General features: G+C 70.5%; 105 protein-coding genes and 1 tRNA gene (1 of these 106 only partly in view). 47 read left to right on the plus strand and 59 right to left on the minus strand.

The annotated features are described in order from the left end of the window. Positions 1–259: MaoC/PaaZ C-terminal domain-containing protein (locus tag GC203_RS13415; protein WP_293455243.1), on the plus strand; the 259-nt coding region annotated here is incomplete at its 5' end. A gap of 298 nt (positions 260–557) precedes the next feature. Here GC203_RS13415 and GC203_RS13420 read toward each other — a convergent pair. Next, entirely contained in the window at positions 558–1,106 is a 549-nt protein-coding gene (locus tag GC203_RS13420) for a hypothetical protein (protein WP_293455246.1), read from the minus strand. Positions 1,107–1,143: 37 nt separating this feature from the next. On the opposite strand from GC203_RS13420, the gene GC203_RS13425 reads away from it, so the two are divergent. Beyond that, positions 1,144–2,085 carry an IS1595 family transposase gene (locus GC203_RS13425; RefSeq protein ID WP_293455249.1) on the plus strand — a complete coding sequence of 314 codons (942 nt, stop codon included), beginning with the start codon at positions 1,144–1,146 and terminating at the stop codon, positions 2,083–2,085. Between the two features lie 33 nt (positions 2,086–2,118). Here the strand turns inward: GC203_RS13425 and GC203_RS13430 are convergent, their stop codons facing one another. Both GC203_RS13430 and GC203_RS13435 read right to left on the minus strand, forming a co-directional pair. Next, positions 2,119–2,421 carry a hypothetical protein gene (locus GC203_RS13430; RefSeq protein ID WP_293455251.1) on the minus strand — a complete coding sequence of 101 codons (303 nt, stop codon included), beginning with the start codon at positions 2,419–2,421 and terminating at the stop codon, positions 2,119–2,121. Between the two features lie 118 nt (positions 2,422–2,539). After that, a complete protein-coding gene (locus tag GC203_RS13435) occupies positions 2,540–2,674 on the minus strand; it encodes a hypothetical protein (protein ID WP_293455253.1) in 135 nt (44 codons plus the stop codon). Between GC203_RS13435 and GC203_RS13440 the strand changes: the two genes are divergently transcribed. Continuing rightward, positions 2,673–3,518, plus strand: coding sequence for a hypothetical protein (locus GC203_RS13440; protein ID WP_293455256.1), 846 nt, complete (start codon positions 2,673–2,675; stop codon positions 3,516–3,518). The genes GC203_RS13435 and GC203_RS13440 overlap by 2 nt on opposite strands. Before the next feature lie 267 nt (positions 3,519–3,785). Then, on the plus strand, positions 3,786–4,490 hold the full coding sequence (locus GC203_RS13445) for a Crp/Fnr family transcriptional regulator (protein ID WP_293455259.1): 705 nt from the start codon (positions 3,786–3,788) through the stop codon (positions 4,488–4,490). Here the strand turns inward: GC203_RS13445 and GC203_RS13450 are convergent. Next, positions 4,466–5,122: a sensor histidine kinase gene (locus tag GC203_RS13450; RefSeq protein WP_293455262.1), complete on the minus strand. Its 657-nt coding sequence runs from the start codon at positions 5,120–5,122 to the stop codon at positions 4,466–4,468. The genes GC203_RS13445 and GC203_RS13450 overlap by 25 nt on opposite strands. A gap of 202 nt (positions 5,123–5,324) precedes the next feature. On the opposite strand from GC203_RS13450, the gene GC203_RS13455 reads away from it, so the two are divergent. Continuing rightward, entirely contained in the window at positions 5,325–5,543 is a 219-nt protein-coding gene (locus tag GC203_RS13455; protein WP_293455265.1) for a hypothetical protein, read from the plus strand. Positions 5,544–5,607: 64 nt separating this feature from the next. Here the strand turns inward: GC203_RS13455 and GC203_RS13460 are convergent, their stop codons facing one another. The 4 genes from GC203_RS13460 to purL all read right to left on the minus strand — a co-directional run bounded on the left by GC203_RS13460 (position 5,608) and on the right by purL (position 10,697). After that, on the minus strand, positions 5,608–6,129 hold the full coding sequence (locus tag GC203_RS13460) for a hypothetical protein (protein WP_293455268.1): 522 nt from the start codon (positions 6,127–6,129) through the stop codon (positions 5,608–5,610). A 202-nt stretch (positions 6,130–6,331) separates the two neighbouring features. Then, positions 6,332–6,835 carry a hypothetical protein gene (locus GC203_RS13465; RefSeq protein ID WP_293455271.1) on the minus strand — a complete coding sequence of 168 codons (504 nt, stop codon included), beginning with the start codon at positions 6,833–6,835 and terminating at the stop codon, positions 6,332–6,334. A 156-nt stretch (positions 6,836–6,991) separates the two neighbouring features. After that, on the minus strand, positions 6,992–8,248 hold the full coding sequence (locus tag GC203_RS13470) for a DUF1254 domain-containing protein (protein WP_293455274.1): 1,257 nt from the start codon (positions 8,246–8,248) through the stop codon (positions 6,992–6,994). A 253-nt stretch (positions 8,249–8,501) separates the two neighbouring features. Beyond that, positions 8,502–10,697 (minus strand): phosphoribosylformylglycinamidine synthase subunit PurL, encoded by a 2,196-nt coding sequence (purL, locus tag GC203_RS13475; protein WP_293455277.1) that lies wholly within the window; start codon positions 10,695–10,697, stop codon positions 8,502–8,504. Positions 10,698–10,759: 62 nt separating this feature from the next. Between purL and GC203_RS13480 the strand changes: the two genes are divergently transcribed. After that, positions 10,760–11,785: an NADP-dependent oxidoreductase gene (locus GC203_RS13480; RefSeq protein ID WP_293455279.1), complete on the plus strand. Its 1,026-nt coding sequence runs from the start codon at positions 10,760–10,762 to the stop codon at positions 11,783–11,785. A gap of 134 nt (positions 11,786–11,919) precedes the next feature. On the opposite strand, the gene GC203_RS13485 is transcribed toward GC203_RS13480, so the two are convergent. From GC203_RS13485 to GC203_RS13500, 4 genes are all read right to left on the minus strand, one after another. Then, positions 11,920–12,756, minus strand: coding sequence for a flagellin (locus tag GC203_RS13485; protein WP_293455281.1), 837 nt, complete (start codon positions 12,754–12,756; stop codon positions 11,920–11,922). A 97-nt stretch (positions 12,757–12,853) separates the two neighbouring features. Next, the gene (locus tag GC203_RS13490; RefSeq protein ID WP_293455283.1) at positions 12,854–15,343 is read right to left on the minus strand and encodes an ABC transporter permease; all 2,490 of its coding nucleotides are present in this window, start codon (positions 15,341–15,343) and stop codon (positions 12,854–12,856) included. A 17-nt stretch (positions 15,344–15,360) separates the two neighbouring features. Continuing rightward, positions 15,361–16,041, minus strand: coding sequence for an ABC transporter ATP-binding protein (locus GC203_RS13495; RefSeq protein ID WP_293455287.1), 681 nt, complete (start codon positions 16,039–16,041; stop codon positions 15,361–15,363). A gap of 11 nt (positions 16,042–16,052) precedes the next feature. Continuing rightward, positions 16,053–17,345, minus strand: a complete 1,293-nt coding sequence (locus GC203_RS13500) for an efflux RND transporter periplasmic adaptor subunit (RefSeq protein ID WP_293455290.1) — start codon at positions 17,343–17,345, stop codon at positions 16,053–16,055. Between the two features lie 132 nt (positions 17,346–17,477). On the opposite strand from GC203_RS13500, the gene GC203_RS13505 reads away from it, so the two are divergent. The 3 genes from GC203_RS13505 (at position 17,478) to GC203_RS13515 (ending at position 20,471) form a co-directional block, all read left to right on the plus strand. Beyond that, a complete protein-coding gene (locus GC203_RS13505) occupies positions 17,478–18,734 on the plus strand; it encodes a response regulator (protein ID WP_293455293.1) in 1,257 nt (418 codons plus the stop codon). Beyond that, on the plus strand, positions 18,724–19,944 hold the full coding sequence (locus tag GC203_RS13510; protein ID WP_293455295.1) for an ATP-binding protein: 1,221 nt from the start codon (positions 18,724–18,726) through the stop codon (positions 19,942–19,944). Before GC203_RS13505 ends, GC203_RS13510 begins: the two co-directional genes overlap by 11 nt. A 149-nt stretch (positions 19,945–20,093) precedes the next feature. Beyond that, positions 20,094–20,471, plus strand: a complete 378-nt coding sequence (locus tag GC203_RS13515) for a GFA family protein (RefSeq protein WP_293455297.1) — start codon at positions 20,094–20,096, stop codon at positions 20,469–20,471. A 191-nt stretch (positions 20,472–20,662) separates the two neighbouring features. Here the strand turns inward: GC203_RS13515 and GC203_RS13520 are convergent, their stop codons facing one another. The 3 genes from GC203_RS13520 to GC203_RS13530 all read right to left on the minus strand — a co-directional run bounded on the left by GC203_RS13520 (position 20,663) and on the right by GC203_RS13530 (position 25,946). Then, a complete protein-coding gene (locus GC203_RS13520) occupies positions 20,663–21,721 on the minus strand; it encodes a phosphotransferase (RefSeq protein WP_293455300.1) in 1,059 nt (352 codons plus the stop codon). 104 nt (positions 21,722–21,825) lie between these two features. Beyond that, positions 21,826–23,895, minus strand: coding sequence for a discoidin domain-containing protein (locus GC203_RS13525; protein ID WP_293455303.1), 2,070 nt, complete (start codon positions 23,893–23,895; stop codon positions 21,826–21,828). A 134-nt stretch (positions 23,896–24,029) separates the two neighbouring features. Then, entirely contained in the window at positions 24,030–25,946 is a 1,917-nt protein-coding gene (locus tag GC203_RS13530) for a CocE/NonD family hydrolase (RefSeq protein WP_293455304.1), read from the minus strand. A gap of 57 nt (positions 25,947–26,003) precedes the next feature. On the opposite strand from GC203_RS13530, the gene GC203_RS13535 reads away from it, so the two are divergent. Continuing rightward, positions 26,004–27,779 carry a DUF885 family protein gene (locus tag GC203_RS13535; protein ID WP_293455306.1) on the plus strand — a complete coding sequence of 592 codons (1,776 nt, stop codon included), beginning with the start codon at positions 26,004–26,006 and terminating at the stop codon, positions 27,777–27,779. Between the two features lie 154 nt (positions 27,780–27,933). Here GC203_RS13535 and purQ read toward each other — a convergent pair whose 3' ends face one another. The 5 genes from purQ to purC form a co-directional block, all read right to left on the minus strand. Continuing rightward, complete coding sequence (purQ, locus tag GC203_RS13540; RefSeq protein ID WP_293455309.1) at positions 27,934–28,596, minus strand: phosphoribosylformylglycinamidine synthase subunit PurQ; 663 nt, start codon at positions 28,594–28,596, stop codon at positions 27,934–27,936. Between the two features lie 10 nt (positions 28,597–28,606). Further along, positions 28,607–29,092, minus strand: a complete 486-nt coding sequence (locus GC203_RS13545; protein WP_293455311.1) for a DUF3291 domain-containing protein — start codon at positions 29,090–29,092, stop codon at positions 28,607–28,609. Next, on the minus strand, positions 29,089–29,394 hold the full coding sequence (locus GC203_RS13550; protein ID WP_293455312.1) for a hypothetical protein: 306 nt from the start codon (positions 29,392–29,394) through the stop codon (positions 29,089–29,091). The genes GC203_RS13545 and GC203_RS13550 overlap by 4 nt, the downstream gene beginning before the upstream one ends. A 272-nt stretch (positions 29,395–29,666) precedes the next feature. After that, entirely contained in the window at positions 29,667–29,906 is a 240-nt protein-coding gene (gene purS, locus GC203_RS13555) for a phosphoribosylformylglycinamidine synthase subunit PurS (protein WP_293455313.1), read from the minus strand. After that, positions 29,906–30,661, minus strand: coding sequence for a phosphoribosylaminoimidazolesuccinocarboxamide synthase (gene purC / locus GC203_RS13560; protein ID WP_293455315.1), 756 nt, complete (start codon positions 30,659–30,661; stop codon positions 29,906–29,908). Before purC ends, purS begins: the two co-directional genes overlap by 1 nt. Positions 30,662–30,899: 238 nt before the next feature. Here purC and GC203_RS13565 point away from each other — a divergent pair, with 238 nt between their 5' ends. Next, positions 30,900–31,223, plus strand: a complete 324-nt coding sequence (locus GC203_RS13565) for a DUF1476 domain-containing protein (RefSeq protein ID WP_293455316.1) — start codon at positions 30,900–30,902, stop codon at positions 31,221–31,223. 191 nt (positions 31,224–31,414) lie between these two features. Here the strand turns inward: GC203_RS13565 and GC203_RS13570 are convergent, their stop codons facing one another. The 6 genes from GC203_RS13570 to GC203_RS13595 all read right to left on the minus strand — a co-directional run bounded on the left by GC203_RS13570 (position 31,415) and on the right by GC203_RS13595 (position 37,711). Next, on the minus strand, positions 31,415–32,833 hold the full coding sequence (locus GC203_RS13570; RefSeq protein ID WP_293455318.1) for a coniferyl aldehyde dehydrogenase: 1,419 nt from the start codon (positions 32,831–32,833) through the stop codon (positions 31,415–31,417). 50 nt (positions 32,834–32,883) lie between these two features. Then, entirely contained in the window at positions 32,884–33,228 is a 345-nt protein-coding gene (locus GC203_RS13575; protein WP_366501837.1) for an MmcQ/YjbR family DNA-binding protein, read from the minus strand. A 25-nt stretch (positions 33,229–33,253) separates the two neighbouring features. After that, complete coding sequence (purB, locus tag GC203_RS13580) at positions 33,254–34,579, minus strand: adenylosuccinate lyase (protein WP_293455321.1); 1,326 nt, start codon at positions 34,577–34,579, stop codon at positions 33,254–33,256. Between the two features lie 48 nt (positions 34,580–34,627). After that, positions 34,628–35,218 (minus strand): PEPxxWA-CTERM sorting domain-containing protein, encoded by a 591-nt coding sequence (locus tag GC203_RS13585; RefSeq protein ID WP_293455324.1) that lies wholly within the window; start codon positions 35,216–35,218, stop codon positions 34,628–34,630. Positions 35,219–35,350: 132 nt separating this feature from the next. Continuing rightward, positions 35,351–35,998 (minus strand): hypothetical protein, encoded by a 648-nt coding sequence (locus GC203_RS13590; RefSeq protein WP_293455326.1) that lies wholly within the window; start codon positions 35,996–35,998, stop codon positions 35,351–35,353. Between the two features lie 186 nt (positions 35,999–36,184). Then, complete coding sequence (locus GC203_RS13595) at positions 36,185–37,711, minus strand: MFS transporter (RefSeq protein ID WP_293455328.1); 1,527 nt, start codon at positions 37,709–37,711, stop codon at positions 36,185–36,187. A 248-nt stretch (positions 37,712–37,959) separates the two neighbouring features. Between GC203_RS13595 and GC203_RS13600 the strand changes: the two genes are divergently transcribed. Both GC203_RS13600 and GC203_RS13605 read left to right on the plus strand, forming a co-directional pair. Further along, a complete protein-coding gene (locus GC203_RS13600; protein ID WP_293455331.1) occupies positions 37,960–39,420 on the plus strand; it encodes a sensor histidine kinase in 1,461 nt (486 codons plus the stop codon). Beyond that, on the plus strand, positions 39,413–39,781 hold the full coding sequence (locus GC203_RS13605; RefSeq protein WP_293455333.1) for a response regulator: 369 nt from the start codon (positions 39,413–39,415) through the stop codon (positions 39,779–39,781). Before GC203_RS13600 ends, GC203_RS13605 begins: the two co-directional genes overlap by 8 nt. A 19-nt stretch (positions 39,782–39,800) precedes the next feature. Here GC203_RS13605 and GC203_RS13610 read toward each other — a convergent pair whose 3' ends face one another. Together GC203_RS13610 and GC203_RS13615 are read right to left on the minus strand one after the other, a co-directional pair. Then, positions 39,801–40,400: a hypothetical protein gene (locus GC203_RS13610; RefSeq protein ID WP_293455335.1), complete on the minus strand. Its 600-nt coding sequence runs from the start codon at positions 40,398–40,400 to the stop codon at positions 39,801–39,803. Between the two features lie 28 nt (positions 40,401–40,428). Further along, positions 40,429–40,626: a hypothetical protein gene (locus GC203_RS13615; protein WP_293455337.1), complete on the minus strand. Its 198-nt coding sequence runs from the start codon at positions 40,624–40,626 to the stop codon at positions 40,429–40,431. A 20-nt stretch (positions 40,627–40,646) separates the two neighbouring features. Here GC203_RS13615 and GC203_RS13620 point away from each other — a divergent pair, with 20 nt between their 5' ends. Together GC203_RS13620 and GC203_RS13625 are read left to right on the plus strand one after the other, a co-directional pair. Beyond that, on the plus strand, positions 40,647–40,847 hold the full coding sequence (locus tag GC203_RS13620) for a hypothetical protein (protein WP_293455339.1): 201 nt from the start codon (positions 40,647–40,649) through the stop codon (positions 40,845–40,847). Between the two features lie 113 nt (positions 40,848–40,960). After that, positions 40,961–41,515, plus strand: a complete 555-nt coding sequence (locus GC203_RS13625; RefSeq protein ID WP_293455342.1) for a cysteine hydrolase family protein — start codon at positions 40,961–40,963, stop codon at positions 41,513–41,515. Positions 41,516–41,774: 259 nt separating this feature from the next. On the opposite strand, the gene GC203_RS13630 is transcribed toward GC203_RS13625, so the two are convergent. The 3 genes from GC203_RS13630 to GC203_RS13640 form a co-directional block, all read right to left on the minus strand. Continuing rightward, the gene (locus GC203_RS13630) at positions 41,775–44,276 is read right to left on the minus strand and encodes an ATP-binding protein (RefSeq protein ID WP_293455344.1); all 2,502 of its coding nucleotides are present in this window, start codon (positions 44,274–44,276) and stop codon (positions 41,775–41,777) included. 110 nt (positions 44,277–44,386) lie between these two features. Next, a complete protein-coding gene (locus GC203_RS13635) occupies positions 44,387–45,814 on the minus strand; it encodes a class I adenylate-forming enzyme family protein (RefSeq protein ID WP_293455346.1) in 1,428 nt (475 codons plus the stop codon). A 24-nt stretch (positions 45,815–45,838) separates the two neighbouring features. Continuing rightward, the gene (locus tag GC203_RS13640; protein WP_293455348.1) at positions 45,839–47,188 is read right to left on the minus strand and encodes an MFS transporter; all 1,350 of its coding nucleotides are present in this window, start codon (positions 47,186–47,188) and stop codon (positions 45,839–45,841) included. Between the two features lie 139 nt (positions 47,189–47,327). On the opposite strand from GC203_RS13640, the gene GC203_RS13645 reads away from it, so the two are divergent. Then, positions 47,328–47,948: a glutathione S-transferase family protein gene (locus GC203_RS13645; protein WP_293455593.1), complete on the plus strand. Its 621-nt coding sequence runs from the start codon at positions 47,328–47,330 to the stop codon at positions 47,946–47,948. Further along, the gene (locus tag GC203_RS13650) at positions 47,945–48,475 is read left to right on the plus strand and encodes a DUF1697 domain-containing protein (protein ID WP_293455350.1); all 531 of its coding nucleotides are present in this window, start codon (positions 47,945–47,947) and stop codon (positions 48,473–48,475) included. The genes GC203_RS13645 and GC203_RS13650 overlap by 4 nt, the downstream gene beginning before the upstream one ends. Before the next feature lie 33 nt (positions 48,476–48,508). Here the strand turns inward: GC203_RS13650 and GC203_RS13655 are convergent, their stop codons facing one another. The 3 genes from GC203_RS13655 to GC203_RS13665 all read right to left on the minus strand — a co-directional run bounded on the left by GC203_RS13655 (position 48,509) and on the right by GC203_RS13665 (position 50,243). Further along, a complete protein-coding gene (locus tag GC203_RS13655; protein WP_293455352.1) occupies positions 48,509–49,048 on the minus strand; it encodes a hypothetical protein in 540 nt (179 codons plus the stop codon). A gap of 83 nt (positions 49,049–49,131) precedes the next feature. Further along, on the minus strand, positions 49,132–49,512 hold the full coding sequence (locus GC203_RS13660; protein ID WP_293455354.1) for a hypothetical protein: 381 nt from the start codon (positions 49,510–49,512) through the stop codon (positions 49,132–49,134). A 74-nt stretch (positions 49,513–49,586) separates the two neighbouring features. Then, complete coding sequence (locus tag GC203_RS13665) at positions 49,587–50,243, minus strand: GNAT family N-acetyltransferase (protein ID WP_293455356.1); 657 nt, start codon at positions 50,241–50,243, stop codon at positions 49,587–49,589. A gap of 171 nt (positions 50,244–50,414) precedes the next feature. Here GC203_RS13665 and GC203_RS13670 point away from each other — a divergent pair, with 171 nt between their 5' ends. The 3 genes from GC203_RS13670 (at position 50,415) to GC203_RS13680 (ending at position 54,260) form a co-directional block, all read left to right on the plus strand. After that, complete coding sequence (locus GC203_RS13670) at positions 50,415–51,167, plus strand: hypothetical protein (protein ID WP_293455358.1); 753 nt, start codon at positions 50,415–50,417, stop codon at positions 51,165–51,167. Between the two features lie 45 nt (positions 51,168–51,212). Beyond that, on the plus strand, positions 51,213–52,826 hold the full coding sequence (locus GC203_RS13675) for a GMC family oxidoreductase (RefSeq protein ID WP_293455360.1): 1,614 nt from the start codon (positions 51,213–51,215) through the stop codon (positions 52,824–52,826). Between the two features lie 90 nt (positions 52,827–52,916). Then, positions 52,917–54,260 carry a PAS domain-containing protein gene (locus GC203_RS13680; protein ID WP_293455362.1) on the plus strand — a complete coding sequence of 448 codons (1,344 nt, stop codon included), beginning with the start codon at positions 52,917–52,919 and terminating at the stop codon, positions 54,258–54,260. Here GC203_RS13680 and GC203_RS13685 read toward each other — a convergent pair. Beyond that, positions 54,254–55,375, minus strand: a complete 1,122-nt coding sequence (locus GC203_RS13685) for a hypothetical protein (protein WP_293455364.1) — start codon at positions 55,373–55,375, stop codon at positions 54,254–54,256. The genes GC203_RS13680 and GC203_RS13685 overlap by 7 nt on opposite strands. 292 nt (positions 55,376–55,667) lie before the next feature. Between GC203_RS13685 and GC203_RS13690 the strand changes: the two genes are divergently transcribed. The 3 genes from GC203_RS13690 to GC203_RS13700 all read left to right on the plus strand — a co-directional run bounded on the left by GC203_RS13690 (position 55,668) and on the right by GC203_RS13700 (position 57,340). Further along, the gene (locus tag GC203_RS13690; protein ID WP_293455366.1) at positions 55,668–56,492 is read left to right on the plus strand and encodes an SPOR domain-containing protein; all 825 of its coding nucleotides are present in this window, start codon (positions 55,668–55,670) and stop codon (positions 56,490–56,492) included. A 126-nt stretch (positions 56,493–56,618) separates the two neighbouring features. Continuing rightward, entirely contained in the window at positions 56,619–56,987 is a 369-nt protein-coding gene (locus GC203_RS13695; RefSeq protein WP_293455368.1) for a hypothetical protein, read from the plus strand. A gap of 35 nt (positions 56,988–57,022) precedes the next feature. Then, positions 57,023–57,340, plus strand: a complete 318-nt coding sequence (locus GC203_RS13700) for a hypothetical protein (protein ID WP_293455370.1) — start codon at positions 57,023–57,025, stop codon at positions 57,338–57,340. A 66-nt stretch (positions 57,341–57,406) separates the two neighbouring features. Here the strand turns inward: GC203_RS13700 and GC203_RS13705 are convergent, their stop codons facing one another. Next, entirely contained in the window at positions 57,407–60,064 is a 2,658-nt protein-coding gene (locus tag GC203_RS13705; RefSeq protein ID WP_293455372.1) for a TonB-dependent receptor, read from the minus strand. A 291-nt stretch (positions 60,065–60,355) separates the two neighbouring features. Between GC203_RS13705 and GC203_RS13710 the strand changes: the two genes are divergently transcribed. Beyond that, the gene (locus GC203_RS13710) at positions 60,356–61,651 is read left to right on the plus strand and encodes a dicarboxylate/amino acid:cation symporter (protein ID WP_293455374.1); all 1,296 of its coding nucleotides are present in this window, start codon (positions 60,356–60,358) and stop codon (positions 61,649–61,651) included. Here GC203_RS13710 and GC203_RS13715 read toward each other — a convergent pair. Both GC203_RS13715 and GC203_RS13720 read right to left on the minus strand, forming a co-directional pair. Then, positions 61,648–62,073 (minus strand): response regulator, encoded by a 426-nt coding sequence (locus GC203_RS13715; protein WP_293455377.1) that lies wholly within the window; start codon positions 62,071–62,073, stop codon positions 61,648–61,650. The two genes, GC203_RS13710 and GC203_RS13715, sit on opposite strands and share 4 nt — an antisense overlap. 527 nt (positions 62,074–62,600) lie before the next feature. Beyond that, a complete protein-coding gene (locus GC203_RS13720; RefSeq protein ID WP_293455380.1) occupies positions 62,601–64,034 on the minus strand; it encodes an HWE histidine kinase domain-containing protein in 1,434 nt (477 codons plus the stop codon). 85 nt (positions 64,035–64,119) lie between these two features. Between GC203_RS13720 and GC203_RS13725 the strand changes: the two genes are divergently transcribed. Next, entirely contained in the window at positions 64,120–64,488 is a 369-nt protein-coding gene (locus GC203_RS13725; RefSeq protein ID WP_293455383.1) for an EthD domain-containing protein, read from the plus strand. Positions 64,489–64,497: 9 nt separating this feature from the next. Here the strand turns inward: GC203_RS13725 and GC203_RS13730 are convergent, their stop codons facing one another. After that, positions 64,498–64,896: a hypothetical protein gene (locus tag GC203_RS13730; protein WP_293455386.1), complete on the minus strand. Its 399-nt coding sequence runs from the start codon at positions 64,894–64,896 to the stop codon at positions 64,498–64,500. Between the two features lie 78 nt (positions 64,897–64,974). Further along, complete coding sequence (locus GC203_RS13735) at positions 64,975–66,633, minus strand: M28 family peptidase (RefSeq protein WP_293455389.1); 1,659 nt, start codon at positions 66,631–66,633, stop codon at positions 64,975–64,977. Between the two features lie 120 nt (positions 66,634–66,753). On the opposite strand from GC203_RS13735, the gene GC203_RS13740 reads away from it, so the two are divergent. Then, complete coding sequence (locus GC203_RS13740; RefSeq protein WP_293455392.1) at positions 66,754–67,182, plus strand: hypothetical protein; 429 nt, start codon at positions 66,754–66,756, stop codon at positions 67,180–67,182. Positions 67,183–67,194: 12 nt separating this feature from the next. After that, positions 67,195–67,647 carry a cupin domain-containing protein gene (locus GC203_RS13745; RefSeq protein ID WP_293455395.1) on the plus strand — a complete coding sequence of 151 codons (453 nt, stop codon included), beginning with the start codon at positions 67,195–67,197 and terminating at the stop codon, positions 67,645–67,647. Positions 67,648–67,875: 228 nt separating this feature from the next. On the opposite strand, the gene GC203_RS13750 is transcribed toward GC203_RS13745, so the two are convergent. Both GC203_RS13750 and GC203_RS13755 read right to left on the minus strand, forming a co-directional pair. Beyond that, a complete protein-coding gene (locus GC203_RS13750; RefSeq protein WP_293455398.1) occupies positions 67,876–68,790 on the minus strand; it encodes a copper resistance protein B in 915 nt (304 codons plus the stop codon). Beyond that, positions 68,787–70,493 carry a copper resistance system multicopper oxidase gene (locus GC203_RS13755; protein ID WP_293455401.1) on the minus strand — a complete coding sequence of 569 codons (1,707 nt, stop codon included), beginning with the start codon at positions 70,491–70,493 and terminating at the stop codon, positions 68,787–68,789. The genes GC203_RS13750 and GC203_RS13755 overlap by 4 nt, the downstream gene beginning before the upstream one ends. Before the next feature lie 40 nt (positions 70,494–70,533). Between GC203_RS13755 and GC203_RS13760 the strand changes: the two genes are divergently transcribed. Then, positions 70,534–71,247, plus strand: coding sequence for a PepSY domain-containing protein (locus GC203_RS13760; RefSeq protein WP_293455403.1), 714 nt, complete (start codon positions 70,534–70,536; stop codon positions 71,245–71,247). Positions 71,248–71,252: 5 nt separating this feature from the next. Here the strand turns inward: GC203_RS13760 and GC203_RS13765 are convergent, their stop codons facing one another. After that, the gene (locus GC203_RS13765) at positions 71,253–71,528 is read right to left on the minus strand and encodes a metal-sensitive transcriptional regulator (RefSeq protein ID WP_293455405.1); all 276 of its coding nucleotides are present in this window, start codon (positions 71,526–71,528) and stop codon (positions 71,253–71,255) included. An 80-nt stretch (positions 71,529–71,608) separates the two neighbouring features. Here GC203_RS13765 and GC203_RS13770 point away from each other — a divergent pair, with 80 nt between their 5' ends. Then, entirely contained in the window at positions 71,609–73,957 is a 2,349-nt protein-coding gene (locus GC203_RS13770) for a heavy metal translocating P-type ATPase (protein ID WP_293455407.1), read from the plus strand. Here the strand turns inward: GC203_RS13770 and GC203_RS13775 are convergent. From GC203_RS13775 to GC203_RS13785, 3 genes are read right to left on the minus strand one after another with little or no spacing between them, the layout of a single operon-like run. Further along, positions 73,954–74,913, minus strand: coding sequence for a pepsin/retropepsin-like aspartic protease family protein (locus tag GC203_RS13775; protein WP_293455409.1), 960 nt, complete (start codon positions 74,911–74,913; stop codon positions 73,954–73,956). The genes GC203_RS13770 and GC203_RS13775 overlap by 4 nt on opposite strands. Beyond that, on the minus strand, positions 74,910–75,977 hold the full coding sequence (locus tag GC203_RS13780; protein WP_293455411.1) for a beta-N-acetylglucosaminidase domain-containing protein: 1,068 nt from the start codon (positions 75,975–75,977) through the stop codon (positions 74,910–74,912). The genes GC203_RS13775 and GC203_RS13780 overlap by 4 nt, the downstream gene beginning before the upstream one ends. Next, positions 75,974–76,423: a DUF4440 domain-containing protein gene (locus GC203_RS13785; protein WP_293455413.1), complete on the minus strand. Its 450-nt coding sequence runs from the start codon at positions 76,421–76,423 to the stop codon at positions 75,974–75,976. Before GC203_RS13785 ends, GC203_RS13780 begins: the two co-directional genes overlap by 4 nt. A 124-nt stretch (positions 76,424–76,547) precedes the next feature. Between GC203_RS13785 and GC203_RS13790 the strand changes: the two genes are divergently transcribed. Beyond that, the gene (locus tag GC203_RS13790) at positions 76,548–77,705 is read left to right on the plus strand and encodes a saccharopine dehydrogenase NADP-binding domain-containing protein (protein WP_293455415.1); all 1,158 of its coding nucleotides are present in this window, start codon (positions 76,548–76,550) and stop codon (positions 77,703–77,705) included. A gap of 53 nt (positions 77,706–77,758) precedes the next feature. Beyond that, positions 77,759–80,245 carry a cation-translocating P-type ATPase gene (locus tag GC203_RS13795; RefSeq protein ID WP_293455417.1) on the plus strand — a complete coding sequence of 829 codons (2,487 nt, stop codon included), beginning with the start codon at positions 77,759–77,761 and terminating at the stop codon, positions 80,243–80,245. 3 nt (positions 80,246–80,248) lie between these two features. Here GC203_RS13795 and GC203_RS13800 read toward each other — a convergent pair whose 3' ends face one another. Both GC203_RS13800 and GC203_RS13805 read right to left on the minus strand, forming a co-directional pair. Continuing rightward, the gene (locus tag GC203_RS13800; protein WP_293455419.1) at positions 80,249–80,578 is read right to left on the minus strand and encodes a metalloregulator ArsR/SmtB family transcription factor; all 330 of its coding nucleotides are present in this window, start codon (positions 80,576–80,578) and stop codon (positions 80,249–80,251) included. After that, positions 80,575–81,051 carry an SRPBCC domain-containing protein gene (locus tag GC203_RS13805; RefSeq protein ID WP_293455422.1) on the minus strand — a complete coding sequence of 159 codons (477 nt, stop codon included), beginning with the start codon at positions 81,049–81,051 and terminating at the stop codon, positions 80,575–80,577. Before GC203_RS13805 ends, GC203_RS13800 begins: the two co-directional genes overlap by 4 nt. Before the next feature lie 147 nt (positions 81,052–81,198). Here GC203_RS13805 and GC203_RS13810 point away from each other — a divergent pair, with 147 nt between their 5' ends. After that, positions 81,199–82,455 (plus strand): hypothetical protein, encoded by a 1,257-nt coding sequence (locus GC203_RS13810; protein WP_293455424.1) that lies wholly within the window; start codon positions 81,199–81,201, stop codon positions 82,453–82,455. Positions 82,456–82,459: 4 nt separating this feature from the next. On the opposite strand, the gene radC is transcribed toward GC203_RS13810, so the two are convergent. Beyond that, entirely contained in the window at positions 82,460–83,203 is a 744-nt protein-coding gene (gene radC, locus GC203_RS13815; RefSeq protein WP_293455427.1) for a DNA repair protein RadC, read from the minus strand. 127 nt (positions 83,204–83,330) lie between these two features. Here radC and GC203_RS13820 point away from each other — a divergent pair, with 127 nt between their 5' ends. After that, the gene (locus tag GC203_RS13820) at positions 83,331–83,591 is read left to right on the plus strand and encodes a hypothetical protein (RefSeq protein WP_293455429.1); all 261 of its coding nucleotides are present in this window, start codon (positions 83,331–83,333) and stop codon (positions 83,589–83,591) included. A gap of 57 nt (positions 83,592–83,648) precedes the next feature. On the opposite strand, the gene GC203_RS13825 is transcribed toward GC203_RS13820, so the two are convergent. From GC203_RS13825 to GC203_RS13855, 7 genes are all read right to left on the minus strand, one after another. Continuing rightward, on the minus strand, positions 83,649–87,227 hold the full coding sequence (locus GC203_RS13825) for a M1 family aminopeptidase (RefSeq protein WP_293455432.1): 3,579 nt from the start codon (positions 87,225–87,227) through the stop codon (positions 83,649–83,651). An 18-nt stretch (positions 87,228–87,245) separates the two neighbouring features. After that, positions 87,246–88,124 (minus strand): ABC transporter ATP-binding protein, encoded by an 879-nt coding sequence (locus GC203_RS13830; protein ID WP_293455434.1) that lies wholly within the window; start codon positions 88,122–88,124, stop codon positions 87,246–87,248. 147 nt (positions 88,125–88,271) lie between these two features. Then, positions 88,272–89,090 carry a type I methionyl aminopeptidase gene (gene map, locus GC203_RS13835; RefSeq protein WP_293455435.1) on the minus strand — a complete coding sequence of 273 codons (819 nt, stop codon included), beginning with the start codon at positions 89,088–89,090 and terminating at the stop codon, positions 88,272–88,274. 41 nt (positions 89,091–89,131) lie between these two features. Then, positions 89,132–89,509: a DNA/RNA nuclease SfsA gene (locus GC203_RS13840; protein WP_293455437.1), complete on the minus strand. Its 378-nt coding sequence runs from the start codon at positions 89,507–89,509 to the stop codon at positions 89,132–89,134. Next, the gene (locus GC203_RS13845; protein ID WP_293455439.1) at positions 89,466–89,936 is read right to left on the minus strand and encodes a hypothetical protein; all 471 of its coding nucleotides are present in this window, start codon (positions 89,934–89,936) and stop codon (positions 89,466–89,468) included. Before GC203_RS13845 ends, GC203_RS13840 begins: the two co-directional genes overlap by 44 nt. 4 nt (positions 89,937–89,940) lie before the next feature. Beyond that, positions 89,941–90,705, minus strand: coding sequence for a DNA/RNA nuclease SfsA (gene sfsA, locus GC203_RS13850; RefSeq protein ID WP_293455442.1), 765 nt, complete (start codon positions 90,703–90,705; stop codon positions 89,941–89,943). A gap of 41 nt (positions 90,706–90,746) precedes the next feature. Further along, positions 90,747–91,445 (minus strand): PEPxxWA-CTERM sorting domain-containing protein, encoded by a 699-nt coding sequence (locus GC203_RS13855; RefSeq protein ID WP_293455445.1) that lies wholly within the window; start codon positions 91,443–91,445, stop codon positions 90,747–90,749. A 195-nt stretch (positions 91,446–91,640) separates the two neighbouring features. Between GC203_RS13855 and GC203_RS13860 the strand changes: the two genes are divergently transcribed. The 6 genes from GC203_RS13860 (at position 91,641) to GC203_RS13885 (ending at position 97,883) form a co-directional block, all read left to right on the plus strand. Continuing rightward, a complete protein-coding gene (locus GC203_RS13860) occupies positions 91,641–92,435 on the plus strand; it encodes a competence/damage-inducible protein A (protein WP_293455447.1) in 795 nt (264 codons plus the stop codon). A 58-nt stretch (positions 92,436–92,493) separates the two neighbouring features. After that, positions 92,494–92,760: a hypothetical protein gene (locus GC203_RS13865; RefSeq protein ID WP_293455449.1), complete on the plus strand. Its 267-nt coding sequence runs from the start codon at positions 92,494–92,496 to the stop codon at positions 92,758–92,760. Positions 92,761–92,883: 123 nt separating this feature from the next. After that, complete coding sequence (locus GC203_RS13870) at positions 92,884–93,606, plus strand: P-loop NTPase (protein ID WP_293455452.1); 723 nt, start codon at positions 92,884–92,886, stop codon at positions 93,604–93,606. 70 nt (positions 93,607–93,676) lie between these two features. Continuing rightward, positions 93,677–94,456, plus strand: a complete 780-nt coding sequence (locus tag GC203_RS13875) for an SDR family oxidoreductase (protein ID WP_293455454.1) — start codon at positions 93,677–93,679, stop codon at positions 94,454–94,456. 10 nt (positions 94,457–94,466) lie between these two features. Then, positions 94,467–95,261 carry an enoyl-CoA hydratase/isomerase family protein gene (locus tag GC203_RS13880; RefSeq protein ID WP_293455457.1) on the plus strand — a complete coding sequence of 265 codons (795 nt, stop codon included), beginning with the start codon at positions 94,467–94,469 and terminating at the stop codon, positions 95,259–95,261. Between the two features lie 234 nt (positions 95,262–95,495). Continuing rightward, positions 95,496–97,883: a TonB-dependent receptor gene (locus tag GC203_RS13885; protein ID WP_293455460.1), complete on the plus strand. Its 2,388-nt coding sequence runs from the start codon at positions 95,496–95,498 to the stop codon at positions 97,881–97,883. Positions 97,884–97,912: 29 nt separating this feature from the next. Here the strand turns inward: GC203_RS13885 and purU are convergent, their stop codons facing one another. Beyond that, the gene (purU, locus tag GC203_RS13890; protein ID WP_293455463.1) at positions 97,913–98,755 is read right to left on the minus strand and encodes a formyltetrahydrofolate deformylase; all 843 of its coding nucleotides are present in this window, start codon (positions 98,753–98,755) and stop codon (positions 97,913–97,915) included. Positions 98,756–98,804: 49 nt separating this feature from the next. After that, complete coding sequence (locus GC203_RS13895; RefSeq protein WP_293455465.1) at positions 98,805–99,458, minus strand: superoxide dismutase; 654 nt, start codon at positions 99,456–99,458, stop codon at positions 98,805–98,807. 226 nt (positions 99,459–99,684) lie between these two features. On the opposite strand from GC203_RS13895, the gene GC203_RS13900 reads away from it, so the two are divergent. The 3 genes from GC203_RS13900 to GC203_RS13910 are packed head-to-tail and all read left to right on the plus strand — an operon-like array spanning position 99,685 to position 107,133. Continuing rightward, positions 99,685–101,364 (plus strand): ShlB/FhaC/HecB family hemolysin secretion/activation protein, encoded by a 1,680-nt coding sequence (locus tag GC203_RS13900; protein ID WP_293455467.1) that lies wholly within the window; start codon positions 99,685–99,687, stop codon positions 101,362–101,364. A gap of 16 nt (positions 101,365–101,380) precedes the next feature. Beyond that, positions 101,381–104,011 carry a filamentous hemagglutinin N-terminal domain-containing protein gene (locus GC203_RS13905; RefSeq protein ID WP_293455469.1) on the plus strand — a complete coding sequence of 877 codons (2,631 nt, stop codon included), beginning with the start codon at positions 101,381–101,383 and terminating at the stop codon, positions 104,009–104,011. Further along, complete coding sequence (locus GC203_RS13910) at positions 104,008–107,133, plus strand: CHAT domain-containing protein (protein ID WP_293455471.1); 3,126 nt, start codon at positions 104,008–104,010, stop codon at positions 107,131–107,133. The genes GC203_RS13905 and GC203_RS13910 overlap by 4 nt, the downstream gene beginning before the upstream one ends. Positions 107,134–107,155: 22 nt before the next feature. On the opposite strand, the gene GC203_RS13915 is transcribed toward GC203_RS13910, so the two are convergent. Continuing rightward, positions 107,156–107,962, minus strand: a complete 807-nt coding sequence (locus GC203_RS13915) for an SH3 domain-containing protein (RefSeq protein ID WP_293455473.1) — start codon at positions 107,960–107,962, stop codon at positions 107,156–107,158. A gap of 249 nt (positions 107,963–108,211) precedes the next feature. Here GC203_RS13915 and GC203_RS13920 point away from each other — a divergent pair, with 249 nt between their 5' ends. The 5 genes from GC203_RS13920 to GC203_RS13940 form a co-directional block, all read left to right on the plus strand. Beyond that, entirely contained in the window at positions 108,212–109,492 is a 1,281-nt protein-coding gene (locus GC203_RS13920; RefSeq protein WP_293455475.1) for a site-specific integrase, read from the plus strand. A 133-nt stretch (positions 109,493–109,625) separates the two neighbouring features. After that, complete coding sequence (locus GC203_RS13925) at positions 109,626–110,948, plus strand: site-specific integrase (protein ID WP_293455477.1); 1,323 nt, start codon at positions 109,626–109,628, stop codon at positions 110,946–110,948. 73 nt (positions 110,949–111,021) lie between these two features. Then, positions 111,022–111,105 (plus strand) — tRNA-Leu (locus GC203_RS13930). 72 nt (positions 111,106–111,177) lie between these two features. Beyond that, positions 111,178–111,558, plus strand: a complete 381-nt coding sequence (locus GC203_RS13935; protein WP_293455479.1) for a type II toxin-antitoxin system RelE/ParE family toxin — start codon at positions 111,178–111,180, stop codon at positions 111,556–111,558. Continuing rightward, positions 111,555–111,792, plus strand: partial view of a helix-turn-helix transcriptional regulator gene (locus GC203_RS13940; protein WP_293455481.1) — the 5' portion only. The gene runs 74 nt beyond the window's last position; 238 of the gene's 312 nt are visible here — the first part of the coding sequence; it begins with the start codon at positions 111,555–111,557; the stop codon falls past the right edge of the window. The genes GC203_RS13935 and GC203_RS13940 overlap by 4 nt, the downstream gene beginning before the upstream one ends.

The raw sequence follows: 111,792 nt of genomic DNA on the forward strand, positions 1-111,792 counted from the left end.
CGGCTATCCCTCGGTGTTCGCCCACGGGATGCTGACCATGGGCATGACCGGCAAGATGCTGACCGACTATGTGGGCGACGCGCGGCTGACCAAGTACGGCGTGCGCTTCACCAGCCAGGTCTGGCCGGGCGACACCCTGGAGGCCACCGCCACCATCAAGGCCGTGAACGGCGACCTGGTGGAGATGGACGTCTCGACCAAGAACCAGGACGGGGTCGAGGTGCTGTCGGGCTACGCCGAGGCGCGGGTCGACCCTTAGGGGCCGCGTCGACCGCCGTGGACCGGCGGGGATGCGAACCACGGATTGCACGGATGACGCGGATGAGCGCCGCGTCGAATCCGTGCGATCCGTGACATCCGTGGTTCGGAGACGAGCGCGCCTGCGGCGCGAAATACCCCATGTCATCCCGGTTTCCGCCGTGAGGCGGAAGACCGGGACCCCTAGGCCCAGGGTCCTGGGAGGATGCGCGGCGACGCCGTGCGGACTCGCCGACTTTGGCGCGATGGGGTCCCGGTCTTCGGCTGCGCCGAAACCGGGATGACAGGCGTGGGGGATCTCAGGAGGTGTCGGCGGGGCAGGCGGCTTGCGCGGCGCGGCTGCGCCAGGGCCGGGCGGGCGCCTCGGGGCGCGGGGCCAGGCCCAGCTCGGCCAGCAGGCGGGCGACCAGGGCCGCGACGGGAGTCTCGGCGAGCTCCTCGTCGGGCAGTTCGGAAAGCTGGAACTTCACGTCGCCCACGGCCGCGGCCGTCCAGTCGGGCCGTTCGTATTCGGTCCAGATGAAGCGCCGCACCTGCTCGGCCGCCTCGCGGCGCACGGTCTCGGCTCGCTCCCGGACGGCGGCCGCCCGCGCCGTGCGCTCGGCCCTGGCCTCCGACGCCGCCTCGCGCCCCAGCCGGTCGCGCAGCGCCAGCGTCTGGCGCAGGTTGCGGCACTCGCGCTGGAAGACGCGCCCCAGCCGCTCGAAGGCTTCGTCGTCCTTGGCCGCCATCATCCGCCGATGCGCCTCGCCCATCGCCGCATGCGCCATCCGCGCAGCGTCGGCCAGGAGGGCCTGGGGGTCGATGTCGAGGGCGTCGCCAGGGCAGTTATATACTTGATGGAACAAGCTCGACCTGATACAAAATCAGGGACGGAGCAAGCCGATGAATCTCACCGACAAAATCTTCCACGACGACGAAGCCGCCCGCCTTCACCTGGAGGCGCAGCGCTGGCCCGATGGCGCGTACTGCCCCCATTGCGGCGAGGCGGAGAAGGTCACGGAGCTTCAAGGCAAGTCCACGCGTCCCGGCACCTACATCTGCAAGTCCTGCCGTACGAAGTTCACGGTCACCGTCGGCACGATCTTCGAGCGCTCGCACATCGGGCTCGCGAAGTGGATGCTCGCCTTCCGCCTCATGGCGTCCAGCAAGAAGGGCGTCTCCGCTCACCAGCTCCACCGCTCTTTGGGGATCACCTACAAGAGCGCGTGGTTCATGGCCCATCGCATCCGTGAGGCCATGAACATGGCTCCCGAAGGCGGGCTCGGCGGCGAAGGCAAGGTCGTTGAAGCCGACGAAACCTATGTCGGCGGGAAAGAGAGCAACAAGCACCGCAACAAGCGCAACGCGAAGATGGACGTCTTCGGCGGCAAGCAAGCCGTCCTGACGCTCGTTGAGCGCGACGGCCACGCCCGTTCGTTCCACGTTCCCCGCGTCACGGCGAAGACCCTGCGCCCCATCATCGTGAAGAACGTCGACCGCGCGTCGCACCTCATGACGGACGGCGCCCGCATGTACCCCGCCGTGGGCCGTGAGTTCGCCAAGCACAGCGCCGTCGATCACGTCGCGGGCGAGTACGTCCGTGCGGGCTTCCACCACTCCAACACGGTGGAAAACTACTTCTCGATCCTGAAGCGCGGCGTGATCGGGACGTTCCACCACGTCTCCGAAGCCCACCTTGGCCGCTACCTCGCCGAGTTCGATTTCCGCTACAACACCCGCGCCGATCTGGGCTTCACCGACGCCATGCGCGCCAACGAAATGCTCAAGGCCACCACGGGCAAACGCCTGACCTATCGGCGGCCTCGTGAAGCCGCGCACGCGTAAGCAGAAGGCGAGGAAGCTTCTGGCGAAGCGCCGTCAGGGCGCCGCCCAGTAGTCCTGCACCCACTGAAGCTCATGCGGCTGGGAAAGGCTGTACCTTATGGTCCACGGACTTCCGTATGACACCTCAGTAACGAACATTCTCGCGGCCGGCGCGATCCCGGTAAGCAATCCCTGGAGGCTCTCCGCGCTGATCGCCGCGCCGCTGAGATCAACAATCAGCCACGTGTTTGGCAGATGATGCCACCATCCAATATTTGGACCTGGAAGCGCCGCCGCGATCTGGCGCTCCTGCTCGGGGGTAAGAGGTTCCGTGACAAGTACAAAACGCCGCTTCATGCAGCGCCTCCGGACGCTTCGTCGTGTCGCCCTCCTCCAGAGAACGACCCAGCAGGCTCATCAAGTTGGGCGGCAGACCCTTCACAGGTTCATCGTCAGCCATGAACCAAGCTTATACTTAAGGCTTGGCCTTGCGAGTCTTTCTCGGCTGGGCCGGCTTGTGCGGCTTCGGCGGCATCTTCAGCGCGTTCGCCACGCCGCGTTCAAAGCGCTCTTGAGCGCCAGGTTCATCCTTGGGGGGCTTATCGGTCATGCAACCTTTCCTCGCCTCACGACTGAAGATAGGTCGCGCCGCTCAGCATGTCGCCATTCTGCGAGGCGAAGTCGCGGCCTTCATGGCGCGGCGGCCAATTTATTCGCTGGTAGAGCCCCATCCAGAAAACGAAACGCTTTGGGCCTGGGCGGTCAGGATCAAGGAGGCCGTCCCCCCGACATGGGCTCCAATCATCGGCGACGTCATCCACAATCTGCGCGCCTCGCTAGACCTCATGGCCTGCGACGTTGTGCGGATCGCCGATCCAACCGCCCCCCTCGACAATGTCTACTTCCCGTTCGCAAAGCGCGCCGAAGAGCTAGACGCAATGATCGAAAGACGAATGGCGGGCGCCCCGAAAGAGGCCCACGACCTCGTACGCCAAATGAAACCGTATCCCGGCGGAAACGACGTGCTGCGCGGCGTCCACGAACTAGACATCATCGACAAGCATCAGGCGCTCCTGCCCGTCGCAGGCCACATCAGAAGCCCTAACGGCGGCGGCGTTACGTCAGGAGAACTTCTGGCCGGAACCGAACCCACGAGTGGTTTCTTCGATCCGCGCAATCACCCAGCCGCGACGCTCGGCGTTTCAGCCGTCGACTTCCGGCTCGTATTTCCCAATCAGGGACCCTTCGAAGGGCGGGAACTCCTCCCAACGATTGAGGATCTGATCAAGGATTTCGCGGGCGTTGTGGACGCGTTCGAGACGCTCAGCCTCGGTACAGTCGCCGAACCTCTTACGAACGTCATGTCGCTGCGCGAGTTCGAGATGATCACTGGACTCCCTGAGGGGATGTACCAGTTCGGAACCTTCGGACGTCCCGCTGACGGGGAAGGGTGACATTCTATCCTCGATCCCGAGGGCGGCTATCTACTTATCGGAGCGCAGGCCTGTCAGAGCGAATCTAGGTCTGTTCCATAAAGTATACAACTGCCGTCGCCAGACATGAACAAAAAGAGAACATAGGGAACCTAAAATGTCAAGGTCGGCCGGCGCGGATGCGTCCCGAAACGCCCGGACGCCGGGCCGGCAGGCGGAACGTCTCGGCTCAGGTCACGTTGTTCACCGCGGCGGAGGGCCAACGACTTCAAGCAGAAAAGAGGCCGAATGCCTGACGCCGCGCCACCGTTCAGGAACAAGTTGCTCGCCGGGCTTTCGAACGCCGACCTCGACCTCTTGAAGCCCGCCCTGGAACCCATCGACCTTCAATTCCGCGAAAACATCGAAAGGTCCCGCGAGCGGATTCCCTACGCCTACTTCTTCGAAACGGGATTGGCCTCGGTGGTGGCCCGCTCGAAGGGCGGCCGAGAGGTGGAGGTCGGCCTCATCGGCTTCGAAGGCATGAGCGGGCTGGGCTTGGTCCTCGGGGACGACATAGCCCTCAACGACGCGTTCATGCAGGCGCCCGCCAAGGCGGTCGGCATCGAGGCGGCCAGGTTGGTCGCGTGCCTCGAACAGAGCCCCACGCTGCGCGTGCGCCTGCTGCGCTACGCCCACGTGTTCCTGAGCCAGATCGCGCAGACCGCGGTGTCGAACGGCCGCGCGACGATCGAGGAGCGTCTCGCACGCTGGCTGGTGATGGCCCACGACCGCCTGGGCGACGAGTTCGAGTTCACGCACGAGTTCCTGTCGATCATGCTGGGCGTGCGAAGGCCCGGGGTGACGGTGGCGTTGCACTTCCTGGAGGGCGACGGCCTGATCCGCTCGACGCGCGGCGTCGTCTCGATCATCGACCGCGAGGGCCTGATCGAGGCGTCCAACGGCGGCTACGGCGGGCCGGAGGCCGACTACGCGAGGCTTCTCGAAAGCTGAGCGAGCGGAATGGTCAGGGTGAAGCGGGCCCCGGACTCCGAACTGGCGTCGAAGCGGCCGCCAAGCTGGCGCGTGATCGCGCGGATCACCGACAGGCCCAGGCCGCGCCCCCGGCTGGGAGAGAAGTTGTCGGGCAGACCCAGGCCCCCGTCGGCGACGACCAGGCGCAGGTGGGCCTCCTCGCGGCGGCACCGAATGCAGACGCGCCCGCCGCCCTTGCCCGCGTAGCCGTGCTTGGCCGCGTTGAGGCAGAGCTCGTTGATGACGATGGCCAGATCCTGGGCCACCTCGCCCGGCACGATCACGGACTCGGCGTCGATGCTGCACTCGAGGCCGGTGCTCTCGGCGATCTCCGGGCAGAAGTCGGCCAGAAAGGGCTTCAGATCGACCTGTGAATCGGCGCTGTGCGTATAGAGGTGCCGGTGGACCTTGCCGACAGCCTTCAGGCGCGCCGCGGCCATGGTGAATGCTTCGCGCACGGCCGGATCGTCGAAGCCCCGGCCCTGGCGTTCGAGGAAGCCGCAGGCGAGTTGCAGGCTGTTGGCGATGCGATGGTGCGCCTCGCGCAGTTCGCGCTCCTTGCGGGTCAGGGCCGTCCGAAGCTCGGCGATGTCGTCCGGCTCGAAATTCATCCGCGATGCCCCGACATCCGCCGGTGGCCGCGGAATGCGGCCGGACCCGGCCCCGGACGACCCCGAGGCGGTCCAGCATGTCGGACGAGCCTCGCAAATCGAGGACGACATCAGCAACCTGAATACGTGTCCGAAAACGTACACAGCCCCCGCGCTCTGCTGGAGAGGTCTAGGGTGGCGGTTGGGGGAGACAGGAAGCGCGATGCGCCAGGTGGAAATGACCCTACGCCCCGGTTCGGAAGGCTGGTGGCTCGACTGCGACCTTCCCCTGGAGCCCACCTACTATTGCTCGGGCGGGAATGCCGAGCGCGTCGCCGGCGAGATCGCGATCCGGATCAGCGACACCGGGCGTGACGTGCGGCTGGTGATCTTCGACCGCAATCTCGGGATCGTCGCGACGCGCCGCTACTTCGGCGCCTGACCGGGGCGGCGCCAGGGGCAGGCGCCGACGCGCCTCGCCCATCGCCGCATGGGCGCGGGCATCGCTAGACGCCCGGCATTCGATCCTTTTCGGTGTAGGTGCGGCCGTCCCACGGCCAGCCGGGCGGAGCATCGTTCCAGTCGACGTTGCGGGAAAAGAGCCCGCTCATCTGGAAGCCGCCGTTGAAGTCCATCACGTCGCATTCGATATGCGTGCGGCTGGTGTGGCAGCCCATCCGGCCGAGATCCCAATAGCCGCCCGGGCGCAAGACCTTGGCGTGCTTTGCCTGCTCATCCGACTGGAGCACGTGAAGCTCGTCCGGGTAGTCGTCGTGATAGTAGTTGGCGCGACATTGGTCGTTCTTGCAGGCGATGGTGACGCGTCCGTTCGCGCAAGCGATCCATCCCCCATTGACCCGACATGTGACGGACCGATCCGCGATTGTGTAGAGGCCGTCCGCAAATGGAATGATCGCGCTGGATTCCGACGGGCGGGCGCCTGGACGGGACCCTGCGGCAGCCAATCCAGCGCCGACGATCAGGCCGACGCCGCCGCCGAGCGCCAGGGCGAGAAGGGTGTTCCGCAAGGCTTTCACTCCATGATGGCGCCTGTTGGAACAATAAGCGAACGCGACTGTGTGGCAAGCGCGGCGTCGGTGGGGCGTGCGCCTGGGGCTTGCCCTCTCCACCATCGGCTCTGCGGCCTTCGGCCTCGGCCGACGGTCCCCCTCTCCCGCGGGGCGCGGGAGAGGAAGGGTGCTCCGCCTCAGCGCATGCGCGACGGCATCGCTAGATACCAGGGACCCGATCCTTGACGGTGTGGGTGCGGCCGTCCCAGGGCCAGCCGGGCGGGGCGTCGTCCCAGTCGACGTTGCGGGCGAACAGGCCGCTCATCTGGAAGCCGCCGAGGTAGTCTATGACGCGGCACTCGATGTGCGTGCGACTGGTTCTGCAGCCCATGCGACCGAGGTCCCAGGAAATGTTGGGGCGCAAGACCCTTATGGCGCTCGACGCCTCTTCGGCCGCGCCGATGGCGTAGGGCTCGGGCAGGGCATCCAGGTAGTGGGGGCTGCAGCGGTCGTCGACGCAGAGGATCTGGACGCGCCCGTTCGAGCAGGCGATCCAGCCGCCGACGACCTTGCAGATCACCTTGCCGTCGGCGAGCCGGTAGAGGCCATCTTGAAGCGGCGCCATCGCGGGGTCCTGCCCGGGCGGGCCGCCGGCGGTGACGCCGACAGCGACGATCAGGCCGGCGCCGCCGCCGAGCGCCAGGGCGAGAAGGGTGTTCCGCAAGGCTTTCACTCCATGATGGCGCCTGTTGGAACAATAGGCGAACGCTGCGACGTGGCAAGCGCGGCGTCGCCGCGTCCTGGCCTGCCTGCTCGGCGTTCATGGGTGGCCCGGACAAGCCGGGCCATGACGTCTTCAAGCTGTTGGCCGGGGCTTGGCTCAGTTCTCCAGGCGCTCCAGGGGCGGCAGGAGGTAGGCGCCGTGGAGGAGTTCGGGCTTGGGCAGGTAGGCGCGCAGGAAGAGGGCGAAGGGGCCGCGGGGCGCCGGGAGCCAGTTGCCGAAACGGGCGTCGTCCGGGCGGTCGTGGCCGATCCAGATGTCGAGCGAGCCGTCGGGGTCGTAGGTGAGGCCCGGGGTGCGGTCGCCGATGGCGTAGCGGCCGATCTCGTTGTCGGCGAAGAAGAACTGGCCGTCGTCGGTGGCCTCGTAGAGGGTCAGCGACCAGAACGAGTTCACCGGCAGCAGGCGGTCGGCGGGGAAGCGCAGGCGCCAGTTCGCCGCCCCGTCGCACAGGGCGCGCGGCAGGTCGCCCTGGGCGCGCATGTACATCGCCTCCTCGGGCGGCAGGGCGGCCAGGCCGTTGATGGCGACGGCGGCGCGGTAGTCGTACTCCTGGCCGAAGTCGCCGAGGCGGGCGTAGGGGTAGGTCCAGCCCTGGACGAAGGTGGGCCGGCGCAGGCCGCTGCGGCGGCCGGCGGTGCGGCCGCGCTCCACGCCGGCGGCGATGGCCTCGGCCTCCTCGGGCGAGAAGCGCGTCGGGTCGAAGGCCTCGAGGCCCAGCGGCGCCATGGCCGCCAGCATGGCCGTGTCGGCGATGGGCGGCGGGTTGCGGGCCAGGAGCTGGGCGGCGCTGGCGAAGTATTCGGCCCAGGGGGCGTCGCGGTTGGCGTAGGGCCCCTCCGGGTCGGGCGCCGGGCCCTGCATGAGGAAGCCCGCCTGGACGGCGCGGGCGGCCTCCAGGTCGTGCGGGCCGTCCACCAGGATGCGGGCCAGGGCCCAGACACGGTTGGTGGGGGCGCGGATGACGTTGGGGCCCTCGGCGGCCTCGCGCGGGCCGACCAGGGTGTAGCGGCCGCCGTCCGGACCGGTGGTGCGCGTGCCCAGGATGCAGAAGTTGTTGGTGTAGGCGTCCATCAGCGCCAGCGAGACATAGCGCGCGCCCGAGGGCGGGACGGTGAGGGTGACCGGCCCCTTCGACAGCTCCACGTGGGCCGAGGAGTAGAGGGTGTCGTTGTTGGGCGTGGTGATGGCGCGCATGGTGTGGTCCACCAGGTCGCGGCCGTGGGCGAAGGTGTTGCGCGGGGCGCCGCCCGCGAAGACGGCCGTGCGCGCGGACGCCACCTCCATCAGCGGCAGGGTGAAGATGTAGGCGGCCTCGGCGGCGCGGGCGAGGGCGGCGAGGGGGCTGTCGGTCACGGATAGCGCTCCATAGGCTGCGCTGCAGCCGGGACTTGAACCACGGATCGCACGGATTTCACGGATGAGCGGCGCGCCGATCCGCGCTCATCCGTGAAATCCGTGGTTCGCAATCGAGCGCGCCCAGGGGCGCAAGGGGGAACGGGGCGCAAAGGGGAACGGGGCGCAAGGGGAAACGGGGCGCAAGGGGAAACGGGGCGCGTCGAGAACTCCTGTCATCCCGGGTCTCCGCCGCGCTTCGCCCGGGACGACCTCACTCCCCCATGAACCCCGGCATCCAGCCCTCGTAGGCGGCGCGGAGCTCGGCGAGGGGGAGGTTCAGGGTGCGGTCGACGACGATGGCCTCGCCGGCCGCCTCGCCCAGGATCGCGGCGGGGACGCCGGCCGCGCGGGCGGCCTGCAGCACCGGGGTCGGGTCGTTGAGGGCGACGAGGTAGCGGGCCTGATCCTCGGCGAAGAGCGTCACCCAGGGCCGGCCCTCAAGGCGCAGGTCGCAGCCGACGCCCGAGGCCAGGCACAGCTCGCAGAGGGCGGCGGCCAGGCCGCCGTCGGAGAGGTCGTGGCAGACGCCGACGGTCCCGGCCTCGATCAGGCCGCGCACGAGGTCGCCGGTCTTCTTCTCCAGGGCCAGGTCGACGGGCGGGGGCGCGCCGTCCTCGCGCCCGGCGATCTCGCGCAGGTACATCGAGGCGCCGAACTCGCCCTTGGTGGCGCCCAGCAGGACGATGACGTCGCCCGCCTTCATCGAGGCGAAGTCGGCGCGGCGGGCGTAGTCGGCGATCAGGCCCACGCCGCCGACCGTGGGGGTGGGCGGAATGGCGGCGCCGTTGGTCTCGTTGTAGAGGCTGACGTTGCCGCTCACGACGGGGAAGTCGAGGGCGGCGCAGGCCTCGGCCATGCCGTCGATGGCGCGGACGATCTGGCCCATGATGGCCGGGCGCTCGGGATTGCCGAAGTTGAGGTTGTCGGTGATGGCGATGGGCTCGGCGCCGACGGCCACGAGGTTGCGCCAGGCCTCGGCGACCGCCTGCTTGCCGCCCTCGTAGGGGTCGTTCTGGACGTAGCGCGGGGTGACGTCGGAGGTGACGGCCAGCGCCTTCCTGGTGCCGTGGACGCGGACGATGCCGGCGTCGGCGCCGGTGGCGGAGTCCTCCAGGGTGTCGGCCATCACGTGGCGGTCGTACTGCTCCCAGAGCCAGCGCTTCGACGCCATGTCGGCGCAGGACATGAGCTTGAGGATCGCGGCCTTGAGGTCGCCGGGCGTGGGCAGGTCGGACGGGTCGAGGCGGGCCGGGGCCTGCGGCGCCGTCCAGGGCCGGTCGTAGAGCGGCGCGTCGTCGAACAGGGGCGCGAGCGGCACGTCGGCGACGGTCTCGCCGTGGTGCTTGAGCCCGAGGTGGCCGGTGTCGGTGGTCTGGCCGATGATGGCGGCGTCGAGGCCCCATTTCTCGAAGATCGCGTGGCCGTCGCGTTCGCGGCCGGGCTTGAGGATGGCCAGCATCCGCTCCTGGCTCTCGCTCAGCATCATCTCGTAGGCGGTCATCCCCTCTTCGCGCTGGGGCACGGCGTCGAGATCGAGCTCGATGCCGACGCCGCCCTTGCCGGCCATCTCGACCGAGGAGGAGGTGAGGCCGGCGGCGCCCATGTCCTGGATGGCGGCGACGGCGCCGGAGGCCATCAGCTCCAGCGTGGCCTCGATCAGGAGCTTCTCGGCGAAGGGGTCGCCGACCTGGACGGTGGGGCGCTTCTCCTCGGCGTCTTCCGAGAATTCGGCCGAGGCCATGGTGGCGCCGTGGATGCCGTCGCGGCCGGTCTTGGAGCCGAAATAGACCACCGGAAGGCCGGCGGCGGGGGCGGCGGAGTAGAAGATCTTGTCGGCGTCGGCCAGGCCCACGCACATGGCGTTGACCAGGATGTTGCCGTCGTAGCCGCGGTGGAAATTGGTCTCGCCCGCCACGGTGGGCACGCCCACGCAGTTGCCGTAGCCGCCGATGCCGGCGACTACGCCCGAGACGAGGCGCTTGGTCTTCGGGTGGCTGGGGTCGCCGAAGCGCAGGGCGTTCAAGAGGGCCACGGGCCGCGCGCCCATGGTGAAGACGTCGCGCATGATCCCGCCGACGCCGGTGGCTGCGCCCTGGTAGGGCTCGATGTAGGAGGGGTGGTTGTGGCTCTCCATCTTGAAGATGCAGGCCTGCCCGTCGCCGATATCGATGACGCCGGCGTTCTCGCCCGGGCCGCAGATCACCCTGGGGCCCTTGGTGGGGAACTTGCCCAGATGCGTCTTCGAGGACTTGTAGGAACAGTGCTCGGACCACATCACCGAGAAGACGCCGAGCTCGACGTCGTTGGGCTCGCGGTTCAGCCGCCTGACGATGAGGCTGTATTCCTCGGGCTTCAGGCCATACTCGGCGGCCTTCTCGGCCAGGGTCCGGGGGGCAGGGGCGCTCATGCCCGCGCCTAATAGCGGGACTCACTCGCGGGCGCGATAGGGGGACGGGAGGAGAAGCGGCGATGAACCGATACTGGACGCTTTCGGGCAAGCCCGTGCCGGCCTGGCCTGACGCGGAGACGTTCGAGCTGCGCGAGGGGCCGATGCCCGCGCCGGCCGAGGGCCAGGCGCTGACGCGGACGATCTACGTGTCCCTCGATCCCTACCAGTGGGGCTACAAGCGCCGCGGCGTCGACAAGCCCGGCCAGCCCTGCCACGCGCGCACGGTCAGCCAGGTGATCGAGAGCCGGATGGCGGGCTACGAGCCCGGCGACCTGGTCTTCAACACCAACGGCTGGGCGGAATACGGCCTGATGGGCGCGGGCGTGCCGCGGCCGGGCTACATGGTTCCGCGCAAGCTGGACCCGTCGCTGGGGCCGATCTCGTGGGCCGTGGGCGTGCTGGGGATGCTGGGGCTGACGGCCTACGCCGGCATGATCCTGCAGTGCGACCCGAAGGCCGGGGAGACGGTGGTGGTGTCGGCCGCCTCGGGCGGGGTGGGCCAGATCGCGGGCCAGCTGGCCAAGCTGCGCGGCTGCCGCGTGGTGGGGATCGCCGGGCGCGACGAGAAGCGGCGCTATGTGACGGAGGAGCTGGGCTTCGACGCCTGCGTCAGCCACCTGTCGCCGAGCCTCGCGGCCGACCTGAAGGCCGCCTGCCCGGACGGCGTGGACGTCTATTTCGAGAATGTGGGCGGGGCCTGTTTCGAGGCCGTGCTGCCGCTGTTCAACAAGGGCGCGCGGATGACCATCTGCGGGCTGATCGCCCACTACGGCGACGCGCCCGACGCCAACGCCGGCGCGGCGGAGGCCGAGGCGGCCCGGGCGCGCGGGGTGACGGTGCAGAACCTGTTCGTCGGCGACTATGTGGAGGGCCACCACGACGCCTTCCTGCGCGACATGGCCGGCTGGGTCGCCGAGGGGAAGGTCCGCTACCGCGAGGACATCCGCCAGGGGCTGGAGACGATCCCGGCCGCCTTCGCCGAGATGCTGAAGGGCGGCAACTTCGGCAAGATGCTGGTGCAGGTGGGCCTGGACCCGACGCTGTAGGGGCGGCGGCCCGCTCCCGTCATCCTCGCCCCCGTGGCGAGGATCCCTCTGGCGGCGGCCAGGATCGGGCAGGGTGACTTGCGGCTTTGCGGCTTCGCGAGGGATCCCAGGCACAAGGCCTGGGATGACGGGCCCTAGCGGTTGAAGTTGAAAAGCTTGAGCAGCAGCGAGGGCTGCTGGTTGGCGATGCGCATGGCCACGAGGGCCAGCTGCTGGCGCACCTGGAGGGCCTGGAGGCGCGCGCTCTCCCGGGCGAGGTCGGCGTCCACGAGGTTGCCGATGCCGGCCTCCAGGGCGTCCTGCTGCTTCTCGACGAAGGCCAGGTGGCTGGCCAGGGCCTTGGAGCCCGTGCCCAGCCGGGCGATGGCGCTGTTGACGTTGGTCGTGGCGGCCGTGATGTCGGCGACGCCGGTCGCGCCCAGGCCCGAGAGCAGGTCGGCGGGCATGCCCGAGAGCAGGGTCCCGCTGGTGGACAGGTCGAGGTGGTCGACGTCGATGGTCGAGGTCGCCGAGGTGTTGGCCAGGGCGCGGACCTTGTCGGTCCCGCCGGCGGACAGCAGGTTGAGGCCGCCGAAGCTGGCGTTGGAGACCACCTGGTCGATCTGCTTGCGCAGGGCCAGGTAGTTTTCGTTGATGGCCGCGCGCGACGGATCGCCCAGCGGATAGTCGTTCGCCGAGACGGCGAGCTCCTTCATCTGGTTGAGCAGGTCGGAGATGGTCTCGGCGGCGTCCACGGCGACGTCGACCACCGAGATCCCGCGGTTGAGCGAGGCCTTGACCGAGTCGAGCCCCTTCACCTCGGCGCGCTGGTTCTGGGCGATGGCCCAGATGGCCGGGTTGTCCTTGGCGCTGTTGATCTTGCGGCCGGTGGCGATGCGGGTCTGCACCTGGGCCATCTCGGTGTTGATCGCGTTGAACACGGCGATGGCCTGCATGGCGCCGACGTTCGTATTGATGCTGTTGTAGGGCACCACGCGACTCTGGTTTCACGGGACGGCCAAGGCCGTGGGACGTTCTGCCCCGCGGCCGTTATCGCAGCTCAGCCTTAGCCGTCCGTTAGCGGATCGTTCATTCGTAGCGCAGCGCCCGCGACGGTTCGGCGCGCGCCACCCGGATCGTCTGGTCGGCCACGGTGACCACCGCCACCAGGATCGCGGCCAGGCTGGGCGCCAGGAAGTAGACCGGGTTGAGGTCGATCCGCTGGTCGAAGCCCGAGAGCCACGAGCGCATCACGAACCAGGCGACCGGCCAGGCGATCAGGTTGGCCCACAGCACCGGGCGCAGGAACTCGCCCACCAGCAGGCGCAGGACGTCGGCGGTGGAGGCGCCCAGCGTCTTGCGGATGCCGATCTCCTTGGTGCGTCGCGCCGTGTTGAAGGCGGCGAGACCGTAGAGGCCGAGGCAGGCGATGATCGTCGAGAGCGCCGAGCCGGCCGCGAAGAGCTGGCCGCGCCGCGCGTCGGGGTCGTAGTAGGGCTTGAGCGCGCGATCCACGGTCTCGGCCCGCAGCGGCACGCCGGGCGCGAGCGTGCGCCACGCCGTCTCCAGGCGCTTGGTCACGGCCGGCATGTCGGGTTCGGAGACGCGGATCGCCGCGGCGAAGTTGGCCGCCGCGTCGGTGTTCGCGAGGCCGCTGTCCTGCATGTAGTACTGCGGCGCGGGCGGGTTCCGGGGCGAGGCGAAGCGGACATCGCGGACGACGCCGATGATGGTGGCGAACACCTCGATGCCGGAGCGGTTGCGGCCCAGGCGGACCCGCTCGCCGATGATCTTGGAGGGCTGGGTGAAGCCGAAGGCGCGGGCGGCCGCCTCGTTGATCATGATGTTGACCCCGCGCGTGGCGTAGACCTCGTCGCTGAGCGAGGCGCGATCGTCCAGGCCGTGCTTCATGTCGAGGTAGCGGCCCGCCAGCAGGTCAAGTCCGTAGGTCTGGGCGTAGTCCTCGCCGACGCGTTCGCGGGTCAGGATCGGCTCGACCTTGGGATTGCTGACGAGGCTCACGTTGCCGTTGCTGTCCTCCTCGCCGGCCGGCCGGCGGTCGGACGCGGTGACGGAGACCACGCCGGGCAGCCGCCGGAAGGCGTCGAGCATGCTGCGCATATTGGTCGAGACCGCCGGGTCGTTGATGCCCTGGATCACGATCAGGCCGTCGCGCCGGAAGCCCACGTCGGCGTTCCGAAGGTACTGGATCTGCGCGAAAATGACCGCCGCGCAAGCCATCAGGCCGATGGCGATGGCGAACTGGCCGACCGCGAGCACTTCGCGCACCCGCGCGCCGGAGCGACCGCCGCCAGGCGTGCGGGCCGAGGCGAGCACGGCCGCGGGGCGGAAGCCCGACAGCACCAGCGCGGGATAAACCCCCGACAGCAGGCCGACCGCCACGCAGAGGGCGACCAGCGGCAAGGCCGCGCCGCCGGCGCCGAAATAGGTGAGATGGATCGGCTCGCCCAACACCGCGCTGACCGCCGGCAGGGCGAGTTCGGCGAGCGCCGCGGCGACCAGCCCGGCGGCCAGGGCCATCACCACCGACTCCGCCACGAACTGGACGACCAGCGCCCGCCGCGTGGCGCCCATGACCTTGCGGACGGCGACTTCCCGCGCCCGCATCCCGGCCCGGGCGGTGGCCAGGCTGATGTAGTTCACCACCGCCACCAGCAGGGTGACCACGCCCATCACGCCCAGCGCGCCAATGAACAGGGGGTCGGCGCCCGGCTTGAAGGCCGCGCCGGTCTTGGCGTCGCGGAAGTGGATGCCCGCGAGCGGGATCAGGCGGTACTGCGCGACTTCGTGGTGAAGCGAGGAGGTGGCGTCGTGGGCGCGCCGGTCGATGAAGTCGGGCAGGGCGGCCTGGACGGCGGCGATATCTGCCGGCGAGCGGAGCTTGAGATAGGTGTAGAGCATCGAGCTGCCCCACCGGCTCAGGAACTCGCGCATGCTGGGCACCACGGAGAGGTCGAAGCGGGCGATCAGGCCCAGTTCCAGGTGGCTGTTCGGCGGCAGGTCCTTGAGCACGCCGGTGACGCGATAGGTCCGCGCGGCGCCGTCCACGACCACGGTGAGCTCGCGGCCCACCGCATCGACCGTGCCGAAATACTTGCGGGCCATCGTCTCGCTGACCACCAGGCTGTTGAGGTCGGGCAGGGCCGTGGCGGCGTTTCCGGACCGGAACGGCAGGCTGAAGACGTCGAAGATCGCGGGGTCGGTCAGGGCGAGGTCCTCGAACGATTGCCGGTCGCCCGCCCGCACGATCGTCTTGACGGCCCAGATGCGCGCGCCCGCCTCGATCTGGGGGAAGTCCTGCTTCAGCGCCGGCAGCAGGATGGCCTGGGTCGAGGCGTCCTCGGACGGCGGCCGGCCGGGGAAGGAGAACCACTCGTTCACCCGCACGATCCGCTCGGCGTCGGGCACCCAGCGGTCGAAGCTGTTCTCGAAGCGCACGACCAGCAGCAGGATCAGGCAGACGGCGATGCCCAGGGCCAGACCCAGGGTGTTGAGCGCGGCGTACAGCCGGTGGCGGGTGAGCGTGCGGTAGAGCGAAAGCGCGTAGTTGCCCCACATGGCGGACGTCTCCTCGATCAGGCCGCGCGGCGGGCGGAGACGATGATCTGCCCGTCCAGCATGTTGACGACGCGTTTCGCTATGTCCGCGTGGGCTGGAGAATGGGTGACCATGACGATGGTCGCGCCTTCGCCGTTGAGGGTCTTCAGGATGTCCATGACCTGTTCGCCGTTCTCGGTGTCGAGGTTGCCGGTGGGCTCGTCCGCCAGGATGATCGAGGGCTCGCCGACGATGGCGCGGGCGATGGCCGCGCGCTGCTGCTGGCCGCCGGAGAGCTGGTGGGGATAGTGCCGGGCGCGGTGGGCGACGCCCACGCGGTCCATGGCGGCCTCCACACGGGCCTTGCGCTCCTTGCCCGCCCAGCGGCGGTAGACCAGGCCCAGCTCGACGTTCTCGGCGATGGTCAGCTCGTCGATCAGGTTGAAGCTCTGGAAGACGAAGCCGATGTTGTCGCGGCGCAGGCGGGCCAGCTCGGCCTCGCGCAGGTCCATGACCTCCTGGCCCTTGAACAGGTAGCGGCCGCTGGTGGGCCGGTCGATCAGGCCCATGATGTTGAGCAGGGTCGACTTCCCGCAGCCCGACGGGCCCATGATGGCGACGAACTCGCCGGCCTCGATGTTGAGGTCGATGGCGCGCAGCGCCGTGGTCTCGACCTCGTCGGTGCGGAACTGGCGGTGGATGTCGGCAAGGGTGATCATGGAGGCGGCTCTCAGCGCAGGATGAGTTGCTTGTAGGGCTCGAGGCCCGCGTAGGAGGAGACGACGACGCGGTCGCCGGGCTTGAGGCCCTTGAGGATCTCGACCTGTTCGGGATTGCGCCGGCCGACCGCTATGGCGCGGCGCTGGGCGCGGCCGCCGTGGACGACGAAGGCGAAGTTCCCGCCCGAGGCCTCCAGCCAGGCGCCGTTGGGCAGGACCAGGGCGGGGCGGGTGTCGCCGAGGGTGAGGCGCAGGTCGAGGGTCTGGCCGCGGCGCAGGCTGGCCGGCGGGGCGCCCTGGAACGCGAACTCGGCCTTGAAGCGGCCGGCGGTGACCTGGGGCAGGACGCGCAGCACCTTCAGGGCCAGCTTGCGGCCGTCGAGGTCGATGGTGGCGGCCTGTCCGGGGGCGATGCGGCCCAGGTAGAACTCGTCGATGTCGGCCACCAGCTTGTAGGCGCCTTCGGAGTCCACCTGGCCCAGGGTCTCGCCGGCCTTGAGCGGCTGGCCGGGATGCAGGTCGAAGTTGGTGAGGCGCCCGGCGGCGGGCGCGCGCACGACCAGGGCGCCCAGGCTGTCCTGGACGATCTGGAGATTGCTCTGCAGGCGGTTGGCCATCTGGCGGATCTGGCCCTGCTGGGCGCGGGCGATGCGCTGTTCCTCGACCTGCTGGGTCTTGAGCGCGGCGAGGTGGTCGCGGTGGTACTGGGCCTCGTCGGCGTAGGTGCGCACGCCGGCGTCGGACTCGAAGCCGGCGTCGTGGAGGCGCTGGCGCTTCTCCAGCTCGCGCCGGGCGGTCATCAGCTTGTAGGCGGTGTCGGCGACCTCCTGCTCGCGTTCGGCGCGGGCGCGCTGCAGGGCCAGCTCCTGGGCGCTGACGTCGCCCAGGCGGGCGGCGATGTCGGCCTCGCGGGCGGTGACGTCGAGCTGGAGCTGCGGGTTGGCCAGCCGGGCCAACGGCGCGCCGGCCGCTACCTCCGCGCCGTCCTGGACCAGCACCTGCTCGACCTGGCCGCCCTCGACGGCGGTGACGTAGACGGTGGTCAGGGGCGCGACCTCGGCGCGGAGCGGCAGGTAGTCCTGGAACGGGGCGCGGGCGACCTCGGCGGTCTCGGTCTCGCTCTTCTTGACCGTCACCGAGCCGGCCGACGGGACCAGCCACAGGGCGAGGCCGGTCACGACCAGGGCCGCGGCGACGCCGCCGCCGATCCACAGGTTGCGGCGCCGGGCCTTCGGCTTTTCGACCGGGCGATCCATCGAGGCGCCGGGCGAGTGCAGGTGCGAAATGGAGGAACTGGACGTCATGGCCTTCAGATGCGACTTTTCACATCCAGGCTACACGTGATTTTCGCCAGTCTAACCGGCTGGATAAATTAAGTTTTCCTGATTTCGCCCGCGCCGGGTGACCGCTATCGGACGAGGTGTTCGTTTCCGGACATGGGGGAGAGGCTGTCAAGCGATTCCACGACGGTGCTGCTGGTGGACGACGATCCCGACGTGGCGACCGCCGCGCGCGTGGCGCTGAACCGCGAGGGCTATCGCGTGCTGAGCGCGGCCAGCCCCGCCGAGGCCTGGAGCGTGCTGGCCGCCGAGCCGGTGGACGTGATCCTGCTGGACCTCAATTTCACCCGCGGCGAGACCTCGGGCGAGGAGGGGTTCCGGTGGCTCGCCGAACTGCGCGTCCAGGATCCCTCGGCCGTGGTCGTGGTGGTGACCGGGCACAGCGGGATCAACATCGCCGTGGCCGCCATGAAGGCCGGGGCCAGCGACTTCGTGATGAAGCCCTGGAGCAATGCGCGGCTGGTCGACACGGTGCGCGACGCCGCGGCCCTGGCGCGGGAGCGGCGCGGTGAGGCCGGCGAGGCGCCGGCGGTGGACGAGGACACGCTGATCGTCGGCGACAGCGAGCCGATCCGGCGGGCGCGGGACCTGATCGCCCGGGCCGGGCCCACGGCGGCGGCGGTGCTGATCCGCGGGCCGGCGGGCGCGGGCAAGAGCCTGGCGGCGCGCGCCCTGCACGCCCGCTCGGGCCGGACGGAGCCGCTCGTGCGCCTGGACGCCGCGGCGTTGGGCCCCGACGCCGAGGCCGCCCTGCGCCGCGCGGCGGCCGAGGCGGCGAACGGGACGCTGCTGATCGAGGAGCCCGCCGCCCTGCCGCCCGCCGGACGCGCGGCGCTGGTCGGACTGCTGGAAGGCGGCCTGCCGGCCCGGCTGGTCTCGACCACGCGCGAGGCGGCGGCGGGCGCCGACGACGACCTGATGGCGCGGCTGGCGACGGTGGAGATCGTGCTGCCGCCGCTGGGCGAGCGCGGCGACGACGTGGTGCTGCTGGCCGAGCACTTCGTGCGGCTGTTCTCGCGGCGTTACGGCAAGGCGCCCAAACCGCTGGACGCCTCGGCGCTGGAGGCGCTGGCCGAGACCCCGCCGCCCGGCGACGTGCGCGGCCTGCGCCAGGCCTGCGAGCGGGCGGTGGTGCTGGCCGACGGCGACGTGCTGACCGCGGCCGACCTGGCTCCGGCTCCGGCGGGCGGCGCGGCGCCGGCGGGCCAGCCCGACCTGAACCTCGCCCGCTCGGAGAAGGCGATCGTCGAGGCCGCCCTGAAGCGGCACGCGCACAACGTCAGCCACGCGGCGCGCGAACTGGGCCTGACCCGGGCGGCGCTGTACCGGCGCATGGTCAAGCATGGTCTCTAGGCGGCGCCTGACGCGCATCGCGGCGCTGCTCGGCGTGGCCGCGGCGGGCGGCCTGGCGGTGCTGGCGCTGCGCGCGGAGCTGCCGGCCAATGCGCTGCTGGCCTCGCTCGCCGCCATCGCGGCGGGCCTGTGGCTGGTCACCCGCGACGAGCCCGCCCCGGCGCCGGCCCCGCCGGCCGAGGGCGACGCCGTGCGGCTGGACCAGGAGCGGGAGCGGCGAACGCTGCAGGCCTATCTGGACCAGACCCCCACGCCCCTGGTGCTGGCCCCGCTGGTCGGGCCGCTGACCGCGGTGAACCGGGCCGCGCGGCGGCTGTTCCACACCGACGGGGTGCTGCCCGACCCGTCGCCCGAACTGGCCGAGGCGATCGCGACGGCCTCGCCGGAGACGCGGCGGACGGTGCGGCTGGCCTCGGGCGACGGGCCGCCGCGGACCTATGCGCTGTCGGTGGCCGAGGTGACCGGCGGCGGCGGGCCGGTGCGGCTGGCCGCGCTCACCGACATCGAGGCCGAGATCCAGGCGGCCGAGGCGGCGGCGCTGAAGGAGCTGCTGCAGGTGCTGAGCCACGAGATCATGAACTCGCTGACGCCCCTGGCCTCGCTGGCCCAGAGCGCCGCCGAACTGCTGGAGGAGGGCGAGCGCCAGGACGTGGCCACGGCGCGGGAGAGCGTGGCGGTGATCGCCCGGCGCACCGACGGCCTGCACCGCTTCGTCGAGGCCTACCGCCAGCTCGCCCGGCTGCCGGCGCCGCAGCCGCGCCTGGTGAGCCTGGGCGATCTCATCGACGAGGCCGCGCGGCTGTTCGAGACCCGCTGGGGCGCGAGGGGCGTGGCGCTGGAGGCGGTGCGGCCCAGACCCGACATCCGTATCCGCCTGGACCCCGACCTCACGGCCCAGGCGCTGATCAGCCTCTTGGCCAACGCCGCCCAGGCCGCGCTGGCCAATACCGCCGACGGGACCGCGCCGCCCACCGTGCGCCTGTCGGCGCGGCCGGCGGGGGAGGGCGCGGCGATCGTGGTGGAGGACAACGGCGCGGGCGTCGATCCGGCGCGCGCGGGTGAGATCTTCAAGCCGTTCTTCACCACCAAGCCCGAGGGCAGCGGCATCGGACTCAGCCTGGCGCGGCAAGCGGTGGTGAGCCAGGGCGGCCAGCTGGTGCTCGACCCGCCGCGGGCGGGCGAGGGGGCCCGCTTCACCATCGCGCTCTGATAGCGCACGCCCCTCGCGCGCATCCCCTTCCGCGCCGGCCGGCGTTGGCGTCTTATCGCGGCGGGCCGTCCGCGACGGTGCGGCGGCGAAGGGGGACCAGGGCCATGGCACATGTCGGCGCCTGCTTCTGTGGCGCAGTCGAACTTGAGGTGAGCGGCGAACCCGAGGCGATGGGCTATTGCCATTGCCGATCGTGCCGCTCGTGGTCGGGCGGGCCGGTGAACGCCTTCAGCCTGTGGAAGCCCGAGGCGGTGACGGTGACCAAGGGCGCCGAGCACGTCGCGACCTTCCAGAAGACCGAGCTCAGCCAGCGGAAATACTGCGCCAAGTGCGGCGGTCACCTGATGACCAACCACCCGCCGCTGGGCCTGGTGGACGTGTTCACCGCCACCATCCCGACGCTGGATTTCCAGCCGGGCGTGCATGTGAACTACGCCGAGACGGTGCTGCCCATGAAGGACGGCCTGCCGAAGCTGAAGGACTTCCCGGCCGAGTTCGGCGGCTCGGGCGAGGCCGTGCCGGAGTAGGGGCCGGCTCGCCGGGGACGTCATCCCGGACGCAAGGCGCCCGAAGATCCGGGATCCAGCAGCTCAAACCCGCCGAAGGGAGGCGCTTCACCGCCGTGCGGCTGGGTCCCGGCTCTCCGCGCTCTTGCGAGCGCTGCGGCCGGGATGACGGAGGGTTGGCCGACGTAGCGCCGGGCCATGGCGAACGGGGCCTATTCGCGCCCTTCCAGGATCGCCAGGGCCTGTTCGGCCAGGAGCGGGCAGCCGTTGATGGCTTCGCGCTCGCTAGCCAGAACGCCGGCCAGGGTGCGGGCGTAGACGCCCTGGCCGATCGAGGCGAGCCGGAAGATCGAGAAGGCCATCAGGAACGGCCAGTCGGCGATCTCGCCGCGGCCGGTGCGCTGGCAGTAGCGGGCGACGTACTCGGCCTCGGTGGGGATGCCGCTGGCGGCGAGGTCGACGCCGTCCAGGCTGCCCCAGCCGGGGGAATGCGAGCGCCAGATGAAGGCGTTGTAGGCGATGTCGGCCAGCGGATGGCCGATGGTGGAGAGCTCCCAGTCGAGCACGGCCACGATGCGCGGCTCGGTGGGGTGGAACATCACGTTCTCGAGGCGGTAGTCGCCGTGGGCGATGGAGACCGACTGGTCGGCGGGGATGCGGGCCGGCAGCTTCTCGATCAGGGCGTCCATGGCCGGAATCTCTTCCGTCTTGGCGTCAACATACTGACGGGTCCAGCGGGCCACCTGGCGCTCGAAGTAGTTGCCCGGGCGGCCGTAGTCGCCGAGGCCCACGGCCTCGAAGTCGACCTGATGCAGCTTGGCCAGGGTGGCGTTGAGGTCGTCGTAGATGGCGGCGCGCTCGGCCGGCTCCAGGCCCGGCAGGGCGGCGTCGCGGAAGATGCGGCCCTCCAGGAAGTCCATGACGTAGAAGGCGGTGCCGACGACCTCGGCGTCCTCGCACAGCGCGCGCATGCGCGGCACGGGGATGTGGCCGTCGAGCGCCTTCATCACCCGGTATTCGCGGTCAACCTGGTGGGCGCTGGCGAGCAGCTGGCCCGGCGGCTTCTTGCGCAGGACGTAGCGGCGGCCCTCGCCGTTGGTGAGCAGGAAGGTGGGGTTGGACGCCCCGCCCTGGAACTGCTGGACGCGCAGGGTGTCGCCGACCTCGGGGACCTGGCCGCGCAGCCAGGCGTGCAGCCGGGCCTCGTCGAAGCGATGGCGCTCGGCGACTTCCGTGACGGGCAGGGCGGGGGTGTCTGGCGCGGCGGTCATGAGCCCATCGTTCCACGCCGGGCGCGCGGGTCAACGGCGCCGCCACGGAAGGGGCGGTCGATGTGACCGGGCGGAAGGCGCCGACGCTTCGCCGAAGCCCGCCCTCAGAGCGGATGAGGCGGCGCGCCCTCGACCACCACCACGAGCGCGGCGGGCGGGACCTCCACCTCCGACAGGAACGCGGACGCGTCGTGCTCGGGCGGGTCGTCGCGCCCGGGATGGCTGCGCGGCCCGTCGTCGATCCATTCGTACTGGGCTGCGCCGTAGCGCCAGACCTCCGCGTCCCCCGTGTCCGGCAGGGCCAGGCGGTAGGCGCGCGACGGGTCGCGGTTGAGGATCAGCAGCGAGAGCCGGCCGTCCGGGCGTACGGCGGCGAAGACGCGCAGCCGAGGCGTTGTGGCGGCGTCGCCGCTCTCCACGCGCGCCGCGTAGAGGCGGTGGCGTCCGCTTGGTTCGAGCCATGCTCCGGTGATCAGGCGCGCTGCATAGTAGGTGGGCGTGGGCTGGAGAGCCTGGCCCGCCGCGTCGGCGGTGAGGAGCATCAGGTTGCCCCAGCCGGCGCAGGCGCTGTGCTGATTGGCGGGCTGGTTCGGCTGGTACCCGAAGAGGTGCGCGCCGTCGCCGCCCTCGTCGAAGAACTGACCGACGATATTGGCCATCAGCAGCGCGCTGGGCATTTCGGACTCGGCGCGGCCGGAGAACGCCGAAAAGCCGTACTCGGAGATGATCCAGGGAATTCGCGTCGGCACGCCTTCGCGCCGGGCTCGCGCCATCAGCCCGGCCATCAGCTCGTCCTGCTGCGCCAGCCGGGCGTAGGGATCGCCGCAGATGTCGTCGAACGGATAATGTTCGAACGACCAGAACCCGAGGGCGGACAGCCGGCCGCGGGCCTTGAGGTAGCGGATGAAGCGGCCATTCCACGACCGTAGCGGATCAGGGTCGAGCCAGGTGTCGCTGAGGCCGCTCTGGAGGCTCGGTCCGCCGAGCGGCGCCGCCGGGTCGATCTTCCGCAGGGCCGCGTAGGTTTCGAGGTAGAGGGCGCCGTAGTCCTCGGCGTCGACGTACTGGCCGTCCGGCTCCTCGCCCAGTTCGACGCGCGAGATCGGGTAGCGGCGGGCCTTCAGGTAGCGCAGTTCCGCCGCCGCGTTCTCGGGGGTGTCGTAGAGCACGCCGACGGGGATCATGGCCGGCTGGCCCGCCGTGAGGCCGCCGGCCAGCACGCGGTCGAGGCCCGGCTGCTCCAGGTCGGGGTCGCGATCGATCGCGCGGTGCCAGGGGTCGGTCGAGGAGACGTGAGCGATCGACTGGCGGCCGTGGCTCGCGGCGTGCCGCACCGCGTCGTGGAATCCCGACGCGTCGGTGCGACCGAACGAGACCTCGCGCACCGCGACGCCCAGCCGGTCGCGGGGATCGGTGGAGCCCGCCGGCGCGGTCCGCGAGCCGGAGTCGGCGATCACCCGCACAAAGGCCGTCGGGACCGCCGAGGCGCCCAGGTCCAGCCGCACGATCCCGCCGCGGCCGCCGCGCACCGCGCCGTGCGGGAAGGTCGCCCAGCGGCCGGCCGGGTCGTATTCGTCGGCGCCGATCCAATACTGAACCCGATAGCGCGTGGCGTAGGGCTCGCCCCAGGCGATCACGGCCGTGTCGACGACCTGCGGGTCGCCGAGCTCGACGACCAGCCATTGAGGGCGCTGCCGGGCGTGGGCGTAGGCCGGGTCGAGGTAGGGATCGGACTTCCAGAACGTCGAGAGATCGCCGTCATCGAGGCGTGACCAGCCGGTGTTGTTCGCGTTGTCGTCGGTATCGCCGCGGCGCGGCAGGTCGTAGCCGAACGACAGCTGGATCGGCGCGCCGGGCCGGTCGCTCGACGTCCAGTAGCCCTGGGCGTGGACGGGGTCGCTCCAGGACCCCACCGGGTTCCAGTGCCAGGCCGCGATGCCGAGTTCGGTGCGCAGCCGGTAGGTGAGGGGCTTCAGGCCCGCGGAGGTCATGGCCCGCACGTTGCCGGGCGTGAGGACCCTGTCGGCGCCGCCGCGCCACGCGCCGTCCAGCCCGGCGCCCAGCGCCGTCTCCGGCCGGATCACATTGCGCAGGCCCGCCGGCGAAAGGTCCACGACGATGCGGCCGTCCGCGGCCCACGCCGCCGGCGCGGCGAGGACGAGCGCCAGGGCCATTCCCGAGCGCCACGCCGCCGTGGCCCATCCCCGCGGAAATCCCGCCCGACGACGCGCGATCGGTTCCGCCGCGTCGCGCCGTCTTGCCGGGGTGGTCTGGGTCGCAACGCGTGGGACGGCGCGCATCCTGGGCTTCAGTCGATCGGGACCACCGGCAGCTCGATCGACGAGGCGGTGTCGCCGGTCAGGTAGATGCGCTGTGTGGCCTTTTTGTAGTCGGCCGGCTTGGCGAAGAAGATGTTCTCCACATAGGTCTGCGGGTTGCGGTCGTAGAGCGGGAACCAGGTCGACTGGATCTGCACCATGATCCGGTGGCCCGGCTGGAACACGTGGTTGGCCGGCGGCAGGTCGAAGCGGTAGCGCTGGACTTTGTTGGCCGGGATCGGCGAGGGGTGCTCGAAGCTCTCCCGATACCGGCCGCGGAAGATGTCCATGCCGATCGGCAGCTCGTAGCCGCCCATGCCCACGTCGGAGGGCACGACGTCGGGGTAGACGTCGATCAGCTTCACCACCCAATCGGAATCGGTCCCGCTGGTGGAGGCGTAGAGGTTCACCACCGGCTCGCCGGCGATCTTCAGCGGCTCCTTCAGGGGCGGGGTGACGAAGGTGAGCACGTCGGGGCGGCCGTCGACGTGGCGCTGGTCGTTGGTGAGCCAGTAGCGCCACTGGTCGCCATCGTCCCAGCGGACGGGCCGGCGCACGTAGGGCACGGGCTTGGCGGGATCGGAGACGTACTCCTCGAAGGCCGCGCCGGCGCCCTTCTCGAACGACAGGCCGAGGCCCGGCGTCAGGTAGAGCGGCTTCATCGGCGCGGCGCAGCCGTCGGCGCAGGCCTGGGGCCACTTCGCGAAGGTCTGCCAGCGCAGCGTGCCGGTCTCGTAGATGGTGACGGGCTTGGTGGTCAGCGGCGGGCCGTCGGTCTTCAGGTAGTGGTCGAGGAAGGGCTTCAGCACCGTCAGGCGGAACTCGGTGGCCGTGTCGCCCGGCAGCTTGAGGCCCGAGAGCTGGCGCTGTTCGTAGTTGGTGCCGGAGTGGCGCCAGGGGCCCAGCGCCAGGAAGTTCATGTCGTTCTTCGCGTCCTTGGGCTCGACGGCCTCATAGGCGTGGATCGCGCCCCACATGTCCTCCTGGTCCCACAGGGCGCCCATCCAGAGCGTCGGCACCTTCAGCGGCTGCTTGGCCAGGATGCGGTCGAGCGCCTGTTCCTGCCAGAAGGCGTCGTAGGTCGGGTGCTCGACGATCTTGCGGTAGGCGGGGATCTGGTCGAGGCCGGCGGACTTGGCGAAGCCGCCCGCCGACACCGCGCGCAGGAAGTTGTCGTAGTCGTCGAAGGCCTCGCGCGGGATGCTGGCGCCGGCGCCCTTGGCCGTCATCTGGCCGGTGAACCAGTCGAAGTTGCGCATGCGGAACGCGCCGTAGTGGAACCAGTCGTCGCCCATCCAGCCGTCGATCATCGGGCTCTGCGGCACGGCGGCCTTCAGGGCGGGGTGCGGATGGATCAGCGCCATGGCGGCGGTGAAGCCGGGATAGGACGAGCCGATGATCCCGACCCGGCCGTTGCTCTCGGGCGTGTTCTTCACCAGCCAGTCGATGGTGTCGTAGGCGTCGGTGGCGTGGTCGACCTTGCTGTCGTTGAGCGGGCCGATGAGGGGGCGGTTCAAGACGTAGTCGCCCTCGGAGCCGTACTTGCCGCGGACGTCCTGATAGACGCGGATATAGCCGTCGGCCAGGAACGGCTCGTCCATCTGGGCCCCGGCGGCTTCGGCGTGCGGCGACAGGGTGCGTTCGACGCCCCGCTTGGCGTTGTAGGGCGTGCGCGTCAGCAGGATCGGGGCGTCGTGCGCGCCCTTCGGGATGATCATGACGGTGTAGAGCTTCACGCCGTCGCGCATGGGGATCATCACCTCGCGCTTGACGTAGTCCCAGGACTCCTTGGGCCACTGGAAGTCCTTGGCGATGTCGGGGGTGAGCGGCGGCGTCTGGGCCTGGGCCGGCGCGACGAGGAGGGCGGCCGCGGCGCAGGCGGCGATCAGCGAGGCTTGCAGATTCATGGCCGGAGCGTAGCAAGGCGTAACAGCCGTCGCGACGGCTTTCAGGGGGTTTCAGTGATGCGTGCGATGTTCCTGGCCGGCGCGGTGGCGGCGGCTCTCCTGGCGTCGCCGGCGGCGATGGCCGCGCCGGGCGACGCGGACGCGGCGTTCAAGACGCTGTACGACACCGAATGGGCCTGGCGGCAGGACGAGTTCGCCCGCGCCGACGCCAGCGACGACGACCGCCTGGCGGACCACCTGCCGCACGTGGACGCCGCGAGCCAGGCGCGGCGACTGGCCTACTGGCAGGACGTTCGCCGGAAGCTGGACGCCATCCCCGAAGCCGACCTCTCCCAGGCCCAGCAGGTGAACTACGAGGTCTATCGCGACCAGATCGACGTGCTGATCAACCAGCAGACGTTCCGCGAGTACGAGAAGCCGTTCAACTCGGACAGCTCGTTCTGGTCGAGCTTCAACTTCAAGGCCCGCCGCGTCTTCCACGACGCCGAGGACTACCGCAGGTACATCGACCAACTGCATGATATCCCGCGCTATTTCGCCGAGGAGACGGCGAACATGCGGGCCGGGCTGAAGCGCGGCTTCACGCCGCCGAAGGCCACGCTGGCGGGCCGTGACAAGTCGGTTTCGGCCACGGTCGAGGCCGCCACCGCCGAGGACACCCTGTTCTGGCAGCCGTTCAAGGCCATGCCCCAGTCGATCCCGGAAGGCGAGCAGGCGGCGCTGAAGGCCGAGGCCAAGGCGGCGATCGAGGGCGAGGTGAAGCCGGCCTACGCCACGCTGCTCACCTTCCTGCGCCAGGAGTACGTGCCCCACGCCACCGAGACCCTGGCGGCCGAGGCGCTGCCCGACGGCAAGGCCTACTACCAGGCCCAGATCAAGGAGTTCGCCACCACCGACATGACGCCGGAGGAGATCCACCAGCTGGGGCTCTCCGAGGTGGCCAAGATCCGCGCCCAGATGATTGATGTGATGAAGGAAACCGGCTTCCAGGGCGACCTGCCGGCGTTCTTCGCCTACCTCCGCTCCGACCCGAAGTTCTATCCCAAGACGGCGCAGGAGCTGCTGGACAAGGGCGCGTGGATCTCCAAGCGCGTGGACGGCAAGCTGGCGGCCTATTTCGGCTGGCTGCCGCGCAGCCGCTTCACGATCGAGCCCGTGCCGGCCGACATCGCGCCGTTCTACACCTCGGCCCGGGGCGGCAAGACCACCTACCTGATCAACACCTACGACCTGCCCTCGCGGCCGCTCTACAACATGACCGCGCTGACCCTGCACGAGTCGGCGCCGGGCCATTCGTTCCAGGGCGCGCTGGCCGAGGAGCAGGAGGGGCTGCCCGACTTCCGCCGCTACACCTACATCTCCGCCTACGGCGAGGGCTGGGCGCTCTACTGCGAGTATCTGGGCCTGGAGATGGGCATGTACGACACGCCCTACGACCGCTTCGGCTATCTGACGTTCCAGATGTGGCGGGCGGCCCGGCTGGTCGTGGACACCGGCATCCACCACAAGGGCTGGACGCGGGACCAGGCGATCCGGTTCCTGCACGACAACACCGCGCTGGCCGACCACGACATCGAGATCGAGGTGGACCGCTACATCTCCTGGCCGGGGCAGGCGGTGAGCTACTACCTCGGCATGCTGGCCATCAAGGAAGCCCGCGCGAAGGCCGAGACGGCGCTGGGGCCGAAGTTCGACATCCGCGCCTTCCACGACACGGTGCTGGCGCTGGGCGCCGTGCCGCTGCCGGTGCTGAAGGCCCGCATCGACCGCTTCATCGCCGAGGGCGGCCGCGACCCGATGCCGGTGAAGTTCCAGAAGGCGGAGGCGCCCTAGGCGAGAAGGCCGAGGTGGGGCGTTCACCGGCGGCTGCCTGCGCGGCGTCGCCCCCTCCGTCAGCTCCGCTGACACCTCCCCCGCTTCGCAGGGGAGGAGCGCGCCTCCCTCGCGAAGCGGGGGAAGGGGGCCACGCGCAGCGTGGTGGAGAGGGTCAGGCGCTGGCTAGCGCGCTCTGGAACAGGACGGCGCCGTCGGCCGAGCCCAGCTCGGGTTCGAAGGCGCGGTCTGGGTGGGGCATCATGCCCAGGACGTTGCCGCGCGTGTTGACGATGCCGGCGATGTCGCGCGCCGAGCCGTTGGGGTTGGCGAGGTAGCGGAACACCACCTGGCCTTCGCCCTCCAGCCGGTCGAGGGTGTCCTCGTCGGCGAAGTAGTTGCCCTCGCCGTTGCCCACGGTCATGGCCACCTCCCGGCGGCCCGCATAGCCGGCGGTGAAGCGGGTCTGGTTGTTGACCACGGCCAGTTCGACGGTCTTGCAGACGTACTTGAGCTTCTCGTTGCGCAGCAGGGCGCCGGGCAGCAGGCCCGCCTCGCACAGCACCTGGAAGCCGTTGCAGATGCCGACGGTGGCGACGCCGCGCCCGGCGGCGGCCTTCACCTCGGTCATGATCGGCGACAGCGCCGCCATGGCGCCGCAGCGCAGGTAGTCGCCGTACGAGAAGCCGCCGGGCAGGACTACGAGGTCCACGCCGTCGGGGAGGGCGGTGTCGCCGTGCCAGACCATGTCGACGCTGGCCCCGGTCGAACGCTCGATGGCGACCTTGCAGTCGCGGTCGCAGTTGGAGCCAGGGAAGACGATGACGGCGGCTTTCATGAGGGCGTCCTTACGCGCATTCGTCGAGGATGGGCGCCGCGGATTGGCCGTCGGGCGCGGAGAAAGGGACCTTGAAGCTGAAGGCCTCGGCGGTGGGGCCGAGCTGTTCGAAGAGGGCGAGCTTGGCCATGCCCTCCTCGACCGTGGGCCGGTGGCCGGCCGGGACCCACCAGAGGCACATGTAGGTGTCCGTGTGCTCGAACCACTCGCGGCGGCGGCGCATGATCTCGCGGTGGGCGCTGCGGTAGGCGAAGGCGGCCAGGGCGTCGATATCGGTCCAGACGCTCATGTTGATGGCGAACAGCGGATCCTCGGGCCGAGGCTGGATGTCGGTGGCGTCGCCGCCGTCGCCCACGAGGCGCCAGACGAAGCCGGGCTGTTCGTCGGCCAGGGCGTTGATCCGGCCGAGGTTGTCCTTGAAGTCGGCGATCATCGGGTGATCGACCGGCGCGCGCAGCCGCCCGACGTTGATCTGGGCGAGATGATAGCCGGTCATGGCGCGTCCGCTCCCTTGCGCGTCCAGGTCTTCAGGCTTTCCAGATAGGCGTAGAGCTCGTCATAGCCAGCCTTGGAGCCATAGGCGCAACCGTCCGTATGCACGCCGCCCTCGGCGCGCTGGATCATGATCGCCGGATGGGCGGGAGAGCCGGGCCGGGTGATCAGATAGCTGACCCGCCCGTCGGCGCTGGAATAGTAGCTGTAGGGCTCGGCGCCGACCGTGCCGGCGGGGACCAGCCTGGGCTGGGCGGTGATGGCTTCGACCTGCGCCTCGAACGGCTTGGCGCAGTCGAGGTCCATGTAGGCGACGGGCTGGTCGGCGGGCTTCGACGAGCAGGCCGCGAGCGCGAGGAGGGCGAGGAACGCCTCTCCCCCGGGGCGAAGCCCCGAGAGGGAGAGGGTAGGGAGAGGGCGGCTCCGTGCGAGCGGCCGGCGCAGCCGCAGCCGCCGTGATCCCTCGCCGATGATGCTGGTGGGGCCTGGATCCGACGCCCGAGTCGTCCAGCCGGCCCTCTCCCTGCCCTCTCCCTCTCCGCTTCGCGGGGGGAGAGGAGGGGCGCCGGCGTCGCCCACTACGCCAGCTCCACCCGGTAGCTTTCGATCACCGTGTTGGCGAGGAGCTTCTCGCACATGGCCTTGACCTCGGCCTCGGCGGCGGCGCGGTCGCCGCCCTTCAGGTCGAACTCGATGGTCTTGCCGACGCGGACGTGCTCGACGCCGCCCCAGCCCAGGCCGTGCAGCGCCTGCTCGACCGCCTTGCCCTGCACGTCGAGGACGCCGGGCTTGAGGAAGACGTGGACTTTCGCGCGCACTAGTGGAGGCCCCCCTGAATCACGGTGGGCATCTCCTTCATGATCCCGAGCCGCCGCGCAACCTCAGTGTAGCTCTCGATGACGTTGCCCAGGTCGCGGCGGAACCGGTCCTTGTCGAGCTTCTCGTTGGTCTGGGAGTCCCAGAGGCGGCAGCTGTCGGGGCTGATCTCGTCGGCCAGGATGATCCGGGCGAAGTCGCCCTCCCAGACGCGTCCGAACTCGATCTTGAAGTCGACGAGGGTGATGCCGACGCCCGAGAAGAGGCCGGTGAGGAAGTCGTTCACCCGCAGGGTGAGCGCCATCATGTCGTCGATCTCCTGGGTCGAGGCCCAGTTGAAGGCGGTGATGTGCTCCTCCGAGACCATCGGGTCGTGGAGCTTGTCGTCCTTGAGGTAGAACTCGATGATCGAGCGCGGCAGGGCTTGGCCCTCGGGCAGGCCGTAGCGCGTGGAAAGCGAGCCGGCGGCCACGTTGCGGCACACCACCTCCAGCGGAATGATCTCGACCTCGCGGATCAGCTGCTCGCGCAGGTTCAGCCGCTTGATGAAGTGGTTCTGAACGCCGATGCCGTTCAGCTTGGTCATGATGTACTCGGAGATCCGGTTGTTGATGACCCCCTTGCCCTCCAGCACGGCCTTCTTCGTCGCGTCGAAGGCGGTGGTGTCGTCCTTGAAGTACTGGATGAGCGTGCCCGGCTCCGGCCCTTCGTAGAGGATCTTGGCCTTGCCCTCGTAGATCTTCTTGCGGCGGGTCATGTCGCAGCCTTCTCCTGCGGGACGAGGATCTGTCCGGTCTGCGGAACGAAAAAACGCGCGCGGCTATTTCCCTCGCGCGCGGCTCCGACTCGGCCTCTCGCCCCATTTAAGGCTGAGCAAATTTAGCGAATGCGGCCCGATGGCGCAAACACGCCGGCCGGCGCCGCTTTCGATTGCGGCGCCGGTCGGCGCGCGATATGGGATCGCCCGCTTCGAGAGATTGAGCCGTTAGGACCCGATGACCACTTTCGACGATCGCGAACAGGGTTTTGAGCGCAAGTTTGCTTTGGACCAGGAGCAGGACTTCCGGGCTCACGCGCGTCGCAACCGGGCCCTGGGCCAATGGGCGGCGGGCCTGATGGGCCTGGAGGGGCCGCACCTTGAAGAGTACGCCAAGGCGGTCGTGAAGTCCGACTTCGAGCTGCCCGGCGAGGAAGACGTGTTCCGCAAGGTCTTCGAGGACCTGAAGGGCTCGGGCGTCGCCGTGACCGAGAGCGAAGTGCGCATGAAGATGGCCGAACTGCTGGCCCAGGCGCGCGAGAGCGTGAAGGCCGGGAAATAGGCGCGTAGCGCGTCATCCCGGCGAAGGCCGGGATCCAGTTCCGCCAGCGTCGATCCCCGCAATTCAAGCGTCATGGCCCGGCTTGTCCGGGCCATCCATGAACACAGCTCTTCGGGCAGGGGCGCGCGCCGCTCGGGCGGCCTTCGTGCGCATGGATCGCCCGGACGAGCCGGGCGATGACGCCGAAGGGGCTAAGCCTTCATCTGGCCCGCCAGCATCTTGCGGATTCCCGGGCCGTAGGGCGGGCGCAGGGCCTTGAGCGGGCCGATATCCTTCTTGATCTGGCTGTAGATCGCCTTCCTGTGGCTGAACTCCAGGAAGCCGTCGTGGCCGTGGTAGCTGCCCATCCCCGACGGGCCGACGCCGCCGAACGGCAACTCCTCCTGGGCCACGTGCATGACCACGTCGTTGACGGTGACGCCGCCGGGCGTGGTCGAATTCAGCACCGTCTCGCGCTCGGCCTCGTCGGCGCCGAAGTAGTAGAGGCCCAGCGGCCGGTCGTGGGCGTTCACGTAAGCGATGGCCTCGTCGAGGGTGCGATAGCTCTTCACCGGCAGGACCGGGCCGAAGATTTCCTCCTGCATCACCTTCATGTCGTCGGTGGGATCGAGGATCAGGGTGGGGGCGATCTTGCGGTGTTCCTGCTGGCTCAGGTCCTCGTCGGCGGGGTTGAGCTCCATGATCCGGGCGCCCTTGGCGCGGGCGTCGTCGACGTAGCCCTTGATGCGCTCGTAGTGCCGTTGGGCGATGATCGAGGTGTAGTCGGGGTTGTCCTTCAGCGTCGGGAACATCCGGGCGACGGAACGGCCGGCGGCGGCCACGAAGTCGTCGACCTTCTCGGCCGGGGCCAGGACGTAGTCGGGGGCCAGGCAGATCTGGCCGGCGTTGAGCGTCTTGCCGTTCATGATCCGGGCGGCCGCCACGCCGAGATCGGCGGACCGGCTCAGGATGACCGGGCTCTTGCCGCCCAGCTCCAGGGTCAGCGGCACCAGATTGTCGGCGGCGGCGCGCATGACGTGGCGGGCGACCGAGGTGGCGCCGGTGAAGATCAGGTGGTCGAACGCCAGGTGCGCGAAGGCCTCGCCCACGTCCGGGCCGCCGGTGACGACCGCGATCTCCTCCTCGGAGAAGACCGAGGCGAACATGGTCTTCATCAGCTCGGAGGTCGCGGGGGTGTATTCCGAGGGCTTGATCATGGCGCGGTTGCCGGCGGCCAGGATGCCGGCCAGGGGCGCGAAGGTGAGATTCACCGGGAAGTTCCAAGGGCTGATCACGCCCACCACGCCCTTGGGCTGGTAGCGCACCTCGGCCTTGGCGCCGAAGAGGCCGAGGATGGCGGGCGTGGTCTTGCGCTTCTCGGGGCGCATCCACTTGGCGAGGTTGTCGCGGGCGTGCTTCAGCGGGCCGATGGAGCCGGCGACGTCGGTGAAGGCGGTGGCTTCGCGCGAGCGGGAGCCGAAGTCGGCGTTGATTGCGTCCTCGATCGCCGTCTGGTGGTCGATGAGCAGGCGGATGCAGCGGTCGATCCGCTGGATGCGCTGCTCGGCCGTGGGCGCGCCGTCGCGCAGGTGGGCCGCCTTCTGGCGATCCAGTATGCCTTGCATGTCCATCGGTCTCTCCCGTCGTTGGACGAGAGGTGAGGGGATTTCCCCGAGGGGCGTCAAGGGCGTGTGCGCGCCGCCTCAAGCACCGGGCGGCTGATCTTCCTGGGCACGATCTGCGACCAGGCCTCCAGCAGGAGGTCGGCGAGTTCGGCCTCGTCGAGATGGGCGAGCTCGACCCAGCTCCAGTAGACGGTGGCCACCGGGCATTTCTCGAAGGTCTCGGGCCGGATCTCGAACAGCAGCTCCTGATGGCCGCGGTCGAGCTTCAGGATCGCGCGGCCGCCCTGGACGAGCGCGAAGGTCTTCTTGCCGACGTTGAACCAGGGATCGCCCTTGTAGGTGACCTCATGGGCGCCCGGCAGGGCCAGCGCGAGCCGGCGGAGGTCGTCGATCGTGCTGATGGCCGCGCCTCCCCGTTCCGGCGGCCTATTCGGCGGCGGCCTTGGCGTGGGCGTCCTCGCCGAACACGCGGGCGAAGATGCGGTCGACGTTCTTGAAGTGGTAGTCGAGGTCGAACAGCGCCTCCAGCTCGGCGTCCGAGAGGGTGATCTCGGGATCGGCCTTCAGGAAGTCGAGGAAGGCGCCTTCGCCGCGCCAGACCTTCATGGCGTTGCGCTGGACGGCGGCGTAGCTGGCCTCGCGGCTCAGGCCCTTCTGGGTCAGGCCCAGCAGTACGCGCTGGGAGTGGACCAGCCCGCCCAGGCGGTCGAGGTTCTTCGCCATGTTCTCGGGATAGACCACCAGCCGCTCGACCACGCCGGCCAGGCGGCGCAGCGCAAAGTCGAGGTGGACGGTGGCGTCGGGGCAGATGCCGCGCTCGACCGAGGAGTGGCTGATGTCGCGCTCGTGCCACAGGGCGACGTTCTCCATGGCGGGCACGACCGCCGAACGGACCAGGCGGGCGAGGCCCGTCAGGTTCTCGGTGAGGATCGGGTTGCGCTTGTGCGGCATGGCGCTGGAGCCCTTCTGGCCCGCGTCGAAGGGCTCCTCGGCTTCCAGCACCTCGGTGCGCTGCAGATGGCGGATCTCGACGGCCAGCCGCTCGATGGAGCTGGCGACCACCGCCAGGGCGGCGAAATAGGCGGCGTGCCGGTCGCGCGGGATCACCTGGGTCGAGACCGGCTCGACGGCGAGGCCCATCTTCGCGGCGACATAAGCCTCCACCTCGGGCGCCACGTTGGCGAAGGTGCCCACGGCGCCGGAGATGGCGCAGGTGGCGATCTCGAACTTGGCCATCGCCAGCCGCTCCTTGGCGCGCTGGAACTCGGCGTAGTGGCCGGCGAGCTTGAGGCCGAAGGTGGTGGGTTCGGCGTGGATGCCGTGGCTGCGGCCGACGGTGGGGGTGAAGCGGTGCTCGTAGGCGCGGCGCTTGAGCGCGGCCAGCACCATGTCGACGTCCTCGAGCAGGAGGTCGGTGGCGCGGGAAAGCTGCACGGCGAGGGTGGTGTCGTTGACGTCGGACGACGTCATGCCCTGGTGCAGGAAGCGCGCCTCGGGCCCCACCACCTCGGTGACGTGGGTCAGGAAGGCGATGACATCGTGCTTCACCTCGCGCTCGATCTCGTCGATGCGGTCGGCGTCCCAGATCGCGTCCTTGCCGCCGGCCCAGATGGCCTGCGCCGCCGCCTTGGGGATCACGCCGAGGTCGGCCATCGCGTCGGCGGCGTGGGCCTCGATCTCGAACATGATCTTGAAGCGGGTCTGGGGCGACCAGACCTCGGCGGCTTCCTTGCGGGCGTAGCGGGGGATCATGGGCCGGGTGTGAGTCCGGGCCCCCGAAGAGTCAAATGGTTTTGGACGTCAGACGAGGGCGACGCGCCGGCGGCGGAGGACGGCGCCGGCGGCGCCGAAGCCGGTGATCATCAGGGCCCAGGCGGCGGGCTCGGGCACCGCGGCCTGCTGGCCGGGGCCGCCGGTCTCCTGGTTGGTGGTCGGGCCGTCGGTCAGGCGGAAGCCCGGGGTCTCGCCGTCGGAACTGTCGGACGGGGCGAAGGCGGCGAAGCCGGCCGTGGCGCCCGGCTTGGGCGGCGGGACCAGTTCGAGCACCAGCACGAGGTCCCCGTCCTCAGGGTTCCAGGTGAACGCCTGGCCGCCGAAGGTGAGGGTGTCGCCGCCGATGCCGGCCATGAGGAACTTGCCCCAGGAGCCGACCTCCTCGCCGCCGATCTGGAAGCTGAGGCGGAACATCTTGCCGCTGAAGGCGCCGAGGATGCTGCGGTCGAGCGCGAGCTGGCCGACGCTGACCGGGCCCGAGCCGCCCGACCACGAATGGGTGTAGACGCCCTTTTCGTTGAAGCACGTCGACTTGCTGCAGCCGTCGCCCCAGCTGGCGTTGATGATGGTGGCGGCGGACGCCGGCGCGGCGACGGCCGCCACCGCGGCGGCGGCCATCCCTGCAATCGCTTTCAGCACCGTGCGCATCATCATCCACCCACAAAACTCAGGTTGAGCGTGCGCACGCGTCGGTAGAAATGCAATCGAGCGCGCTTGTGGGGAGATCGATCTTCCCCCGTCAGGGGAGAGTTAACCAAGACCTCCGGCGCGGGCGGCCTTGCGGCTGCGGCGGGCCATGGCCCCGACGGCGAGGAATCCGGTGATCCCGAGCAGCCAGGCCGACGGCTCGGGCGCCGCGGCGAGCGGGGCGCCCGCGGGCGGGCCGAACTCGGGCGGGGGGGCGACCGGCGCGGCCGGGCCGCCGCCGAGCACGAGCGGGCCGGCGCCGCCAGCGCCGCCGAACGCGGCGCTGCGCGCAAGACCGCCGCCGCCCGCGCCGGGCACGAGCACGTCGAGCTTGACCACGAGGTCGCCCATCTGCGGGTTCCAGGCCAGGCTCTTGCCGCCGACGGTGACGACGTCGCCGGAGAGCGCGGCCACGACGAACGAGCCCCAGTCGCCCAGGGTCGTGCCGTCGGCGAGCTGGAAGCTGATCTTCACGAGGTTGCTCTGGTAGCCGCCCAGCAGGCTCTTGATGAGCTTGAGCGAGCCGATGGAGACCGGCCCGGAGAAGTCGGCGGCCGAGAAGGTCTGGGTGTAGGTGTGATTGTCATTGAGGCAGCCGCCCTTGGCGCAGAGGCTGTTGCTCCCCACCGTCAGCAATGTCGCGGCCTGGGCCCCCGGCGCGGCGGCGACCGCCAGCGTGACGGCGGCGGCGAGAACTATCCCCCTGGGCATACGAAACTCTCCGGCGAATCGGGCCGTGTCTCCCGACATGACCACAACTTGCGACGGGGCCGATTGGTTGCAACCGATTCGTGAGAATTCCGGTGCGATATCGCGCAATGGTAGAGTTTCGGGCGGAGGCGGCGGCCGGGACGCCCGAGCCCGGGGCGTTCCGGCCGCGATCCGGACGCCGCCGGATCAGTCGTTCGCGTCCTCGCCGCGTTCGACGCGGGCCTGGGCCAGCGCCTGCTTCAGCCCGAACGAGCCCAGCAGATAGTGGAACGCCGCCCACAGGCTGACCGCGTAGGCGACGAGGATCCCGTGCCGGGTGCCGAGCACGAGCGCGCCGCTGCAGGCGGCGGCGGCCTCGGCCGGGGCGCCCTTGGGCGCCGCGCCGCCGGGGCAGGCGGCCTGGAAGGCGCCGGGATCGGACTGGAAGAAGTGGCTGACCGCCGCCCACAGCCCGCCCTGGTCGGGATGGGCGTAGTGGAAGGCCGAGAAGTGGTCGATCACCCAGCCGGCGAAGGGCGGTCCGCCACCCAGCGCGATCAGGTTGAGGAAGAAGAACAGGATGGCGGTGGCCGTGGCGCGGCGATGCGTCGGCACCATGTTCTGCACCACGCCGAAGGTGGGGCCGAGGTAGACGTAGGAGAGCAGGCCGGGCAGCAGCAGGAACATCGCCGCCGTCTGCCAGGTGGAGGCGGTGTAGACGCCGACGATGAACGGATAGGCCGCCGCCACGCCGATGGCCGGCACCAGGGCGTACCAGCGGGCGCCGAACTTCGACAGCCGGTCGGTGAGGAAGCCCCCCGCCAGGGTGCCGATCCCCTGGGACAGGCCGGCCACGAGGCCGGTGATGAGCCCGACCTCGCCGTAGCTGAGGTGGAAGGTGCGCAGGAAGTAGGGCGGGGCGAACTGGCCGCCGCCGTAGCCGGCGAACGACACCAGGGTGACGCCCAGCACCATGTTGAGCACCGGCCACTTGCCGAACAGGGTGGCGACGACCGCGCCGATCTCCTTGAACTCGGCGCTCAGCGAATAGGGCGCGCGGGCGGGCGCGTCGGGGCTGACGTCCTCGGCCAGGCTGGGGTGCGGCTCGGGCTCGGAGTGGCCGCGCGGCGGCTCCTTGACCAGCAGCTTGAGCAGGATGGCGATGGCCACGCCGGGCAGGCCCACCAGCATGAAGGCCGTGCGCCAGGTGAAGTGGTCCAGCATCTGGCCGCCGATCACCGCGCCCAGCATCGAGCCCAGCGGGATGCCGAACGAATAGACCGCCAGGGCCGAGGCGCGCTTGTTGCGCTCGAAGTAGTCGCTGATCAGGGAGTGGGCCGGCGGCGACAGCCCCGCCTCGCCCACGCCGACTCCGAACCGGTAGGCCGCCAGGGTGACGAAATTGGCCGCCGTGCCGCAGAGCGCGGTGAAGCCCGACCAGATGACGATGGCGCCGGTGATGATGTTGACCCGGCTGAACCGCTCGGCGAAGCGCGCGATCGGGATGCCGAGCAGGGTGTAGAGGAGCGCGAAATAGAGCCCGCCCAGCAGGCCGAGCTGGGTGTCGGTGATCTTCAGGTCGACTTTGATCGCCTGGCCGATGGTGGCGATGATCGTGCGGTCGATGAAGTTGAGCGTGTAGGCCACCACCAGGAGGATCAGGACCAGACGCTTGTAGCCGTCGGAATAATGCGGTCGCGCCGCCGTTGGCGCGGCGGCGGTGGCGTCTGTCATGGATGGCTCCCCCGAAACTGTCACTCAGAGGCCGCCCTGCGCGGACGGCGTTGTTGTCGTTGGGCGCACGTTAGCCGCGGATTGGAAAGTACGGTAGGCCCCCCGATAGCGAGGCCAGCGAGACGAGGCGCCGTGAGGGGCGCCCAGATTGGGAATGCGCTAGCCAACGATTTGACTAAGACTAACTATTTGGATCACCTCAGCCCGTAAGGGTGTTGCAGATGTCGGCAACTGAGAGGCGAATTGAGGTGGGCGAAGGGGCGGCGGCGCGGACGGCCTCGAGCCTGCTGGTCTTCGTGGTTGCAGCAGCCCTTGTCGTGCTGGTGGCGGGATGGGGGTTTGGGGTGGACGCCCTGGTGCGCGGACGCGCCGGCCTCGCGGCCACCATGCCCAGTACGGCCCTGGCCTTCGTTCTGGTCGCGGCCAGCCTGCTCTGGATCCAGCTCGGGCCGGGGGGCGCCGCGCCCGCGCTGACGGCCGCCGCCGTCATCGCCATCTATGCATTGGCCAGCCTCGGCGGGCGGGTCTTCCTCTCGTTGAAGGGTTTCGACGCCTTGGCGCCGCTGGGCCCCCCCGCCCTGCCGAGCGATGGAACCTCGCCGGCGACGTCGATGTGCTTCCTGTTGGCGTCGGCCTGCCTGGTGGCGCTCGCGACCGGAACGGGCGTGCGCTTTTTGACCGTCTGCGCCACGCTCGGCCTTACCGCCGGTCTGATCGCGGTGACGGGATACGCGTTCGGCGCGCAGGCGCTGTATCGATCGCAGTTTTTCACGGCGATGGGCCTGCCGACGGCGATCGGCTTTGTCGCGCTTTTCATCGCCGTGATGCTGTTGCGCCCGACGCGCGGGTGGATCGGCGTCCTGATCGGGCCCGGGCCGGGCAGCGCCGGGGCGCGGAGGATGGCGCCGGTGGTGGTGCTGACGCCGGTCGTGTTGAGCGCCGCCGTCCTCTTCCTGCGCCGCAACGGCCTGGCGGACCCGGATTTCCGGCTAAGCCTCTACATGGTCATCCTGATCACGATCCTGGCCGCAGCGGTGCTGCGCAACGCAGACCTGGAGAACCGCACCGCCGCCCTGCTTGCGGAGCGTGCAGAAGAACTGACCAGGGCGCTGCAGCGGAACCAGCTGCTGCTGCGGGAAGTTTACCACCGGGTCAGAAACAATCTGCAGCAGGTCAACGCGCTGCTCCTGATCGAAGCGGGGCCGGCGCCCGACCCACAGGTGCGGGCCGGGTTCGACGCGACGGCGAACCGCATCGTCGCCCTGAGCCGGGTCCATTCGATCATGGTGTCCTCGACGGACGAAGCCCGGCTGGGCCTGGGGGTGTTCCTGAATGACCTCTGCGGTGTGCTGGGGCGATCGCGCGTGGGCGGCCCGGCAAGCGTGAGGGCGGTCGTAGACGGTGACGATCTGATGCTGGACGTCGACACGGCGGTCTCGCTGGGCCTGCTGATCAACGAATTGATTGGCCCCGACAGGCCGGACAGCGGCGACGTCGAGGTGCGGCTCACTCGACGGGAGGCTCGATGCAAGGTGCGGATCGTCCATGCCTCCGAGGCGGCGGCCCCGCCGCCGACCGAAGCGTCGCGGCGCATTATCCGCGCGCTGGTCGCCCAGCTCGGCGGAGAGCCGAACGAAGCCGATGTCGACGCCAGAACCGTTTCGCTGCGCATGGCCCGACGACTGCCGGAGGAACAGCGGGATGTATGAGGCCGCCAAGGTCGCCATCGTCGACGACGATTTCCTGATCGTGGAGTATCTGCGCGCCGTCTGCCAGGGCGCGGGATGCGAAGTGGTGGGCGTCGCCGGCGACGGCAGAGCGGCCATGGCGATGATCGAGGAGGCGCGACCGACGCATGTCCTGCTGGACTACAGACTGGGCGCCGGACCCGACGGCGTGGACGTCAGCCGGTATGTGCGTGCGCGGGGCCTCGATCCGACGGTGATCTTCATCACCGGTTCGACAGAGCCGGAGACGCTGAATCGGCTGGAGGCCGAAGCGCCGTACAAGGTTCTCATCAAGCCGATCTCGCCTGACGAACTGACCGGGGCTCTGCGCGGCGCGGCGTAGGAGCCGTTCACCCGCGGCCTCAAGGACCGGGGGCGTCGCGTTCGAGCCGGCGCGCGCCGGGGGAATAGCGCTGCTCGTCGGTCTCGCTGAGCATGACCGCGGTCTCGCCCAGGGGGCGGTTGAGCAGCGTGCCGCCGCCGAAGCGCCAGCCTTCGTCGGAGAGCGCCATGGCGGCGTACTCGGGCTGGGCCGGGGCGGCCTTGCCGTAGCGGGTGCGCAGGATGAAGACCACGTAGGGCACGTCGCGCCGATAGCAGTGGCCCTGTTCGGTGCAGGGGAGCTGGCGGGCCTCGACGGCCGCGCGGCCGGAGACCTCGACGTCGAGCAGGCCGCCGTTGCGATGGGCGGCCCGGCGCATGGCCTTGCGCCAGCGCGGCAGGTTGGTCCAGCGGCGCAGGCGCGGGTCGGTGAGGCGCCACTGGGCGGGGTAGTCGCCGGCGCGGAAGGCGGCGATCCAGGCCTGCAGGGCGGCGTGCGCCGCCTCAACGTCGGCCGGTGTGGCGCCGGCCGGCCAGTCCGGGCGCAGCGGCGCGGGCGCGGCGCGGGCGGCCGCGCCGGCGGCGACGCCGACGGCGAAGAGGCCCGCGCCCAGCAGGCGGCGGCGTCCGGGGTCGGGCAAGGGGCGGCTCCGGTCCAGGAAGGTCGCGTCACAATCGGCCGGCCCGGCGCGCCAGGCCAGCGCCGCCGCGACGACCGGCGCGGTTCGCGCGACGGCAGGAGGGGGCGGAGCGACCCGAAATGGCCGCCGCCCGCGCGGCCACCATGCCGAGCGCGGCGATCGCGTTGGCGCTGGCCTTGCGGACGTCGAGCCGCAGGAACTCGGCCGGGCGCCGGTGGTTGTCCATTCCGGGGGAAGGAGAACGGCATGGAATACCGCTTCGTGGCTCTCGATTCGTCGGGCAAGGCCATGCGCTCGGAGGACTGGCGCTGCGCCTCGGACGCCGAGGCCATGGAGCGCGCGGTTCGCGAGAGGCCGTCGTTCGGCGCCGAGGTGTGGCGCGGCGGCATGCGGCTGGGCGCGGTGGCCGGGCCGCTGAGCCGCCGACCCTTCGGCGGGGACGGCTGAGGGCGAACGGCTCGTTGTTTCCTATTTGTTCTTGATCCCGACAGGCTGCCGCCGCTAGGCTGGCCATGACCGGCGCCGAGGCCGGCCGCCCATCGCGATCGTCAGGAGACGCCGTGACCACGCTGCCCGACCGGCCGAACACCGCCCTGCTGGTGGTGGATGTGCAGACCAAGGTGATGGCGAACGGGGCGGGCCGCGACGCGGTGGTGGCCAACATCGGCCGGCTGGTGGCGGCGGCGCGCGCCGCCGGAACGCCGGTGGTCTGGGTGCAGCACATCAGCGACGAGCTGCCGAAGGGCAGCGAGGCCGGCGCCATCGTGGCCGAGCTGGACCCCCGGCCCGACGAGCCCCTGGTGGAGAAGGCCTATGGCGACGCCTTCGAGGACACCTCGCTGGAGGCCGTGCTGGCCGGGCGGGGCGTCGGCCGGCTGATCGTGGCGGGCGCCCAGACCGACGCCTGCATCCGCTCGACCCTGCACGGGGCGCTGGCCCGCGGCTACGACGCGATCCTGGTGAAGGACGCCCACACGACCGAGGACCTGAGCCAGTGGGGCGCGCCGCCGCCGGAGCAGGTGATCGCCCACACCAATCTGTACTGGAGGTTCCAGACCGCGCCGGGCCGCACCGCCGGAACCGTGGCGACGGCGGACGTGGAGTTCGGGGGGTAGGGGGGCGCCTCTGCCTCCCCCCTCCCGCCATTGCCGCCGCGATGGGGGAGGTTGCTGGTTCCGCTCGACCCGGTGTCATCCCGGTTTCGGCGCAGCCGAAGACCGGGACCCATGGGCGTCGATGCTGGGGGTGACTCGCGGCGGCGGCGCCACGGACGCCCTGGCCGGCGAGAGCGCTCATGGGTCCCGGTCTTCCGCGCGGGGCGCGGAAACCGGGATGACATGAAGATGCGGCGGGATCGCGTGGGGACCGGGGGACTCAGGCCGGGATGGCGACGTCGGCCTCTTCGTCGCCCGCCTCGCCGAGGGCCTGGACCAGCACCTGGTAGAGCGCCTTGATCTCGATGGGCTTGGCGATGTGGCCGTCCATGCCGGCGGCCAGGTAGCTCTGGACCTGATGCGACATGGCGTTGGCGGTGAGCGCCACGATCGGGGTGCGCGCGCGGCCGGCGGCGGCCTCGCGGCGGCGGATCTCGCCGGTGGCCGAGGGACCGTCCATGACCGGCATCTGCACGTCCATGAGGATCAGGTCCCAGGGCTCGGCCTCCCAGGCCTCGACGGCGGCGGCCCCGTCGGGAACGACCCGGGGCTCGATGCCGAGCTGGTGCAGGAGCGTCTTGAGGACGAGCTGGTTCACCTCGTTGTCCTCGGCGGCGAGGACGCGGAGCGGCAGGGTCTCGGCCTGTTCCTCGATCGCGGCGGGGGCGGGGAGGAACACCTCATCGCCCAGGCGCTCCAGCGGCAGGGCGACGATGAAGGCCGAGCCGACGCCGACCCGGCTCTCGACCGTGATGCCGCCGCCCATCAGCTTGGCGAGCTCGCCGCAGATGGCCAGGCCCAGGCCGGTGCCGCCGAAGCGGCGGGTGGTGGAAGAATCGAGCTGGTCGAACTTGTCGAACAGGCGGCCGAGGTTCTCGGCGGCGATGCCCATGCCGGTGTCGCGGACGGTGAGGGTGAGGCGACCCTCGGCATAGACGGCGTTGACGCGGATCTCACCCTCGTCGGTGAACTTCAGGGCGTTGGAGATCAGGTTGTAGAGGATCTGGCGGATGCGGCTGGGGTCGCCCCGGTAGCGGCCGCGGGCGGCCTCCAGGTCGAGGCCGAACGACAGCCCCTTCTTGTTGGCGATGGCGGTGAAGGCCGAGTAGGCGCCGCGCGCCAGGTCGCCCAGGTCGAACTCGACCTCCTCGATCTCCAGCTTGCCGGCCTCGATCTTCGACAGGTCGAGGATGTCGTTGAGGATGGCCAGGAGCGACTCGCCTGACTGGCGGATGACGGCCAGCCGCTCGGCCTGGCGGGCGCTGAGGCCGTCGGCGGCCATGGCCTGGGCCATCCCCAGCACGCCGTTGAGCGGGGTGCGGATCTCGTGGCTCATGGTGGCGAGGAAGGCGCTCTTGGCCCCGTTGGCGGCCTCGGCGCGGGCCTGGGCGGCGCGCAGCCGCCGGGCGCCGCGGCGCTGGAGGAAGACGACGGCGACGATGCCGGCCAGCAGAAGCAGGCCGAGCCCGATGACGCCGCGCTGGGCGCGGACGGCCGAGGCCTCGACCTCGGCGTCGTGGCGGGCGGTTTCGAGCTGGGTCTGGAGCGCGCCGGTGACCTGGCGGACGCCCTGGTAGACCTCGTTGGCGTTGCGGAAGCGACGCTTGCGCTCGAAGTCGCGGATCAGGGCGTAGGCCTCGGCCGGGTGACCCTCGGCCAGCGCGATCTCGGCCCGGACCTCCGGCACGCGGGAGCTGGCGGCGATATCGGCGGAGCCGTCGGCCAGACGCCTGCGCAGCAGGTCGAGGTCGGCGCGGGCGGCCGCCAGCCTGCCCAGCCGCGCCTCGGCGATCGCCCGCATGGGGAGGATCGAGCGGCTGAGGAACTCGCCGCCGGTGAGCTGGGCGTCGAGGTCGGTGAGGCACAGCATCACGTCGCGCGGATCGCCGAACGCCTCGGCCACCATGGCGCACAGGTTGGCGTCCCAGGCGGAGAGGTGCGGCAGGTCGGAGCGGGCGGTGAGCTCGTGGTGGATGTCGGCCAGCTTGCGGGCCGTGGCTTCGTCGCCCAGGTCGACCGCCATGTGGCTGAGATTATAGATCGCGTCGAAGTCGGGCCGCGGATAGCGGGCGTCGGCGAACAGGAACTGCGACCGCTCGAAGGCGTTGGCCGCGCCGTCCAGGTCATGCAGGTCCATCAGCGCCAGGCCGATCATCTCCCAGACCGCGGATTTGGCGGGGGCCGTGTCGGCGTCGCCGGCGGGGATGAGCTGTTCGGCCGCCGACAGCACGCGCAGGGCGTCGCCGGTCTTGTGCTCGTCGATCAGCACGCGGGCCCACTGGGTCTCGGCGATCACGCGGTCGAACCAGTCGGCGTAGGCGGTGCGCGCGGCGGCCACGGCGGCGTCGGCCCCGGGATCGCCGGCGTCGTAGGCCGCGCCGATGGCGTTGAGGCGGGCGACGGCGGCGTAGCGGGCGTCGCCACGGCGCGCGGCCGCGGCGGCGAGCATGGCGTTGTACCGGGCGGCCAGCTCGAACTCGGACTGGCTGCGCAACACGGTGATCACGTAGTTCAGCCGGCGCAGGGCCTCGCGGTCGCCGCCGCGGCCGGCGGCGTCGCCGAAGGCGCGCAACTCCTGGAAGCTGGCCTCCCGCGCCCGGCCCTCGATGCGGGCCGCCAGGCGCTGGGCCGGGGTCTCCGGCGGGGTCGCGGCATAGGCGCACGCCGCCTGCGCCACGCAGACGGCGACCCCCACCGCCGAAAGAACTCGCCACGGCCGCATCTCGGCCCCCCATGCAATCGACGCGAGGCTAGGGGCAAGAGGTTGAAAAAACCCTGTTCCAAAACGGGCCTGGGGGCGCGGTCACCCATTTTGGGGGATCGGCGGTCGCGTCAGCCCCGGTCGAGGGCCGCGAGGATGGCGTCGCGCAGACGGTCGCGCTCGACCTTGCCCATGGCGTTGCGGGGAATCTCGTCGATCCAGGCGAGGCGAGGCGGCGGCAAGTCGCGGGCGCCGGCCAGGTGGGCGACGAGCCGCTCGCGGTCGAAGCCGGGCTCGGCGCGGACGGCGAGCCAGGCCTGGTCGAGGCCGTGGTCGTCGGGGACGGCCAGGGCGGCGCAGTCGATGACGCCCTCGCATTCGTAGGCCGCGTTCTCCAGCAACTGGGGCATGAACTTGGTCCCGCCCAGGTTCATGCGGTCGTCGACCCGGCCATCCATGAGCAGGCGTCCGTCGGGCAGGCGGCGCACGAGGTCGCGCGTGTAGTACCAGCCGCCGCGGAAGCGTTCGGCGGTCGCCACGGGATCGTCGAGGTAGCCGGAGGCCGTGCGTTCGCCGCGCACCCGCAGTTCGCCGGGCTCTCCGTCGGGGACGGGCTGGCCCTCGTCGTCGACCACCTCGGCCTCGGCGCCCGGCGGGACATAGCCCAGGAGGTTCGGCGTCTCGTCGAGGAGCGCGGCCCAGCCGGTGGCCGAGAGCCCGGCCTCGGTGGCGCCGTAGATGATCCGCACGTCGGGGCCGATGCGCATGCGCGCCTCGCGGGCGACCGCCACGGGCAGGACGCTGCCGGCGGTGATCACCAGCCAGCCGGGACGCGGGGCGGCGTCGGCGGGAAGCGCCTGCAGGACCTCGCGCAGCTGGCTCGGGGTCATGGAGATCAGCCCGGGCTCATATTGCTCGAGCCCGGCGGCCACCTCGCGGACGGACAGGCCGTTGGCCACCGCGGCGCCGACGGCGAAGCCGGCCAGCGTCTGCGAGTGGCCCAGCATGGACTCGAAGCCGGTCATGGGGATCCAGACGCCGACCCGGCCGGCGGCGTAGACGCTGATGGCGGCCTGCAGGCCGGCCTCGATGCGCCGCCACGACAGGCCGACCCGGCGGGGCTTGCGCGTGGTGCCCGACGACAGCATCACCCGGCCCAGCGCGTCGGGGTCGAAGTCGGGCCGGGGCAGGGGGCGCGGTTCGGCGGCGAACATGGCCGCGACCCAGTCGCGCGACAGCCGCACGGTCTCGAACGGCGGGACGGCGGGGGCCATCACCTCGGGGATGTCGGAGATCGCGTAGTCGGCGGCCTGGTCGGCTCCCGGCGCGGTGGCGACGCCGATGCGCCCGGCGGCCATCAGCGCCACGAGCTGGAGATAGCCGTTGCGCATGCGAAGCGCGGCCGCGCGCCCGGGCCGGACGCCCAGGTCGAGCAGGCCCGCGGCGAAGCGGGTCACGTCGGCGTCGAACTGGGCGTAGGTCACCCGCCGCCGGTCGGTGATGACGGCGACCGCGCGCGGCTGCTGGCGCGCGCGGAAGGCCAGATGGGCGTCGAACATGCGGCCGAGATTACAGAGCCCGGGCTAGCTGACCATCTCCTCCCGGATGCGGCCGCGGGCCAGCCAGAACAGCGCCGCGGCGATGACCCCGAAGAAGGCGGAGGTGATCAGCGCCCAGCGGATGCCCTCGGCCTTGCCCAGCCCCAGGCCGAAGTTGAAGAAGTCGGAGAGGCCGCCGACCACGAGGGCGCCGGCGCCCAGCCCCAGCATGTTGATGATGAACAGCACGATCGAGGCCGAGGTGGCGCGCATGCTCGCCGGCACGAGGCTCTGGGCGCTGGCGTAGACCGGCCCGTACCAGAGCGAGCCCATCAGGTAGATCGGCGCGAGGAACGCCAGCGCCGGCAGGGCGGAATCGGCCGTCATGGCGGCCCAGTAGAACGGGATGACGGCGAGGCTGGCGAAGGCGGGCACCGAGCCGTAGGCCCGCAGGTCGCGGCTGCCGAACTTGTCGGCGATCATGCCGCCCGTCCAGCTGGACAGGGCGCCGAGCACGCCCGAGAGCAGGCCGAGCGCGATGCCCATGAACCCGATGGGCTTGAGGCCGAACTGGCCCGCGAGCTGGGCGATCTCCTCGCCGTGGACCCGCAGGAAGAACGAGGCGGTGAACGGCGCGTGGCCGTAGCCGATGAAGGCCTTGATCGCCGCGCCGAAGGCCATGAACCAGAAGGTGCGCTTGCCGGCGAGGTAGCGGACGGTGGCCGAGAAGCCGAGCTGGGAGGCGGCCGTGGCCTCGCGCGCGGCCCGGGCCATGCCGTTGCGGGGCTCCTTCAGCGTAAAGAGGCAGACCAGCGCCAGGATCAGGCCCGGCAGGCCGGCCAGCAGGAACGCCTCGCGCCAGCTGTAGGCGTCGGCGATCACCCCGCCGAGGGCCAGGCCCAGCAGGGAGCCGATCGGCGTGCCCATGGCGAAGAAGGCGAGCGCCGAGGCGCGCTTCTCCTTGGGCGTGTAGTCGGCGATCAGGGCGTGGGCGGTGGGCGTGCAGCCGGCCTCGCCGACGCCGACGCCCATGCGGGCCGCCACCAGGGTGGCGTAGTTGACCGCGCGTCCGCAGAGCACGGTGCAGGCGCTCCAGACCGCGAGCGAGCCCGAAATGATCCAGACCCGGTTGAAGCGGTCGGCCAGGCGCGCGATCGGCAGGCCGAAGCCGCAATAGACGAGGCCGAAGGCCAGGCCCGTCAGCAGGCCGAGCTGGGTGTCGGTGAGGCCGAGGTCGTCCTTGATGGGCTCGGCGAGGATCGAGACGATCTGCCGGTCGAGGAAGTTCACGGTGTAGACGAGAAGCAGGACGATCAGGGCGTAGCGGCGGAAGCCGGCCGATACGAGCGGGGTCGCGGGGGGCTGGCCCGTCGCGATCTCGGGGGAGGTCGTCAACCCACGGGGGGCAGGGGCGGCCTCGGACATATGAGCGCTTCCTCTTATCTGCTCTGTTCTTTGCGAAGCACTAGACGATGGGCGGCCTTGCGCGGCAAGAGGGCCGCTCGCGAACCGGGTATGGAGCAGGGCTATGGCGCTGGAACTGGTGATCGGAACCAAGAAGTGGTCGACATGGTCGCTGCGGCCCTGGCTCGTGCTCAAGCGCTCGGGCCTGCCCTTCACCGAGACGCTCGTGGAGCTGCGGCAGGAGGACAACCGCAGCGAGGCGGAGATCCGCGTCCATTCGCCGTCGGGCCTGGTGCCGGTGCTGAAGGACGGCGGCGTGACCGTCTGGGACTCGCTGGCGATCTGCGAGTACCTGGCCGAGCGCGCGCCCAACCTCTGGCCGAAGGACACGGCCGCCCGGGCGCTGGGCCGCTCGGCGGCGGCCGAGATGCACGCCGGCTTCCAGTCCCTGCGCGGCGAGTGCCCGATGGCCCTCGACGTCGAGCCGCGCGCGGCGGAGCTGTCGGAGGCCACGCACAAGGACCTGCGCCGGATCGCTGAACAGTGGCTCTACCTGCTCGACCGCTTCGGCGGTCCGTACCTGGTGGGCGAGTGGTCGATCGCCGACGCCTTCTTCACGCCGGTGGTGACCCGGCTGCGGACCTATGGCGTCAAGCTGTCGGACTTCGGCGACGACGGCCGGGGCGGCGCCTACGCCCAGCGGCTGCTGGAGACGCCGGAGTTCCTGGAGTGGCAGGCGGCGGCCAAGTGAGGCGCCTGGCCGGAATGCTGCGGGCGGTGAACGTCGGCGGCCGCAAGGTGCTGATGGACGACCTGCGCCGAGTGGCGGCCGAGGCGGGCTTCGACGCGCCTTCGACCCTGCTGGCCAGCGGCAACCTGCTGTTCGGGACCGACCTCGCCCCGGCCGAGGCCGGACAGCGGCTGGAGGCGGCGATCGCGGAGAAGATCGGCGTGGCGACCGACGCCATGGTCCGCGACGTCGACGACCTGGCGGCGGTGATGGCGCAGAACCCGTTCGCCCGGCAGGCGCAGAACGAGCCCAGCCGGCTGATGGCGATGTTCCTGTCGGGCGATCCCCAGGACGGGCTCGGCGTGCTGGAAAGCGCCTGCGCGGCCGGCGAGGAGGTGAGGCCGGGGCCGGGCTGCCTCTATATCTGGTACCCGGCCGGCGCCGGGACCTCGAAGCTCACCAATGTGGTGATCGAGCGCCGCCTGAAGGTGCGCGGCACGGCGCGCAACTGGAACACGGTGGGCAAGCTCAGGGATTTGCTGAAGTAGGGTGTAGCTCCAGGGCGGCCCCGCGCCGACCGCCTAGGTCAGCCGCGCCGACCACGGGTGTCCCGGATGGGCGATGGCCAGGGCGCGCGCCAGCCAAGCGCGCTGGTCGGCCTGCAGATGAGGTGAGACTTCATCGAAATCGGCGGCGTTCTTTTCGAGCTGATGAGCGGCGGCCTTGTAAAGCAGCGCAACCTCGGGCGCGACGTACGGGATGCCACCCACGGAACGGCGGCCGAAGGCGGTCCAGGGTCGTCGCACCTCTGGGCGTCGCCGAAATACCCATTCCGGCCCGCCTTCCTCCAGGAGCACCTCGATCATCCATCCACGAGACGGGTCCTGGCGCATCCAGAACTGGTGACGAGCACCGCCCTCGAGCCAGTCGCCAGGGACCCAGGGCGTCAGCGTACCGCCTGAGGCGACGCGAATGTCCCATCCTTCGAACGCGACCGCCAACTCGGCCTGCGCCGTTCGCGGGACGGCAATGTCGATATCCGCGTGGCGGCGGGTTCTTCGACCCAAGGACAGGTCCAGCGCCCATCCGCCGGCCACCCACCAAGGCAGTTGACGGCCCATGAGGAGGCTCGCGACAGCCGAGGGGTCAAGGGGCTCCCAGTGCCCCAGATCCGATGCCAAGAGACCGGCCCCGTCGCCGAATGTCAGCGGAACGCGAGGCTGAGCTTGGCGCCCAGGAAGCGGCCGGTGGGGTCGACGCCGCGGGCGGCGGCGGCGCCCGATCGCGGCGCGCCGGGCTGGAGGCCGCAGAGGAAGCCCACGGCGCCGGTGACGTCCTGGTCCGGATCGAGGCGGCCGTCGATGGCGGTCTTGGCGAGGCCCCTGGACTTCAGCGCGAAGGCGCCGGCGTAGGCGTCGGGCAGCAGGATGCGGGCCTTGGGCGTGGACGACGGGCCGGCCGCCGCGGCGGGCGCGGCCATGACGGCGGCGTTGAGGTCGGGCGCGGCGGTCCCGGCGCGCGCGGCGCCGGCGAGCGCGAAGACCGCGAGGCCGGCGGCGGCGAAGGGCGTGCGGTGTCGGGTCATGCGACCGCTCCAGGCTCTGGGGCTCCGTTAGACCATTCTTCGGCGCGGCAGGCGAGACGGATGCAGGGCGCGCCCTACCGCGGTTCGCGCCACAGGGCCCACATCTGGGGGCCGTCGCCGCGGGGGCGGTACTGGTCGATCACCTCGAAGCCGTGGCTGCGGTAGAGCGACAGCGTGCGCTCGTTGCCGGTCTCCAGGAATGCGGGACGGCGCTCGGCGTCGAGGCGCTCGGTGCGGGCGCGCAGCAGGCGCGAGCCGACGCCCAGGCCCTGATACTCCGGCCGCACCCCCAGGAAGTAGAGGTAGTCATGGGGCCGGTCGGTGGGATGGTGGGCGTCCATCGCCTCGCGCACGGCCAGGGCGCGGGGAACGCGGGCGAGGCCACAGGCGCCCAGCAGGGTGAGCACGATGCGGGCCTCGTCGGCGAATCCCAGACCGTCGAGATGTTCGGAGCGCACCCAGAGGGCGGCCGCGCCGCCGCAGGCCGGGCGCTGGATCTCGGCCTTCTGCGACCTCGTGACCTGGACGATGAGGTTGAAGAAGTCCCTGAGCGCATAGGGACGGCCGGCGTCGTCGCGCAACAGCCAGCCCAGCACCGGATCGTCGGCGAAGGCGGCGACGTAATCGTCGGCCACGGCGGACAGTTCGCCCTGGCCGGGCGTCGTCGGCGTCTCGGCCTGGCGGCGGATGACCTCGGGATCGATCCTGCGGGCCGCACCCCTGGCGTTCATGCGTCGTCCTTCCGTCGTCGCGACGAACCTGGACCCGTCCGGGCGGCCCGATCAAGGCCGCGGCGGCGGGCAGGCGGCCGTGGGCGGGCCCCTGCGACGTCGAATCCACTGGACACGGCGGCCCAAAAGCGCGGCCATGGCCGTGGGGAACAGGGCACGGAGACGCAGGACATGGCCAAGCCGCCTGCCAATGACGATCGCCTGGCGGAGTCCGCCGTGCGGATCTCGGACGCGGATCTCGCAGCCTATGTGGCCGGCGGGCTGGACGCCCGGCGGAGCCGCCAGGTCGAGGGATTCCTCGCCTGCAATCCGGACGTCGCGGCCCGGGTGATGACCGAACTGCACCGTGCGGGCGCCGAACGGGCCGCGCGGCGTGGCGGGCGCGGTCCCGGAGGCCGCCAGCCGTGGCGGGTCGCGGCGGCCGCGCTGGCCGCCTGCCTGGTGTCGGGGGTCGCCGGATGGAGCGTCGCCCGCGCGACGATCGCCGACGGCTGGCGCGAGGATGACGGCGACGCCGCCCCGGCCTATGTGCGCGACGCCCTGGAATCGGAACAGGCGACCCAGGCGCGGCAGGCCATGATCAGCCAGATCGAGACGCCCGTGATCGACGCCGCCGAGGTGCGGCGGGAACTCAAGATGCGCGCGCCGGTCCTGCCGCCGGGATGGCGGCTGATGGACGCCCAGGTCTATCCCTCGGACGACGGGCCGGGCCTGAACATCGTCGCGCTGGCGCCGGGCGGCCGGCGCGTCAGCCTCTTCACCGTGAAGGCGCATGGCCTGCTGGACGCCTCGCCGAAGCTGGCGCGGCGCGGCCGCAACGCCGTGGCCTATTGGGAGCGCGGCGACCGCGCCTTCGTGCTGATGGGCGACAACACCCAGGACGCGCTGATGGAGGCCGCGCGGCTGCTGGCGCGGATTAGCTGAGCGGCCCGCCTTGGCCTTGGGGACCGCGGTCCCTAGCTAGGGGGCATGCACCTCGACCTGAACCAAGCCGATTCGAACGCCGCCGTCGCGACCGAGGTCTGCATCGTAGGCTGCGGCGTGGCGGGCATCACCACCGCGCGGCGGCTGCGGCGGCTGGGCGTGGAGGTGACCCTCCTGGAGAGCGGGGGACTGGACTACGAACCCGCCACGGCCGAGCTGAACGCCGGCGAAAACGTGGGCGCGACCTACTACGACCTGGAGGACGCGCGGCTGCGGTTCTTCGGCGGCACCACCGCGATCTGGGGCGGGCGGATCGCCGAACTGGATCCCATCGACCTTGAGGCGCGCCCGTGGGTGCCGCACTCGGGCTGGCCGCTGAGCTGGGAAGAGCTGGCGGCCTATTACGGGCCGGCCCGGAAGATATTCGGCGCCGAGACGGCGGCCGACGCCGGGACACTGCGGGCGGCGGGCGCCGCGCCGCCGGACCTGGACCCGGCGAAGCTCAGCCTCGGGGTCTGGAGCTTCGACCGCAAGTTCAACCGCTTCGTGTTCGGCCAATGCGCCGACCTGACGGACGACCCGCGCTGCCGGATCGTCACCCACGCGACGGTCACGGAGATCGTCCTGGACCCGGACGGGCGACGCGTGGAGCGCCTGCAGGCGCGCTCGCTGGCGGGACGCACGCTGAGCGTGACCGCGCGGATGTTCGTGCTGGCGGCGGGCGGCCTGGAGAACCCGCGGCTGCTGCTGGCGTCGCGCTCGGTGATGGCCCGCGGGATCGGCAACCAGCACGACCAGGTCGGCCGGTATTTCATGGAGCATCCGCATGCGCGCGGGGGCCGGGTGGTCGGCGGCGGGGCGTGGCGGCTGCTGAAGGCGTTCGGCCGGCCGCATCAGGCGGGCGGCCAGGAAGTGGCCGGGCTGATCAAGCCCAGCGCCGAGCTGCAGGCGGCGCGGGGCATACTGAACAGCTCGCTGACCATCGCCGCGCGGCAGCCGGCCGGCGCGGCGCCGGCCGTGGGCATGGCCGCCTACAACCGCATCAAGCACAGCACCGCGCCGACCCGGGCGGGGCGGGCGCTTTGGATGGCCACGAAGACGGCCGCCACCTGGGCCCAGCGGCGGATCGACCCCGCGCGGCCCTGGCTGTTGAACAAGCTGGGCCTGCGCGACGTGGCGCTGCTGATCCGCGCCGAACAGGCGCCGAACCCGGAGAGCCGCGTGCGGCTGACCGACCGGACCGACCCCCTGGGCCTGCCGCGGCTGGCCCTGGACTGGCGGATGACCGACCTGGACGTGACCAGCGTTAGCGAGCTGGTGCGGACGCTGGGCGAGGAATTGCAGCGCCTGGGCCTGGGACGGGTGGAGGCAGCCGACTGGCTGGACGATCCGGAGGGCGGATGGCGCACGGACCCGCTGATCAGCGCCCATCCCATCGGCGGTTATCACCACATGGGCACGACGCGGATGTCGGAGAATCCGCGATCCGGCGTCACCGACCGGTTCGGCAAGGTGCACGGGGTGGCCAACCTCTACGTGGCGGGCAGCTCCACCTTCCCGACCTCGAGCTGGGCGAACCCGACGCTGACCATCGCCGCGCTGGCCATCCGGTCGGCGGAGCAGGCGGCGGCGGGCCTGCCGGCGGCCCGCGCGGCCTAGCGCCAGCGAAGGCGCGGCGTCGGAACGTGGTGACGGTCGCGACCCGATGTGTCTTATTCCCGGCGGTTTTCCTGAGCGGCGGATACGGACTTGGGCGGCAAGAAGCCCCACGGGGTCGCGGACGCACGTTTGGCGGCGGTGCTCGACAGCATCGGCGACGTCTACTACGTGCTCGACCGCGACTGGCGCATGGTGATGTTCAACACCGCGGCCGAGGCCTTCTTCGGCCTGTCGCGCGACCGGATGCTGGGCCTCTCCCTGTGGGAGGTCTATCCGAACCAAGACGGCTCGCCCTTCATCGCGCTGCTGAAACAGGCGATGGACGAGGGCGTCGGGGGCCAGATGACCGCGCCGTCCCGGCTGCGCCCGGGGCGGGTCGTGACGCTGAAGGTGACGCCCCTGGGCGACCACGGCATCGGCGTGGCCGCGGAGGACGTGACCGATCGGCTGGCGCGCGAGCGGGCGATCGCCGAGAGCAAGGAGCGGCTGGACCTGGCGGTGGGCGCCCACGCCATCGGCATCTTCGACTGGCACCTATCGAGCGGGCGGACCGTCTGGACCGGCGAGATGGAGGAGATCTTCGGCCTTGAGCGCGGCGCGTTCGAGGGCCACACCGACCACTTCCGCCGCCGGGTGCTGGCCGACGACCTGGCCCGGATCGAGGCGGAGACCGCCGCGGCCGTGGCCTCGGGCCAGGGCCGGGTCAGCTATGAGTTCCGCATCCGCCGCGAGGACGGCGCGGTGCGCTGGATCGAGGGCGCGGCGCGGTTCGTCTTCGACCCTGACGGGGAGCTGGTCCGGGTGGTGGGCACCAATGTGGACATCACCGACCGCAAGGCGGCCGAGACCCACCAGCGGCTGCTGATCAACGAGCTGAACCACCGGGTGAAGAACACGCTGGCGATCGTGCAGGCGGTGGCCTTCCAGTCGTTCCGCGGGGCGCCGCGGCCGTCGCGCGACGCGTTCGAGGGCCGGCTCGCGGCGCTGTCGGCGGCCCACGACGTGCTGACCCGGCAGAAGTGGGAGGCCGGCGAGATCGGCCAGATCATCGCCGTCGCGACCGCGCCCCACCACCCGGGCGACGGGCGGCTGGCGATGGAGGGGCCGGCGCTGGCCCTGGAGCCGAAGACCGCGGTGGCGCTAGGGCTGGCGGTGCACGAGCTGGCGACCAATGCGGTGAAGTACGGCGCGCTGTCGACGGCGGACGGCCGCGTGGACGTGCGGTGGACCGCCGACGACGGCGTGCTGCGCCTGACGTGGCGCGAAACCGGCGGGCCGCTGGTGAAGCGCCCGCGCCAGAAGGGGTTCGGCGTGCGGATGCTGGAGCAGGGCCTGGCCAGCGAACTGGGGGGCGCCGTGCGCGTGGAGTTCCAGCCCGAGGGGCTGGTCTGCGCGATGGAGGCGCCGCTGGCGCGCAGCGCGGCCGATCAGTAGATCGCCAGCTCGGTCTCCGAGCCCAGGCTGACCTCGAAATCCTGCAACACATCCATGAGCTGGATGATGTTGGCCGACAGCGGGCGGCCGCGCGGGAACTGGTAGCGCCAGTAGGTGGCGATGTGGCTCACGAGGCCGCAGCCCTCGCCGAGCAGCAGGAACATCTCCGGTGACTTCAGCAGGAAGTCGCGGAAGGCCAGGGCGTTGCCGTCGATGGTCAGCTCGGAGAACACCTGGTCGTAGACGCCGAGCTGGTTCATCACCGTCTTGACCTGGCGTTCCATCTTCTGGCGCAGGCGCTGCTTGAGCGCCTCCAGCTCGATGGCGGTCTCGTGGTCGACCGGCCCGATCACCTTGACGCGTCCCAGTTCGCTGAACACGTCGCGGATGTTGCCCCACAGGCTGTTCAGGACCCACTTGTAGTAGAGGAAGCCCTTCCAGGCGAAGATCCCCTCCTTGTAGTTCTCCTTCTCGAGGCCGAGCGTCAGGCGCAACGGCTCCAGGCGTTCGTCGGTGCGCGACGAGAGCAGGGCCTCGACGAGGCGGCTGGTGTTGCCTTCGTTCGCGTCGGAGTCGCGGTAGGCCAACTCGATCAGCTTGGCGATCTCGGAACCCACGAAGCGCTGCATGCGGGCCAGGTCGGGCGCCGAAATCTCGAAGTGGCTGGCGCTGATCTCGAAGCCCCGGCGGCGGAGGTGCTCCCGCAGCAGGAAGGGGTCGAGCGAGGGCATCTCGTCGATCGCCTCAAGCACGGCGATGTCGCGCTGAAGGTCGGGCGCCTCGCCGCGCAGTTCCTCGAAGGCGTCGAGCCAGGCGCGCTCCTGCACGAACACCGAGCGCCCGCCCAGGGCCAGGTCGGACCGCTCGAACGGAATGATCAGCTTGGTGGCGGTGTAGCGCGGCCGGTCGAAGGCTTCGCGTTCCTGGTCGCGCAGGCGGTGGCGCAGGATCACCGCGCCGTTGAGGGTCGGCGCGACGAAGAAGGGCTTCTTCTCGTGCTCGGGGTTGTTGGCGTTCCGCGCGGAGAGCGCGGCGAGGTTCAGGACGCGGCTGGTCGAGGCCGTCTTTTCCAGACCGCGGAGACTGCGATAGGTGCGATCGGTATTCAGACTCACGTGGGCGACGCTCCGAAGCGCCGTTGCGAAGGAACCCCTAGGAGGGGATCGCACCAGCCGCCATCAATCTCAGCGTGCGGGACTTACTACCAGAATCCGCCGATTCTAGGCTCAGCTTGCGATTGTTCGCTGTCCTCAGTCTTGGGCTTACCCATTTTGGGGGCTTTCGACGTTGCAGGCGGCTCCCGCAGCGAATCATCGGCCACGGTTTTCGGCGGGCGGGGGGCGTCGGGCGCTTGCGCGGGCAGGGGTTCGCGAACAGGGTGCGCCCGCGAGTTGGGGATGAGTGACGATGTATCTGCGTGCTGGATTGGCCGGAGCGGTGGCGGTCTGGCTGGCCCTTGGCGGCCCGTCGGCGGCGCAGGACGCGCCGGAGTTCCCGTCCAGTCTCGAACGCGACCCGCTGCTGCTCTGGCTGCAACGCCAGACCGACATCCCGCCGGACCGGGTGCTGGCGGTGACGCCGCAGGCCCTGACCGCGGTGGTCTCGGTGCTGCCGGCCGGGGCTGACGCGGGACCACGGGTGGTGATCCGCGCCGAGGCGCTGAACGCCCAGTCGTACGAGCGGGCCGGCGCGCTGAGCTGGAGCATGTCCGTCAGCGCCGATTGCGCCGGACGGCGCGTGAAGCTGGGCGAGACCACCGGGTTCGCCGCGCGCAATCTCCTGGGTGGGCGGCGCACCCTGCAGGCGGGCGAGGACTCGTGGCGGATTCCGGGTGCGGGCACCGCGCTGGAGAACGTGTGGCGGGCCGCGTGCGATCCGGCCTTCCACGGCCCGTTCGGGACCGGCCCGCTGCGGATCGCCGCCGCCGATTCCATCGAGGCGGCGCCGGACTCGCCGGCGCCAGCGCCCGCCGCGGCCGCGCCGGCGGCCGGGGGACCGGTCGTGCAGGTGGGCGCGGTGGCGTCCGACGCCGAGGCCCGCGGGCTGCTGAAACGGCTCGCGCCGCAGATCGGCGCGCGCGCCCACTGGGTGGAAACCGCCACGGTGAAGGGTCGGGTCTGGCGCCGCGCGCTGGTGGGCGGGTTCGCCGATGCGGCCGACGCGACGCAGTTCTGCGCTCGGGTGAAAGCCGCCGGCGGAGCGTGTTTCGTGCGCCCCGGCAGCCCCGGCTGATCCCCGCCGAAACGGCGCCCGACCATAGCGCAGTTAGAAGTTGTGCGGCGTTTGGCCACGAGATGGCCTCAGCCTGCCAGTTGACTCCCCGCTCGAGGCGCGGCGTGAATGGCGGCGAGGGCGAGTATGATTACAGCATTGAAGCAGGCCCTGACGAGTCCGCTGACCGGCCCGATCGCGACGACGGTGGCCGTGATGCTGGCTGTCGTCCTCGGCGTACGGCTCAGCGACTGGGAGGCTCGGCGGCAGGGCTACGAAGCCCGAATTGCAGAGCTTACAGAGGCTTCCGAGCGGAAGCAGGAGTCGCTCAAGACCGAGCTGGCCTCGTGCCGGGCCGTCGAAGCCGCGCGCCAGGAGATGACCGCGGCCTATGCGGACAAGGCGCGCACGCCGGAAGGCGCACGCCGGCTCCTGGAGCAGCAACCCGAGGGCATCGACGCCTGCGCCCGCATGGAGAGCGCCGACCAGGCGGTGCTGTCGAACCTCAAGAAATGACGGCGCGGGGCTCCTATCCTCTACTTTTGGCTGTAGTGGCGAGCCTGGCTCTCGGCGGCTGCGAGACGCTGTTCCATCGCAAGGCGCCGCCGGGCCCGACGCCGCCGCCGGTGATCGAGCCCAAGCCGCCGAAGGTGGTTGCGCCGCCGAAGGCGCCGCCGCCTGCGCCGCCGGCGCCGCCCAAGAGCTGCGTGCCCAAGACGCTGGGGCCGCCGCCACGCTATCCGGACACCGACGCCGCGCTCCGCGCCGCGCCGGGCGCGGCCGACCGCTACCAGCTCCTGGCCGCCGGCCGGATCCTGCGCGAGAAGCGCCTGGACGAGCTGGAACGCGCGATCGCGGCCTGCCGCTGATCCCTCTCAAACGAAAACGCCCCGGCCATGCGGCCGGGGCGCTCGCAACCGAACCCGAAGGATCGGTCAGAAGCGGTACTGGAACTCGACGCCGTAGGTCCGCGGCGGCGTGATCGGGTAGGTGGAGACCAGGCCCGAGACGCCGTTGACGTCTGTGAGGGCCACCGGCAGGAAGCCCGACCGGGAGTAGGCGCGGCGGGTCGCCGAGGCGCCGCCGTCGTAGCCGATCGTGTCGAACACGTTCTTCACGTAGCCGATGATCGTGTACTTGTTGTCGATGTCCTTCCAGGTCAGGCGCAGGTCCACCTGATCCCAGGCTGGCGACTTGTTGTAGCCGCGCGAGAACAGCGACCCGTACTGGGTGTCGCGCCAGATGTAGGTGGCCGAGGCGCTGAGGGACCCCATGTCGAAGTCCCAGGTGTAGAGGCCGTTCAGAGCCACCTTGTGCCGCGGGCTGTTGGGCAGGCGGTTGCCCTTCAGGTCCTGCGGCCGCTGGAGCATGCCCGTGAAGACGTCGCACAGCGCCTGGCCCGACACGCAGGGCGTCAGGTTGGTGAGGGGCGTGGCCGACTGGTTCAGCGCGGTCGGATCGTCGGGGTCGACGATGCCGGACAGCCGCTTGATCTCGGTGTGGAGGTAGGAATAGGTCGCGGTGATCCGCAGGTTGTCGATCGGCGACCAGATGCCTTCGAACTCCAGGCCGTAGTTTTCGGCCTTCGGCACGTTCACGAACCGCGATTCCGAGACAGCCAGGGCGCCCGAGGTGTTGGCCACCGTGAGCGGCGCCTGGAGGTTCTTATACTCCAGCAGGAAGAGCGCGACGTTCGTCTGCAGGCGGCTCCAGTTCTTCTTGATGCCGACCTCGAAGTTGTCGCCGTGCTCGGCGTCCGTGTAGGGGAAGGCGCCCAGGGTGGTGTCGATGCCGACCCGGAAGCCGCCCGCCTTATAGCCGCGGCTGTAGCGGCCATAGAGCATGGTGTTGCTGTCGGGCTCCCACTGCAGGCCCGCGGTGCCGGTCCAGGCGTCCCACGAGGCGTCGTAGTGGCGGGTGTAGAAGCCCAGGGCGTCCTTGGTCGCCGGGCCGGTGGTGCCTTCCGGCGTCCCCGGAGCGACCAGCGCGCCGGTGATGTCGACGGCCGGGGTGAAGGAGCCCAGGCCCTCCGGCAGGGCGCCGCCGAGGCAGGCGGCGATGGCGAAGCAAACGATGCGAGCCGATTCGTCGCCGTACTTGTGGTCGTGCGAGTAGCGCAGGCCGATCGTGGTCTTCCAGTTCTGCGCGAACTCCCAGTCGATCTGGCCGAAGGCGGCGTAGCTGCGATCGGCGAGCTGGGGCCGGTTGTCGAAGACACGGCGGTTCGGGTTCAGCGGCCCGCCGACCGGGGTCTCGAGCTGAACCTGATCGGGCAGGTAGGTGTAGACCGGCTGCTTGTAGGATTCGTGGTAGTAATAGGCGCCGGCCAGCCACTGGAACGGGCCGTCGTCGGTGGACGCGAGGTTCAGCTCGTGGCTGAACCAGTGCTTATCCTCGCGATAGACCGAGATGTAGTTGGGGTAGACGGTCAGCGGCTGGCAGCCCGGCACCACGACGCAGGGCGTGGCCCCAGCGCTGATGAACACCGGGGGAACCGGGATCGTGTAGGAGTGGACCGCCGTGCCGTCGAGGTCGGACGTCAGGGTGTAGCGATAGGTGGTGCCACCGCCGATATAGCGCAGGTCCCACCCTTCTCCGTGCCATGCCCACTGGGTGGCGAAGATGATGGTGCGGTCGAGCTTCACGGTCTGGGCGGTGTCGGCGGCGATCTTGCGCGCGTTGTCGGCCGACGGATTGCTCGTCACGCCGAAGGCGTCGACGCCGGTCACGCGGCCCGAGTAGGCGTAGTCGCCGGTCAGGTTCAGCGTGCCGAACTCGTTCATGCTGTTGTAGTCGCCGCGGCGCCAGGTGGCGCGCGCGCCGGGACCGCCGGAGCCGTTGTCCCACTTGGAGAGCGCGACCTTGAACCAGCCGTCGAGGTGCTCGCCGAAGTTCATGTCGAGCTGGAATTCGACGTACTTGGTGTCGATCACACCGCCTTCAGACGGCATGCCGGGCACCACGTTGTCGTAGTAGCCCTTGCGCTGCTTGTCCCAGTTGGCGCCGAGGCGGAAGCGCAGGCCTTCGGTGATCGGACCGGAGACGGCGCCCTCGATCGTCGAGTGGTCGTAGTTGGAATAGGAGCCCCGGACCTCGGCGTAGAAGTCATGGGTGGGGCGCTTGGAGATGACGTTGATCGCGCCGCCGATCGAGTTGCGCCCGTAGAGGGTGCCCTGCGGCCCGCGCAGGATCTCGACCCGGTCGGTGAAGATCGGGGTCTTGCCCGCCTCGACGGTGGAGGAGGTGTAGACGCCGTCGGAATAGGTGGCCACGCCCGGGTCGGCGGCCTGCACGTTCGACAGACGGCCCACGCCGCGCAGGCTGATGCGGTCCAGCTGGCTGGAGTACTGCAGGCCCGGCGTGAAGTTGGTCATGTCCTGGATGGTGTTGATGCCAAGCAGGTCGCGGTTCTCGGAGGTGAACGCGGAGATGGCCACCGGCACGTCCTGAAGCGACTGCTCGCGCTTCTCGGCGGTGACGACCAGTTCTGCGATGGTGCTGACGCTGCCCGACGATTGCTGCGCGTGAGCCGCGCCCGAAACGGCGGCGGCCGCGCAGGCGCAAGACAGCAGTATGCTCTTCCTGGATAGCATTTGGACGATTCCCCAAGCCCGTAATAGCAGCGCGCCTTATTGGCGCTTGAATTCGAATGTCCGGCATGCGTCCCCGAACGTCAACATCCCAAGCACACAAGGCCCTGCCAAATCCTAAATCTGTAGAATTGAGGACACGGTCAGAGAACGCGTTCGCCGATCGGCGATCGCGAGGGGCGGGCGGGGCGCCCGGCGACCTGATGTGACGCCAGGGCTAAGCCGGCGATGTTTCAGTTATGTGTCCCGCGCGCGGCGCGCGCTAGGTTCGCACATCGATCAAGGGGAGGCGGCGTGGCGCGAATCAGAACAGCGGCGGAGGCGCCGGAGCGCCGACCGCTGTGGACGCATCTCTATTTCCAGGTCCTGGCCGCGATCGTCCTGGGGGCGGTGATCGGTCATGTCTGGCCGGCGACCGGCGAGGCCCTCAAGCCGCTGGGCGACGCCTTCATCAAGCTGGTGAAGATGATCATCGCCCCGGTGATCTTCCTTACCGTCGTGACCGGGATCGCGGGCATGCGCGACCTCGGCAAGGTCGGCGGCACGGCGCTGAGGGCGTTCGGCTATTTCATCGTGGTCTCGAGCTTCGCGCTCGTGGTGGGGCTGATCGTGGCCAATGTGCTGCAGCCGGGAGCCGGGCTGCACGTGGATCCGGCCAGCCTCGACGAGGCGGCGGTGAAGGGCTACGCGGCCAAGTCGCACGACCTGACCGTGGTCGGCTTCCTGATGGACATCATTCCCACCTCGGTGGTGGGCGCGTTCGTCGACGGCAACATCCTGCAGGTGCTGTTCTTCTCGATCCCGTTCGGCGTGGCCCTGGCGATGGTGGGCGAACGCGGCGCGCCGGCCCTGGCGGTCCTGAACGCGACGGCCGAGGCGTTCTTCCGGCTCGTGGCGATCTTCATGCGGGCCGCGCCGATCGGAGCGTTCGGCGCCTTCGCCTTCACGGTCGGCAAGTACGGAATCGCCTCCATCGCCAGCCTGGCGACGCTGGTGGCGACCTTCTACGGCACGTCGGCGCTGTTCGTGCTGGGGGTGCTGGGCGCCATCGCCGCGCTGAACGGGTTCTCGATCCTGAAGCTCATCCGCTACCTGCGCGCCGAGCTGCTGCTGGTGCTGGGCACGAGTTCGTCGGAGGCGGCGCTGCCCAGCCTGATGGAGAAGCTGGAGCACGCCGGGGCGGCCAAGTCGGTCGTCGGGCTGGTGGTGCCGACCGGCTACAGCTTCAACCTCGACGGCACCAACATCTACATGACGCTGGCCTCGCTCTTCATCGCCCAGGCGCTGGGCATCCACCTGTCGCTGCCGGAACAGCTGCTGTTGCTGGGCGTGGCGATGCTGAGCTCCAAGGGCGCGGCGGGCGTGACCGGCGCGGGATTCATCACCCTGGCGGCGACGCTGCAGGTGGTCCCCAGCGTGCCGGTGGCGGGCATGGCCCTGATCCTCGGCGTCGACCGATTCATGAGCGAGTGCCGGGCGCTGACCAACTTCATCGGCAACGCGGTGGCGACGCTGGTGGTGTCGCGGTGGGAAGGCCAGCTGGACCGCGAAAGGCTGGCCGCGGCCCTGAACGGCGAGGCGCAGGACTAGCCGGCGCGCCGCTGGGCCTCGGGCGCCTGTTCCGCGCAGCGGCGGATCGAGGCCATGAGGCTGGAGACCAGGATCGGCTTCGACATGAAGTCGTTGAAGCCCAGCGCCAGGTACTCGGCAGGGCGGCGCGAATAGACGTCGGCCGTGAGCGCGATCACGGGAATGGTGCGCTGGGGGCCGGTGCTCTCGCGCAGGCGCTTGATCACGTCGAGGCCGGTCATGCCGGGCATGTGGATGTCGAGCAGGACCACGTCGAAGGGCTCGACCTCGAGCCGCTCCAGCGCCTCGGCACCGCTGCACGCCATCACCGCCTGGTGCCCGAAGGCGCCCAGGATCTCCTGCACGACGCGCAGGTTCATCGGATCGTCGTCGACGTGCAGGACCTTCAGCGGCCTGCCGACATCGCCCGGGTTCTGCGACACGGGACTGGCTCCGGTGGTCGGCGCGCGGAATGCGCCCGACTGAGCCGCACTCTGGCGAGGGGGATTTTAAGGTAACGCTGACAAGCGTGCTGAATCGCCGTTAACCGCGGAGGATTTCAGCCGTTCAACTCAAGAAATCCCGACACTACGGCCACGATCGCGGCCTCGCGGAGCAAGGTCGCGCCAGGGTTGTAGAGATATGAGGTTAAGGCCTCCAGGCTGAACCGCGATCTGCTTTGCGCGGTTCAGAATAGACCCGCGACCGCCGCGATCAGTCCAATAGTCGAGGCGGCGAGAGCTACGGTCTCGGTGAGTTTCGACCAGCGAATGGCGTAGCGGACACGCATGACAATCTCCGGATGGGGCTCGCCACCCGGACACCCGCCCTCAATGGGGGGAGTTCTTGGGGGACAGGCGGCCGACGCGGTGTTGCGGGGCGAGACGGCCAGTCCGGATGGCGAGAACTCGGAATCCAGTTCTTGTGTGTTTAGTATTTACTGTATTCCGGCCTGTCAACAGGCTCGGCGTCAGTCCGGGGCGGGCGGGCGCGCGCCGAGGGACGCGGTGATGCGGCAGACGACGCCGCCCGGGTCGAAGTCCAGCTCGACCGTCCCGCCGAGCTCGGCGGGGAGGCCCTGGGTGAGCAGCCGGACACCGAAGCCGCCGTGGTCGGGCGCGGCCGTCGGCGGGCCGCCGCTCTCGCGCCATTCCAGATCCAGGCGGTCGCCGGACGCCGACCAGCCGATCCGCACCACGCCGCTCTCGCCGGACAGCGCGCCGTGCTTGAGGGCGTTGGTGGCCAGTTCGTGCAGGGCCATCGCCAGGCCCAGCGCCGTGCGCGCGGGCAGGCGGACCTGCGGCCCCTCGATGACGACCCGGTCCTGCCCGAGCGAGAACGGCGCCAGCGCGCCGGCGACGATCTCGCGAAGGGCGGCGCCCTCCCAGTTCTCGCGGGTCAGCACGTCGTGGGCGGCCGACAGCGCCACGAGGCGGGCGGTGAACTGCTCGATCGTCTGCTCGGCCGAGCGGCCGCCGCGCAGGGTCTGCCGCGCGATCGACTGCACCGCTGCCAGGGTGTTCTTCACCCGGTGGTTCAGCTCGTTGATCAGCAGCTTGCGGCGATCCTCGGCGCGTTTGCGCTCGTCGATGTCGATGGCGGCGCTGAGGGTCTTGGCGATGCGGCCGTCGGGGGTGCGCTCGAAGGCGACGGCGCGGTCGAGCAGCCAGCGATAGCCGCCATCGCGCCGGCGGATGCGCAACTCGAACTCGCTCACATAGCCGTCGGGATGGGCGGCCAGATCGCGCAGGCGCTCCGTCACCTTGGGCAGGTCGTCGGGATGGATCAGGGACATGCTCAGCTTGCGGCCGCCGGCGACCATGTCCTCGGTGCTGAAGCCGTAGACCTCCTCGGTGCGCCCGGCCGCCCAGACCGGAGACCCGGCCTCGAAGTCGAAGATGTAGATGACGCTGGGATTGATCGCGTTGATGTGGGCCAGCCGGGCCTCGTTCTCGCGGATGGCGCGGTCGACCGCGTTGGTGTCGGTGACGTCGAGCAGCGTGAGGATCGCGCCGTTGGCCGGTTCACCGCGCGGCTCGACCGAGACGTGGACCTCGCGCGTCTCGCCGCTGGCGTCGGCCACGCGGAGATCCAGCGCGGATTTCCGGCCCGCCAGGGCGTCGGCGACAGGCGTCTCCAGCGCCCGATAGAGCGTCGGGATGAGCGTCTCGGCCACCGGAAGGCCCATCGTCGGCGGATCGCGCAGCCAGGGTGCGATGGTCTGGTTGGAGAACTCGGCGCGCCCTTCGCTGCTGATCGTCATGACGCCCCAGGGCGCGTTGTTGACCATTCGGAAGAGGCTGGCGCGGTCGATGACCGGCTTGGCGGCCAGCTGGGACTCAAGGTCGGCCACCCGGGCGGCCAGGCGCGCGTTCTCGGCCTTCAGATCCTGGATATCGGACATGGCTCCCGGCCAGCGGCTGCGCGCGCGAAGGTAGCGTGACCGTCGTTTCGTGGCGAGGATAGGTTGATCCCGGAGGTCGCCCCCAATGATCAAGCTGACATTCTGCCTCGTTCGCCTGCCGCACCTGACCCGCGAGGCGTTCCAGGCCTACTGGTTCGATAGGCACGGCCCGCTGGTGGCCAGCGTGGCGGCCGAGCTCGGCATCCGCCGCTACGTGCAGTGCCACAGCCTGCCGCCGGAGGTCCACGCGGGCCTGCGGGCCAGCCGCGAGGCCCCGCCGGAGTTCGACGGGGTGGCCGAGCTGTGGTTCGACAGCCTGGAGGCGGTGCTGGAAAACGGCCGCCGGCCTGAGGCCCAGGCGGCGGGCCAGCTGCTGCTGGAGGACGAACGGAAATTCATCGACCTGCCGCGCTCGCCCCTCTGGTGGGGCGAGGAGCGGGTGGTGGTGGGCTAGACCCGAAATCTAGCAGGGATAGCGGCGCTCGATCGTCACGCGGCGCTGGATGTAGGGATCCCAGACCCGTTCGCGCGTGGTGCAGACCCGCGGGCGGCGGGGCTCGTAGTAGCCGCCGTAGTAGCTGTCGTAGCGGGGGTCGTAGGAATAGCCGCCGTAGTAGCCGCGGCTGGAGTAGCTGTCGCGCCGGTCGCGCCGGTCGTGATCGCCGCCGGAGAGCGCCGCGCCGATGGCCAGGCCCGCGATGCCCGCGACCACGGCCGCGGCGGCCACGTCGCCCTTGTCGCTGTGGTGACGCCGATAGTCGTGGCGGTAGCGGTAGGAATCGGCCGCGGCGGGCGTGGCCGTCGCGGCCACCGCGCCGGCGGCGGTGAGGGCGGCGAGCGTCGTGGCCAGGAACTTGCGCATGATCGTCTCCTTGTCGCCGCCCAGTTCAACGCCTGGCCGCTGAACCGCGCCTGAACGGCCTCGTCAGGGAGCGGGCGATCAGCGGCGCTGGGCGGCGCTCCCGGCGCGGATGGCCTTGAACTCGGAGTCGGCGTTCCAGTCGGGCCAGCGCTCGGAGTTCGCCAGGGCCTTGCCGGCCTCGAAGGCGAGCTGGGCGTCGGCCGCGGCCCCGCGATAGTCCTGGTCGGCCGACCAGCGGTCGCAGGGCTGGTGGTAGCAGTGGGCGGTGTAGGCTTCGACCCAGGCGTCGCCGGCCGTCCGGCCGCCCTGAACGAGGTCGGCGCCGCCGCCCAGGCCCATGAAGAGCAGGGTGGGCACCCCGCGCTTGGCCAGCGAGAAGTGGTCGGCCCGGTAGAAGAGCGCGCGGTCGGGCTTGGGGTCGGGGGTGATCGTGCGGTCGTGGGCGGCGGCCACGGCGGCCAGACCGCGTTCGAGCTGGTTCTGGCCCGCGCCCACCAGGACCATGTCGTGCGCCGGCCCGGCGGTCTGGAGGACGTCGAAGGTGTAGCTGCCGGCCATCTTCGCGAGCGTATCGCCGGCGTGTTCGGCCCAGTACTCGCTGCCCAGCAGGCCGCGCTCCTCGCCCGTCCAGGCGGCGAAGAGGATGGTGCGTTCGGGCGGCGGGCCGGCCTTGAAGGCCCGCGCGGTCTCGATCACGGCGGCGACGCCGACCGCGTCGTCGACGGCCCCGGCGCGGATGGTGGCGCCGGTGGCGTCGGGCGGGCCGAGGCCATAGGCGTCCCAGTGGGCGCCGTAGAGGATGGTCTCGTCGGGCCGCTTGGCGCCGGGCAGTGCGGCCAGGACGTTGTGGCTGACCAGCTTGGTGAAGCTGTTGCGATAGGCCGCGGAGAAGGTTGCGCCTTTCAGCTCCACGGGGCGGAAGGCGGCGGTGCGGGCCCGGGCCTTCTCGGCCTCGAAGTCGAGCCCGCACTCGCGGAACAGCTCGACGGCGAGGTCGCGCTGGATCCAGCCCTGGAGCAGCAGGCGCGCCTTGGCCGGATCGTCGCGCACGACGTCGTAGCTCTCGCCGCCGCCGGCGATGACGGTGCTCCAGCCGTAAGCGGCGCCGGCGGTCTCGTGGACGATGAGCACGCCCAGCGCGCCGCGGCGCACGGCCTCCTCGTACTTGTAGACCCAGCGCGCGTAGAAGGTGGCCGCCTTGCCGCCGAACTTGCCGGCCACCGGATCGCCGGGCTGGGCCTCGAAGTCGGGGTCGTTGATCAGGACCAGCGCGATCTTGCCCTTGAGGTCGTAGCCCTTGAAGTCGTCCCAGCCGCGTTCCGGGGCGGTGACCCCGTAGCCCACGAACACCAGCGGCGCGTCGGTGATGGAGACTTGCGGGACCGGCCGCTGGGTCTCTATCCTGAGGTCGGCGGGTTCGTGCAGGACCTTGGACCGGCCGTTCACGGTCAGGGCGTAGGCGCCGCCGGGCTCGGTCTGGAACCGATAGAGCGGGACCTCCTCGGTCCAGCCGCCGTGGTCGCCGGCCGGGGTCAGGCCCAGCGCCTGGAACTGGCCGACGATGAAGTCGATGGTCTTCTGCTCCCCGGGGCCGCCCGGCGCGCGGCCGGCGTAGGGGTCGGAGGCCAGCTCGCGGGTGATGTCGGACAGCCGCTGGGGCGAGATGTCCTGGGCCGCGGCGGAGGTGGCGAGGGCGGCCAGCACGGCCGCGGCGAGGGTGAGGATCGGACGCAACATCCCCGATGTATAATCGTTGCGTCGGCCCCGGCGCCACCTCGCGGCAGGCTTTGCGTTCCCAAGTATGCGGTTGCGACGGCCGGCCCGAAGGGCGACAAGCGGTGTGCGAAGAGAGGGAACATGAGCGGTTCGACGGACAAGCTGTTGGCCGCGGCCGAACGGGCCGGGCGCAATCCGGTCCCGCTTGCGCTGCTCGGCCTTGGCGCGGCGTGGGTGGTCTTCGACCAGATCCAGCGCAATTCGAGCGGCGTGAAGCCGGCCGGATATTTCGACATATACGAGGGCTACGACCCGAACGAGGACGCCCAGGGCCGCCTGGCGACTCGGCTGGCGACGGCGAAGGCGAAGATCGCGGGCGCCGTGGACCAGGCCAGGGCCGGGGCCTCCAGCCTGGCGCGCTCGGTGCGCGCGGCCGGCTTCCGCACCTCGGTGCGCCGCCGCCTGGGCGCGCCGGTCGAGGCCGAGGCGCTGGCCGCCGGCCTGGTAGGCTTCGCCATCGGGCTGGCGATCGGCTTCGGACTCGGGGCGCGGAGCCGCGCCGAGGACTAGGGGAACGGCCGGATGCCGAAGGTCGATCTCCATGCGGTTCCGGAACGCAAGGGGACCGGCTATCCGCCGGAGTTCAACGGACCCTGCGCCGAACGTATCCGGCAGCGGCTGGGCGACGCCGGCGGGCTGGCCGACTTCGGGGTCAACCTCATGCGCCTGCCGCCCGGAAACTGGTCGAGCCAGCGCCACTGGCACAGCCATGAGGACGAGTTCGTCTATGTGTTGGAAGGCGAACTGACGCTGGTCGAGGACGGTGGCGAGACGGTGCTGCGGGCCGGCGACTGCGCGGCTTTCCCGAAGAACACCGGCGACGGCCACCACCTGATCAACCGCGGCGACGCGACGGCGGTCTATCTGGAAGTGGGCTCGCGCCAGCCCGACGACGTCACCGTCTGCTCCGACATCGACATGATGAGCGCCAACGCCGACGGCCGGTTCACCCGCAAGGACGGGACGCCGTACTAGGGCAGGGACTCAATTCGGCGATTCTCGCCGTCATCGCCCGGCTTGTCCGGGCGACCTATGAACACGGACATCGGTCAGTTTGGCGGCGGCGATGCGGCGTTCCGGCTTGCACGCCCGGTGTTCATGGGTGGCCCGGACGAGCCGGGCCATGACGATTTGTAATATTTTCAAACCGTTGCGCGGGTCTTCGGCGTGGCGCTCGGGACGAGCGGTGTTGGGGGGGAGGCCCTAGAACCAGGCCCTGAGCCCCACCACGAAGCGGGTCTGCTCGACGCCGCGCCCGGCGGCGCGGGCGAAGTCGGCGGTGTCGCCGAAGCTGCGCTCCCAGTTGATCCCGACATAGGGCGCGAACTCGGGCTGGATCGCGTAGCGCAGCCGCAGGCCCAGTTCGAGATCGGACAGGCCCGAGCCCACGCCGGTCGCCGGAACGTCCTGGGCCGCCAGGTTGGCCTCGGCGCGCGGCTCCAGGATCAGCCGTTGCGTCAGGCGCAGGTCGTACGAACCCTCCAGGCGCGCCAGCAGGTCGCCCTTGTCGGACAGGAAGGCCGTCGCCTCGACGTCGAACCAGTAGGGCGCGACGCCTTCGATCCCGAGCGCGGCGTAGGTGCGGCGGGGGCGCGGCTGGAAGTCCTGGCGGACGCCGGCGACGACCTCGAAGTTCGGGCCGATCGCGTGGCTGTAGAGCGCCTGGATCTCGGCCTTCTCCAGATCGCCGCGTTCGCCTTCGCCCTCGGTCTTGAGCTGGAAGCGGTCGATGTCGCCGCCGAAGGACGCGCGGCCGCGCCAGCGGTAGCCGTCGCCCGAGGGCCGGTATTCGGCGGTCTCGATCATCACCCGCGACCAGGAGATGTCGCCGTGCTCGCGGCGCAGGGTCTCGCGCGCGGCGGCCATGTCGGCGGCCGGGAAGATGGCGTCGGCGGCGTGATCGGTCGGGACCGGCGGCGGGGACGTGTCGGTCGCGGCGGGCGCGACCGGGGCCATGTGGTGATGGGCGTGCGGGTCCATCGCCGGCGTCTCGGGAGGCGGCGCGCTCTGGGCGGGCGGCATATGGTGGCCCGCGTGCGGGTCGGGTGGCGCATCGGCGGTCTGGGCGGCGGCGGACGTCGCGAACGCGGCGGCGGCCAGGGCGGCGAGCGTTCTCATGCGGCCTCGCCGGGCAGGGGACGGACGGTCACCACGCGGAACATGCCGGCGTGCATGTGCAGCAGCATGTGGCAGTGGAAGGCCCAGTCGCCGGGCGCATCGGCGGTGAGGTCGAAGGTGGCGCGGCCGCCCGGCATGACGTTGACCGTGTGCTTGCGCGGCAGGCGGCCGTCGTGGCCGTTGACCAGCTCGAAGAAGTGGCCGTGCAGGTGGATCGGGTGGTTCATCATGGTGTCGTTGACGAGCGTGACGCGCACCCGCTCGTTCAGGCGGAAGGGGATCGGCTCGGCGCGGTCGCTGTATTTCACCCCGTCGAACGACCACATGAACCGCTCCATGTTGCCGGTCAGGTGGACCTCGAGGGATCGCGACGGCGGCCGTGGATCGGGGTTGGGCCGTAGCGCCACGAGATCGGTGTAGACCAGCACCCGACCGGGCGCCTCGGCGAGGCCCGTGCCACGCTCGCCGGTGCGGTCGACGGGCATGGGGGCGATCATCTGCACGCCGGGGCCCAGCTTCACCTGCGGCGCATTGGCCGGGTTGAGCATCGACATGTCCATCTGCATGTCGCCGTGCCCGCTCATGTCCATGCCCATGTCGCGCATGGTCAGGACGGGCCGGGGGCGTAGCGGCGGGACCTCGGCCGACATGCCGGGGCGCGGAGCCAGGGTGGCGCGGGCGCGGCCCGAACCGTCGGCGGCCTCGGCGATCAGGCTGTAGGCGCGGTCGTCGCGCGGGGTGACGACGACGTCGAAGGTCTCGGCGTTGGCGATCTGGAACTCGTCGACCTCGATGGGCTGGACGTCCTGGCCGTCGGCCTGGACGACCGTCATCGGCAGGCCCGGGATGCGGACATTGAAGATCGTCATGGCGCCGGCGTTGACGAACCGCAGGCGCACGCGCTCGCCGGGGCGGAACAGGCCGGTCCAGTTGTCGGCGGGGCCGTGGCCGTTGGCGAGGTAGCTATAGGTCGCGCCGCCGACGTCGAGGATGTCGGTGGGGTCCATGCGCATGCGGGCCCATTCCATCCGCTCGGCCAGCGGCTGGTCCTGGCCGGCCAGCAGGCCCGCGACGGTCTGCTTCTGTCGGTTGAAATAGCCGGACTGCTGCTTGAGCTTCTCGATCAGCTTGTGGGGATGCATGAAGCTGTAGTCCGACAGCACGACCACGTGCTCGCGGTCGCAGGCGACCGGATCGTCGCCGGCCGGGTCGATGATGAGCGGCGCGTAGTGGCCCACCAGCTCCTGCAGGCCCGAGTGGCTGTGGAACCAGTAGGTTCCGGCGTGGGTGGGGGTGAACTCGTAGACGAAGGTCTCGCCGGGCTTGATCCCCGGGAAGCTGAGGCCGGGCACGCCGTCCATCTGGAAGGGCACCAGCACGCCGTGCCAGTGGATCGAGGTGTCCTCGTCCAGGTGGTTGGTGACGGCGATCCGGACCTTGCGGCCCTCCTTCAGGCGGATCAGGGGGCCGGGAACCGAGCCGTTGATCGCCACAGCGTGGCCGGCGCGGCCGTCGACGCTGAGCGGCGCGTGGCCGATGGCGAGCGCGATTTCGTCGCCGGAGAGGGCGGCGGGCGCGGTCGCGCCGGGGGCCTGGGCGCGGGCCCAGGCAGGCAGGAGGGCCGAGAGGGCCCCGCCGCCGCCGAGCGCCGCGGCGGCGCGCAGGAGATGGCGACGGTCGAGTGCATTTGCGCTAGGGCGCATTGTGGAAGGTCCTGGAGTCGAGAAGGGCCGGGGAGGGCGGATGCTTCGCTGGGCGACGCAGATTCACAAGTGGCTGGGGCTGGTCGTGGGCCTGCAGGTGCTGGGCTGGGTCCTGGGCGGGGTGGTGATGACCGCCATTCCGATCGAGCGGGTGCGCAGCGAGAACCACATCGCGCGGTTCCAGCCGGCGGCGCTGCCCGGCGAGGGGGTGATCGACTACCGCGCCGCCGCGGCGGCGATGGGCGTGACGCCCGTGGAGGCCACGCTGAAGTCGACCCTGCGCGGCCCGCTCTGGATGCTGAAGGACGCCGAAGGGGCGACCCATGTGGTCGACGCGCGGACCGGCGGCCACGTCGCGCCGCTGCCCGAGTCCGAGGTGCGCCTGCTGGCGGGGACGCAGTACGAGGGGCGCGGCCGACCCGTGGCGGTGCGCTGGTTCGACGAGGCCCCGCAGGAGGCCAGCCGCCCTGGGCCGCTGTGGCGCGTGGACTTCGACGACGCCGAGCGCACCAGCTTCTACCTCTCGCCCGATACCGGCGAGGTGGTGAGCCGGCGGTCCAACGTCTGGCGGCTCTACGACGCCTTCTGGCGCATCCACATCCTGGATTTCCGCACCGGCGACGACTTCAACCACCCGCTGATCGTGGGCGCGGCGCTGGTCGCGCTGATCATGACCGTGGCGGGCCTGGTGCTGCTGTGGATCCGCCTGGCGCGCGACCTCAAGGGCCTGCGGGCGCGCCGGCGGGCGGCCTGAGGGCGTCATCGGGCGGTCCGCTCCAGGAGCTGGATCAGCTCGGCGGCCTTGGTGCGCTGCTCGTCCTTGTCGCCGCTGACGATCGCGCCCTCGATGCAGTGGCCGAGGTGGTCGCGGAGGATCTCGGTCTCGACCTTGGCGAGGGCGGCGCGGACGGCCTGGATCTGGGTGATCACGTCGATGCAGTAGCGGTCGTCCTCGACCATGCGCGAGATGCCGCGCACCTGCCCTTCGATGCGGCTCAGGCGGTTCACCAGGCGGGGTTTGGTCTCGTGGTTCATGAGGCCTCCTTGGCAGGCGTCTTTTATACCCTGCCGGGGTAATTGCAACATGCCCCATGGGGGTATATGTGTCGGGCGCCATGACCGATCACGCACACCACCATCACCGGCATCATCACGACCCCGACGCTCCGAAGGCCGAAGGGGCGCTCGATCCCGTCTGCGGCATGACCGTGGACCCGGCGAAGACGCCGCATCACGCCGAGCACGAGGGACGGACGTTCCACTTCTGCGGCGCCGGCTGCCGCACGAAGTTCATGGCCGATCCGGCGAAGTACCTGGCGGGCGAGAAGCCGGCCGAACCCGAGGCGCCTCCGGGGACCATCTACACCTGCCCCATGCACCCGGAGGTGCGGCAGGTGGGGCCGGGAAGCTGCCCGATCTGCGGCATGGCGCTGGAGCCGGAGCTGGTGACGGCCGACGCCGGGCCGAACCCCGAGCTGGCCGACATGAGCCGGCGGTTCTGGGTCGGGCTGGCGCTGGCGGCGCCGGTCGTGGCCCTGGAGATGGGCGGCCATCTCGTGGACCTGCACCACCTCATCTCGCCGCAGGCGTCGAACTGGGTGCAGCTGGTGCTGGCGAGCCCGGTGGTGCTGTGGGCCGGCTGGCCGTTCTTCGAGCGGGGCGCGCGCTCGCTGGTGAGCCGCAACCTCAACATGTTCACCCTGATCGCCATGGGCGTGGGCGTGGCCTGGGTCTACAGCCTGGCGGCGACCCTGCTCCCGCAGGCGTTCCCGCCCGCCTTCCGCCGGGCGGACGGCAGCGTGCCGATCTATTTCGAGGCCTCGGCGACCATCACGGTGCTGGTGCTGCTGGGCCAGGTGCTGGAACTGCGCGCCCGCGAGCAGACCTCGGGGGCGATCCGCGCGCTGATGGACCTCGCGCCCAAGACGGCGCGGCGGGTGCGGGACGACGGCGCGGACGAGGAGGTCGGCCTCGACCAGGTGCGGGCCGGCGACCGGCTGCGGGTGCGGCCCGGAGAGAAGATCCCGGTGGACGGCGAGGTGGCCGAGGGCCGCGCCTCGATCGACGAGTCCATGATCACCGGGGAGTCCATGCCGGTGACCCGCGAGGCGGGCGACAAGGTGGTGGGCGGCGCGATCAACCGCACGGGCTCGTTCGTGATGCGCGCCGAGAAGGTGGGCGCCGAGACCCTGCTGTCGCAGATCGTGCAGATGGTGGCCCAGGCCCAGCGCAGCCGCGCGCCGATCCAGCGGCTGGCCGACCGGGTCTCGGGCTGGTTCGTGCCCACGGTGATCGGCGTGGCCGCCCTGGCCTTCGCCGGCTGGGCGCTGTTCGGGCCCGAGCCCCGGCTGGTGTTCGCCCTGGTGGCGGCGGTCTCGGTGTTGATCATCGCGTGTCCCTGCGCCCTGGGCCTGGCGACGCCGATCTCGGTCATGGTGGGCGTGGGCCGCGGCGCGCACGCGGGCGTGCTGATCAAGAACGCCGAGGCGCTGGAGCGCTTCGAGACCATCGACACCCTGGTGGTCGACAAGACCGGCACCCTGACCGAGGGCCGCCCCGCGGTGACGGCCGTGCGTCCGGCCGGCGGCCTCGACGAGGCCGACGCGCTCAGGCTGGCGGCCAGCCTGGAGCGGGGCAGCGAGCATCCGCTGGCCGACGCCATCGTGCGCGCCGCGCACGAGCGCGGGCTGACGCTGGCCGAGCCGAAGGACTTCGACTCCCCCGTCGGGCGCGGCGTGAAGGGGACGGTGGACGGCCGGCGCGTGGCGCTGGGCTCGCAGCGGTTCCTGGCGGACGAGGGCGTCGACGTCGCCGCGCTGGCCGACGAGGCCGAGAGCCTGCGGACCGAAGGCGCGACCGCGATCTTCATGGCGGTGGACGGGACGGCTTCGGCGGTGTTCGCCATCGCCGACCCGGTGAAAGCGACGACGGCGGAGGCGGTGCGGGCGCTGCGCGACGACGGCGTGCGGCTGGTGATGATGACCGGCGACAACCGCACCACGGCCGAGGCGGTGGCCCGCCGGCTGGGCCTGGACGAGGTGGAGGCCGAGGTGCTGCCGCAGGACAAGGCCGCCGTGGTCGAGCGCCTGCGCGGCGAGGGCCGCAAGGTGGCGATGGCGGGCGACGGGGTGAACGACGCCCCGGCGCTGGCCGCGGCCGATATCGGCATCGCCATGGGCGCGGGCGCCGACGTGGCCATCGAGAGCGCGGGCGTGACGCTGCTGTCGGGCGACCTGCAGGGGCTGGTGAAGGCCCGGCGGCTGTCGCGGGCGGTGATGCGCAATATCCGCCAGAACCTGTTCTTCGCCTTCGTCTACAACGCCGCCGGCGTGCCGATCGCCGCCGGCGTGCTCTATCCGGCGCTGGGCCTGCTGCTGTCGCCGCAGATCGCGGCGGCGGCCATGGCGATGTCTTCGGTGAGCGTGATCGGCAACGCCCTGCGGCTGCGGGCCGTGAAGCTCTAGGCGGGGGCGGGCGTCACCATCAGCGACGGCGGCGTGAGCACGAGCCGGCGGCCCGCGAGGTCGAGGGCCATGCGGAAGCGGCCGAGCAGGCCCGTGCCGAGCAGGCCTGAAGGCGCCGGCGCGTTGGCCGCAGGCGCATAGACCTGCACCGCCACGTCGCGCAGCGCCACGCCACCCACTTGGAGCGAGCCGGCGACGACCATGCGGTCGACGCTGAGGCCGCCAAGACTGACGGAATGGGCGCGGGTGACGCGCCGGCCGGGCGCGAGCAGGCCCGCGTCCTTCGCGGCGGCCTCGGACAGGGCCAGGACGCCGGTGGCGCCGGTGTCCACCAGCACCTCGATGGGGGCGGCGGCCTCCACGCGGACCGTCGCGGTGGGCGCGCCGCCGCGCAGGCTCAGCGGAACGACATGGGCGTCGAGCGCCGGCTGGAAGCCGCCCGACGCTAGGAAGCGCGCGCGGCCGCGGGGGAAGTCGGCCTCCAGCACCAGGCGGCTCAGCACGTCTCGGCCGATCAGGATCTGGAAGTCGCGGCCGGTGGCGAAGGCGATGTCGGAGAGCGGCAGGGCGGCGGCGCGAAGGCGCGGGATCTCCAGCCCCGGCAGGGCGAGGCCCAGGCGGACGGTGTGCGTGAGGCTGGGCCCACCGCTGACGCCGTAGGCGATCAACGGGGCGGCCAGGGTGCGGGGCAGGCCCAGGCGATCGGCGAGGTCGCGGTCGATGGCCGAGAACTGGGCGCCGGAATCGACGGCGGCGCGCAGCGGGACGCCGTTCACGGTCACGGGAATCTCGATCAGGCCGCCGCGGGCGGGGAGCTGCTGCCAGGGGGTGTCGCGGCCGTTGGCGAAGCGCACCTCCAGCGGCGGCCACGGCAGGCGGTCGCGCACCAGCCACAGGCCGCCGGCGGCGGCGCCCACGGCGGCGGCGCGGAAGAGGAAAGCGCGGCGCGAGGTCACTGGGTCTGCAGCTCGTCGGCTCCAATGGCGTAAACGCCGTCCAGCCAGGCCACGATCTCGCGCGCGGCGGGATGATCGAAGGCGGCGAAGCGGGCGCGCAGACGCGTCTTGGTCCCGTCTTCCAGTCCGTCGAGTCCGGCGTCCTCCAACGACAGCAGCGCACGCTCGACGGCCCCGGCGAGGTCGGCGCCCAGCACCGTCTCGGCGGCGCGGCGGAAGGCGGCGCCGTATTCGTACGCGTCGCCGGCCGCATAGCTCTCGGCCAGGGTCAGGCAGGGGATCAGTGACAGGACGGGCTGGGAGGCGGTGTTGACCCCGTGGGCGGCGATCTCGGCCCCGATCGCGGCCGGGCGGCCGGTGAAGGCGCGCAGGTGCAGGTGGCGGCTCATGCGCGGGCCATCGTTGACGGGGTAGTTGTCCCACAGGAACGGCTTGCGGCGCATCTGGCCGGCGACGCGGGCGAGGTGGCCGGGGGAGAAGGCGCGCGCGCAGACCTCCTCGCCGGTCCACATGAGTTCGATCGCGGGGTCGAGGCGCTCGCCCAGGGACTCCAGGTAGCCCGGCGGGCGCTGGCCGAAGACACGATCGAGAACGGGGTCGTCGGTATAGTAGCTGGGACAGACGATCAGACGTCCGGCCGCCGACCGATCGGCGATCCAGTCGACGATCTCGACCTGGCGGGCGGCGAGGTCGGGCAGGTCGCCCTTCATGTCGTCGAAGAAGATCCCCAGGTCGTCGAGGCCCAGGCCGTGGAGTTGGTCGAGCTTGGCCGCGAGGGCGTCCTTGGCCGGGCCGTCGAAGCCGAGGAACAGTTCATAGGGGCTGAGGCCCACGCCGAAGCGGACGCCCGCGGCGCGGCAGTGCGCGGCGAAGGCGCCCAGCCGCTCCAGCTCGGCGTCGGGATAGGGGTCGCGCCAGCGGCGGCGCAGGAAGCCGTCCGCCTTCGGCGCGTAGAGGTAGAAGCCGTAGCCGGCCGGGGCGAGGGCCGCGACCATGTCGGCGCGCTCGGCCCAGTCGTACGGGCGACCGAAGAAGCCCTCGATGATGCCGAGCTGCGGAGTCACTCGGCGGGTTTAGCCGCCGGCAGGTCGCTGTTGAAGATGTCGTGGAAGGCTTTCCACTCGCCGCCCACCTTCTTCCAGACCACGACGTACTTGCCGTGATCCTGCGGGGCGCCGGCCATGTCGAGCACATAGGTCCCGCGGTCGATGGCGATCTCGCCCGACTTGGCGACGGTGACCTGCTCGGCCTTGAGCACCAGCTTCATGCCGGGCGCGCCCAGAAGCGCGGTCCAGACGGCCCGGATTCCCGGCCCCTCGGCGCGCGGGCTGTTGGGCGGCATCAGGCTGGCGTCGTCGGCGTAGATGGCGACGACGCCGTCCACGTCGTGGGCGGCGAGCACGTCGTTCCAGTGGGCGTCGCGATCGATGATGGCCTGTTGGTCCGGTGTCGCCGCGGCGGCGGTCGTCGCACAGGCGGCCAGGGCCGCGCCGATGATCCAGTTGCGCATCTGAAGTCCTCCCCCTTGTCGTCCGTCGTCCAATGACGCTAGGCCCCGATGCTCGCGGCGTCATCGGGCGCTATTGCGATAACGATGTAAATTCGTAAGGTCGCGACGAAGCAGGAGGACCCCCATGAACCCCAACGCCGAGTTCGACCTCATCGTCTATGGCGCCAGCGGCTACACGGGCCGGCTGGTGGCCGAGCATCTGGCCAGGACCTACGGCGTGGACGGCGAGGTGAGATGGGCCATGGCCGGCCGCTCGGCCGACAAGCTGGCCCAGGTGCGCGACGAGATCGGCGCGCCCAAGGACACGCCGCTGGTGGTGGCCGACGCCGCCGATCCGGCCTCGCTGAAGGCCATGGTGGGCCGCGCCAAGGCGATCATCACCACCGTGGGGCCGTACCAGCTCTACGGCTCGGAGCTGGTGGCCGCCTGCGCCGCCGCCGGGACCGACTATCTCGACCTGTGCGGCGAGCCGAACTGGATGCGCAAGATGATCGAGGCGCACGAGGCGGCGGCCAAGGCGTCGGGCGCGCGGATCCTGTTCTCCTGCGGGTTCGATTCGATCCCCTTCGAGCTGGGCGTCTACTTCTGCGAGGAGGCGGCCAAGGCCAAGCTCGGCGGGCCCGTCGCGCGGGTGAAGGGCCGGGTGCGCGACATGCGGGGCGGCCTCTCGGGCGGCACCGCGGCCAGCGGGGCGGCGACCATGGCGGCGATCCAGAAGGACCCGTCGCTGCTGGCCATCATGATGAGCCCGTTCGGCCTGACCCCGGGCTTCGAGGGGCCGGCCCAGCCGGCCGGGAACCAGCCCGAGGAGGACCCCGACGTCGGCCCCGTGGCGCCGTTCATGATGGCGGTTATCAACACCAAGAACGTCCACCGCTCGAACCTGCTGATGGGCCACCCCTACGGCAAGGACTTCGTCTACGACGAGATGGTGATGGGCGCGCCGGGCGCGGGCGGCCCCGGTTTCACCGACCTGGGCAGCCTGCCCGGCGGCGGGCCGAAGCCGGGCGAGGGGCCGACCAAGGAGGAGCGGGAGGCCGGCTACTACGACGTGCTGTTCATCGGCGTCGCCGCCGACGGCCGCCAGGTGCGGGTGTCGGTGAAGGGCGACAAGGATCCGGGCTATGGCTCCACGTCGAAGATGCTGGCCGAGACGGGAATCTGCCTGGTGCGCAGCCCCGGCGTGGCCGGCGGGATCTGGACCCCCGGCGCGGCGCTGCAGGGCGCCCTGGTGGACCGGCTTCAGGGCCACGCCGGCCTGACGTTCGCCGTCGAAAGCTGAGGCGACCGAGCTAAATCAAAGGCGGACGGCGCCGGGTGCGATAGCCTCGCGCCATGGATGTCGAGACGCCTCCTGAGACGCCCCGCGGACTGACCGAGGCGGAGGCCGCCCGGCGGCTGGCCCAGTATGGGCCCAACCGGCTGTCGGAAGCCCGGTTGCGGTCCACATGGCGGATCGTGCTCGACGCCCTGCGCGAGCCGATGTTCATGCTGCTGTTCGCCGCAGTGGGGGTCTATCTGCTGCTGGGCGACCTGGCGGAGTCGGCGTTCCTGTTCGCCTCGGCCCTGGCCACGACGGGGCTGGTGGTCGTGCAGGAGACCCGCAGTGAACGGGCCCTTTCGGCGCTGCGGGCGCTGGCGGAGCCCACGGCGCGGGTGATCCGCGAGGGCGTCGAGCGGCGCGTCCCCGCGGCCGAGGTCGTGCCGGGCGACCTGGTGCTGGTGGGCGAGGGGCTGCGCGCGCCGGCCGACGCCACGCTGTTGGCCGGGGACGTCCTGACCGTCGACGAGTCCGTGTTGACGGGCGAATCGGCGCCGGTGCTGAAGGCGGCGGGCGGCAGCGGCGATTCCAGCGTGTTCGCCGGAACCCTGGTGGTGCGCGGCCAGGGCGTCGCCGAGGTGACCCAGACCGGGCGTGGCACGCGGATCGGCGCGATCGGCGTCAGCCTGGCGACGCTGTCGCAGGAGCCCACGCCGTTGCAGCGGTCCACGCGGCGGGTGGTTCGCGACCTGGGCGTCGCCGCCATCGTGCTGGCATGCGGCGTCGTGCTGATCCACGGGCTGGCGCGCGGCGACTGGATGGCGGGGGCGCTGGCGGGCCTGACCATCGGCATCGCGCTGATCCCCGAGGAATTTCCCATGGCGCTGGCGGTCTACACCGCGCTCGGCGGCCGTCGCCTGGCGCGGGCGCAGGTGCTGGCGCGGCGCACGGCGGCCATCGAGGCCCTGGGCGCCATCAGCGTGCTGTGCGTGGACAAGACCGGCACGCTCACGCGCAATCACATGGCCGTTGCGGCGCTCTGGCGCGACGGGAAGGCCTGGAGGCCAGCCGACGGGTCGGTCGCCGGCGACATGGCCGGCCTGCTGGCCACGGCGGTCAGGGCCTCGGCCGTCCACGACCTCGACCCGATGGACCGGGCGCTGCACGAGGCGGCGGGCGATGGCCTGACCCCGCCGGGCGCGCCCCTTCGTTCGTCGCCGCTGCGCCCCGACCGGCTGGCCGTGGTGCAGGCCTGGGCCGACGGCGACGGCGGCCTCGATGTCGCCGCCAAGGGCGCCCCCGAAGCGATCCTGGCGCTGTGCCGCGCCGAGGCGGCCGAACGCGCGGCGGTCGAGCGCGCCGTGTCGGACCTCGCCGAACAAGGCCTGCGGGTGCTGGCGGTGGCGCGGGCGCGCTGCGCCGCCGACCACGGCCGCGAGCCGGGCGAGGAGACCTTCGAATTCCTGGGGCTGACCGCCTTCGAGGACCCGGTGCGCGACGACGTGCCCCCCGCGGTGGCCGCCGCCCGCGCCGCCGGCATCGCCGTGACCATGATCACCGGCGACTATCCGCAGACCGCGCTGGCCATCGCCCGGCAGGCGGGGCTGGACGTCTCGGGCGGGGTGCTGACCGGGGCGGCGCTGGCGGAGATGGACGAGGCGGCGGTGCGCGAGGCGGCCGCCCGGGTCCGGGTGTTCGCCCGCATGACGCCGGACCAGAAGCTGCGGCTGGTGGGCGCGCTGAAGGCCAACGGCGAGCGCGTGGGCATGTTCGGCGACGGGGTGAACGACGCCCCGGCCCTGGAGGCGGCGCACGTCGGCGTGGCCATGGGCCTGCGCGGCGCCGACGTGGCGCGCGAGGCCGCCGACCTCGTGCTGCTGGATGACCGCTTCGCCTCAATCGTGGGCGGCGTGGCCGAAGGTCGACGCATCTACGCCAACCTGCAGACGGCGCTGACCTATCTGGTGGTCGCCCACATACCGATCGCGGGCCTGGCCCTGCTGCCGCCCCTGTTCGGGGTCAGCGCCGTGCTCTTCCCGTTGCAGGTGGTGCTGCTGGAGCTGGTGATCGACCCGATGTGCGCCATGGTGTTCGAGGGCCGCCCCGCCGCGGCGGAAGCCATGCGGCGGCCGCCGCGCCGCGCGGAGGATCCGCTGTTCGGCCCCAGGCGGCTGACGGTGGCGATGGCGCAGGGGGTAGCGCTGCTGGCGGTGGTGTTCGGCGCCTACCTGCTGCTGCTCGGCGTGGCGTCGGAGGGGCAGGCGCGGGCGGCGAGCCTGGTCTGCCTCGTCAGCGCCAATCTCGCCATGGCCGGCGTGCTGGCCACGGTCCACGGGGCCTGGGACACGCGCGAGCGCGGAGCCTTCGCGGTGATCGTCGCCCTTGCGGTCGCGACGCTCGCGGCGGCTGTCTACACGCCGTGGCTGGCCCGCCTCTTCCAGTTCGAGCCGCCCGCGCCGGGCGTCCTCGCGCTGGTGGCCGGGGCGGGCGTGATCGCGGGCCTGGCGACCGCTTTCGCCGCCAAGATCCCGGTCGGCGGCCGGGCGCGCGGCGTCGCCTGAGCCTCAGTCGTCGCCGTCCTCGGCCAGGACATCGCCCAGGCGGTCCAGCCGGCGCTCCCACTGGGCGCGATGGTCGGCGATCCAGCGCTCGAGCCGGGCGAAGCCCTCGGGCGCGATGCGGCAGGTGCGCACCCGGCCCGCCTTCTCGGTGCGCACGAGGCGGGCGGCCTCCAGCACCTGGAGGTGCTGGGCCACGGCGGTGACCGTGATCTCCAGCGGTGCGGCCAGGCCGGACACCGAGCTGGGCCCCAGGCTCAGGCGATCGACGATGGCGCGGCGGGTGGGATCGCCCAGGGCCTGGAACAGGCGGTCGATCTCGATGCGCGGGCTCATGCGGCGTCCGGCGACAGCGCCATCCCCAGCCCATCGAGCAGGGCTTCCCAGCCGCCCCGCCGCATCGCCGGCCCGTCGGCGCCCTCGAAGAAGGCGGCCTGGTGGGTCATGACGAGTTCAGAGCCGGCGTCGGCCGGGCGGATCTCGAAGGTGATCAGGGCGGCAGAGATCCGTCGCTCGCCGATGGTCATGGTCTGGGCCATGACGATCCGCTGGTCGGGCCGGATGTCGAGGTGGACGCTCTCGGCGATCATGGCCACGCCCGGGAAAGGCGTGTCGTCGCCCAGGCGGGTCTCGGCGCGTTCGCGGCCGCCTTCGCGGAAATCGAGTTCGTAGGCCTCGGGCGTGGCGTGCCCGCCGTCGACGTACCAGCGCCGCTTTCGCGCCGGATCGGCGAAGGCGCGGAACACGGCGGCGGGCCGGGCAGGGTAGGCGCGGGCGATGACGAAGGAGTCGTGGATCACGTCGGACATGGCGGCCTCATCGATGAAGTCATGACTTCACTATCAGACGGCGCGGAAATTGTGAAGCAGCGGCTTCGGTATTTCGCCGATCTTGACCGCTCCGGGCGACGCGATCAGATCGCCGGAGCGCCGAACGGCGTCTTGGGGGGGCGACCTGTGAAGCTGAAGCGTCTGGCGGCCATCGTGGCGATCGTGAGCAGCCTGGCCGGAGCCGGCGTCGCGGCGGCGCAAACCCGGCCGACGGTCACCGAAGGCCTTAGGTCGGTCCATCAGGCGCTGAGTTTGGCCGACGGCGGCTTCTCCGGCCCGGGCGCCGCCACCCTGACCGAGGCGGTGCGCCAGGCGCGGCTGATCGCTGTGGGCGAGGACCACCTGACGCGCGAGATTCCCGCCTTCGTGGAGGCCCTGTGCCGCCAGACGGCGCCGGAACTGTCGGGCCTGGCGCTGGAGGTGGGGCCGCGGGCCCTGGCGGCGATCGCGCCCGACCTGACCGCGCCCGACCGGCTGCGGCGCATCGCCGACTTCAATCGCCGCTATCCGGCCGCGATGGCCTTCGTGGACAACCGGGCCGACAACGACATGACGGCGGCCTGCCTGGCGCTTCAGCCCAGACTTCGGCTGATCGGCCTCGACCAGGAGTTCCTGGGCGCGGGCGGCCTGCTGCTCGACCGCATCCTGGCCGAGCCGCTTTCGCCGGAGGCGCGCCGGGAGGCGGAAGCGCTGCGGCGCGTGGAGGCGCAGGGCGAGGCCGAGGCCGCCCAGTCGGGCGATCCGCAGGGCCATCTGCTGCTCCTTGGCCTGGGCTCGGATGAGGATCTTGCGCGCATGGAGGCCGCCCTGGAGCGTGGCGGGACGCCCAAGGCGCGGGCGATCTTCTCCGAGCTGGAGCGGAGCCGGAAAATCTACCTGATGGGCGGCAACGCCTCGAACCAGGACCGCGCGCGGCTGCTGAAGTCGAACCTGCGCGAGAACCTGCCCGCCCAGGGCAAGGTGATCCTCAAGATGGGCGATTGGCACCTCTACCGGGGCTACAACCCGCTGAACAACCGCGACCTCGGCAACTGGCTGGCCGAGAGGGCGGACGAGGAGGGACGGCCGTCGCTGCACATCCTTATCCTGGGCGAGGCGGGCGTCCACGCGCTGTTCGGCGGATATGAGCGGCCGCTCCGGATGGAGCCGTTCAGGATGGTGGAGGATCGCGACTACGGCTGGCTGCAGGCGGCGGTCGACGCGCGGGGCGCCGCGACGCCCGGCCAATGGGACCTGTTCGACCTCAGGAAGCTGCGCGACCGTCGCCTCGACGGCGCGGACTTCAACTGGCGCCGCGTCCTCGACGGATACGACCTGCTGGTCCTGATCCCCGAACTGACGCCGACCGAGCACATCGGCGCCCCGAGCGAGGGGCGGCCCTAGCCGCTTAGATCAGTCCCAGCGCCTTGAAGCTGGCGGTCCCGTCGCGACCCACCACGAGGTGGTCGTGGACGGCGATGCGGAGGGCGCGCAGGGCTTCGACGACCTGGCGGGTCATGTCCACGTCGGCGGAGGACGGCGCCGGATCGCCCGAGGGGTGGTTGTGGACCAGGATCACCGCGCTGGCGGCGAACTCGAGCGCGCGGCGGGCCACTTCGCGCGGATAGACCGGCGCATGGTCGACGGTGCCGCGGTTCATGATCTCGTCGGCGATGAGCTGGTTGCGCTTGTCGAGGAACAGGACGCGGAACTGCTCGCGCGTCTCGTGGGCGAGGGCGGTCTTCACATAGGCGAGCAGGGCGCTCCACGACGAGATCACGGCGCGCCGCGCCACCTGTTCGCGGGCGCTGCGCAGGGCCGCCTCGTGCACCAGCTTGAGGTCGAGGGCGACGGCTTCGCCCACGCCGGCGACGGTGCGGAGCTCTTCGGGCGAAGCGCCCAGCACGCCGCCCAGCGATCCGAACCGGGTCAGGAGCTGCTTGGCCAGGGGCTTCACGTCGCCGCGGCGGATGGCGCGGAACAGGATCAGCTCCAGGAGCTCGTAGTCGGGCAGGGCGGCGGGCGCCGCGCCGGCCCGCTCGCGCAGCCGGTCGCGGTGACCGAGGTAGTGCGGGCGCGGCGGCTCCGAGGGCGCGCCGCGCCACAGGTCGGCCTGGCCGGCGGCGTCTTCGAGAGCCTGTCGGTGGGTCATGGCGGGTGCATTGTTCCCCAATTGTTCCGACTCCGCAAGCGGGCGCCGCCACACCCCCGTTTGGGGGAAGTCACCAGGGCGGCTCCACATCAGAATGCCGGCGATGGATGGGTCTGGGGGTGGGGCCATGAAGATGGGGACGATTGTCGGCGTGCTGGCGGCGGCGGCCGCGGTTCTGGCGATCATGGCCTCGGCGCCGGCGCGCGCGGCCGAGCCGGAGGGCGACCGCGTGACGGCGGCCGCGCCCCTCGACGGAGCCGGACGCGAGGCGGGGCGGCGCGCCCGTCCGGGCCTGGGCGGCGTGTTCGCCATCTCGCAGGTTCTCGTCGGGGTCTGCGCCCTGGGCGCCATGCTCTACGCCGGCCGCGAAGGGATGACCCGCGCCTGACGCCCGTGTCCGTGGGCGCGGTTCGGGCCCGGCGTTCCCCCGCCGGGCCCACTCTTCTCAGCTTCCGATCCGGATGGCGTTGTCGTCGGAATTGCGGTCGATCTCCTTGTTGTAGGGATCGACGCCGGCGTACTTCGGCGGCTTGTCGACGGTGACCGTGACCGTCTGTTCGCCCGTCCGCAGGGGCATGGTCTTGAAATAGAGCACGTCCTTGTGGCCGAAGCCCGGCTTGCCCGGCTCGGCGTCGAACACGCCGATGTCGAAGACCTCGTCGGCGGGGATGGCGACAGGCGTCTCCTTGCCCTTGCCGTCGGCGTAGGCCTTGTTCGCCTCGATGGTCATGACGACGTCATAGCGGCCGTCGGCGCGCTTCTTCACCTCGGCGGTGCGGGTCTTCAGGTCGTAGATCGTGATCTTCTCGAAGAGGTCGGTGATCAGCTGCTGGGCCGCGGCGTCGTCGCGCGCCTCGGCGCGCAGGGCGTCGACGAGGTCCTGCGAGCGCGGATAGGGGGGACCCTTGAACGCGTACTGGCCCAGCAGGCGGCGGAGCGCGGCGTTGACCTTGGCCTCGCCCATCCGCTCGCGCAGCAGGTACATGACCAGCGAACCCTTGCGGTAGTGGATGTAGGGCTGGTTCTCGACCCGGACGAGGGGAAGTTCCTCCACCAGCTCGCCGCCGCGCGAGCGCAGGTAGCGGTCGAGCTCGTACTTGAGGAACTTGCGGATGCCGTCGGCGCCGTAGGTCTTCTCCATGACGATCAGCGCGGAGTACTGGGCCAGGGTCTCGGAGAGCGCCGTGGCGCCCTGCATGTCGGCGCCGACGATCTGGTGGGCCCACCACTGGTGCGCCAGCTCGTGGGCGGTGACGTAGGTGGGGTAGTCGATCTTGTCGGGCTTGGTGGTGTCGGCGATGAACCCGATGCCCTCGGAGTAGGGCATGGTGTTGGCGAACGACTCCGCGAAATTGGCGTAGGCCGGGAACTCCAGGATGCGCGCCTGGTGGAACTGGTAGGGGCTGAAGTTGGCCTGGTAGTAGTCGAGCCCGGTCTCCAGCGACTTGATCATCCGGTCGACGTTCCAGGGATGCTGGGCGTCGTAATAGACCGCCAGCTCGACGCCCTTGTAGGTCTCGCGCTTGATCGTGTAGCGCGCCGACTGGACCGAGAAGAAGTTGAGCACGGGGGCGTCGGTGCGGAAGCGCACCGTGCGCCGGCCGTTCTTGGTGACGTCGGAGATGCGGTAGCCGGGCGCCACGGGCGTCTGGTCGGCGACGGTGGTGACGGAGATGTCGGCGTTCACCCAGTCGGCGTTGGCCACGTAGTTGCGCGCCTGGGCCGAGCGGTCCTCCAGCTTGGGCGGGCGAAGCTGTGGCGGCAGGCCGTACTTGCGGCGCTTGGCGCGGTCCTGCAGCAGCTGCGACCGGTTCATGCCGATGATCGGGGCGAACTCAAGGTTGGAGATGAAGGTCCCGTTGTCGACGAGGCGCATCTCGTTCTTGGAGTTCTTGAAGCCGCGCTGCTCGACGAGCGTCTCGAACGACAGGGCCGTGCGTTGGCCCGGCGCCAGCGGCCGGTCGAAGGTGAAGATGCGGTAGTTGTAGCGGTCGAAGGTCTTCACCTGCGAGGCGCCGTTCACCGACATCTGCAGCGCCTTGGCGTCGCGATCGAGGCGCACGTGCAGCGCCTTGAGCGGCGCGCCGGTGTCGTTGACCAGGTGGTACACGCCCTCCACGACCAGCTTGGGCCGATGGGGATGGAGATCGATGTCGAGCTCCACGTCGGTGACCGCCGGCTGGGGCAGGTTCTCGTACTTGAGGAAGGTCTTCTCGTAGTCGGCGAGCCATTTGTCGCCCTCGAGGTCGGTCCGGTACGCGTTGAGGACGTTGGTGTTGTAGAAGATCTCGGCGCCCAGCCCGACCCAGGCGACGAGCGCCAGGCCGCCGATGACGCCGGCCGGGCTGGCCAGCTGGCGGGGCAGGCGCGCCAGCCGTGGCAGCAGCCGCGTATCGGCCCTGCGCCGCCACAGGCCGTAGGCCAGCACCATCAGGATCAGCGCGAAGGCGGCCCAGTAGGCGCGGAACCAGGCTGCGAAGCCGGCGTACTTGCCCTGGCCGTTCATGTCGCTGAGCGGCGTGGGCGGATAGCCGCCGTAGAGGTAGAGGTTGTGGTCGAAGCCGATCAGCGGGAGCGTCAGGCTGGCGATCAGGAAGACCACCATCAGGCCCCAGCCCACGAACTTGTGGGGCGAGACGGCCTGGAAGAACACGGCCAGGGCGGCGATCAGCGTCCAGTCGACGGCGTTGGGCAGGACGTACCAGACGAGGTACTTGCCGGGCTGGATCGCGGTGAAGCCCATGCCCAGCTGGACCGCGACGCCGGCCAGGACGCTGGCCAGCAGCATCGAGAACAGCACCAGCACGATGGCCAGGAACTTCGGGACCAGGAAGGTCCAGTCCGAGGCGGCGGTGGCGTCGACGATCTCGTGGGTGCGCCGCTCGCGCTCGCGCCAGACCAGTTCGCCGGCGTAGTAGACCGCCACGATCATCACCATGAAGGTGAAGGTGCCGCTGAGGGTGGAGATCACCCAGCGGGTGACGGGGTAGATGGCCGCCCCGTTGGTCTCGGCTCCGAGGGCCAGGCCGCCCAGGCTGTTGAACAGGCCCAGCAGGAGAAGAACGACGAAGGCCGGGCTCTTGAGCACCTGGCCCATCTCGAAGCGCGTGCGCTTGACCAGCTGGGTCCAGGCGGTGGCCGGGCCGAAGCGCGGCGCGGGGAGCGGCCGCGGCGTGGCGGGCGGGGCGGCCGTCTCGGCGGCTTCGGCGGCGGGCCGCACGCGGCGCGCGCGGATCTCGAACCGGAAGAGGCCGTAGGCGAGCGCCAGGAACGCCACGGCGACGGGAACCCAGATCAGGCGGTTCCACAGGATCGGGCCCACCACCGGCGGGGTGAGCGCGTTGGCGTCGGCGGCGGTGAAGTAGCGCGTCGCCAGGCCGTAGGCGGCGAGGCCGAAGGGATCCACCAGCGAGGCGAGGCCCAGGCGTTCGGGATCGGAGAGGGCGACGTTCGACAGCAGGTAGACCGCCAGGAAGGCGGCCACGCCCACATAGGCGCCCATCATCGACCGCGTCGCCGTGGCCAGGGTGAAGAACATCGCCGAGGAGAGGAACAGGCTGGGCAGCGCCAGCCAGACGTAGGCGAAGAGGTAGTCGTGCAGCCGGTTCGTCCCCAGGGTCTCGGGGTCGATCCAGGGCATCAGCGAGCCCACGAAGATCGCCAGCGGCACGACGAGGAAGGCCAGGGCGACGGCGGCGAAGGCGCCGGCGAAGCGGCCGTAGAGGTAGTCGAACTTGCGGATCCGGGTGGCGCGGATGATCGGGCCGAAGCCGGTCTCGTCGTCGCGCACGATCACGTTGGCCACGAACGCCGTCGAGACGAACATGAAGAAGATCGACATGATGCCGATCGTCTGGCCGATGGCGCTGGGCGAGTTCTTGTGGATGTTGCCGCCCGAGCCGATGTGGACGTTGTCCACGGTGACCGAGCCGAACACGAGCAGGAAGAGGATCAGCCCGGCGATCCAGAAGATCGGCTGGCGAAGCTGGTAGCGCAGCTCGAAGGCCGCGATTCTGCCGAACATGGCGTGCGATCCTTCGCGTCAGGCGGCGCGGCGCGAGGCGGCGAGGGTGGAGAAGTAGACATCCTCCAGGCCGCCGACGATCGGCTCGAACGCCGGGTCTGGCGCGTTGTCGGCCAGGACGTGGATGACGGTGCGGCCGCCGGCCAGCCGCGTGGAGATCACCGCATTGCGCGCGCGCTCGGCTTCGAGCTCGGCGCGGTCGATGATCTTCTTCCAGACCCGGCCCTTGAGTTCGTCGATCAGGGCGGCGGGGGCGCCTTCCTTCAGGATGCGACCCGCGGCCAGCACCGCCATGCGCGGGCAGAGGTCGGCCACGTCATCGACGATGTGGGTGGAAAGGATCACCACCACGTTCTCGCCGATCTCGGCCAGCAGGTTGAGGAAACGGTTGCGCTCCTCGGGGTCGAGGCCGGCGGTGGGCTCGTCGACGATGATGAGTTCGGGCCGGCCGATCAGCGCCTGGGCGATGCCGAACCGCTGGCGCATGCCGCCCGAATAGCCGGAGACCCACTTCTTGCGGACCTCCCACAGGTTCACCTGGTGCAGCAGGGTCTCGACGGTGTCCTTGCGCTCGCCGCGGCCGGCGATCCCCTTGAGGACGGCCATGTGGTCGAGCAGGTCGAGGGCGGAGACGCGCGGATAGACGCCGAAGTCCTGCGGCAGGTAGCCCAGCGTGCGGCGCAGCTTCTCGGGCTCGGCGACGACGTCGATCTCGCCGAAGCGGATCTCGCCGGCGCTCGGCGTCTGCAGCGTGGCGATGGTGCGCATGAGCGTCGACTTGCCGGCGCCGTTGGGGCCCAGGAGACCGAACATGCCCTTGCCGATCTCCAGATCGACACCATCCAGCGCGCGCGTCCCGTTCGGATAGACGTGCGACAAACCCTTGATCGAAAGCATCGCTTCCCTGACTTCCACCCCATCCCTTGGCCTGGAAGCTGCGGGACGCGCGGGGGCGAGGCAAGTGAGCGATACGTAACGTTTCGCCGTCGGCGACGTTACGTGGGGGCAGGGCGCGGCGGGCCGGCCGGAGCCCGGGCCTCCCGGTCAGGCCGAGAGGATCGGCGGCTTGAACTGGTCGGTCGGGGACAGCGTGAAGACCTCGACGCCGTCTTCCGTCACGCCGACGGAATGCTCGCACTGGGCCGAGAGCGACTTGTCGCGGGTGACCGCGGTCCAGCCGTCGGCCAGCAGCTTCACCGGGTGCTTGCCCAGGTTCACCATCGGCTCGATCGTGAAGAACATGCCGGGCTTCAGGACCTCGCCGGTCCCCTTCTGGCCGAAGTGCAGGATGTTGGGCGCGTCGTGGAAAACCTTGCCCAGGCCGTGGCCGCAGAAGTCGCGCACCACCGAGCAGCGCATGCTCTCGACGTAGGACTGGATGGCGTGGCCGATGTCGCCGGTGGTGGCGCCCGGCTTCACGGCGGCCAGGCCGCGGGCCAGCGACTCGTAGGTCACGTCCACCAGCCGCTTGGCGCGGGGCGCGACGGGGCCGACGCCGTACATCCGCGAGGTGTCGCCGTGCCAGCCGTCGACGATGACGGTGACGTCGATGTTGACGATGTCGCCCTCGCGCAGGACCCGCTCGCCGGGGATGCCGTGGCAGACGATGTGATTGGGGCTGATGCAGACGGTCTTGGTGTAGCCGCGGTAGCCCAGGCAGGCGGGCAGGGCGCCGTGGTCGAGGATGAACTCGCGGGCCAGGTCGTCGAGCTTCTCGGTCACCACGCCCGGGACCACGTGCGGCGTCAGCATGTCGAGGCACTCGGCGGCCAGGCGGCCGGCCTTGCGCATGCCGTCGAAGGCGGCGGCGTCATGCACCTTGACGTGGCTGGTGCGGTATTCGGCGTCGAGGATATCGGTCATGGCGGCTCCGGACCCTTAAGTCGCAATCCTAGCACGGAAATTCAATGCACGTTGGCGTCGCGCCAGGGCATGCGGTCGGCCAGCACGACCCGCTCGGGCGAAATGGCGCAGCGGTAGGCCAGCACCTCGACGCCCGCGGCGGCGGCGTCGAGCAGGCCGGCGGCATAGGTGGGGTCGAGGTCGGCGCAGGCGGCGAACAGGTCGCAGTCGGTGCGCTGGATCACGAACAGCATCACCGCGCGCTCGCCGGCGCGGACCATGGCGGTGAGCTCGCGCAGGTGCTTCGAGGAGCGGGCGGCGACGCAGTCGGGGAACTCGGCCAGGGTTCCTTCGCGGCGCAGGTGGCAGTTCTTGAAGTCGGCCCAACGCGAAGGGCTAAAAGAGCCGACCCATTGCCGCAGCGATCCCCCAAAGCACAACTTGAATGCCGGGCAGCACTGCGAAGAGCCAGCGGAGGCGGGCCACCATGTCAGCGGCATTCTCACCGACGGGCACCCCCGCCCACCAAAGTCCAGCGAACAAGCACGCGACCGGTAGGAGAGCAGTCGTGCTCATGGCAATGAGACCGGGGCCGATGATGTCGAGCGGGTGCTCTGAGTAGAAGTAGCTCGTCGCCATCTGCCATGTGACCCCAACATAGCCGCCCGCCACTGCGATGACCGCGACGTTTCGCGAGATGTCCACAATCGAGTCTCGCCACGGAAACGTGGCGGGGAGATAGATTGAGGCGGCTATGGCCACAAAGATCGAGGCAGCGATAGGAAGACCTAACAACGCGGCCATGCCGCCATAGGCCGCAAAAGCGTCGCGTCTCTGAGTCTCGGCAGTAATCAGTCTACGCTTCACAGCTTCAGCGCACCCAAGGCAACCGGCGCGCGATCTTCGCGCCCGTGGTGCCAACATCGCAGCCGTATACCAGCACCTCAACCCCAGCGTCGGCGGCTTGATCGAGCCCCAGCGCGAACGCCGGGTCGAGTTCGCGGCAGGCGGAAAATGCGTCACAGTCGGTGCGTTGCACGACGAAAAGCACCACGGCGCGATCACCTTCCGCGACCATCGCTTCAAGTTCTCGAAGGTGCTTGAGGGATCGCGCCGCTACGCAGTCGGGAAACTCGGCGAGGCCGGGCGATCTCATTAGGTGGCAGTTTTTCACTTCGAGCCAAAGCCTGTGATCGGTCTTGAGAGGCGCGTTGTAAAAAGGCTTGTCATTCTTGACCTCCAGCCAGCAGGGCGGCCGGTCGGGATGCTCCAGCAGGAAGTCGACGCGGGAGTTCTCGCCGTAGCGCACCTCGCGTCGGTGGGTCGCATAGCCCGCGACTTCCGGGATGGCGCCCGCCGCGAGCGCCTCGGCGACGATGCGGTTGGGGTGCAGGGTGTTGATGCCCACGAGGCCGCCGTCGGCCTCCACCAGCTCCAGCGTGTGGGCGAGCTTGCGCTTGGGGTCGTCGGAGCGCGAGACCCAGGCGACCAGGCCGGGCGTGTTCAGGCCCAGCATCGCGCCGGGATTGGGGCAGTGGGCGGTGATCGCCGTCCCGTCGTCGAGGATCACGTCGGCGAAGAAGCGCTTGTAGCGGCTGACGAGCCGGCCGCGGGCCAAAGGCGAAGGGAACTGCATCGCGCGCCTATAGGCCAAGACGCGCGATGCAGGCGAGCCGGCTATGCCGCGGCGAGGCGGCGGCGTGCGCGCAGGGCGGCCCCCGCGAGGCCGAAGCCCGAGATCATCAGGGCCCACGACGTCGGCTCGGGAACGCCGCCCACCGCGCCCTCGAAGGTGGTGGTCACCGCCGCCAGGAACGGCTGTCCGTTCGGGAAGTTCGCCAACGACGTGGAGGCGAATTCGATGCCCGTCAGCGTGCCGCCCAGCGCCGAGATGTCGTACCGGTAGACGTCGAAGCGATTGGCGCCCGGATAGGTGGCGGTGGCGAAGATGTCGGTCGCGACGTTGTTGTAGGCGGTCCAGTGGTCGCGGATGTTCACGCCTTCGATCAGGTCGACCGAGATCTGGTCGCTGCCGGCGCCCAGGAACGTGAGCGAACCGATATTCTTGCCGGCGACGCCGTAGCCGGAGTTCACGATCACATAGGCCGTATCGACGCCCGTTTCGTTGTCGGCGATCGAAACCGATTCGTCGGAGCCCAGCTGGATGACGCCCGTGCCGCCATTCCCGATGGACGAGATCAGGAAGTCGATGCCGCCGATCGTCACGAGGCCGTTCGGGTAGTCCGAGCCCGAGGTGTAGGTCTTGGCGTCGGAGTTGACGTAGGCGCTGAGATCGACCGTTCCGGCGCTGGCCGCTGAGGCCAGGCAAAGGCTTGCCGCCGCCGCGCAGGCGGCGGGCAAAAGACGCTTACTCATGATGTGATGCTCCCATACGACTGTGAGACGCTCCCAAACAGAGCCGTGTCACCCCGGGAAAGCGGTGCGACCCTAACCGTCCGCCCCGTGCGTCAGGAATGAAGTTCGCCTCTAGGGCGAGTGGCGCTATATCGTTGGTGGAAAGGCTCGGCGCAGTCGCTTGACCGGCGCCGGCCGGCCGGCTCCAATCCGCTCATGCCGGACCTTCGCCATACGTCGGATCAACCAGATGACCGGGTCACCTGCGCGGTGCTGATCATCGGCGACGAGATCCTCTCGGGCCGCACCCAGGACACCAACCTTCGCGACATCGCCCGCTATCTGGGCGTGATCGGCGTCGACCTGGCCGAGGCGCGCACCGTGCCCGACGTGCTGGACGAGATCGTCGCCGCGCTGAACGCCCTGCGCGAACGCTATGACTATGTGATCACCACCGGCGGGATCGGGCCGACCCACGACGACATCACCGCCGACGCGGTGGCCGCCGCCTTCGGCGTGGAACTGTTCGAGCACCCCGAGATCCTCGACATGATGACGGCCCGCTGGGGCGCCGAGCTGAACGCCGCGCGCCGGCGGATGGCGCGGGTGCCGGTGGGCGGCGACCTGGTGAAGAACCCCGTACAGGGCCCGCCCGGCTTCACCATCGGCAACGTCTTCACCCTGGCGGGCGTGCCGCAGGTGATGCGCGGGATGCTGCAGGACGTGGGGCCCAGGATGCGCGGCGGGCGGCCCACCGTGTCGCGCACCGTGCGGGTGGTCGGGTCCGGCGAAGGCGCGATCGCCGAGCCGCTGGAGGCGGTGGCCAAGGCGCATCCGGACATGTCGCTGGGCAGCTATCCGTTCTACGGGCCGGACGGCTACGGCTCGAACCTGGTGCTGCGCGGGCGCGATCCTGAGCAACTGCCGGTCGTGGTCGCCGAGCTGCTGGCGGCGCTGGCGGCGGCGGGCATCGCCGACGCCCGGGAAGTGGAGATTGCGCCGCAGGCGTAGCAATGGTTGATTTCGAGCCAGTCGAACGGGCCTGCGCCCGTTGTTCAGGAGCGTACCGATGATCACCCTGGTTCTGGCCGCCGCCCTGCTCGCCGCCGGCGAGCCCGCCGCCACCGACGCCGCGAAGCCCGCCGAGGCGGCCGCGAAGACCGAGAAGGCGCCCAAGGTCAACAAGGACGGCATGGTCTGCAAGCGCGAGGCCGTGCTGGGCAGCCGCATGAAGCAGCGCGTGTGCATGACCCAGAACGAGTGGGAAGAGCGCCAGCGCCAGGACCGCGCCGACCTGGACCGAGCCCAGACGAACACGCCGCTCTCGGGCAACTGAATCCTTCATCCTGCGATGATTCACAGGCCTGGTCTTCCGCCTGTGGATAAGTTGTGCATTAGATGACGCCCAGTGGGGTAGCGGGCGGCTACGGCCGCGCGCAAGGACGCTGCGAGGGCGCGCGTGAAGACGCTGGCGGTGATGTCCCGCAAGGGCGGGGCCGGCAAGACGACCGTGGCGGTCAATCTGACGCTGACGGCCCGCGCCATGGGCGTGCGGGCGGTGCTGGCCGACGCCGACCCGATGCGCAGCGCCTGCGAGGTGCTGAAGGGTCGTGACGGCGCCGCCTCCCTGCTGTTCGAGACCAGCGCGTCCAAGCTGTTCGCCCTGACCGAGGCCTGCCGGCGCGGCGGCGCCGAGCTGCTGGTGATTGACACGCCCGCCGCGCCCGAGGCCGAGGTGGCCGAGGCGGTGAAGATGGCCGACCTGTGCCTGGCCGTGGCGCGGCCCACCTATCTGGACCTGGCGGCGGCGGTGCTTTCGGTGGCCGTGATCCAGCGGCTGGGGCGCGAGGGGCTGATCGCGCTGAACCAGTGCCCGCCGGCCCGCGCTGGGACCGAGCCGCCGTCGGTGGTCAAGGCGTTCGAGGCGCTCCGCTTCGCCAACCTGCCGGTGGCGCCGTCGGCGATGCGTTCGCGGATGGTCTACCAGACGGCCTTCGCCCAGGGCCGGGCCGTGGTCGAGGCCGACCCCGACGGCCTGGCGGCCCGGGAGGTGCGCGACCTGTTCCGTCACGTCTGGCGGCGGCTGAACGGCGAACGGCCGGCGGCGATGGCCACCGCCAACGACGATCTCGCCCGCGCCGCGGCGCGCCGGGGCGGGCTGAGCCTGGCGCCCATCGGCTGACCCGAGCCGCCTTGACCTACGCAGGGGCGCCCGCGAGAAGTCCTCCCCAACGACGAGGAGGAGCATCGGGATGGCGTTCAAACCCTTCGACCTGACCGGGAAGGTCGCGCTGGTCACCGGCGGCAACGGCGGCATCGGCCTGGGCATGGCCGAGGGCCTGGCCGCGGCCGGCGCCAAGGTGGCGATCTGGGGCCAGAACCCCGAGAAGAACGCCAAGGCCGAGGCCGTGCTCAAGGGTTATGGCGTCGACGTGCTGGTCCAGAAGGTGGACGTGGCCGACGAGGCGGCGATCGTGGCGGGCGTGGCCGAGGTGATCGAAAAGCTGGGCCGGCTGGACTTCTGCGCCGCCAACGCCGGCATCGGCGGTGGCGCGCCCTTCGACGAGATGACCACCGAGAAGTGGCGGCGGGTCACGACGGTGAACCTGGACGCGGTGTTCTGGACCTTCCGGGAAGCCGTGAAGCACATGATCGAGCGCTCGGAGGCGGGCGACCCCGGCGGCTCGCTGGTGGCGACCTCGTCGACCTCGGCGATCCACGGCGCGCCGCGCAACGAGGCCTATGCGTCGACCAAGGGCGCGGTGCTGTCGCTGGTGCGTGGGCTGGCGGTGGAATACGCCCGCCATGGCATCCGGGCCAATTCGATCCTGCCGGGCTGGATCGCCACCGACATGACCGCCGGCCTGCAGGCCTGGGACAAGTTCAACGAGCGCGCCATTGGCCGCGTGCCCATGCGCCGCTGGGGCGAGGGCGAGGACTTCTCCGGCATCGCGGTCTACCTGGCCTCGGACGCCTCGAAGTTCCACACGGGCGACAGCTTCGTGATCGACGGCGGCTACACGATCTTCTGAGGAGGCCGCGATGAGCGACCGCTACGCCGCCTACCAGCGGCTGAAGTTCGAGCGGCCCGCCGACGGCGTGCTGCGGATCGTCATGAGCAATCCCGGCCGGCTGAACGCGGCCGACAAGGCCATGCACTGGGAACTGGCCCAGATCTGGCGCGACATCGACGACGACCCGGAGGTGCGCTGCGCGATCCTGACGGGAGAGGGGACGGCGTTCTCGGCCGGCGGCGATTTCGAGATGATCCAGGAGATCGTCGACGACTTCGACATGCGGGTGCGGATCTTCAAGGAGGCCCGCGACATCGTCTACAACGTGATCAACTGCGGGAAGCCGGTGGTCAGCGCCATGCGCGGGCCGGCGGTGGGGGCGGGGCTGGTCTGCGGCCTGCTGGCCGACGTCTCGATCGTGACGCCCGAGGCCAAGATCATCGACGGACACGCCCGGCTGGGCGTCGCGGCGGGCGATCATGCGGCGATCGTCTGGCCGCTGCTGTGCGGCATGGCCAAGGCCAAGTACTACCTGCTGACCTGCGATCCGCTCTCGGGCGCGGAGGCCGAGCGGATCGGGCTGGTGTCGCTGTGCGTCCCCGACGACCAGCTCGACGGCAAGGCGCTGGAGGTGGCGACCAAGCTGGCCAACGGCGCCCAGCAGGCGATCCGCTGGACCAAGCTGTCGCTCAACAACTGGCTGCGCAGCGCCGGCCCCGCCTTCGACGCCTCGGCGGCGCTGGAGATGCTGGGCTTCACCGGGCCCGAGGCGAAGGAGGGCCTGGCCTCCCACCGCGAGAAGCGACGGCCGAAATTCGTCTAGAGCACGTCCCGGCTGGCTTGAATCAAGCCAGCCGGGATCAACGTGCTCGCGTCTTTCGATCTGGAGGCCTTCGGATCCCCTCACGACGCCTCATCGTGAGGGGGAAGGCCTCTAGCCGGCCGGCTGTAACATCACCGGTGACGCCCCAAAAATTTGACGCAGGCGTCAAGAACACTTCACGGAGACACGCCACAGCCTCCCCCGCGATCGAGAGGAGAGGCGTTTATGGGGCGTATGAGCAAGGCCGCGCTGCTGGCGGCGGCGGCGTGGACGACGGCGGGAGCGGCCTGGGCCGCCGATGCGGCGGGCGGCGAAGGCGACGCCGTCGAGGAGGTGGTGGTCACCGGCACGCGGGACGTGGGGCGCACGCCCTTCACCACGCTCGTTCCGGTGGACGTCCTGAACCAGGAGGCGTTGCAGGCTTCGGCCACGCCGCAGCTCGGTGAGAACCTGGCGCAGCAGATCCCGTCGTTCATCGTCCAGCGGCTGCCGACCTCGGACGGCCTGCAGTTCGTCCGGCCGGCGACCCTGCGCAACCTGTCGCCCGACCAGACGCTGGTGCTGCTCAACGGCAAGCGCTTCCACCGCTCGGCCTTCCTCGGCTCGCGCGGGGCGCAGGGCCCCGACCTGGCGCAGATCTCCAGCTTCGCCGTGAAGCGGATGGAGGTGCTGCGCGACGGCGCCTCGGCCCAGTACGGCTCGGACGCCATCGCAGGCGTGATCAATATCCTGCTCGACGACAGCGCGGGTCTCGCGGCCTTCGGCCAGGCGGGCCAGTTCTACGAGGGCGACGGGGCGACCTACCGGCTGGGCGTGCGGGGCGGAATGCCGCTGGGCGAGGGCGGTCATGCGACGGCCACGGCCGAGTGGTCGCAGGCCGACGCGACCTCGCGCACGCGCCAGCGCGCCGACGCCATCGCGTTCGCGGCGGCCCATCCCGGCGTGAGCGTGCCCGACCCGGTCCAGCGCTGGGGCAATCCCGACCTGAAGACCTATCAGTTCGCGTTCGACGGCGCCCTGCCGCTGGGGACCGTCGCGGAGGCCTACGCCTTCGCGACCTATGCCAAGACCGACGGGATCAACGACATCAACTGGCGCAACCCGGACACCAACCCCGCGATCTTCGGAGCGACGAGCGTGTTCCCCGGCTTCGATCTGCGCGCCGTCTATCCGGCCGGCTTCACGCCGCGCGAAGGCGTCCACGGCCGGGACATCCAGGCGGCTGGCGGGATCCGCCACCGCGACGACGAGCGGTTCACCTGGGACTTGAGCGTCTCGTACGGGCGCAATGCGAGCCGCTTCTTCCTGGAGAACTCGATCAACGCCTCGCTCGGCCCGAACAGCCCCACGGCCTTCGATCTCGGCCGCCTGGTGCAGAAGGAGGTAAACTTCAACGCCGACGGGGTCTATCGCCTGCAAGTCGCCGGCCTGCCGGAGCCGGTCAGCATCGCCTTCGGCGCCGAGACCCGCCAGGAGACCTATGAGATCGAGACCGGCGATCCGGCCTCCTACGCGGTCGGCCCGGGCGCGTCGGCGGGCCTCGCGCCGAACTCCAACGGCTTCCCCGGCTTCAGTCCGCAGCAGGCGGGCAAGTGGGACCAGCGCAGCTATGCCGGCTACCTGGACCTGGAGGCGCGGCTGACCGAGCGCTGGAGCGCCGGCGCCGCGTTGCGGTACGAGGACTTCTCGGAGTTTGGAGACACCTGGAACGGGAAGGTCGCGACGCGCTTCGAGCTGACCCCGGATATCGCGGTGCGGGCGTCCTATTCGACGGGCTTCCGGGCGCCGACGCCGGGCCAGCTCAACTCGACCAGCACCTCGCAGGGCCTGGACACCACCACCCTGCAACTGTTCACCGCCGGCCGGCTGTCGCCGACCAATCCGGTGGCCGTCTTCCTGGGGGCCAAGCCGCTGGAGCCGGAGGAATCGGAGACGGTCACGGCCGGCCTGGTCTGGCGCACGGACATGGGGCTGTCGGGTTCGCTCGACGCCTACCAGATCGACGTCACCAAGCGCTTCAGCACCTCGCCCACGGTGACGGTGACGCCGGCGATCCGCGCCCAGCTCGTCGCCCTCGGCGTGCCGAGCGCCGAATCGTTCACCCGGATCAGCTGGTTCACGAACGACTTCGACACCCGGACCCGCGGCGTGGACGTGGTGGTGGCCTATGACGGCGCACTCGGCCCGGGCCGGATCGGCCTGACCGGCGCCTACAACTACAACCAGACCAAGGTCACGTCGGGGACCCTGACCGCCAGCGAAACCCAGAAGCGCCTGTTCGAGGACTCGCGGCCCAAGCACAACCTGACCGGCTCGGCGACTTGGCGGTGGGAGAAGCTCGAGCTGATGGCTCGCGCGCGCTACTACGGCAAGTGGACCGACTCCACCGGCAACTCGACCGGCGACATCTTCCAGGACTTCGGCGCGGTGACCTTCGTCGATCTCGCCGCGACCTGGCGGTTCGACGAGCGCGTCTCGGTGCGGGTTGGCGCGGAGAACGTGTTCGACACCCATCCCGACGAGGCGGTGTTCCAGGCTAGCCGCGGCCTGATCTATTCGCGCAATTCGCCCTACGACACGAACGGGGGGCTCTACTACGCGCGGGTGGACCTGCGGTTCTGACGGGTCAGGGCGCGGCGCGTCATCGCGCGCTAGTCGGTGAAGACCACCGTCTTGCGGCCGTTCAGCAGCACCCGGTCCTCCAGGAACCAGCGCACGGCCCGGGCCAGCACGCGACGCTCGATGTCGCGGCCCTTGCGCACGAGGGCGGCGGGCGTGTCGCGATGGCTGATGCGCTCGACGTCCTGCTCGATGATCGGGCCCTCGTCGAGGTCGGCGGTGACGAAGTGGGCCGTGGCGCCGATCACCTTCACGCCGCGCGCGTGCGCCTGGTGATAGGGCCGCGCGCCCTTGAAGCCCGGCAGGAACGAGTGGTGGATGTTGATGCAGCGGCCTTCCAGCTGGGCGGCGAGGTCGGCCGAGAGCACCTGCATGTAGCGGGCGAGGACGACCAGCTCGGTCCCGGTCTCCTCGATCAGGCGCAGGAGGGCGGCCTCCTGCTCGGGCTTGGTTTCGGGCGTCACGGGCAGGTGGCGGAAGGCGATGCCCTGCAGGTCGGTGTGGGGAAAGGTCGACGCCGGATGGTTGGAGACCACCGCGGTGATGTCCATGGCCAGCTCGCCCTGGCGCCAGCGCCAGATGAGGTCGGAGAGGCAGTGGTCGGTCTGCGAGGCCAGGACCATGACCCGGCGGCGCTCTCCGCGGCCGCGCAGCGTCCAGGTCATGGCGTATTCGTCGGCCAGCGGTTCGAGGATCGCGCGCCAGGCGGCGGCGTCGGACGCGCCCGGGTCGAACACCACGCGCATGAAGAAGCGGCCGGTCTGGCCGTCGTCGTACTGCTGGGCGTCCAGGATGTTGGCGCCGCGCTCGAAGAGCAGGGCCGAGACGCGCGCCACGATTCCGGGGCGGTCGTCGCAGGAGAGGGTGAGGATCATCGCGGGCGAGGCCTTGCCGCCCGCGACGCCTCAGGTCAAGCCGTGGTGGTCAGGCCGGCTGGGCCTCGCCGGCGGGCGCCGGATACCGGTAGCCCTGGCCCTGGCCGCCGGATGCGGCGAGTTGGGCGGCGGCGAACTCCCAGTTGGCGAGGGTCTCGAACCAGCGCGTGAGGAACGTCTTCCGGTCGTTCTTGTGGTCCAGGTAGTAGGCGTGCTCCCACACGTCGCAGACGAGGATCGGGACCAGCCCGTCGCGGGTCAGCGTGTCTTCCGCGTCGTGGGTGGAGATCACCTTGAGGCCCTCGGGCCCGCTGACCAGCCACACCCAGCCCGAGCCGAAATGGCCGACGCCCTCGTTGACGAAGGCTTCCTTCAGCGCGTCGAGGCCATCGAACGCCTCGTCGATGGCGCGGAGCAGGTCGCCCGATGGCCCGGCGCCGCCGGCCGGCCGCATGCACTGCCAGAAGAAGGCGTGGTTCCAGGCCTGGGCGGCGTTGTTGAAGAGCGGCTTGTCGCCCTTGCGGTGGGCCTCAACGACCAACTCCTCGACCGGCCGGCCCGCCAGACCCGCCTTGGCCGCCAGATCGCCCATCTTGTCCACATAGGCCTTGTGGTGCTTGCCGTGGTGGGTGTGCAGCGTGTCGGCCGACATCAGCGGCGCAAGCGCGTCGTGGGCATAGGGAAGCGGGGGCAGAACGTACATAGCGACCTCTGGAATGGAACGGTCGGGACCGATCCCGACGTATGACCAACTCCTACACGGCCGTGGCGTTCCTATGACCATCGCCACGTTTTGCGGTTGCAGAAAATCGCGCGAGCGGTCTCTTATTGGGCAGGTTGGATGCTCGCCCTCGCGCTGGGCGACGGTCTGACCTGAACTGTTCGCCGAGAGGCGACGGCGCCGACACGGGGCGCCCCAGGGGGTTTGAATGGGGCTGACCGTTTCGCGCTTCGGCGCGGCGGCGACACTTGCTGTCGCCGCCTTGCCGGGAATCACGCATGCACAGGCGCCGCCGACGCCGTCGCGGCAGGAGCTGAATCCGGCTGCGCGGGCGCAATTGGCCCCGCCGCAGGCCGACCTGTTCTCGCGGCCGGGGACGGGCGCCTGCCCGCTGGCCGAGAACCCGGCGCCGCTGACGATCAAGTCGGTCGCGTTCCACGGCCTGGAGTCGGTGTCGCCTGACGAGCTGCGCCCGGCGTACGCGCCGTTCCTCGACAAGGCGGGCGACGCCTCCGACCTCTGCAAGGTGCGCGACGCGGTCGCCGACGCGCTCTTCGACCACGGCCTGCTGGCGCGGGTCGAGATCCCGGCGCAGACGATCGACGACGGCGCGGTGACCCTGGAGGTCATCGAGGCGCGCATCGTCAACGTCGCGGTGCGCGGCGATCCCGGGCCGGCCGGGCCGGCGGTGGAACGCTACGCCCAGAAGCTGCGCGGCATGGCGCCCTTCGACGTCAACCGGGTGCAGCGCTACATCCTGCTGGCTTCGGACATCCCCGGCCTGAAGGTGCGGGCCTCGGTGCGGCCAAACCTGTCGGGCGAGCGCGGGGCGGTGGATCTCGACCTGTCGGTCCAGCGCGACCCGCAGGACCTGATCGTCAATGCGCAGAACCTGCAATCCAAGGCCACGGGCCGCTGGGGCGGGCTGGCGCGCGGCGACTTCAACGCCATGACCGCCTATGGCGAACAGACCTCGCTGGTCTTCTACCGGACCGTCTTCCACAACGAGCAGTGGGTGGTGCAGGGCCTGGAGGAGATCCGGCTGGGCGGCGAGGGGACCGTGCTGCGCGGCGGCCTGGCCTATGGCGAGAGCCATCCCGGCGATGCGCTCAAGCCGCTGAACCTCAAGAGCGTCAGCCTCATCGGCAATCTGGAGGTGGCCCATCCGCTGATCCGCTCGCGGCGCAAGAACCTCAGCGTCGCGGCGGGGGTCGACGTGATCAACCAGGACACCAAGCTGGGCGGCCGCGCCAAGCTCATCAACGACGACCTGCGCGTCATCTATGCGCGGGCCGAAGGCGATCAGACGGCCTACTGGGGCTATCACCCGATCGTGCTGCGCGGGGCGGCGTCGCTCCGCCGCGGCATCGAGGGTTTCGGCGCGACGGAAGAAGGCGACCGCCTCCTGTCCCGCGCCGAGGCGAAGCCCGGCGCCTGGGTGCTGACGGCCGAGGCCTCGATCATGACCGTGATCACGCCGCAGCTCTCGTTCTTCGCCCGGTTCAACGGCCAGTACGCCAACCAGCCCCTTGCGGCCTATGAGGAGTACGCCGTGGGCTCGCTCACCATCGGCCGCGGCTACGATCCGGGCTACATCTCGGGCGACAGCGCCATGGCCGCCAGCCTCGAGCTGCACGGCGGACCGTTCCAGCCCAAGACCGGCTGGGCGGTCAGCCCCTACGCCTTCTTCGACATCGCCCAGACCCGGGACAAGGACCGGGGCGGTTCAACCCAGACGCTGAAATCGGTGGGCGCCGGGTTTCAGGTTCCGGTGCGCGAGCGGTGGGTGCTCGACGTCGGCTACGCCCGTCCGCTCGACAAGCGCTTCATCGACCGGAAGAAGCCGCCCGGACGCCTCATGATCAATCTCACCGCTCGCTTCTTCTGAGCCGGGAGGAGTTCTCATGCGTGACCCCATCCGCCTCCCGACATCCCGCCAGGCCCTCGCGGCCGGCGCGGCTGCCGCGGCCCTGCTTGCCGCCGGACAGGCGTCGGCCCTGCCGGTCCCGGGCTCCGCGCCCGCCACCGTCAACGCCGGCGGCGCGCAGCCGATCATCCAGGTCGGCTCGACCGACGTTCGGATCGATCTCAACGCCCAGCGCACGATCATCGACTGGACCAGCTTCAACCTGAACAGCGGCGAGACGGCGCAATTCCGCTTCGACCAGCGCAACTGGATCGTACTGAACCGGGTCACCAGCGGGCCGATCAACATCAACGGCGCGGTGACGGCCTATCAGGCGGCGAACCTCAACAGCCCGACGCCCGCGATCACCAGCGGCAACGTGTGGTTCTATTCGCCGCAAGGCGTGGTGTTCGGCGCGGGAGCCCGGGTCGACGTCGGCGGCATGCTGGCGACCAGCGCCGCGGTGACCGAATCGGCGTTCCTCAACACCGCCAACCTCAACATCCCCTTCACAGGCTCCGGCAGCGGCGGCTCCGTCACCGTCGCGGGCGGCGCCCAGTTCACCGGCAAGGGCTATCTCGCGTTTGTGGCTCCGATCGTCTCGACGGCGGCGGGGGCGACGGTCAACTCCGGCGACTACGGCACGGCCGCCTATGCCGCCGTCGACAGCTACGAGATCCGCTTCCGACCGGCGTTCAACAACGACCTGACCTTCTTCACCTTCATCGTCCCCAACGGGGCGGCGGGCACGCCGCACGACATGCCGCTGAACATCGCCGGCGCGACCACCGGCGCGAACGTCTACCTGATGGCCATAAGCCGCGCGGCGCTCACCAGCGTGCTGATCAACGCGCCGGGCCTGCTGGTGGGACAGTCTTCCTTCAACGAATACGGTCAGGTCACCATCACGACCGGACGCAACATCACCGAGGGCCAGGTCGGGCTCAACAATTCGACGCCTGTGCCGGGCGCGCGGTCGGGGCTGGTGCAACTGGGCGAGATCAACGCCGCCGGCAATGTGAACATCGTGGTGACCGGGCGGTTCGGCACCTCCGACCTGACCGCGAACCGGATCCGCGCCGGTCAGGGCCTGGTGATCGCCGCCAACAACATCACCATCGGCTCGGGCGGCGTGGTCTCGGGCGACTCGAACGTCAACTTCGGCAGCACCTACATCGACGCCCTGGGTACGGTGACCATCCCCACCCTGACGGCTCGAACGGACATCACCATTCAGCCGGGAGACTTCCAGGCCGGCGGCAATGTGAACCTGCTGCCCTTCCTGCACCTGGGCGCGGTGAATTCCGGCGGACAGATCAACATCCTGGCCGAGACCCTGGACGTCGACTCCATGAACGCCGTCAGCATCCTGAGCTCGACGGAGGACACGACGACCGCGGGGTCGCTCACCGGCTCGACCGAAGTGCGGGTGGCGGCCACCACGAGTCTCAGCCTGGGCTCGGTGACGACCAACGGCTTCACCCGCCTCACGGCCCAGAATTTCAGCTTCAACGGCCCGATCAACGCCGACACCGCCGTCGTGCGAATCCTGACGCCGGATGAAGCGGTGGTCGGCGGAACCGGAACGGATGGCCGGATCACCAATGCGATGTTCCAGCGCTTCAACGTGAAGACCTCGCTGACGCTTCAGGGCGGCATCGACGGTCAGTTTCCGGTCTCCAACGACTTGATCGTCGACGATCTCGACGTCGATCCGCAGAAGGTCCCGGAACTCCACCTGCTCGCGAGGGACACCAACAAGATCGTCGTCCGCGGCACGGTCGCGCCGTCGGCCGCGGGCGTTCACCTGACCGTCGGGGACGACGCCGCGGACACCATCTGGGCGCCGCAGTCGATCATCGTGACCGGCTCCCTGGGCGCGGCCACCTCGACCACGCTGGGTGGAGACCCGGGCTCGTCCGGGGGGGGATCAGGTCCCGCGACCGGGGGGTCGGGCGGATCGACGGGGTCCGCCACGCCAGGGTTCACCGATGTTCGCGCTTTCGATTCGATCAATCTCTTCGCCACGACCGACGTGCTGATCGGATCCGAGCGGTTCATCGACCTGGTGGCGGACACGCCCGCGGCCGAAATCGACATCGGCCAGGGTCTGCCGCTCGGCGTCGCGGCGCAGGACGATGAGATCGGCCGCGTGTTCCTGGTCGCCGGAAGCCTGACGGCCGTCGCCGGGGATCGCATCGTCCAGCAGAACACCGGGATCTTCGGTCAGGAGGCGGGCTTCTTCCTCACCGGGCAGGAGGTGGAGCCGGACAAGCCGCTGCTGACGATCGGCAAGGCCCAGATCGCCGACATGTTCGGCGCGCTGCAGATCGGCGAGGGCATCGTGACAACCGGTCAGCAGGCGGCGATCTCCAGCCGTATCGCGCGGCTCGAGGGCGACACGACCCTCGGCGCCATCCGGATCAACGGCTGCGCGCTGGCCATCGGCTGCGCCACGTTCACGCCGGCCAGCCAGTTCCGGGTGGAATCGTTCCGTCCGGCCTCGGTGCGCCCCTCGATCGACCCGCCGGTGCTGACCCCGCCGCCCAAGGTGGAGGACGACGACCGCGAGATCGAGACCGTCGTCACCGGCGCCGGCAACGAAGAAATCTGGCGGAGGGAAAAATGAGCCGCCTCGTTCGCTCGTCCGCGGCGCTCGCCGCGATCGCGGCCGGAATTGCGGGCGCCGCCGCCGGGACCGCCGGCGCCGCGCCGCTGCCGGAGGTCTTCCCGCTGGGCCAGAGCAGCGCCAGCGGCGCGGTCTGCGAGGCGGTGCGCGACTATCAGGACCCGCTGGGGCAGGGCGCCCAGGCCAAGGCCTGGCGGGTGCGTTGCCGCGGCTACGACACGGTGCTCGGGCGCCTCTACGAGCTGCCCAAGTCCGGCGAGGCGGCCTGGCGGGCCGCGCTGGCCGCGCGCGCCGAGTGCGGGGCGTCGGCCCCGGCGCCGGGCGGGCTGCCGGCGAGCCTGGCCAAGTGCCGCGCGGGCGGGCAGGGCGGGGCGCCCTACATCGCCTATTCCTCCGACAAGGACGGCAAGCTCACCGTGGCCGAGGGCCTCGCGCCGCTGTCGGACGTGGTGGAGACCAGCCTGAAGGTGGCCCTGGGCCTGGCCGATCCGCCGGCGTCGACCGACATCCAGACCTCGGCCGCCCAGGCCGAGATCGCCGCCGACTTCCCCGACCTGGGCGGCCTGGCGGCGGCCGAGGCGGCCGCGGCGGCGGATCCGCGACGGCTGAGCGCCCACGGCTATGTGCAGAACAACGAGTGGCGGTTCGACGAGGCGGAGACCGCGTTCCGCGCGCTGGTCAGCGAGGGCGAGGCCGCCAACGCGCCCGCGGCCCAGCGGGCCGACGCCCTGCTGAACCTGGCCATGAACATCTCCAACAGCGGCCGGTTCGACGAGGCGCAGGGCTATTTCGACGAGGCCGACACCCTGATCCCGGCCGACGACGTCCTGCTGCGGGCGCGCAGCCTGAACTACCGGGCGCTGCACGAACGCAACCGCCGGCGCTTCCCCGAGGCGATCCGCGCGGCGCGCGCGGCGCTGCAGTTGCGGGCCAGCGCCGGGGGCGGGGCGACCCAGGCCGCGAGCGGCGTCCAGGCGGCCGCCGGGGGCGCCCTGGTGATCGACGCCGGCACGGCGCGCAAGCTCAACACGCCGTCGGCGGCCCAGAGCCAGATCGAGACCACCCGCGTGACGCCCGCCGAGCGCCTGGCCGTGCAGGACGCCCAGGCCTGGCAGGTGATCGGCACGTCCCAGGCCGAGATGGGCGATGTGGCGGCGGCCCGGGCCTCGCTGGCGCGGGCGCGCGACATCCTCTCGCGCAACGCCGCCCTGGGCCGGCTGACGGCCTGGCTGCAGGCGCGGGTGGCGGCCGATATCGCCGGGCTGGACCTGGACGCCGGCCGCGCGACCCAGGCGGTCGACGGCTATGCCGCGGGCCTGAAAGCGCTGCGCACGCGCCATGCCGGCAGCGCCGCCGAGGGCGCGATGCTGCTGGACCTGGGCCGGGCCCAGGTGGCGGCCGGCCGCGACGCCGACGCCCTGGCCAGCTATGGCGCGGCCATGGCCATCTTCCGCGCCCAGCGCGGCGGGCTGGGTGATTCCGCCGACGCCTCGCAGCCCTATTTCGACCTGCTGCTGAAGCTGATCGCGCAGGAGCCGGACCGGGCGGCCGAGTACGGCGGCCTGTTCTTCGACGGCGCCGAGACGGTGGTGTCGAGCGCGACGGCCGAGACGGTCAACCGGCTGGCCGCCCGCGTGGCGGCGGGCGACGGCGCGATCGCGGGCCTGTCGCGGGCGTTCGAGGACGCCCGGCGGCGCGTGCGCGCCACCGAGAGCCAGATCGCGGCCCTCCAGGCCGACGGCCTCTACACCGAGACCGTGCGGACCGAGATGGAAGGATTGCTGAAGGGCGAGCAGGAGACGGCCAACGCGCTGGAGGCGCGGATGCTGGCGGCCAATCCGCGGTACAACCAGCTGGTCGCGCCGGGGGCGCCGGCCGCCGACGTCCAGGCGGCGCTGCGGCCGGGCGAGGTCTATCTGAAGATCCTGCCGCTGGCCGGCCGCACCTATGGCGTGCTGCTGACCGCCGGCGAGGTGAAGCCCTACGCGATCGAGATGACGCGCGATCAGGTGGACGCCGCCGTCACCCGCGCGCGCCTGCCGCTGGAGCCGACCGACACCCTGACGCCGTTCGACACGGCCGGGGCGGCGGCGCTGTTCTCGCGCCTGTTCGGGCCGGTGAGGGATGAGGTGGTCGCGGCCAGGCACCTGATCTACGAGCCCGATGGGCCACTGGTGTCGCTGCCGGTCGCGCTGCTGGTGACCGACACCGCGTCGATCCACGCCAACGCCAACGGCGAGGTCGACTACACCCGCGTGGCCTGGCTGGGCCGGCGCGTGGCGTCCTCGCTGGTGGTGTCGGGGGCCAGTTTCCTGCAGTCGCGGAAGTTCGCCCCGTCGGCGGCGAGGCGCCCCTATCTCGGGTTCGCCGATCCGGCCCTGCCGCGCGCCGAGGAGCGCGCCTACACCTCGGTGACCCGCTCGTTCCTGCGGCGCAGCGTGGTGATGGAGCGGGTCTGCGGCGAGACCCGCGACGCCCTGCTGAGGATCGAGGCCCTGCCGGAGACGGCGGCCGAGGTGCGCTCGGTGGGCGAGAGCCTCGGCACGCCCGGCTCGGTGGTGACGGGCGAGGCCTTCAGCGATGACGCGGTGCGGCGGCGGTCCGACCTGGCCGACTACCACGTGCTCTATTTCGCCACCCATGGCCTGCTGCCGCAGCCCGACGCGTGCGTGCCCGAGCCTGCGTTGGTGACCTCGCTCGGGACCGGCGACAGCGACGCCCTGCTCGACACCAGCGAGATCCTGAACCTGAAGATCGACGCCGACCTTGTCGTGCTGGCCGCCTGCGACACCGGCGGCGCCGGCGCCGGCGTCGACCGCACCGGCCTGAAGGGCGGCGGCGAGGCGCTGGGCGGCCTGACCCGGGCGATGATCTACGCCGGCTCGCGGGCGCTGATCGTCTCGCACTGGTCGATCGAATCGGAATCGGCCGTGCGGCTGATGACCGGCCTGTTCGCCTCGGGCGCGCCGACCATGGCCCAGGCGCTGCAAGCCTCGCAGGCCGCCCTGCAGGACGACCCGCGCTACGCCCATCCCTACTTCTGGGCGCCGTTCACGCTGGTGGGCGACGGGGCGCGGCCGCTGCCGGGCGTGTCGCGCCAGGTGGCCGCCGCCCAGGATTGAGGCGGGGGCTCGGGCGGCCGGATCAGGCCCGCTCGATGTCCCAACGGCCGTCGGCGCCGCGGCAGGCGTTGTAGCGCTCGCGGACCGCGCTCCGTCCGGGCTCGTTCAGGGTGTGCTCGACCAGGCGGCAATCGCCGTCGCGGCCGCCGCCGCCGACGGGGCTCATCACCGAACGGGAGACATAGCCCTGGATCAGGCCGTCCTCGACGACCGCGAGCCAGCCCCCGGCCACCTCGCCGGCCACCTCGACCTGCTCACCGGAGCGCAGCCGGTCGACCACGGCGTAGGAGGTGCTGGGCCCCGAGCGCATGTTGATCCGCCCGTTGGCGGCATAGGCGCCGCCGGCGTCGTTGACGCGGAAGGCCGGCGTGACGCCGTCGGCGAAGCGCCAGCGGCCACTGTAGCCCGAGCGGGGCGGCGGGGCCGAGCCGTAGGACGGCCCCAGCACCTCGACCCGCCCGCTGGCGCCGGTCTCCGGGTCGCGCCAGGTCTGCGCCTTGCCGGTGTCGAGCGCGCGCTGGAACGCCGTCTGCGCGTCGAGGCGGGACTTCTTGTCCATGCGGCAGCCGATGCTGTTGCCGATGGCCGCGCCGATGCCGGCGCCGATGGCCGCGCCCAGGGCGCGGTCGTGCTTGCTCACCTGGCTGCCGGCCAGGGCCCCGACCAGGCCGCCGACCACGGCGCCGGTGGTGTCGGACGAGCCCGGCGCGCTGCACGAGAAGAGGCCGCCCAGGCCCTCGGCCGCCGCGACCGACGGCGAAGCGGCCGGCACGGCGAGGGCGGCGGAGGCGCCGAGCGCGAGGACGGTCTTGCGGGAAGTTCTGGGCATGGTTTCGGCGTCCGTTTGAGGGGCCGGGATGATGCCCCCGATTGCGACGCCGAGCCAAGCCGCGATCACGCCGGCTTGAGCCCTGCGCCGGGCATGGACTATCGGTGGCGGGGCGCGGGCGTGGCGGAACGGGTAGACGCAGCGGACTTAAAACGAGATCGAGATTTTTTATAAGCTAAATCAATAGCTTATATAGCTCCGGTCCTGACACAGGTCTTACACACTTGCCTTCGGGCAGATGGAGGTCCTGTGACGAACAGCCATACGATCATGGACGGTCGCGTCCACATCTATCGCCGGAAAAGCAGCCGGTACTGGCAATGCGCTGTCTATCTCGGCCGTCGGAACTACCGCCAGACGACCCACCAGGAGAATCTCGCCTACGCCATTGAGTTCGCGCGAGACTGGTTCCTCGACCGGGTGGCCGAGGACCGGCTTCGGCGACGTGGCGTCGAGCTTCCGCAGGCGCCCCAGGGCGCCCCCGAGCCGCCGAGGCGGCGCATCATCATCGAGAAGACCTTCCGCGAGGCCGCGGCGGAGTTCCTGCGCGAGTACAGGGCGCTTACGCTCGGCGAGCGGAACGAGGAGTATGTGGCCTCGAAGGAGGGTGTGTTGCGCCTCCACCTCATTCCGTTCTTCGGCAACTCGCCGCTGTCCGAGGTCACGGCTGGTCGCATCCGTGACTATCGGCTCCATCGGGTCGAGCCCCCGGCGAAGCCTCAAGCGCGGCGATACAAGCACGGCGACAGGGAACTGATTGGCCGGCCCCGAGCGTGGCGCCGGCCCAGCCGGAGCACGATCCACAAAGAGATGGTCTGCCTCCGGCAGGTATTGAAGACCGCCAGCCGTAACGGCTGGATCAACGGTCTGCCGGACATGTCAGCGCCCTACAAGGCGTCGGGCAAGATCAGCCATAGGGCCTGGTTCTCGCCAGAGGAGTATGCGCGGTTCTTCAAGGCCGTGCTCAAGCGGGCGCAGGCCCCCAAGCGCGACCGCTGGAAGGGCGAGTGCGAACAGTTCCTCGACTACGTGGTCTTCATGGTGAACACCGGCCTTCGTCCCGACGAGGCTTCGCGCCTGGAATATCGGGACGTTTCGATTGTCGTGGATGACGACACCGGCGAACGCATCCTGGTGATCGAGGTGCGCGGGAAGCGCGGCGTCGGCTACTGCAAGAGCATGCCCGAAGCGGTCGAGCCCTTCACTCGCATGCTCAAGCGGAACAAGCCGAACCCTGAGGACCTGATGTTCGGATCGGTGCAGAGGGAGTTGATGAACGCGATCCTGGCCGAGCTTGGACTCAAGAAGGACCGGGACAGCAACGCCCGTACCGCCTACAGCCTGCGTCACACCTATATCTGCTTCCGGCTGCTGGAAGGGGCGAACATCTACCAGCTGGCGAAGAACTGCCGGACCAGCGTGGAGATGATCGAGAAACACTACGCCGCCCACCTCAAGAACGTAGTGGACGCCTCCGCCATCAATGTCCGAAAGGCCGCCAAACCGCGGAAATCACGTTCCGCGGCTTGAGGGGCGCGCCCACCAGCTCTGGCGAACGCCAGTGGACGTTCTACCAGCGTCCAGCCCGTAGACCTACGTGTTGGGCGTCTCCCGCCGTTTTCGTAACCTCCCGGGGAGGGCCGGAGGCGGGCCGGGAGGCGTCATGTCCGAACGCCATAGAGTCATTGATGGCAAGGTCTACGTCTATCGGCGGGAGAACAGCCGATACTGGCAGTGCGCGGTCTATCTGAGCGGGCGCAACCACCGTCATACGACCGGCCAAGAGAACCTGGCGCTGGCCGTGGAATACGCCCGCGACTGGTATCAGGATCAGGTCGCCGAAGATCGCCTTCGCCGGCGCGGGATGCTGCCGGCGCCAGCTGGAGTCGCGGTGGCGCGTCCGCCGCCCAGGCGTATTCCGGGGGAGAGGACGTTCCGCGAAGCTGCGACCGCCTTCCTCCGCGAGTACAGGACGCTGATGCACGGAGAGCGCAACCCGCAGTACATCGACTCCAAGGAGCGCGTCCTGCGTCTCTATCTGCTTCCCGCGTTCGGCGATCTTCCACTGTCGGCCGTCGACGCCGGCCGTGTGCAGGACTATCGGGTCCACCGCCTCACGCCGCCGGCGGAGTTGAAAGCGGCCTACTACAAGTGCAAGGGGCGGACGCTGATCGGCCGGCCGCGAAGCTGGCGACGGCCAAGCCGCAGCACGCTCCACAACGAGATCGTCTGCCTCCGGCAGGTTCTGAAGGCCGCCAACCGCAAAGGCTGGATCTCGGCCCTGCCGGACATGTCCGAACCCTACCGAGCGTCCGCCAAGGTCTCGCACCGGGCCTGGTTCTCGCTCGAAGAATACACGCGCCTCTATGAGACGACGCGGGAGCGGGCTCGCAGCCCGAAGGCAGAGCGTTGGCGCGACGCCAACGCGCAGCTCCACGATTTCATCCTGTTCATGGGCAACACTGGGCTGCGGCCCGACGAAGCGGTGCGTCTGCAGTTCCGCGACGTGACCATCGTGACGGACAGGGACACCGGCACGCGCATCCTGGAGATCGAGGTGCGCGGCAAGCGAGGGACCGGCTATTGCAAGAGCATGCCCGGCGCTGTCCGGCCTTTCGAAAGGGTGCGGGCGCGGAAGGGCGGCGCCGCGACCGACCTGGTCTTTGGCAAGGTCCAGCGCGAGCTGTTCAACAGCGTCCTCAAGGACCTCGACCTGAAGCACGACCGCGAAGGTCGGCCGCGGACGGCCTACAGCCTGCGGCACACCTACATCTGCCTGCGGCTGATGGAGGGAGCGGACATCTACCAGATCGCGAAGAACTGCCGCACCAGCGTCGAGATGATCGAGAAACACTACGCCGCCCATATCAAGAACACGCTCGACGCAGCCGTCATCAACATCCGCAAGACCCGCAAATCGGCTGCGGCGCCGCGCGCCAGGGCGCCGAAAGGAAAAGCACGCACGCGGGCTGGACAAGGCGCTTGAGGCGACGTCGGCCGTGGACGGCGGCCCGCGCTTCGTGCCATTCAAAGGCGGTGGTGCGCACCTTCGGCGGCGCGCGGGTGTGGCGAAATGGTAGACGCAGCGGATTTAAAATCCGCTTCCGTATGGAGTGTCGGTTCGAGTCCGACCACCCGCACCACGCGTTCGGGCGACCCGATAGATCCACCGTGAGGGCCTATGGCCCGTGCGCCTGGGGGCCTCAACGTCCGGCTTGCGGTTTGATGTCAAATTTGCCATCATGACAAAAGCCAGAGATACACGGCCGATCGGCTGGATCAAGGCCGCGCAGCGCGAATTCGCCGAGTTCCCCCAGGATGCTCGGTCGAGGTTCGCCGGCGCGCTCACGATCATCGCCGAAGGTCGCAAGCCGGACATCGCCAAGCCCCTGACCGGGCTCGGCTCCGGCGTGATGGAGCTGGCGCTAAAGTATCGCGGCGACGCCTTCCGGGTCGTCTACGCGCTTCAGATTGGCGAGGCGATCTGGGTGATCCATGCCTTCCAGAAGAAGGCGACCAAGGGAATCGCCACGCCGAAGCACGAGATCGACGTGGTGCGAGAACGGCTCAAGAGACTGAGAGAGGCGCTGAAATGAGCGACGACCTGGAGCTGGTTCACGGCGGCGGCAATGTCTTCCGTGACCTTGGCCTTCCCAACCCGAACCTGGAGCAGCTTCGCGCCATCCTGGCGGCGAAGATCATCGGCGTGCTGGACGATCGGGGTCTCACCATCCGCAAGGCTCAGGAGTTGACCGGGATCGCCGCGGCGGACTTCTCCCGCATCCGCCAGGTGAAGCTCGGCCGCTTCACCGTCGACCGGCTGATGAACA

The organism is Phenylobacterium sp., from assembly GCF_016124325.1.
Classification (GTDB): domain Bacteria; phylum Pseudomonadota; class Alphaproteobacteria; order Caulobacterales; family Caulobacteraceae; genus Phenylobacterium.

Excerpts from the sequence above, each read along its gene's own strand:
- GC203_RS13425 (WP_293455249.1), top strand. The coding sequence starts at position 1,144 with ATGAATCTCACCGACAAAATCTTCCACGACGACGAAGCCGCCCGCCTT.
- GC203_RS13430 (WP_293455251.1), bottom strand. The coding sequence starts at position 2,421 with ATGAAGCGGCGTTTTGTACTTGTCACGGAACCTCTTACCCCCGAGCAG.
- GC203_RS13440 (WP_293455256.1), top strand. The coding sequence starts at position 2,673 with ATGCAACCTTTCCTCGCCTCACGACTGAAGATAGGTCGCGCCGCTCAG.
- GC203_RS13435 (WP_293455253.1), bottom strand. The coding sequence starts at position 2,674 with ATGACCGATAAGCCCCCCAAGGATGAACCTGGCGCTCAAGAGCGCTTT.
- GC203_RS13445 (WP_293455259.1), top strand. The coding sequence starts at position 3,786 with ATGCCTGACGCCGCGCCACCGTTCAGGAACAAGTTGCTCGCCGGGCTT.
- GC203_RS13450 (WP_293455262.1), bottom strand. The coding sequence starts at position 5,122 with ATGAATTTCGAGCCGGACGACATCGCCGAGCTTCGGACGGCCCTGACC.
- GC203_RS13455 (WP_293455265.1), top strand. The coding sequence starts at position 5,325 with ATGCGCCAGGTGGAAATGACCCTACGCCCCGGTTCGGAAGGCTGGTGG.
- purL (WP_293455277.1), bottom strand. The coding sequence starts at position 10,697 with ATGAGCGCCCCTGCCCCCCGGACCCTGGCCGAGAAGGCCGCCGAGTAT.
- GC203_RS13480 (WP_293455279.1), top strand. The coding sequence starts at position 10,760 with ATGAACCGATACTGGACGCTTTCGGGCAAGCCCGTGCCGGCCTGGCCT.
- GC203_RS13490 (WP_293455283.1), bottom strand. The coding sequence starts at position 15,343 with ATGTGGGGCAACTACGCGCTTTCGCTCTACCGCACGCTCACCCGCCAC.
- GC203_RS13495 (WP_293455287.1), bottom strand. The coding sequence starts at position 16,041 with ATGATCACCCTTGCCGACATCCACCGCCAGTTCCGCACCGACGAGGTC.
- GC203_RS13500 (WP_293455290.1), bottom strand. The coding sequence starts at position 17,345 with ATGACGTCCAGTTCCTCCATTTCGCACCTGCACTCGCCCGGCGCCTCG.
- GC203_RS13505 (WP_293455293.1), top strand. The coding sequence starts at position 17,478 with ATGGGGGAGAGGCTGTCAAGCGATTCCACGACGGTGCTGCTGGTGGAC.
- GC203_RS13510 (WP_293455295.1), top strand. The coding sequence starts at position 18,724 with ATGGTCTCTAGGCGGCGCCTGACGCGCATCGCGGCGCTGCTCGGCGTG.
- GC203_RS13520 (WP_293455300.1), bottom strand. The coding sequence starts at position 21,721 with ATGACCGCCGCGCCAGACACCCCCGCCCTGCCCGTCACGGAAGTCGCC.
- GC203_RS13525 (WP_293455303.1), bottom strand. The coding sequence starts at position 23,895 with ATGGCCCTGGCGCTCGTCCTCGCCGCGCCGGCGGCGTGGGCCGCGGAC.
- GC203_RS13530 (WP_293455304.1), bottom strand. The coding sequence starts at position 25,946 with ATGAATCTGCAAGCCTCGCTGATCGCCGCCTGCGCCGCGGCCGCCCTC.
- GC203_RS13535 (WP_293455306.1), top strand. The coding sequence starts at position 26,004 with ATGCGTGCGATGTTCCTGGCCGGCGCGGTGGCGGCGGCTCTCCTGGCG.
- purQ (WP_293455309.1), bottom strand. The coding sequence starts at position 28,596 with ATGAAAGCCGCCGTCATCGTCTTCCCTGGCTCCAACTGCGACCGCGAC.
- GC203_RS13545 (WP_293455311.1), bottom strand. The coding sequence starts at position 29,092 with ATGACCGGCTATCATCTCGCCCAGATCAACGTCGGGCGGCTGCGCGCG.
- GC203_RS13550 (WP_293455312.1), bottom strand. The coding sequence starts at position 29,394 with ATGGACCTCGACTGCGCCAAGCCGTTCGAGGCGCAGGTCGAAGCCATC.
- purC (WP_293455315.1), bottom strand. The coding sequence starts at position 30,661 with ATGACCCGCCGCAAGAAGATCTACGAGGGCAAGGCCAAGATCCTCTAC.
- GC203_RS13565 (WP_293455316.1), top strand. The coding sequence starts at position 30,900 with ATGACCACTTTCGACGATCGCGAACAGGGTTTTGAGCGCAAGTTTGCT.
- GC203_RS13570 (WP_293455318.1), bottom strand. The coding sequence starts at position 32,833 with ATGGACATGCAAGGCATACTGGATCGCCAGAAGGCGGCCCACCTGCGC.
- purB (WP_293455321.1), bottom strand. The coding sequence starts at position 34,579 with ATGATCCCCCGCTACGCCCGCAAGGAAGCCGCCGAGGTCTGGTCGCCC.
- GC203_RS13585 (WP_293455324.1), bottom strand. The coding sequence starts at position 35,218 with ATGGCCGCCGCCGCGGTGGCGGCCGTCGCCGCGCCGGCGTCCGCCGCC.
- GC203_RS13590 (WP_293455326.1), bottom strand. The coding sequence starts at position 35,998 with ATGCCCAGGGGGATAGTTCTCGCCGCCGCCGTCACGCTGGCGGTCGCC.
- GC203_RS13595 (WP_293455328.1), bottom strand. The coding sequence starts at position 37,711 with ATGACAGACGCCACCGCCGCCGCGCCAACGGCGGCGCGACCGCATTAT.
- GC203_RS13605 (WP_293455333.1), top strand. The coding sequence starts at position 39,413 with ATGTATGAGGCCGCCAAGGTCGCCATCGTCGACGACGATTTCCTGATC.
- GC203_RS13615 (WP_293455337.1), bottom strand. The coding sequence starts at position 40,626 with ATGGACAACCACCGGCGCCCGGCCGAGTTCCTGCGGCTCGACGTCCGC.
- GC203_RS13620 (WP_293455339.1), top strand. The coding sequence starts at position 40,647 with ATGGAATACCGCTTCGTGGCTCTCGATTCGTCGGGCAAGGCCATGCGC.
- GC203_RS13630 (WP_293455344.1), bottom strand. The coding sequence starts at position 44,276 with ATGCGGCCGTGGCGAGTTCTTTCGGCGGTGGGGGTCGCCGTCTGCGTG.
- GC203_RS13635 (WP_293455346.1), bottom strand. The coding sequence starts at position 45,814 with ATGTTCGACGCCCATCTGGCCTTCCGCGCGCGCCAGCAGCCGCGCGCG.
- GC203_RS13655 (WP_293455352.1), bottom strand. The coding sequence starts at position 49,048 with ATGGGCCGTCAACTGCCTTGGTGGGTGGCCGGCGGATGGGCGCTGGAC.
- GC203_RS13660 (WP_293455354.1), bottom strand. The coding sequence starts at position 49,512 with ATGACCCGACACCGCACGCCCTTCGCCGCCGCCGGCCTCGCGGTCTTC.
- GC203_RS13665 (WP_293455356.1), bottom strand. The coding sequence starts at position 50,243 with ATGAACGCCAGGGGTGCGGCCCGCAGGATCGATCCCGAGGTCATCCGC.
- GC203_RS13670 (WP_293455358.1), top strand. The coding sequence starts at position 50,415 with ATGGCCAAGCCGCCTGCCAATGACGATCGCCTGGCGGAGTCCGCCGTG.
- GC203_RS13675 (WP_293455360.1), top strand. The coding sequence starts at position 51,213 with ATGCACCTCGACCTGAACCAAGCCGATTCGAACGCCGCCGTCGCGACC.
- GC203_RS13690 (WP_293455366.1), top strand. The coding sequence starts at position 55,668 with ATGTATCTGCGTGCTGGATTGGCCGGAGCGGTGGCGGTCTGGCTGGCC.
- GC203_RS13695 (WP_293455368.1), top strand. The coding sequence starts at position 56,619 with ATGATTACAGCATTGAAGCAGGCCCTGACGAGTCCGCTGACCGGCCCG.
- GC203_RS13705 (WP_293455372.1), bottom strand. The coding sequence starts at position 60,064 with ATGCTATCCAGGAAGAGCATACTGCTGTCTTGCGCCTGCGCGGCCGCC.
- GC203_RS13720 (WP_293455380.1), bottom strand. The coding sequence starts at position 64,034 with ATGTCCGATATCCAGGATCTGAAGGCCGAGAACGCGCGCCTGGCCGCC.
- GC203_RS13725 (WP_293455383.1), top strand. The coding sequence starts at position 64,120 with ATGATCAAGCTGACATTCTGCCTCGTTCGCCTGCCGCACCTGACCCGC.
- GC203_RS13730 (WP_293455386.1), bottom strand. The coding sequence starts at position 64,896 with ATGCGCAAGTTCCTGGCCACGACGCTCGCCGCCCTCACCGCCGCCGGC.
- GC203_RS13735 (WP_293455389.1), bottom strand. The coding sequence starts at position 66,633 with ATGTTGCGTCCGATCCTCACCCTCGCCGCGGCCGTGCTGGCCGCCCTC.
- GC203_RS13740 (WP_293455392.1), top strand. The coding sequence starts at position 66,754 with ATGAGCGGTTCGACGGACAAGCTGTTGGCCGCGGCCGAACGGGCCGGG.
- GC203_RS13745 (WP_293455395.1), top strand. The coding sequence starts at position 67,195 with ATGCCGAAGGTCGATCTCCATGCGGTTCCGGAACGCAAGGGGACCGGC.
- GC203_RS13750 (WP_293455398.1), bottom strand. The coding sequence starts at position 68,790 with ATGAGAACGCTCGCCGCCCTGGCCGCCGCCGCGTTCGCGACGTCCGCC.
- GC203_RS13755 (WP_293455401.1), bottom strand. The coding sequence starts at position 70,493 with ATGCGCCCTAGCGCAAATGCACTCGACCGTCGCCATCTCCTGCGCGCC.
- GC203_RS13760 (WP_293455403.1), top strand. The coding sequence starts at position 70,534 with ATGCTTCGCTGGGCGACGCAGATTCACAAGTGGCTGGGGCTGGTCGTG.
- GC203_RS13765 (WP_293455405.1), bottom strand. The coding sequence starts at position 71,528 with ATGAACCACGAGACCAAACCCCGCCTGGTGAACCGCCTGAGCCGCATC.
- GC203_RS13770 (WP_293455407.1), top strand. The coding sequence starts at position 71,609 with ATGACCGATCACGCACACCACCATCACCGGCATCATCACGACCCCGAC.
- GC203_RS13785 (WP_293455413.1), bottom strand. The coding sequence starts at position 76,423 with ATGCGCAACTGGATCATCGGCGCGGCCCTGGCCGCCTGTGCGACGACC.
- GC203_RS13790 (WP_293455415.1), top strand. The coding sequence starts at position 76,548 with ATGAACCCCAACGCCGAGTTCGACCTCATCGTCTATGGCGCCAGCGGC.
- GC203_RS13795 (WP_293455417.1), top strand. The coding sequence starts at position 77,759 with ATGGATGTCGAGACGCCTCCTGAGACGCCCCGCGGACTGACCGAGGCG.
- GC203_RS13800 (WP_293455419.1), bottom strand. The coding sequence starts at position 80,578 with ATGAGCCCGCGCATCGAGATCGACCGCCTGTTCCAGGCCCTGGGCGAT.
- GC203_RS13805 (WP_293455422.1), bottom strand. The coding sequence starts at position 81,051 with ATGTCCGACGTGATCCACGACTCCTTCGTCATCGCCCGCGCCTACCCT.
- radC (WP_293455427.1), bottom strand. The coding sequence starts at position 83,203 with ATGACCCACCGACAGGCTCTCGAAGACGCCGCCGGCCAGGCCGACCTG.
- GC203_RS13820 (WP_293455429.1), top strand. The coding sequence starts at position 83,331 with ATGAAGATGGGGACGATTGTCGGCGTGCTGGCGGCGGCGGCCGCGGTT.
- GC203_RS13825 (WP_293455432.1), bottom strand. The coding sequence starts at position 87,227 with ATGTTCGGCAGAATCGCGGCCTTCGAGCTGCGCTACCAGCTTCGCCAG.
- GC203_RS13830 (WP_293455434.1), bottom strand. The coding sequence starts at position 88,124 with ATGCTTTCGATCAAGGGTTTGTCGCACGTCTATCCGAACGGGACGCGC.
- map (WP_293455435.1), bottom strand. The coding sequence starts at position 89,090 with ATGACCGATATCCTCGACGCCGAATACCGCACCAGCCACGTCAAGGTG.
- sfsA (WP_293455442.1), bottom strand. The coding sequence starts at position 90,705 with ATGCAGTTCCCTTCGCCTTTGGCCCGCGGCCGGCTCGTCAGCCGCTAC.
- GC203_RS13855 (WP_293455445.1), bottom strand. The coding sequence starts at position 91,445 with ATGAGTAAGCGTCTTTTGCCCGCCGCCTGCGCGGCGGCGGCAAGCCTT.
- GC203_RS13860 (WP_293455447.1), top strand. The coding sequence starts at position 91,641 with ATGCCGGACCTTCGCCATACGTCGGATCAACCAGATGACCGGGTCACC.
- GC203_RS13865 (WP_293455449.1), top strand. The coding sequence starts at position 92,494 with ATGATCACCCTGGTTCTGGCCGCCGCCCTGCTCGCCGCCGGCGAGCCC.
- GC203_RS13875 (WP_293455454.1), top strand. The coding sequence starts at position 93,677 with ATGGCGTTCAAACCCTTCGACCTGACCGGGAAGGTCGCGCTGGTCACC.
- GC203_RS13880 (WP_293455457.1), top strand. The coding sequence starts at position 94,467 with ATGAGCGACCGCTACGCCGCCTACCAGCGGCTGAAGTTCGAGCGGCCC.
- GC203_RS13885 (WP_293455460.1), top strand. The coding sequence starts at position 95,496 with ATGAGCAAGGCCGCGCTGCTGGCGGCGGCGGCGTGGACGACGGCGGGA.
- purU (WP_293455463.1), bottom strand. The coding sequence starts at position 98,755 with ATGATCCTCACCCTCTCCTGCGACGACCGCCCCGGAATCGTGGCGCGC.
- GC203_RS13895 (WP_293455465.1), bottom strand. The coding sequence starts at position 99,458 with ATGTACGTTCTGCCCCCGCTTCCCTATGCCCACGACGCGCTTGCGCCG.
- GC203_RS13900 (WP_293455467.1), top strand. The coding sequence starts at position 99,685 with ATGGGGCTGACCGTTTCGCGCTTCGGCGCGGCGGCGACACTTGCTGTC.
- GC203_RS13905 (WP_293455469.1), top strand. The coding sequence starts at position 101,381 with ATGCGTGACCCCATCCGCCTCCCGACATCCCGCCAGGCCCTCGCGGCC.
- GC203_RS13910 (WP_293455471.1), top strand. The coding sequence starts at position 104,008 with ATGAGCCGCCTCGTTCGCTCGTCCGCGGCGCTCGCCGCGATCGCGGCC.
- GC203_RS13915 (WP_293455473.1), bottom strand. The coding sequence starts at position 107,962 with ATGCCCAGAACTTCCCGCAAGACCGTCCTCGCGCTCGGCGCCTCCGCC.
- GC203_RS13925 (WP_293455477.1), top strand. The coding sequence starts at position 109,626 with ATGTCCGAACGCCATAGAGTCATTGATGGCAAGGTCTACGTCTATCGG.